Origin of the sequence: Actinopolyspora lacussalsi subsp. righensis (assembly GCF_900116555.1) — a bacterium.
GTDB classification, from domain to species: Bacteria; Actinomycetota; Actinomycetes; order Mycobacteriales; family Pseudonocardiaceae; genus Actinopolyspora; species Actinopolyspora lacussalsi.
Genome location: NZ_FPAT01000005.1, coordinates 115,343 through 230,685, shown reverse-complemented (window position 1 = coordinate 230,685; position 115,343 = coordinate 115,343). Strand labels below are relative to the sequence as shown.

Annotated in this window: 100 protein-coding genes and 2 riboswitches (2 of these 102 running past the window's edge); of the genes, 54 read left to right on the top strand and 46 right to left on the bottom strand. The window is 67.4% G+C overall.

Going from position 1 to position 115,343, the window contains the following annotated elements; genetic code table 11:
• From BM394_RS11415 to BM394_RS22800, 3 genes are all read left to right on the top strand, one after another.
• Positions 1-89, top strand: the end of a protein-coding gene (locus BM394_RS11415; RefSeq protein WP_092977547.1) for a PLP-dependent cysteine synthase family protein. The gene continues 859 nt to the left of window position 1, outside the view; only the last 89 of its 948 coding nucleotides appear in the window; its start codon lies off the left edge, out of view; its stop codon occupies positions 87-89.
• A gap of 389 nt (positions 90-478) precedes the next feature.
• Entirely contained in the window at positions 479-2,803 is a 2,325-nt protein-coding gene (locus tag BM394_RS11410) for an FdhF/YdeP family oxidoreductase (protein ID WP_092977836.1), read from the top strand.
• 121 nt (positions 2,804-2,924) lie between these two features.
• Positions 2,925-3,080 (top strand): hypothetical protein, encoded by a 156-nt coding sequence (locus BM394_RS22800; protein WP_165400589.1) that lies wholly within the window; start codon positions 2,925-2,927, stop codon positions 3,078-3,080.
• 218 nt (positions 3,081-3,298) lie between these two features.
• Here BM394_RS22800 and soxR read toward each other — a convergent pair whose 3' ends face one another.
• Positions 3,299-3,760 (bottom strand): redox-sensitive transcriptional activator SoxR, encoded by a 462-nt coding sequence (gene soxR / locus BM394_RS11405; RefSeq protein ID WP_092977545.1) that lies wholly within the window; start codon positions 3,758-3,760, stop codon positions 3,299-3,301.
• A gap of 132 nt (positions 3,761-3,892) precedes the next feature.
• On the opposite strand from soxR, the gene hisH reads away from it, so the two are divergent.
• The 5 genes from hisH to hisI all read left to right on the top strand — a co-directional run bounded on the left by hisH (position 3,893) and on the right by hisI (position 6,840).
• The gene (gene hisH / locus BM394_RS11400) at positions 3,893-4,522 is read left to right on the top strand and encodes an imidazole glycerol phosphate synthase subunit HisH (protein WP_092977543.1); all 630 of its coding nucleotides are present in this window, start codon (positions 3,893-3,895) and stop codon (positions 4,520-4,522) included.
• Positions 4,519-4,734, top strand: a complete 216-nt coding sequence (locus tag BM394_RS11395) for a hypothetical protein (protein WP_245780115.1) — start codon at positions 4,519-4,521, stop codon at positions 4,732-4,734. Before hisH ends, BM394_RS11395 begins: the two co-directional genes overlap by 4 nt.
• A 77-nt stretch (positions 4,735-4,811) precedes the next feature.
• Positions 4,812-5,546 carry a bifunctional 1-(5-phosphoribosyl)-5-((5-phosphoribosylamino)methylideneamino)imidazole-4-carboxamide isomerase/phosphoribosylanthranilate isomerase PriA gene (priA, locus tag BM394_RS11390; protein ID WP_092977541.1) on the top strand — a complete coding sequence of 245 codons (735 nt, stop codon included), beginning with the start codon at positions 4,812-4,814 and terminating at the stop codon, positions 5,544-5,546.
• Between the two features lie 137 nt (positions 5,547-5,683).
• Positions 5,684-6,457 carry an imidazole glycerol phosphate synthase subunit HisF gene (gene hisF / locus BM394_RS11385; protein WP_092977539.1) on the top strand — a complete coding sequence of 258 codons (774 nt, stop codon included), beginning with the start codon at positions 5,684-5,686 and terminating at the stop codon, positions 6,455-6,457.
• Complete coding sequence (gene hisI, locus BM394_RS11380; RefSeq protein WP_092977537.1) at positions 6,454-6,840, top strand: phosphoribosyl-AMP cyclohydrolase; 387 nt, start codon at positions 6,454-6,456, stop codon at positions 6,838-6,840. Before hisF ends, hisI begins: the two co-directional genes overlap by 4 nt.
• A 60-nt stretch (positions 6,841-6,900) precedes the next feature.
• Here the strand turns inward: hisI and BM394_RS11375 are convergent, their stop codons facing one another.
• Positions 6,901-7,539 (bottom strand): TetR/AcrR family transcriptional regulator, encoded by a 639-nt coding sequence (locus tag BM394_RS11375; protein WP_092977832.1) that lies wholly within the window; start codon positions 7,537-7,539, stop codon positions 6,901-6,903.
• An 87-nt stretch (positions 7,540-7,626) separates the two neighbouring features.
• On the opposite strand from BM394_RS11375, the gene BM394_RS11370 reads away from it, so the two are divergent.
• The 6 genes from BM394_RS11370 to lgt all read left to right on the top strand — a co-directional run bounded on the left by BM394_RS11370 (position 7,627) and on the right by lgt (position 14,308).
• A complete protein-coding gene (locus BM394_RS11370) occupies positions 7,627-9,258 on the top strand; it encodes an anthranilate synthase component I (protein WP_092977536.1) in 1,632 nt (543 codons plus the stop codon).
• 95 nt (positions 9,259-9,353) lie between these two features.
• The gene (locus BM394_RS11365; RefSeq protein WP_092977830.1) at positions 9,354-9,974 is read left to right on the top strand and encodes a Trp biosynthesis-associated membrane protein; all 621 of its coding nucleotides are present in this window, start codon (positions 9,354-9,356) and stop codon (positions 9,972-9,974) included.
• A 303-nt stretch (positions 9,975-10,277) separates the two neighbouring features.
• Positions 10,278-11,090 carry an indole-3-glycerol phosphate synthase TrpC gene (gene trpC, locus BM394_RS11355; protein WP_092924680.1) on the top strand — a complete coding sequence of 271 codons (813 nt, stop codon included), beginning with the start codon at positions 10,278-10,280 and terminating at the stop codon, positions 11,088-11,090.
• An 8-nt stretch (positions 11,091-11,098) separates the two neighbouring features.
• A complete protein-coding gene (trpB, locus tag BM394_RS11350) occupies positions 11,099-12,382 on the top strand; it encodes a tryptophan synthase subunit beta (protein ID WP_092977532.1) in 1,284 nt (427 codons plus the stop codon).
• Positions 12,379-13,188 carry a tryptophan synthase subunit alpha gene (trpA, locus tag BM394_RS11345; RefSeq protein WP_092977530.1) on the top strand — a complete coding sequence of 270 codons (810 nt, stop codon included), beginning with the start codon at positions 12,379-12,381 and terminating at the stop codon, positions 13,186-13,188. Before trpB ends, trpA begins: the two co-directional genes overlap by 4 nt.
• Positions 13,189-13,246: 58 nt before the next feature.
• Entirely contained in the window at positions 13,247-14,308 is a 1,062-nt protein-coding gene (lgt, locus tag BM394_RS11340; RefSeq protein WP_092977828.1) for a prolipoprotein diacylglyceryl transferase, read from the top strand.
• 99 nt (positions 14,309-14,407) lie between these two features.
• Here lgt and BM394_RS11335 read toward each other — a convergent pair whose 3' ends face one another.
• From BM394_RS11335 to BM394_RS11320, 4 genes are all read right to left on the bottom strand, one after another.
• Complete coding sequence (locus BM394_RS11335) at positions 14,408-15,181, bottom strand: ABC transporter ATP-binding protein (protein ID WP_092977528.1); 774 nt, start codon at positions 15,179-15,181, stop codon at positions 14,408-14,410.
• A gap of 169 nt (positions 15,182-15,350) precedes the next feature.
• Positions 15,351-16,442, bottom strand: coding sequence for a FecCD family ABC transporter permease (locus BM394_RS11330; RefSeq protein WP_092977526.1), 1,092 nt, complete (start codon positions 16,440-16,442; stop codon positions 15,351-15,353).
• 10 nt (positions 16,443-16,452) lie between these two features.
• Entirely contained in the window at positions 16,453-17,409 is a 957-nt protein-coding gene (locus BM394_RS11325) for an ABC transporter substrate-binding protein (protein WP_092977523.1), read from the bottom strand.
• Positions 17,410-17,827: 418 nt separating this feature from the next.
• Positions 17,828-20,122 (bottom strand): HelD family protein, encoded by a 2,295-nt coding sequence (locus tag BM394_RS11320; RefSeq protein WP_092977826.1) that lies wholly within the window; start codon positions 20,120-20,122, stop codon positions 17,828-17,830.
• Between the two features lie 338 nt (positions 20,123-20,460).
• Here BM394_RS11320 and BM394_RS11315 point away from each other — a divergent pair, with 338 nt between their 5' ends.
• Complete coding sequence (locus tag BM394_RS11315) at positions 20,461-21,165, top strand: FadR/GntR family transcriptional regulator (RefSeq protein WP_092977824.1); 705 nt, start codon at positions 20,461-20,463, stop codon at positions 21,163-21,165.
• A 47-nt stretch (positions 21,166-21,212) separates the two neighbouring features.
• On the opposite strand, the gene BM394_RS11310 is transcribed toward BM394_RS11315, so the two are convergent.
• Positions 21,213-23,606, bottom strand: a complete 2,394-nt coding sequence (locus tag BM394_RS11310) for an ATP-binding protein (protein ID WP_092977822.1) — start codon at positions 23,604-23,606, stop codon at positions 21,213-21,215.
• 20 nt (positions 23,607-23,626) lie between these two features.
• Positions 23,627-24,016, bottom strand: coding sequence for a VanZ family protein (locus BM394_RS11305; RefSeq protein WP_139235202.1), 390 nt, complete (start codon positions 24,014-24,016; stop codon positions 23,627-23,629).
• A 129-nt stretch (positions 24,017-24,145) separates the two neighbouring features.
• Between BM394_RS11305 and pyk the strand changes: the two genes are divergently transcribed.
• A complete protein-coding gene (pyk, locus tag BM394_RS11300) occupies positions 24,146-25,567 on the top strand; it encodes a pyruvate kinase (protein WP_092924696.1) in 1,422 nt (473 codons plus the stop codon).
• A 111-nt stretch (positions 25,568-25,678) separates the two neighbouring features.
• Positions 25,679-26,623, top strand: coding sequence for an acyl-CoA thioesterase II (tesB, locus tag BM394_RS11295; RefSeq protein ID WP_175496701.1), 945 nt, complete (start codon positions 25,679-25,681; stop codon positions 26,621-26,623).
• 144 nt (positions 26,624-26,767) lie between these two features.
• On the opposite strand, the gene BM394_RS11290 is transcribed toward tesB, so the two are convergent.
• Positions 26,768-27,268, bottom strand: a complete 501-nt coding sequence (locus tag BM394_RS11290; protein WP_092977519.1) for an Lrp/AsnC family transcriptional regulator — start codon at positions 27,266-27,268, stop codon at positions 26,768-26,770.
• Positions 27,269-27,368: 100 nt separating this feature from the next.
• Here BM394_RS11290 and BM394_RS11285 point away from each other — a divergent pair, with 100 nt between their 5' ends.
• The 3 genes from BM394_RS11285 to BM394_RS11275 all read left to right on the top strand — a co-directional run bounded on the left by BM394_RS11285 (position 27,369) and on the right by BM394_RS11275 (position 30,551).
• Entirely contained in the window at positions 27,369-27,977 is a 609-nt protein-coding gene (locus BM394_RS11285; RefSeq protein ID WP_092977517.1) for a LysE family translocator, read from the top strand.
• 109 nt (positions 27,978-28,086) lie between these two features.
• On the top strand, positions 28,087-29,679 hold the full coding sequence (dacB, locus tag BM394_RS11280; RefSeq protein ID WP_245780113.1) for a D-alanyl-D-alanine carboxypeptidase/D-alanyl-D-alanine endopeptidase: 1,593 nt from the start codon (positions 28,087-28,089) through the stop codon (positions 29,677-29,679).
• Positions 29,680-29,873: 194 nt separating this feature from the next.
• Entirely contained in the window at positions 29,874-30,551 is a 678-nt protein-coding gene (locus tag BM394_RS11275) for a DedA family protein (protein WP_092977515.1), read from the top strand.
• Between the two features lie 132 nt (positions 30,552-30,683).
• On the opposite strand, the gene bioB is transcribed toward BM394_RS11275, so the two are convergent.
• The 4 genes from bioB to BM394_RS11255 all read right to left on the bottom strand — a co-directional run bounded on the left by bioB (position 30,684) and on the right by BM394_RS11255 (position 35,448).
• On the bottom strand, positions 30,684-31,745 hold the full coding sequence (gene bioB, locus BM394_RS11270) for a biotin synthase BioB (RefSeq protein WP_092977513.1): 1,062 nt from the start codon (positions 31,743-31,745) through the stop codon (positions 30,684-30,686).
• Between the two features lie 208 nt (positions 31,746-31,953).
• Positions 31,954-33,234: a serine hydroxymethyltransferase gene (glyA, locus tag BM394_RS11265; protein WP_092977818.1), complete on the bottom strand. Its 1,281-nt coding sequence runs from the start codon at positions 33,232-33,234 to the stop codon at positions 31,954-31,956.
• A 50-nt stretch (positions 33,235-33,284) separates the two neighbouring features.
• Entirely contained in the window at positions 33,285-34,388 is a 1,104-nt protein-coding gene (gcvT, locus tag BM394_RS11260; RefSeq protein ID WP_092977511.1) for a glycine cleavage system aminomethyltransferase GcvT, read from the bottom strand.
• A 34-nt stretch (positions 34,389-34,422) separates the two neighbouring features.
• A riboswitch (glycine riboswitch) is annotated at positions 34,423-34,519 on the bottom strand.
• Positions 34,520-34,658, bottom strand: a riboswitch (glycine riboswitch).
• 157 nt (positions 34,659-34,815) lie between these two features.
• Positions 34,816-35,448, bottom strand: a complete 633-nt coding sequence (locus tag BM394_RS11255) for a TetR/AcrR family transcriptional regulator (protein WP_092977509.1) — start codon at positions 35,446-35,448, stop codon at positions 34,816-34,818.
• 174 nt (positions 35,449-35,622) lie between these two features.
• Here BM394_RS11255 and BM394_RS11250 point away from each other — a divergent pair, with 174 nt between their 5' ends.
• From BM394_RS11250 to BM394_RS23010, 10 genes are all read left to right on the top strand, one after another.
• The gene (locus BM394_RS11250) at positions 35,623-37,272 is read left to right on the top strand and encodes an AMP-binding protein (RefSeq protein ID WP_217643451.1); all 1,650 of its coding nucleotides are present in this window, start codon (positions 35,623-35,625) and stop codon (positions 37,270-37,272) included.
• 23 nt (positions 37,273-37,295) lie between these two features.
• The gene (gene fabG, locus BM394_RS11245) at positions 37,296-38,051 is read left to right on the top strand and encodes a 3-oxoacyl-ACP reductase FabG (RefSeq protein WP_092925065.1); all 756 of its coding nucleotides are present in this window, start codon (positions 37,296-37,298) and stop codon (positions 38,049-38,051) included.
• Positions 38,052-38,156: 105 nt separating this feature from the next.
• Complete coding sequence (locus BM394_RS11240; RefSeq protein WP_092977507.1) at positions 38,157-39,335, top strand: acyl-CoA dehydrogenase family protein; 1,179 nt, start codon at positions 38,157-38,159, stop codon at positions 39,333-39,335.
• Between the two features lie 159 nt (positions 39,336-39,494).
• Positions 39,495-39,656: a hypothetical protein gene (locus BM394_RS22795; RefSeq protein ID WP_165400591.1), complete on the top strand. Its 162-nt coding sequence runs from the start codon at positions 39,495-39,497 to the stop codon at positions 39,654-39,656.
• A 225-nt stretch (positions 39,657-39,881) separates the two neighbouring features.
• Entirely contained in the window at positions 39,882-41,084 is a 1,203-nt protein-coding gene (locus BM394_RS11235) for a Tm-1-like ATP-binding domain-containing protein (RefSeq protein WP_092977505.1), read from the top strand.
• Complete coding sequence (locus BM394_RS11230) at positions 41,077-41,946, top strand: phosphoenolpyruvate hydrolase family protein (RefSeq protein WP_092977503.1); 870 nt, start codon at positions 41,077-41,079, stop codon at positions 41,944-41,946. The genes BM394_RS11235 and BM394_RS11230 overlap by 8 nt, the downstream gene beginning before the upstream one ends.
• A 262-nt stretch (positions 41,947-42,208) precedes the next feature.
• Entirely contained in the window at positions 42,209-42,661 is a 453-nt protein-coding gene (locus BM394_RS11225) for an SRPBCC family protein (protein WP_092977501.1), read from the top strand.
• A 237-nt stretch (positions 42,662-42,898) separates the two neighbouring features.
• Positions 42,899-43,840 carry an NAD-dependent epimerase/dehydratase family protein gene (locus BM394_RS11220; RefSeq protein WP_342752676.1) on the top strand — a complete coding sequence of 314 codons (942 nt, stop codon included), beginning with the start codon at positions 42,899-42,901 and terminating at the stop codon, positions 43,838-43,840.
• Positions 43,837-45,270, top strand: a complete 1,434-nt coding sequence (locus BM394_RS23015; RefSeq protein ID WP_207227216.1) for a hypothetical protein — start codon at positions 43,837-43,839, stop codon at positions 45,268-45,270. The genes BM394_RS11220 and BM394_RS23015 overlap by 4 nt, the downstream gene beginning before the upstream one ends.
• Positions 45,271-45,298: 28 nt before the next feature.
• The gene (locus tag BM394_RS23010) at positions 45,299-46,144 is read left to right on the top strand and encodes a glycosyltransferase family 2 protein (RefSeq protein ID WP_207227217.1); all 846 of its coding nucleotides are present in this window, start codon (positions 45,299-45,301) and stop codon (positions 46,142-46,144) included.
• Here the strand turns inward: BM394_RS23010 and BM394_RS11210 are convergent.
• Positions 46,113-46,589: a GtrA family protein gene (locus BM394_RS11210; RefSeq protein ID WP_092977497.1), complete on the bottom strand. Its 477-nt coding sequence runs from the start codon at positions 46,587-46,589 to the stop codon at positions 46,113-46,115. The two genes, BM394_RS23010 and BM394_RS11210, sit on opposite strands and share 32 nt — an antisense overlap.
• A gap of 323 nt (positions 46,590-46,912) precedes the next feature.
• Here BM394_RS11210 and BM394_RS11205 point away from each other — a divergent pair, with 323 nt between their 5' ends.
• Positions 46,913-48,082: an NAD-dependent epimerase/dehydratase family protein gene (locus tag BM394_RS11205; RefSeq protein WP_092977495.1), complete on the top strand. Its 1,170-nt coding sequence runs from the start codon at positions 46,913-46,915 to the stop codon at positions 48,080-48,082.
• Between the two features lie 197 nt (positions 48,083-48,279).
• Here the strand turns inward: BM394_RS11205 and BM394_RS11200 are convergent, their stop codons facing one another.
• On the bottom strand, positions 48,280-48,750 hold the full coding sequence (locus BM394_RS11200; RefSeq protein ID WP_175530060.1) for a DUF6069 family protein: 471 nt from the start codon (positions 48,748-48,750) through the stop codon (positions 48,280-48,282).
• 208 nt (positions 48,751-48,958) lie between these two features.
• Here BM394_RS11200 and BM394_RS22420 point away from each other — a divergent pair, with 208 nt between their 5' ends.
• On the top strand, positions 48,959-49,231 hold the full coding sequence (locus BM394_RS22420) for a hypothetical protein (protein WP_139235201.1): 273 nt from the start codon (positions 48,959-48,961) through the stop codon (positions 49,229-49,231).
• 225 nt (positions 49,232-49,456) lie between these two features.
• Positions 49,457-50,398: a M23 family metallopeptidase gene (locus tag BM394_RS11195; RefSeq protein ID WP_092977493.1), complete on the top strand. Its 942-nt coding sequence runs from the start codon at positions 49,457-49,459 to the stop codon at positions 50,396-50,398.
• 263 nt (positions 50,399-50,661) lie between these two features.
• Here BM394_RS11195 and BM394_RS11190 read toward each other — a convergent pair whose 3' ends face one another.
• The 5 genes from BM394_RS11190 to BM394_RS11170 all read right to left on the bottom strand — a co-directional run bounded on the left by BM394_RS11190 (position 50,662) and on the right by BM394_RS11170 (position 54,820).
• Positions 50,662-51,474, bottom strand: a complete 813-nt coding sequence (locus tag BM394_RS11190; protein WP_092977491.1) for an RNA polymerase sigma factor SigF — start codon at positions 51,472-51,474, stop codon at positions 50,662-50,664.
• Positions 51,471-51,947 carry an ATP-binding protein gene (locus BM394_RS11185; RefSeq protein WP_245780111.1) on the bottom strand — a complete coding sequence of 159 codons (477 nt, stop codon included), beginning with the start codon at positions 51,945-51,947 and terminating at the stop codon, positions 51,471-51,473. The genes BM394_RS11190 and BM394_RS11185 overlap by 4 nt, the downstream gene beginning before the upstream one ends.
• A 430-nt stretch (positions 51,948-52,377) precedes the next feature.
• Entirely contained in the window at positions 52,378-53,025 is a 648-nt protein-coding gene (locus tag BM394_RS11180) for a vitamin K epoxide reductase family protein (protein WP_092977489.1), read from the bottom strand.
• The gene (locus BM394_RS11175; protein WP_092977487.1) at positions 53,022-53,759 is read right to left on the bottom strand and encodes a DsbA family protein; all 738 of its coding nucleotides are present in this window, start codon (positions 53,757-53,759) and stop codon (positions 53,022-53,024) included. The genes BM394_RS11180 and BM394_RS11175 overlap by 4 nt, the downstream gene beginning before the upstream one ends.
• 368 nt (positions 53,760-54,127) lie before the next feature.
• Positions 54,128-54,820: a GntR family transcriptional regulator gene (locus BM394_RS11170; RefSeq protein WP_092977485.1), complete on the bottom strand. Its 693-nt coding sequence runs from the start codon at positions 54,818-54,820 to the stop codon at positions 54,128-54,130.
• 274 nt (positions 54,821-55,094) lie between these two features.
• Here BM394_RS11170 and BM394_RS11165 point away from each other — a divergent pair, with 274 nt between their 5' ends.
• The 11 genes from BM394_RS11165 to BM394_RS11115 all read left to right on the top strand — a co-directional run bounded on the left by BM394_RS11165 (position 55,095) and on the right by BM394_RS11115 (position 68,625).
• On the top strand, positions 55,095-56,342 hold the full coding sequence (locus tag BM394_RS11165; RefSeq protein WP_245780110.1) for a PucR family transcriptional regulator: 1,248 nt from the start codon (positions 55,095-55,097) through the stop codon (positions 56,340-56,342).
• 304 nt (positions 56,343-56,646) lie between these two features.
• Entirely contained in the window at positions 56,647-58,107 is a 1,461-nt protein-coding gene (gene lpdA / locus BM394_RS11160; RefSeq protein ID WP_092977810.1) for a dihydrolipoyl dehydrogenase, read from the top strand.
• Positions 58,108-58,254: 147 nt separating this feature from the next.
• Positions 58,255-59,376 carry a pyruvate dehydrogenase (acetyl-transferring) E1 component subunit alpha gene (pdhA, locus tag BM394_RS11155; protein WP_092977483.1) on the top strand — a complete coding sequence of 374 codons (1,122 nt, stop codon included), beginning with the start codon at positions 58,255-58,257 and terminating at the stop codon, positions 59,374-59,376.
• Positions 59,377-59,516: 140 nt separating this feature from the next.
• A complete protein-coding gene (locus BM394_RS11150) occupies positions 59,517-60,509 on the top strand; it encodes an alpha-ketoacid dehydrogenase subunit beta (protein ID WP_092977481.1) in 993 nt (330 codons plus the stop codon).
• Between the two features lie 124 nt (positions 60,510-60,633).
• Positions 60,634-61,935 carry a pyruvate dehydrogenase complex dihydrolipoamide acetyltransferase gene (locus BM394_RS11145; protein ID WP_175530058.1) on the top strand — a complete coding sequence of 434 codons (1,302 nt, stop codon included), beginning with the start codon at positions 60,634-60,636 and terminating at the stop codon, positions 61,933-61,935.
• Positions 61,936-62,095: 160 nt separating this feature from the next.
• Entirely contained in the window at positions 62,096-62,887 is a 792-nt protein-coding gene (locus tag BM394_RS11140; RefSeq protein WP_092977479.1) for an EI24 domain-containing protein, read from the top strand.
• Positions 62,888-62,932: 45 nt separating this feature from the next.
• Complete coding sequence (locus tag BM394_RS11135; protein ID WP_092977477.1) at positions 62,933-63,637, top strand: M50 family metallopeptidase; 705 nt, start codon at positions 62,933-62,935, stop codon at positions 63,635-63,637.
• A 223-nt stretch (positions 63,638-63,860) separates the two neighbouring features.
• Positions 63,861-64,670, top strand: a complete 810-nt coding sequence (locus tag BM394_RS11130; RefSeq protein WP_092977806.1) for an SAM-dependent methyltransferase — start codon at positions 63,861-63,863, stop codon at positions 64,668-64,670.
• A 135-nt stretch (positions 64,671-64,805) separates the two neighbouring features.
• Positions 64,806-66,992 carry a putative bifunctional diguanylate cyclase/phosphodiesterase gene (locus BM394_RS11125; RefSeq protein ID WP_092977475.1) on the top strand — a complete coding sequence of 729 codons (2,187 nt, stop codon included), beginning with the start codon at positions 64,806-64,808 and terminating at the stop codon, positions 66,990-66,992.
• A gap of 85 nt (positions 66,993-67,077) precedes the next feature.
• Entirely contained in the window at positions 67,078-68,109 is a 1,032-nt protein-coding gene (locus tag BM394_RS11120) for a glycosyltransferase family 39 protein (protein WP_092977473.1), read from the top strand.
• A gap of 39 nt (positions 68,110-68,148) precedes the next feature.
• Positions 68,149-68,625 carry a hypothetical protein gene (locus BM394_RS11115; protein ID WP_139235200.1) on the top strand — a complete coding sequence of 159 codons (477 nt, stop codon included), beginning with the start codon at positions 68,149-68,151 and terminating at the stop codon, positions 68,623-68,625.
• Positions 68,626-68,827: 202 nt separating this feature from the next.
• Here the strand turns inward: BM394_RS11115 and meaB are convergent, their stop codons facing one another.
• From meaB to BM394_RS11065, 11 genes are all read right to left on the bottom strand, one after another.
• Positions 68,828-69,814 carry a methylmalonyl Co-A mutase-associated GTPase MeaB gene (meaB, locus tag BM394_RS11110; RefSeq protein WP_092977469.1) on the bottom strand — a complete coding sequence of 329 codons (987 nt, stop codon included), beginning with the start codon at positions 69,812-69,814 and terminating at the stop codon, positions 68,828-68,830.
• Between the two features lie 8 nt (positions 69,815-69,822).
• Entirely contained in the window at positions 69,823-72,054 is a 2,232-nt protein-coding gene (gene scpA, locus BM394_RS11105) for a methylmalonyl-CoA mutase (protein ID WP_092977467.1), read from the bottom strand.
• Positions 72,051-73,973 carry a methylmalonyl-CoA mutase family protein gene (locus tag BM394_RS11100; RefSeq protein WP_092977465.1) on the bottom strand — a complete coding sequence of 641 codons (1,923 nt, stop codon included), beginning with the start codon at positions 73,971-73,973 and terminating at the stop codon, positions 72,051-72,053. Before BM394_RS11100 ends, scpA begins: the two co-directional genes overlap by 4 nt.
• A 96-nt stretch (positions 73,974-74,069) precedes the next feature.
• The gene (locus tag BM394_RS11095; protein WP_092977463.1) at positions 74,070-75,275 is read right to left on the bottom strand and encodes a glycosyltransferase; all 1,206 of its coding nucleotides are present in this window, start codon (positions 75,273-75,275) and stop codon (positions 74,070-74,072) included.
• Positions 75,276-75,467: 192 nt separating this feature from the next.
• The gene (locus BM394_RS11090; protein ID WP_092977461.1) at positions 75,468-76,148 is read right to left on the bottom strand and encodes a lytic polysaccharide monooxygenase auxiliary activity family 9 protein; all 681 of its coding nucleotides are present in this window, start codon (positions 76,146-76,148) and stop codon (positions 75,468-75,470) included.
• 364 nt (positions 76,149-76,512) lie between these two features.
• Entirely contained in the window at positions 76,513-76,749 is a 237-nt protein-coding gene (locus BM394_RS22415) for a hypothetical protein (protein WP_139235199.1), read from the bottom strand.
• Positions 76,750-76,946: 197 nt separating this feature from the next.
• Entirely contained in the window at positions 76,947-77,237 is a 291-nt protein-coding gene (locus BM394_RS11085; RefSeq protein ID WP_092977459.1) for an HPr family phosphocarrier protein, read from the bottom strand.
• Between the two features lie 94 nt (positions 77,238-77,331).
• Positions 77,332-78,795 carry a PTS fructose transporter subunit IIC gene (locus tag BM394_RS11080; RefSeq protein ID WP_092977457.1) on the bottom strand — a complete coding sequence of 488 codons (1,464 nt, stop codon included), beginning with the start codon at positions 78,793-78,795 and terminating at the stop codon, positions 77,332-77,334.
• A complete protein-coding gene (locus tag BM394_RS11075; protein WP_092977455.1) occupies positions 78,792-79,244 on the bottom strand; it encodes a PTS sugar transporter subunit IIA in 453 nt (150 codons plus the stop codon). The genes BM394_RS11080 and BM394_RS11075 overlap by 4 nt, the downstream gene beginning before the upstream one ends.
• A gap of 12 nt (positions 79,245-79,256) precedes the next feature.
• Positions 79,257-80,201, bottom strand: coding sequence for a 1-phosphofructokinase (gene pfkB, locus BM394_RS11070; RefSeq protein ID WP_092977453.1), 945 nt, complete (start codon positions 80,199-80,201; stop codon positions 79,257-79,259).
• Positions 80,198-80,959 (bottom strand): DeoR/GlpR family DNA-binding transcription regulator, encoded by a 762-nt coding sequence (locus tag BM394_RS11065; protein WP_092977451.1) that lies wholly within the window; start codon positions 80,957-80,959, stop codon positions 80,198-80,200. Before BM394_RS11065 ends, pfkB begins: the two co-directional genes overlap by 4 nt.
• Before the next feature lie 674 nt (positions 80,960-81,633).
• Here BM394_RS11065 and BM394_RS11060 point away from each other — a divergent pair.
• The 3 genes from BM394_RS11060 (at position 81,634) to BM394_RS11050 (ending at position 85,310) form a co-directional block, all read left to right on the top strand.
• Positions 81,634-84,153 carry a DEAD/DEAH box helicase gene (locus BM394_RS11060; RefSeq protein ID WP_092977804.1) on the top strand — a complete coding sequence of 840 codons (2,520 nt, stop codon included), beginning with the start codon at positions 81,634-81,636 and terminating at the stop codon, positions 84,151-84,153.
• A gap of 170 nt (positions 84,154-84,323) precedes the next feature.
• Entirely contained in the window at positions 84,324-84,743 is a 420-nt protein-coding gene (locus tag BM394_RS11055; protein WP_092977449.1) for an organic hydroperoxide resistance protein, read from the top strand.
• A 219-nt stretch (positions 84,744-84,962) separates the two neighbouring features.
• Positions 84,963-85,310 carry an ArsR/SmtB family transcription factor gene (locus BM394_RS11050; protein WP_092924779.1) on the top strand — a complete coding sequence of 116 codons (348 nt, stop codon included), beginning with the start codon at positions 84,963-84,965 and terminating at the stop codon, positions 85,308-85,310.
• Between the two features lie 79 nt (positions 85,311-85,389).
• Here the strand turns inward: BM394_RS11050 and BM394_RS11045 are convergent, their stop codons facing one another.
• From BM394_RS11045 to BM394_RS11025, 5 genes are all read right to left on the bottom strand, one after another.
• Positions 85,390-87,087 (bottom strand): formate--tetrahydrofolate ligase, encoded by a 1,698-nt coding sequence (locus BM394_RS11045; protein ID WP_092977447.1) that lies wholly within the window; start codon positions 87,085-87,087, stop codon positions 85,390-85,392.
• Positions 87,084-87,929, bottom strand: coding sequence for a methylenetetrahydrofolate reductase (locus BM394_RS11040; RefSeq protein WP_092977445.1), 846 nt, complete (start codon positions 87,927-87,929; stop codon positions 87,084-87,086). The genes BM394_RS11045 and BM394_RS11040 overlap by 4 nt, the downstream gene beginning before the upstream one ends.
• Entirely contained in the window at positions 87,926-89,137 is a 1,212-nt protein-coding gene (locus BM394_RS11035; RefSeq protein WP_092924785.1) for a glycine cleavage T C-terminal barrel domain-containing protein, read from the bottom strand. The genes BM394_RS11040 and BM394_RS11035 overlap by 4 nt, the downstream gene beginning before the upstream one ends.
• A 99-nt stretch (positions 89,138-89,236) precedes the next feature.
• Entirely contained in the window at positions 89,237-91,729 is a 2,493-nt protein-coding gene (locus BM394_RS11030; RefSeq protein WP_092977443.1) for a GcvT family protein, read from the bottom strand.
• 193 nt (positions 91,730-91,922) lie between these two features.
• Positions 91,923-92,606: a GntR family transcriptional regulator gene (locus BM394_RS11025; RefSeq protein ID WP_092977441.1), complete on the bottom strand. Its 684-nt coding sequence runs from the start codon at positions 92,604-92,606 to the stop codon at positions 91,923-91,925.
• A gap of 185 nt (positions 92,607-92,791) precedes the next feature.
• On the opposite strand from BM394_RS11025, the gene BM394_RS11020 reads away from it, so the two are divergent.
• The 5 genes from BM394_RS11020 to BM394_RS11000 all read left to right on the top strand — a co-directional run bounded on the left by BM394_RS11020 (position 92,792) and on the right by BM394_RS11000 (position 99,076).
• The gene (locus BM394_RS11020) at positions 92,792-94,012 is read left to right on the top strand and encodes a sarcosine oxidase subunit beta family protein (RefSeq protein WP_092977439.1); all 1,221 of its coding nucleotides are present in this window, start codon (positions 92,792-92,794) and stop codon (positions 94,010-94,012) included.
• 142 nt (positions 94,013-94,154) lie between these two features.
• Positions 94,155-94,424, top strand: coding sequence for a sarcosine oxidase subunit delta (locus tag BM394_RS11015; RefSeq protein ID WP_092977437.1), 270 nt, complete (start codon positions 94,155-94,157; stop codon positions 94,422-94,424).
• Positions 94,425-94,428: 4 nt separating this feature from the next.
• Positions 94,429-97,335, top strand: coding sequence for a 2Fe-2S iron-sulfur cluster-binding protein (locus BM394_RS11010; protein ID WP_092977435.1), 2,907 nt, complete (start codon positions 94,429-94,431; stop codon positions 97,333-97,335).
• Complete coding sequence (locus BM394_RS11005; RefSeq protein ID WP_092977433.1) at positions 97,313-97,948, top strand: sarcosine oxidase subunit gamma; 636 nt, start codon at positions 97,313-97,315, stop codon at positions 97,946-97,948. Before BM394_RS11010 ends, BM394_RS11005 begins: the two co-directional genes overlap by 23 nt.
• Before the next feature lie 336 nt (positions 97,949-98,284).
• Positions 98,285-99,076 (top strand): IclR family transcriptional regulator, encoded by a 792-nt coding sequence (locus tag BM394_RS11000; RefSeq protein ID WP_245755286.1) that lies wholly within the window; start codon positions 98,285-98,287, stop codon positions 99,074-99,076.
• Between the two features lie 118 nt (positions 99,077-99,194).
• Here BM394_RS11000 and BM394_RS10995 read toward each other — a convergent pair whose 3' ends face one another.
• The 3 genes from BM394_RS10995 to BM394_RS10985 all read right to left on the bottom strand — a co-directional run bounded on the left by BM394_RS10995 (position 99,195) and on the right by BM394_RS10985 (position 102,858).
• Complete coding sequence (locus tag BM394_RS10995) at positions 99,195-100,040, bottom strand: universal stress protein (protein ID WP_092977431.1); 846 nt, start codon at positions 100,038-100,040, stop codon at positions 99,195-99,197.
• A 133-nt stretch (positions 100,041-100,173) separates the two neighbouring features.
• Complete coding sequence (locus BM394_RS10990) at positions 100,174-101,376, bottom strand: hypothetical protein (protein ID WP_092977429.1); 1,203 nt, start codon at positions 101,374-101,376, stop codon at positions 100,174-100,176.
• A gap of 360 nt (positions 101,377-101,736) precedes the next feature.
• Entirely contained in the window at positions 101,737-102,858 is a 1,122-nt protein-coding gene (locus tag BM394_RS10985; RefSeq protein WP_092977427.1) for a 5-methyltetrahydropteroyltriglutamate--homocysteine S-methyltransferase, read from the bottom strand.
• A 270-nt stretch (positions 102,859-103,128) separates the two neighbouring features.
• Between BM394_RS10985 and BM394_RS10980 the strand changes: the two genes are divergently transcribed.
• Positions 103,129-103,929, top strand: a complete 801-nt coding sequence (locus BM394_RS10980; RefSeq protein ID WP_092977425.1) for an IclR family transcriptional regulator — start codon at positions 103,129-103,131, stop codon at positions 103,927-103,929.
• Between the two features lie 70 nt (positions 103,930-103,999).
• Here BM394_RS10980 and BM394_RS10975 read toward each other — a convergent pair whose 3' ends face one another.
• From BM394_RS10975 to BM394_RS10955, 5 genes are all read right to left on the bottom strand, one after another.
• Positions 104,000-104,521: a PaaI family thioesterase gene (locus tag BM394_RS10975; RefSeq protein WP_092977423.1), complete on the bottom strand. Its 522-nt coding sequence runs from the start codon at positions 104,519-104,521 to the stop codon at positions 104,000-104,002.
• 133 nt (positions 104,522-104,654) lie between these two features.
• A complete protein-coding gene (locus tag BM394_RS10970; RefSeq protein ID WP_092977421.1) occupies positions 104,655-105,170 on the bottom strand; it encodes a gamma carbonic anhydrase family protein in 516 nt (171 codons plus the stop codon).
• Positions 105,171-105,391: 221 nt separating this feature from the next.
• On the bottom strand, positions 105,392-106,786 hold the full coding sequence (gene xylB, locus BM394_RS10965) for a xylulokinase (protein ID WP_092977802.1): 1,395 nt from the start codon (positions 106,784-106,786) through the stop codon (positions 105,392-105,394).
• Positions 106,787-106,975: 189 nt separating this feature from the next.
• Positions 106,976-108,139: a xylose isomerase gene (gene xylA, locus BM394_RS10960; protein WP_092977419.1), complete on the bottom strand. Its 1,164-nt coding sequence runs from the start codon at positions 108,137-108,139 to the stop codon at positions 106,976-106,978.
• A gap of 81 nt (positions 108,140-108,220) precedes the next feature.
• Positions 108,221-110,944: a glycoside hydrolase family 3 C-terminal domain-containing protein gene (locus BM394_RS10955; protein WP_092977417.1), complete on the bottom strand. Its 2,724-nt coding sequence runs from the start codon at positions 110,942-110,944 to the stop codon at positions 108,221-108,223.
• A gap of 244 nt (positions 110,945-111,188) precedes the next feature.
• Here BM394_RS10955 and BM394_RS10950 point away from each other — a divergent pair, with 244 nt between their 5' ends.
• Positions 111,189-112,382, top strand: a complete 1,194-nt coding sequence (locus tag BM394_RS10950) for an ROK family protein (protein ID WP_092977415.1) — start codon at positions 111,189-111,191, stop codon at positions 112,380-112,382.
• A gap of 262 nt (positions 112,383-112,644) precedes the next feature.
• Here BM394_RS10950 and BM394_RS10945 read toward each other — a convergent pair whose 3' ends face one another.
• A complete protein-coding gene (locus BM394_RS10945) occupies positions 112,645-114,630 on the bottom strand; it encodes a glycoside hydrolase family 31 protein (protein ID WP_092977800.1) in 1,986 nt (661 codons plus the stop codon).
• 137 nt (positions 114,631-114,767) lie between these two features.
• On the bottom strand, positions 114,768-115,343 hold the 3' portion of the coding sequence (locus BM394_RS10940) for a carbohydrate ABC transporter permease (protein ID WP_092977413.1). Its footprint extends 243 nt past the window's final position; 576 of the gene's 819 nt are visible here — the last part of the coding sequence; the start codon falls outside the window, past its right edge; the stop codon is at positions 114,768-114,770.

The following is a 115,343-nucleotide window of genomic DNA, read 5'->3' as shown; positions in this document are numbered from 1 at the left end:
GGTTGCGGCGTGCCAGGCCGGAGCTCGGGGAGATCGTGACCTTCCTCGCGGACGAAGGGGAAAAGTATCTCACCGAACATTTCACTTGATCGAAGTTTTCCGGTCGGGTTGGCGGGTTGCTCGCTTGGCGGAACCTCCCGCCGGCTCTCACTCCGGGAGCCCCGACATCGGGTAGCGACCTACACGACGTCGGGCCTTCCTCGCGAGAGCGCGACGCGGGAGAACCCGCGGGTGGTCGCGTTGGTGACGTGGCTCCGACACTTCCAGCACCGGAAGGACCCACGCCGAGCGGCGACACCGCGGGAAAACGTCGAGGAGAACCGGGGACTCTCGGCTGTCGCAAGCGGAGTAACTCGGCATCGGTATTCGCCGCCGCTTCGGGTGTTTCGACACGGGTCGTGCTGGCGTTTACGGCGTGACAGCGCGATGATGTAGCTGTTCGACCAGTTAGTTCTCGGCGAAAGGCGGGGTGGATCACGTGAGTCGGCGTGGCCCCGAGAAGGACATCGACGAATCGGAACTCGAGGTGCACGGCCGCGAGAAATCCGCTGCCGGGGTGCGGGGAGTGGTGGTTTCACTCGCCCGGAGCCTGCGACAGATGGGGCCGGTACGTACCGCCAGGACCCTGCCGTTGCTGAATCAGCGCAGTGGATTCGACTGCCCCGGTTGTGCGTGGCCCGAACCGAGGGAGGTCGACGGCAGTTCCCGCAAATGGGCGGAATTCTGCGAGAACGGCGCCAAGGCCGTCGCCGAGGAGGCCACCACCCGCACCGTCGGCCCCGACTTCTTCGACAGCCACTCGATCGACGATCTCGCCGAACGAACCGACTACTGGTTGGGGCAACAGGGGCGCCTGACCCAGCCGGTGATCCGGCGCGAGGGGGACACCCACTACCGCCCGATCGACTGGCAGCGGGCGTTCGAGGTCATAGCGGACAAGCTCCGCGAGATCGGGCCGGAGCGCACCTCGTTCTACACCTCGGGGCGGGCGAGCAACGAGGCGGCCTTCTGCTACCAACTGCTGGCGCGCTCGTTCGGCACCAACAACCTGCCCGACTGCTCGAACATGTGTCACGAGTCCTCCGGAACGGCCCTGAGCGAGACCATCGGTGTGGGCAAGGGCTCGGTCACCCTCTCCGACATCGAACACTCCGATCTCGTCGTGGTCATGGGGCAGAATCCGGGAACCAATCACCCCCGCATGCTGAGCTCACTGGAGCGCACCAAGCACAACGGTGGCCGGATCCTGGCGATCAATCCGCTGCCGGAAACCGGATTGATGCGATTCAGCAACCCCCAGAACGTTCGAGGAGTGGCCGGATCCGGCACCCCGCTCGCCGACGAGTTCGCCCAGATCCGCATCGGCGGTGACCTGGCGCTGTTCAAAGCGATCGGTGCCCTGCTGCTGCGGTTCGAGGACGAGTCACCCGGCACGGTGCTGGACCGCGAGTTCATCGAGGAACACACGCACGGTTTCACCGAGTTCGCCGCACGCGGGCGGGAGATCGACTGGCAGGAGGTCGAGCGGCTGACCGGCCTGGAGCAGCAGCAGATCGAGCGTATCGCCCGGATGTTCGCCGACTCGCGTTCGACCGTGGTCTGTTGGGCGATGGGGCTCACCCAACACCGGCAGGCCGTCCCCACCATCCGCGAGATCGTCAACGTACAGCTGTTGCGGGGCATGATCGGCAAACCCGGGGCGGGACTGTGCCCCGTGCGGGGTCACTCCAACGTGCAGGGCGATCGCACCATGGGGATCTGGGAACGCATGCCGGAATCCTTCCTGTCCGCGCTGGACGAGGAGTTCGGGCTCTCGGTTCCCCGCGAGCCCGGTCGGGACACGGTGGAGACGCTGCGTGCCATGCACGACGGAAGCTGCACTGCGTTCTTCGGGCTCGGTGGCAACTTCGCGGCGGCCACACCGGACAGTGCCGCCACCGAGGCCGCACTGCGCGCCTGCGAACTCACCGTGCAGGTCTCCACCAAGCTCAACCGTTCGCACGTGGTTCCGGGACGGACCGCGCTCATCCTGCCCACGCTCGGTAGAACCGAACGCGATCGGCAGGCCGGCGGGGAGCAGTTCGTCACCGTCGAGGACTCGATGTCGGTGGTGCACGGTTCCCGGGGACGGCTGGAGCCCGCCTCGCCCGATCTGCTGTCCGAGGTGGCCATCGTGTCCGAACTGGCACGGACGCTGCTCGGCGAGGACCATCCGGTTCCGTGGCGGGAGTTCGAGAACGACTACGACCGCGTCCGCGAGAGCATCGCCCGCGTGGTTCCCGGTTGCGCCGGTTACAACAACCGGGTACGTGAACCCGACGGATTCGTGCTGCCGCACCCCCCACGTGACAGCAGGACGTTTCCGACCGCCACCGGAAGGGCCAATTTCACGGACAACGTTCCGGACATGATCCACGTCCCGGAGGGCAGGCTGCTGCTGCAGAGCCTGCGCAGTCACGATCAGTACAACACCACGATCTACGGGCTCTCGGACCGGTACCGCGGGGTGGAGAACGCGCGACGCGTCGTGCTGGTCAATCCCGTCGACATCGCCGAACTCGGCCTCGTCGACGGGCAGAGCGTGGATCTCGTCTCGGAGTGGGCGGACGGTTCCGGCGGCATCGAGGAACGCAGGGCCGATTCGTTCCGGGTGGTCGGCTACGCGACCCCGCGTGGCTGCGTGGCGGCCTACTATCCGGAGGCCAACCCGCTGGTTCCGCTGGACTCGGTGGCGGAGTACTCCAACACGCCGGTCTCAAAGGCCGTCGTGGTTCGATTGGAGCCCGACGGGACGAGGGTGTGAGACAGCCCGGTCTCCGTACGCGGAACTCGTGAAGCACCACTGCTAGGCTCCTGCCGCGGGTGGTCGGCGCTTCAGTGCCGACCACTGCCCGCCGACACCGCCACGAGAGGTTTGCCCCGCTGTGCGTGACTTCCTGCCGATCATCCTGCTCGCGGTCGCGGGCTTCCTGGCCGGCGGTTCCTACTCGATGTGGAAGACCGCGCGGGTTCCCGCCGTGATACTCGCGGCGGGTGCGGTGCTGGCGCTGGTGGGCGGAGTGCTCTGGATGTCGTGGTGAGGCCGGTCTCGCGACGTGGCGGGACCACGCCGCGAGCGTCCGGACGGCCGCTGTGTGCCGTGATCGGATCACCGCGCTCAACAGCAGGACGAATCCCGGTGAGAGCACGGACCTCTCGGATCCCACGCCCGAGCAGCGCACCCCGGCGGTGTCGGACGCCCCGAACTGCTGCACCGTGCCGACCTCGACGACACGGGCGGAGCGGTTCCGTGAACCGTTCAGAGCCCGCCGTCGGATTTCGGCCGAAGCCGTGGCGCGGCGGGGCCGCTGGCAGCCATCCAGTCGTCGGGGTTGTGCAGCGAGCAGGTGTTCAACGACAGACAGCCGCAGCCGATGCAACCGGTGAGCCGGTCCCGCAGCCGTTGCAGCCCGTCGATGCGGGCATCGAGCTCGTCGCGCCAGCGCTCCGACAGCTTCGCCCAGTCCGCTCTGCTCGGAGCGTGATCGTCCGGCAGGGTCCGCAGCGCGTCCGCGATGTCCTCCAGGCTCAATCCCACGCGCTGGGCGGCGCGGATGAACGCCAGTCGTCGCAGCACGCTTCGCTCGTAACGTCGTTGGTTGCCGCTCGTGCGCGTCGACCTGATCAGCCCGCGGTCTTCGTAGAACCGAAGTGCCGTGGTCGCTATTCCACTGCGTTCGGCGAGTTCACCGATGGTCAGCTTGGCGGCGGGTTTCGACACTCCGCCAGCATAACGAGTACGGCAGTGGGCGTGGTCGACTACGCGAATTCGATCGGGTGCGTAGGGTGTGGCCCCGGCGGTGGACGCGCCGTCCTGGCACGCGGCTGTTCCGGGAGCGGGTAGGCTGGTCACGTGCCACGAGTCGTCGTACTGGACTACGGATCCGGCAATCTTCGTTCGGCCGAGCGTGCCCTGGAACACGCGGGTGCGCGAGTCGAGGTGAGTGACGATCATCGTACGGCGATGGAAGCCGACGGTCTCGTCGTTCCCGGCGTCGGTGCCTTCTCCGCCTGCATGCGCGGGCTGCTCGAGGTGGGTGGTGACGAACTCGTCGATCGGCGACTGGCCGAGAATCGGCCAGTGCTCGGTATCTGCGTCGGGATGCAGATCCTGTTCCAACGAGGGGTCGAGCACGGCGTGTCCGCCGAGGGAGTCGGCCGGTGGCCGGGTGCCGTGGAACCGTTGCGGGCGGAGGTGCTGCCCCACATGGGGTGGAACACGGTGACCGCACCCTCCGACAGCGTGCTGTTCGCCGGAATGGACCCCGACACCAGGTTCTACTTCGTCCACTCCTTCGCCGCCCGTGGCTGGGAGGAGCACACCGGAGAGCCGAGCAGCCGGCGGAGATCGGTGTGGGCCGAACACGGCGAGCCGTTCCTGGCCGCGGTGGAGGACGGTGCCCTGATGGCGACCCAGTTCCATCCCGAGAAGTCCGGTGCCGCGGGAAACGCCCTGCTGCGTAACTGGTTGGAAACGCTGTGAGCGCACGTCGGCACGGGCTGATGCGTCCCGGTGGTGCAGCCAGAGTGGTGGCCTTCGTGCTGTGCTTCGGCATGGTCGTCGGGTTCGCCGCCACGTCTCTGCTGGCGGCAGGAGTGTCCGGCTGGTTGGTGATCTCCGTGTCTCTGCTGGTGCTCGCCGTTCCGGTCGGGGCCGCGCTGTATTCGGGTGGCCGTTCGCGAGGGCGGCGCTGAGCGCGACCGGTTCGGCCGCCGCGACCACCGTCACGGCCGGCGGCGTGGTCGTGGCCGGCTCGTCGTAGGCTTGGGACGTGACTTTCACGTTGCTTCCCGCTGTTGACGTTGCCGATGGGCAGGCCGTACGTCTGGTGCAGGGTGCCGCGGGCACCGAGACCTCCTACGGGGATCCGTTGCAAGCCGCGTTGGCGTGGCAGCGGGCGGGGGCGGAGTGGGTTCACCTCGTGGATCTGGACGCCGCCTTCGGACGTGGCTCGAACCGGGAACTGCTCGCCGACGTGGTCGCGAAACTGGACGTCGACGTCGAGCTCTCCGGTGGTATCCGGGACGACGATTCGTTGCGCGCCGCGCTGGACACCGGTTGCGCCAGGGTGAACCTCGGTACGGCCGCGCTGGAGGATCCGGAGTGGACCGCGAGAGTGGTCGCCGAGCACGGTCAGCGCGTCGCGGTCGGTCTGGACGTGCGGATCGGTGAGCGGGGCCACCGGTTGGCAGCGCGCGGTTGGACACGCGACGGCGGGGACCTGTGGGAGGTGCTCGACAGGTTGGACGCCGCCGGCTGCTGTCGCTACGTGGTCACCGATGTCAGCAAGGACGGCACGCTGGGCGGCCCGAACCTGTCGTTGCTCCGGGCCGTCTGCGAGCACACGTCCGCGCCGGTGGTGGCCTCCGGCGGTGTCTCCACTGTGGATGACCTGGTCGCGCTCGCCGGGCTGGAGCCGTTCGGGCTCGAGGGCTCGATCGTGGGCAAGGCGTTGTACGCGGGCAACTTCACCCTCCCCGAGGCACTCGAAGCCGTCAGGGGATGAGCACGGGCAGCGGCGGCATCGACCACGGTCGTGGTGATTTCGCGCGAGATCACCACGTCGTTCGGTCTCCGAACCCGCCCGTACCCGATCACCGAAGCCGGCGAACCGCTCCACCGACGGACACTTATGCTGGTGGTATGGCGGTCGCTGTGCGCGTGATCCCCTGTCTGGACGTCGACCAGGGGCGAGTGGTCAAGGGAGTCAATTTCACCGGGCTGGTCGATGCGGGGGATCCGGTGGAGTTGGCCCGTCGCTACGACGGCGAGTGGGCCGACGAGCTGACCTTCCTCGACGTCACGGCCTCCTCCGCCGACCGGGAAACCACCTACGACGTGGTTCGTGGCACGGCCGACCAGGTTTTCATTCCGCTGACGGTGGGAGGCGGGGTGCGCGGGCCCGAGGACGTGGACCGGCTGCTTCGCGCCGGGGCGGACAAGGTCAGCCTCAACACCGCGGCGATCGCCGATCCGGAACTTCTCCGCACGGCGTCGCGCCGGTTCGGCGCACAGTGCGTGGTGCTGTCCGTCGACGCCAGGAGGGTTCCGTCCGACGGCACGGAAACCGCCTCCGGGTTCGAGGTCACCACGCACGGCGGTCGCAGGGGAACCGGGATCTGCGCGGTGGAGTGGGCGGCCAGAGCCGAACGACTCGGTGTCGGTGAGGTACTGCTCAACTCCATGGACGCGGACGGCACCAAGGCGGGGTTCGACCTGGAGATGATCCGTGCCGTGCGTGCCGCCGTCCGGGTTCCGCTCATCGCGAGTGGTGGTGCGGGAGAGGTGGGGCACTTCGCGCCTGCCGTGCACGCCGGAGCGGATGCCGTGTTGGCCGCCAGTGTTTTCCACTTCGGTGAACTGACCATCGAGCAAGTCAAGAACGCCATGCGAGCGGAGGGGATCACGGTCCGATGACCTCATCGGCAAGTCAGGGAGAGGCCCTCGACCCGGCGATCGCCGCGAGACTCAAGCGCAACGGGGACGGGTTGATCGCCGCCGTGGCCCAGCAGCACGACACCGGTCGGGTGCTGATGATGGCCTGGATGGATGACGAGGCGCTGCGGCTCACACTGCGCGACAGGCGCGCCACCTACTATTCGCGCAGTCGCGCCAGGCACTGGGTCAAGGGCGAGTCGTCCGGCCACACGCAGCACGTGCGCGAGGTCCGGCTCGACTGCGACGGCGACACCGTGCTGCTGCTCGTGGAACAGCACGGCGCCGCCTGCCACACGGGTGCTCCCGACTGTTTCGAGTCCGACGTGCTGTTGAGCCCAGAGGTAGGGACCGCCGCCGAGTGAGCACGCATAACAGGACCGATGTGGCTGGTCGGTTACCGGTACCCGTCCTGGGTGACTCCGTCACGGGGTCCGCGAACGGTCCGGTCGCAGCGATCCGGTCAGGTAACGCTGCAGGCTGGGGGCGATGGTAGCCACCACGGTCTCGTGGTCGGCGCTGGCCAGTGGTTCCATGCGCACCACGTAGCGCATCATGCCCAGGCCGACCACCTGTGATCCGCACAGCGTGGCACGCAGCTCGGGTTCGTCGGAGCCCAGCTCACGCAGCAGCCTGCCGAACAGCGCGGTGCTGAGGAACTCCCGCAACATGCGCACCGCGCTGTCCCGCACGGACAGGCTGCGTATCAGCGCGGTGAACTCGCCGCCTCCCGCTTCGTCCCAAACCGACAGGAACATCCCCAGCATCCGTTCCGCCAGTCGCTCGTCGGGGCCGTCCAGCAGCAGCGGCAGCGCCTTTCCCGGCTCGATCGGTATGGCCACCGCCGCGGTGAACAGTCCCTCCTTGCCGCCGAACCAGTGCCGCACCATCGCGGGATCCACGCCCGCCCGGCTCGCGATGCCCCGCACTGTGGCACCCTCGTAGCCGTTCTCGATGAACGCGGCTCGGGCCGCCTCGAGCAATTCGCCCCTGGTACTTCGATCACCGCCACGCCTGCCCCGTCGTATCCGGGTCTCCTCGTTGTCGTGGCTGTCCGATCGCACGATCTCATCCTCACCGTCGGGTCGCGTCTTCCGCAACTTCCGGTCAGTCGCGGTAAGCCGCCGTGGGCGGCCTGCGACAATGACGTCATGGTCGGCGACGGTGACATCGGCACTAGCAGCCCATCGCGAGCCGAATTCCGTGAGCTCGCCGTGGGGCGCCGGGTAATCCCGGTCGTGCGGCGACTGCTCGCGGATGACGAGACGCCGCTCGGGCTGTATCGCAAATTGGCGCGCAACGAGTCCGGGACGTTCCTGTTCGAGTCCGCGGAGAACGGGCGTTCCTGGTCGCGCTGGTCCTTCGTGGGAGTGCGCAGCGCCGCTGCTCTCACGGTGCGTGACGGTGAATCGCAGTGGCTGGGGACACCGCCGACGGGTCTACCCACCGAAGGTGACCCGATGACCACGCTCCGCGAGACCCTGCGGCTGTTGCACACCGATCCGTTGCCCGGGTTGCCGCCGCTGACCGGCGGAATGGTCGGTTATCTCGGCTACGACACCGTCCGCAGGTTCGAACTCCTGCCGGAGGAGACCGAGGACGATCTCGGTATCCCGGAGATGGTGATGCTCTTCGCCACCGATCTCGCCGCGCTGGATCACCACGAGGGAACCGTCACGTTGATCGCCAACGCGGTCAACTGGGACGACAGCCCCGAGCGGGTGGACGCGGCCTACGACGACGCCGTAGCCAGGCTCGACGAGATGACACGACGGTTGCACGCCCCCGCGCCCTCCACCGTGGCGACCTTTTCCCGGCCGGAGCCGGAGTTCACCCGCTACCGCGACTCCGAACGACACCGGGAGGCGGTGCGACGCGCCAAGGAGGCGATCCACGAGGGCGAGGCGTTCCAGGTGGTCGTCTCGCAGCGCTTCGAGATGCGTACCGACGCGCAGGCGCTGGACATCTACCGGATACTGCGCACCACCAATCCGAGTCCCTACATGTACCTGCTGCGGCTGCCCGACCCCGCCGATGACCAGCCGTTCGACATCGTGGGATCCAGTCCCGAGTCGTTGGTCAAGGTACGGGACGGCAACGCCACCACCTATCCCATCGCCGGTACCAGGTGGCGGGGCGCCGACGAGGACGAGGACGTGGCCCTCGAAAAGGAACTCATCAACGACGAGAAGGAGCGTGCCGAGCACCTCATGCTCGTCGATCTGGCCCGCAACGACCTTGGAAGGGTGTGTCGTCCCGGATCGGTGCACCCCGTGGAGTTCTTCCGCGTGGAGCGCTACAGCCACGTCATGCACATCGTCTCCTCGGTCACCGGTGAGCTCGGGGAGGATCACAACGCGCTCGACGCGGTGACCGCCTGTTTCCCCGCGGGCACGCTGTCCGGGGCGCCCAAGCCTCGTGCCATGCGGATAATCGAGGAGCTGGAGCCGACACGGCGTGCGCAGTACGGCGGAGTGGTCGGCTACTTCGATTTCGCGGGCAATGCCGACACGGCCATCGCCATCCGCACCGCGCTGCTGCGGCACGGCACCGCGTACGTGCAGGCGGGCGGCGGTATCGTCGCCGACTCGGACCCGGTGGCCGAGGACCAGGAGTGCCTGAACAAGGCCAGGGCGGTGCTCAATGCCGTAGCCACGGCGGGGACACTCCGCCGCCCGGCGGACGAACCGGCTGCCCGGATCGACACCACACCCGACGGCCGCGTCGACGAGTTCCGAGTCGGCACCCCGTCCCCGGAGTCGGAAGGCCCGCTTCCGAAGTGATGTCTTCCACCCGACCACGGGCGACCGGATCGGCCGGAGGTCCGGCTTCCCGAGACACCGACCCCCAGATCCCGAGACGGGAGTGTGAAACCGGCTTGACCAACCGACAGGAGTCAACCGGGCGGAGCGCGACGGGCCGCCGGTTGTTGGTCTCGTGCGTCATCGGCATGCTTGCCGTCGCCGTCGGACTGTGGGCGGCGAGTTCAACGGTGTGGATCCGGCAGCGTTACCGGACACCGTTCTCCGGGGCCGACGTGGCACGAGTGGCCGGTGAGGCGATTCGCCCCGAGCTCACCCCGCTCGCACTGGCCACCCTGGCGGCGATCGCCGCCGTGCTGGCGACCGGTGGTCTGCTGCGTCGGTTGATCGGTCTGATCATCGTCCTCGAGGCGGTTCTGCTGGGGTGGCGCCTGTTCGACTGGTTGGCCGGGTCCCGAGGTGTTTCCGAGGTGCCCGGCGCCGCGCCGGGCAGCGAACCGCTGGAGGTGCGTGGGGTCCTGCCCTACGGTCCCGCACTGATGGGGGGCGCGGCGCTCGTGCTCCTGCTGTGCGGTTTGGCGGTGATGCTCGCCGCCCGGCGGATGCCGGCCATGGGGGCCAAGTACTCCGCACCCGCCGAAGCGCGGGAAACCCGTGATCCGGACCGGCGTCTCTGGGAGGATCTGGACGAAGGGCGTGACCCCACCGAAGCGGGTGACGGAGACGAGAACGGTTGATTCCCGGCCGAGGGCCGGTCACGGTTCGGGGACGGAGTGCTCCGAGCCCACGAGAGAACTGTGTTTTTCCCGGTGCGGGGCTTTCCTGACAACGGGAGCGCGCGTCGACCAGGGACCAAGGTCCTTGATGCGCTGGGACATTGTTCCGCCCCCTGCGGCGGGGTTCACACTGAACGGGTTTAGCATCGGTACCGCGACCGGCACGGCGGGGAAGGGGAGTGTCGTGATCGAGCGCGATAGGACGATCCGCGCGTATTGCCACCTGCGAGTAAGTGTCCGGCCGGCCCTGTGCGAGGTGGCCTCGTGAGTGTTTTGGACGCGATCATCGACGATGTTCGGCAGGACCTGGCCGCCCGTGAGGCGGAGGTCCCGTTCGAGGAGATCAAGCAGCTTTCGGCGGCCGCACAACCACCCAAGGACGTCTGGGCGGCACTGCACGAGCCCGGTGTCGGCGTGATCGCGGAGGTGAAGCGGCGCAGTCCCTCGAAGGGAGAGCTGGCCGACATCGCCGAGCCCGCCGATCTAGCCGCCGGATACTACGAGTCGGGTGCCCGCATAATCAGCGTGCTCACCGAACAGCGTCGTTTCGGGGGGTCGCTGCGGGACCTGGACGCGGTGCGTGCTCGGGTGAACGCGCCGCTGCTGCGGAAGGACTTCATCGTCAGTCCCTACCAGGTGCACGAGGCCCGTGCGCACGGTGCCGACATGGTGCTGCTCATCGTCGCGGCCCTGGAGCAGAACGCCCTCGAAGCGCTGCTGGACCGAGTGGAGTCACTCGGCATGATGGCCCTGGTCGAGGTGCACACCGCGGAGGAGGCCGATCGCGCGCTCGCGGCCGGTGGCAAGATCATCGGAATCAACGCGCGTGACCTGCACACCCTGGAAGTCGACCGCGACGTGTTCGGTCGCATCGCTCCGGGGCTGCCCGCCGGGGTCATCAAGATCGCGGAATCCGGGGTGCGGGGGCCGAGCGATCTGATGGCCTACGCCGGTTCCGGCGCCGACGCGGTGCTGGTGGGCGAAGGGCTGGTCAGCAGTGACAATCCACGTGCGGCGTTGACACAGTTGGTCACGGCGGGCTCGCACCCCGCCTGCCCGCGTCCCAGCCGCGGATAGGAAGCCGGATGACAGCACGAGACTCCGACACCGCGCGGCGAGCCGCGACTCCGGGGGAGGCGGACCCCCACGGGCACGATCCCGATCCCGGTGGACACTTCGGTTCCTACGGGGGCCGCTTCATGCCCGAGGCACTGATAGCGGCACAGGACGAGCTGGCCGATGAGTACGAGAAGGCTCGTAACGATCCGGAGTTCGTCGCCGAGCTCGAACGGCTGTTGCGCGACTACGCGGGCAGGCCCTCACCGCTGACCGAGGCCGAACGATTCGGTGCCCACGCGGGCGGTGCTCGGGTCTTCCTCAAGCGGGAGGACCTCAACCACACCGGATCCCACAAGATCAACAATGTGCTGGGGCAGGCCCTGCTGGTCAAGCGGATGGGCAAACGCCGCGTGATCGCCGAGACCGGCGCGGGCCAGCACGGTGTCGCCACCGCCACGGCCTGTGCGCTGCTCGATCTGGACTGTGTCGTGTACATGGGAGCCACCGACACCGAGCGGCAGGCCCTCAACGTGGCCCGGATGCGGCTGCTCGGGGCCGAGGTGCGTCCCGTCGACACCGGTTCGGCCACCCTCAAGGACGCGATCAACGAAGCACTCCGCGACTGGGTGGCCAACGTCGCCGACACGCACTACCTGCTCGGCACCGCGGCCGGTGCCCACCCGTTCCCCCTCATGGTCCGCAATCTGCACAGGATCATCGGCGAGGAGAGCAGGGAGCAGGTACTGCGACACACCGGTGGGCTGCCCGACGCGGTGGTCGCCTGCGTGGGCGGGGGATCCAACGCCATCGGGATCTTCCACGGCTTCATCGACGACCCCGGGGTGCGACTGGTGGGCATGGAGGCCGGTGGTCACGGCCTCGACAGTGGTGAGCACGGTGCCGCGCTCACCAGTGGGACGCCCGGCACGCTGCACGGTGCCAGGTCCTATCTGCTGCAGGACGAGGACGGCCAGATCGCTGAGGCGTACTCGATATCGGCAGGACTGGACTATCCCGGTGTGGGACCCGAGCACGCCTGGCTGGCCGACACCGGGCGTGCGGAGTACCGCGCCGTCACCGATGACGAGGCGATGCACGCGTTCCGGCTGCTGTCCCGTACCGAAGGCATCATCCCGGCCATCGAGTCGGCGCACGCGTTGGCCGGTGCTCTCCGGCTCGGTGCGGAACTCGGCCCGGAGGCCGTGCTCGTGGTCAACCTTTCCGGGCGGGGTGACAAGGACATGGACACTGCCGCGCAGTACTTCGGTCTCGTGCCCGAGGCCGGGATCACGGGAGAGGACCAGCGGTGAGTCTGCACGAGGTATTCCGCGACTGCGCGGCTCAGCGACGCGCGGCCCTGATCGGTTATCTGCCCGCGGGGTTTCCCACCGTCCCCGACAGCGTCGAGTTGTTCCGCGCCATGGTGCGCGGTGACGGTGACACCCCCGGCTGTGACGTCGTCGAGATCGGTATTCCCTACTCGGATCCGGTCATGGACGGCCCCACCATCCAGGCCGCCAGTGGTGAGGCCCTGCGCAACGGGTTCCGGGTCCGCCAGTTGTTCGACATCGTCTCGGCGGTCGCCGAGACGGGAGCCGCTCCGGTGGTGATGACCTACTGGAATCCGGTGCACCACTACGGTCCCGACGCCTTCGCGCGGGACCTCGCGGCCGCGGGCGGCCTCGGTGTGATCACTCCGGACCTGGTGCCCGACGAGGCCGACGAGTGGCTGGCCGCGGCACGGCAGCACCGGCTCGACCGGATCTTCCTGGTCGCGCCCTCCTCCACCGAACGCAGACTGGCGATGACCGCCGGAGCGGGATCGGGGTTCCTCTACGCGGCGTCGGTGATGGGGGTCACCGGTGCGCGTGACTCGGTCTCCGGTTCCGCCCGGGAGCTCGTGCGGCGCACCCGCGCGCACACCGAGCTGCCGGTCGGTGTGGGGTTGGGGGTGCGCACCGCCGAGCACGCCGCCGAGGTGGCGGAGTTCGCCGACGGTGTGATCGTCGGCTCCGCCTTCATCGATCGTGCCAGGCAGGACGGCACGGCCGGAGTCGCGGAGTTCGCGGCCGAACTCGGGCGTGGCGTCCGGAGGAACTCCGCTCCGGTCCCGTGACGGAACCGACCGCGGAGCCAGTGGTGGTCCCCGCCCCACCGCCCGTTACGGTGGTCGCGTGACTGTCGCGCTACCCGCCTCGGCGACCACCTATCTGGCCAACATACCCAGCCCGCCCCAGGGCGTGTGGTACGTCGGGCCGATTCCCATTCGTGCCTACGCCCTGTGCATCATCGCGGGGATCGTCGTCGCGATCCTCTGGTCGGAACGGCGCTGGGTCGCCCGAGGTGGGCGCAAGGGCGCCGTCACCGACATCGCGGTCTTCGCCGTCCCGTTCGGCCTGGTCGGCGGCAGGATCTACCATGTGATCACCGATTACTGGCGCTACTTCGGCCCGGACAGTCCCAATCCGTGGTGGGACGTCTTCAAGATCTGGCAGGGTGGTCTCGGCATCTGGGGAGCCGTGGCACTGGGCGCCGTCGGTGCCTGGATCGGTTGCAGGAGACGTGGCGTCCCGCTGCCCGCCTTCGCCGACGCCGTCGCCCCGGGGCTGGTGGTCGCGCAGGCGATCGGAAGGCTGGGCAACTACTTCAACCAGGAGCTCTACGGCGGACCGACCGACCTGCCGTGGGGGTTGGAGATATACCAGCGCGAGCCGAATCCGGTGACCGGTGTGGCGGTCAGCGACGTTCCCGTCGAAGTGGTGCACCCGACCTTCCTCTACGAGCTGCTGTGGAACCTGTTGGTCGCACTGCTGCTCGTCTGGGCCGACCGCAGGTTCCGGCTGGGGCACGGCAGGGTGTTCGCGCTGTACGTGGCCGGCTACACGGCGGGCCGGTTCTGGATCGAGATGATGCGTACCGATCCGGCTTCCACGCCGTTCGACCTCGGCATCCGGGTCAACGTCTACGTCTCGGCACTGGTCTTCCTCGGGGCGGTCGGCTACCTGCTGCTGGTCCGGCGTTCCAGGGAGGAGCCCGAGCGGTTGCTGGGCAAACCGTTACCCGGGGACCCGGACTACGGAGCGACTCCTCCCGACACGCCGGCCGACGTGGCGACGCCGCCGAACGACTCCCGGGCGAGTCCCGACGAGCGGCGGTCCGGTTCCGAAGCGGATTCCGGAACCTCCGAGAACGCGCGGCGGGGTGAGCCCGGGAGCGGCGACGACGGGCAACGTTAGCCGCGACTCCGCGCACACCCGCCGTGCCGGAATCGGGCCGGCGGTGACGCGTGCGTGGCCGGACGGGTCGGTCCGTCACCCTTCCCCGGGGCGGCGCGTCTACTCCCGCACGGGCGTGACGGCCGTTGAGCCGTCCGGCAACGGCAGAATCGAGACCCGCGCCGCGTAGTGCCGGCGCAGTACGTCGGTGGTCAGCACCTCCTCCGGAGCGCCCTCGGCGCTCACCCTGCCGTGCTCGAGCAGCAGCAGGTGCTCGGCGTACTGCCCCGCCATGGTCAGGTCGTGCAGTGTGGTCACCACGGTGGTGCCGCGTTCGTGGCGTAGCTCGTCGACCAGGTCCAGCAGCGCCTGCGCGTGTCCGACGTCCAGTCCCGTGGTGGGTTCGTCGAGCAGCAGCACTCCGGTGCGTTGCGCCAGCGCCCGTGCCAGGACCGCGCGCTGCCGTTCGCCACCGGAAAGGTCGGACAGCACCCGTTCCGCGAGATCGATCAGGTCGAGCCGTTCCAGCACCTCGACGACGATGTCGAGGTCCTTGGTGCTCTCCCGTCCCAGCAGGCCGGTGTAGGGCGTGCGCCCCAGCAGCACGTAGTCGGTGACGGTCATGCCGACCGGTAGCTGCGGTAGCTGCGGGGCGTATCCGAGCAGCTTCGCCCGCTCACGCTGTCGGAGCCCGCTGACGCGGCGACCGTCCACCGTCACGGTCCCGCCGTGGTGCACCAGTCCGAGCATCGCCTTGAGCAGCGTGGACTTGCCGGAGCCGTTCGGTCCGATCACACCGAGCCAGCCGCCCGCACCGATCGCTGTCGAGACGTCCGACAGCACGGGACTGCCGCGGTACCCCGCGCTCAGCCCGTCGAGTTCCACGAGGCTCATTCGAACAGCTTTCTGATCGACTTCCGGTTGATGTTCCGACTCGTATCGTTCGGTGTGGCAGAGTTCCTTCGTCCTTCCCGGCGCCGCCGCGCCTGTCGACGAGTGGGGCGCTCGTCCCCGCGACGGCGTTCCTCGCCGCGGGGACGCCCCGGGCGGGGCACAACCGGGATCATCGCCGTCGGCTGGTGTGCAGCAACAGCGCGAAGAAGGGCGCACCGGTGAACGCCGTGATCACGCCGATCGGCAGTTCGGCGGGGGCCATGACCGTCCGGGCCAGCATGTCCGCACCGACGAGGAAGGCTCCGCCGAACAGCAGGGACACCGGCACGATGACCCGGTAGCTGCCACCGAGAGCCAGCCGTACCAGATGCGGAACGACCAATCCCACGAAACCGATCAGCCCGGCCACCGACACCGCTGAGGCGGTGGCCAGCGAAGCGGCCACCAGAACCAGGGCGCGTACCCTGCCAGGGCGCACCCCCAGCGCCGCCGCTTCCTCGTCACCGGTGCCCAGCAGGTCCAGCAACCGTCCGCACGCGCACAGCACCACCGTGGCCAGACACAATCCGGGGACTACCGTCAGCACCTCGTGCCATCCACTGGTGCTCAGCCTGCCCAGCAGCCACATGTAGACCCGTTGCAGCGATTCCACGCGCAGCTGTTGCACGAAGGTCTGCGCGGCTGTGAGGAACGCACTGACCGCCACGCCCGCCAGTACCAGCGTGGCCGTGTCCGGTCCGGCCGAGCGCCCGATCAGCCAGGTCAGCCCGACCCCGCCCAGCGCTCCGAGGAACGCGGCCACCTGCGCCAGACCGGTGCTGCCGAGAGTGACCTGCGGAACCGCCGTCACCACGACGGTCACGCTCAGTCCCGCACCGGAGGCCGCTCCCAGCAGGTAGGGATCGGCCAGCGGATTGCGAAACACTCCCTGGAACGCCGCTCCGGAGACGGCCAGGGCGGCTCCGACGAGAACGGCCAGTACCACCCGAGGTACGCGCAACTGCCACAGTATCGCCGCCTCACGTTCGGACAACGGCGAGACACCACCGGTGAGCTGGGCGCCGAGTTCGGCGAGTACCCGTTGCCACCCCAGATCCGAGGCCCCGGTCAGCACCGAGACCAGTATCAGTACGGCGAGCGCGGCGACACCGATCAGCAGGTGACGCGGCCGCAGCCTGCTGCCGCGTGCTCGCCGGGGCCGCTGTGCGGAGGTCGCGGGAGTTTCGAGCGTCCCGGCGGGCAGGGTTCGCGAATCGCGCATCGGAGGAGCGTCAGCCCTGCCTGGTACCGTCGATCGCTTCACTGATCGAGCGGGCGAGCTCCACCACGCGCGGTCCCCACCTGCCGGCCACGTCCTCGTTCAACTCGTAGACCTGCCCCCGCTTCACCGCGGTCAGCGTCTGCCAGCCGGGACGCTCGGCGACGGACCCCTTGGTCACGCCGGCCGTCCCGGTGTCGGCGAGAAAGATCATGTCCGGATCCGCTCCCAGGATCTTCTCCTCGGAAAGCTGGGGGAACTTGCCTCCCGCGGAGTCGGCGATGTTGTCCAGCCCGAACTTCTCGTAGACGCTGCCCACGAAACTCTTGGACGTCGCGGTGAAGTAATCGGGGCCGACCTCGTGGTAGTAGGTCAGCGGCTGTTCGAGTTCGGGAGTCTCCCGCACCAGCTTGTCGATCTCGGAACGAACCCGTCGCACGGTGTCGGCGGCCTCCTCGTTGTGCCCGGTGGCACGTCCGAGTGCCTTCATCTGTTGGTAAGCGGCAGAGAGATCCTTCGCGGAGGGGGTCAGCAGTACCGGAATGTCCAGTTCGCGCAGTCCCTTGGCCAGTTCACCGGCACTGCCCGCCTGCGCGATCACGAGATCGGGGCGGTACTCCGAGACGGTGCCGGCTCCGACGTTCAGCGCGGAGATCTCCTCGCGTGGTGCCCGCTCGGGGTAGGTGGAGTACTTGTCCACGGCCACGACCCGGTTGCCCGCCCCGATCGCGTAGAGCACCTCGGTGGCGGTGGGGCTCAACGAGACGATGCGCTTCGGCTGCTCGGGCAGCGTCACCGGTTCCTGCCCCGAAAGCTTCACCCGTACCGGAAACGCCGAAGCCCGATCGTTGCCCTGCTGGACCGGCTCTTCGGAGGCTGGGCGCTGCGCACACGAGGTGATCCCCGCCAGGAGCGCCACCAGGGCGAGCAGCAGGGGCACCCCGCGGCGGAATCCGGTTGTCCGACTCATGATGTCCTCGGTTTCGATCGGTGCTCCGCGGCGCCCGCCGGGTGGGCGACGCCGCGTTCCTGCACCGGGAACGGCTGTCGTCGATGTCGTGTCGAGGTGGCCCCGTGCGGCCCCACCAACCCCTTTCGGAAGCGCACGGTTGCCGTGGCCGGAGCGCACTCACGGCGGATTCCGCCCGCACGACATCACGAAAGCCGCGCCCCTGTGTTCGGGCGTGGCTTCCTGAACAGGAAAGATACCATCCCGATCCTGGCGAAGGCAGTATCGTCCGTTGCGTGCCGTCCCGGGAATCACCCGAGTTCGTTGTGTGGAACCCGCGAAGTCCGTAGCGGTTCGCCACTGGTCGAGGACTCCGGTGGAGGGCGGTCCGGTCCCGCCGACTGTCCGAACCCGGAAACCGGGGCCGCCGAACGGCGGTTCAGCTCTCCGGGGGCCCCAACGGGGCGGGTAGGTCGCCGTGATGCACGACACTGAGCCTGGTCGTGGTTCGGGTGAGCGCCACGTAGATGTCGTTGATTCCCCGGGGAGACTGTTCGAGGATGCCCGCGGGGTCCGCCACGATCACGCTGTCGAACTCCAGTCCCTTGGCCTGATCGACGCTGAGGACCATCACCGGAGCTTCCAGACCTTCCGGACGCGGCCCCACGGCGGCCCGCGGTATCAGCTCGGAGACCTCGCCTCCGAACTCCTCGCGGCGGTCGGGTGGGCAGAGTACCGCCACGTGGCCGCCGTCGACGGCTTCGAGTTCCTCGGCGGCCAGTCGCGCGGTTCGGGCGGTGTCCTCTTCCTCCGAAGTCCGAACCAGGGACGGTTCGATGCCCGTGCTGCGCACCGAGGTCGGCACGGACAGGTCCACGTCCATCTCGGCGAGCAACGGGGTCGCCATCGACATGATCTCACTCGGCGTCCGGTAGTTGACGGTGAGCTCCTCCAGGCGCCACCGGCGCGCCACGTACGGCCCGAGCACGTCGTGCCAGGACGAGGCGCCCGCGGCCGAACCGGTCTGGGCGATGTCACCCACCACGGTCATCGAGCGGCTCGGGCAACGACGCATGATCACTCGCCACGCCATCGCCGACAGCTCCTGCGCCTCGTCGACGATCACGTGCCCGAAGGTCCAGGTGCGGTCCCCCGCCGCTCGTTCGGCCGCTGTGAGCTCACTGTTGGTGCGATTGCGCTCCGCGAGCAGGTCGGCGTCGAGTACATCGGAGACCCGAAGTCGTTCGGGATCCATGATCTCCTCGTCCTGCTCCATGATGTGCAGCACTCCCTCGGCGTAGGCGAGCTCCTCCCGCTCCTGCCGCAGCTGTGCCTGCTGCTGCTCCGAGTCGTCCTCCCCCAGCAGCTCTGCCAGCTCGTCGAGCAGCGGAGCGTCGGCGGGTGTCCACTCCGAGCCCGGTTCCCGCAGCATCGCCCGGCGTTGTGACTCGTCGAAGTACCTGCGCGCGGCTTTCTTCATGCGTTCCGGCGAGCTCAACAGCTCGTCCAGCAGCGTGGTGGGTTCGATCTCCGGCCACAGCTGTTCGAGTACCTCGCACACCTGACTGTCCGCCCGCAGCTCCGCCGCGATGTCGTCGATGTCGCGCTGGTCGAGCAGATCCCGCCCCAACCGGTCGGCCACCTGCAGCGCCAGTGCCGAGAACATCTCGCGCCGGAAGATCTTCCTGGCCTCGTTGTGCGGTTTGCGTGCTCGCCGGGCCTTGGTGCGTGCCTGGCTGCAGGTGCTCTTGTCGATGTGGAGTGGCTCGCGGTCGAAAGTCACCTCGATGTACTTGCGCGGTACCTGCTGGCGGTCCCGCACGGCGTTGTTGAGCACCGAGACCATCTCGGTACGCCCCTTGAGCTCGGCGGCGGTGGCCGTTTCCGTCGCAGTGGCGGCCACGCCCGGGTACAGCTCTCCGACGGTGGATAGCAGCACACCGGTCTCGCCGAGGGAGGGCAGCACCTGGCCGATGTAGCGCAGGAAGGTCTTGTTGGGTCCCACCACCAGCACACCGCGCTTGGTCAGTTGCTGCCGGTAGGTGTAGAGCAGGTACGCGGCTCGGTGCAGTGCCACCGCGGTCTTGCCGGTACCCGGACCGCCCTGCACCACCAGAACACCGTTCATGCCGCTGCGGATGATGTTGTCCTGCTCGGCCTGAATGGTCGCGACGATGTCGCCCATCTGGCCGGTACGGCGTTCGTCCAGCGCCGCCAGCAGCGTCGCCTCACCCGCGAGTCCAAGGTGGCTTCCCTGCTCGGCGGAGTCCAGGTCCAGGACCTCGTCCTCCAGGTCCGTGACCGTGCGCCTGGTGGTGCGGATGTGCCTACGCCTTATCACCCCGTCGCGGGAGGCCGCCGTGGCCAGGTAGAACGGTCGCGCTGCGGGAGCGCGCCAGTCGATCAGCAACGGCGCGTACTCGTTCTCCTCGTCGAACAGGCCGAGCCTGCCGATGTGAAACCGCTCCTCGCTGTCCAGGTCGAGCCTGCCGAAGCACAGCCCGTTCTCCACCGCGCTGAGCTGCGAGAGCTTGTCGATGTGCATCTTGGTGGAAATGTCACGCTCGGTACGTGCCTGGGGAGTTCCACCGGTCTCCCGCAGCGTCTCGGCCAGGCGTTTGCTGTTGTACCGCCGCAGTTCGTCGAGCTTGTCGTAGAGCATCGAGACGTACCGCTGTTCGGCGGCGACGCTGTCGGCGTGGTCAAGTTCCCGATCGGCTCGGGTTTCGGACACGACTCCACCTCGTGCGGTCATGCGCGTTGGAACAGGACGGGCGTGGGGTTCCGGGCGCTGCGGTGTGCTTCGCGACACCGCGGCCCGCCAACAGGCCCGACGAACGAGTGTACCCCGGAAACGACGCGACCATCGGGCGCAGTTGATCGTGGAGCGTGCCCACCGTCGCGCCGCCGTCGCCACCTCCGCTCCCGTGCCGGGTGGGGCGGGCGGATATTCTCGGCGCCTGGAATGTGGACGTGCCACATTCGTGCCCGGCACTGTCGTTTTCCGACGAACTCCGGACGGAGCCGCCGAAAGTGGTGGTCGGGGCACGTGTGGCTGTGAACGGAGCCGACATGAGCGGAGGACTGCACGGGGAGATCGTCGAGATACTGGGGCGGGAGATCAGTGCGGGCGTTCATCCTCCGGGCAGCGTGCTACGTGGTGAGGATCTCGAACAGCGTTTCGGAATCTCGCGCACCGTGGTGCGCGAAGTGGTGCGTACGTTGGCTTCGATCCGTCTCGTGGTGGGGCGGCAGCGTGTGGGCATCGTGGTTCGACCCCGCGAGGAGTGGAACACCTTCGACCCGGCGCTGATTCGCTGGTCGTTGGAAACCGACCGTGCCAACCAGGTCAAGACGCTCGTCGAACTGCGTACGGCCGTGGAGCCGGTGGCTGCCGGTGCGGCCGCCCAACGAGCCCGCGCCGAGGACGTGACCGAACTGATCCGCATAGGTGAGCGGATGAACGAACTGGCCGAGGCGGGGGACCTGGAAGGTTTCCTGGAGGCCGACGTCGCCTTTCACTCACTGGTGTTGCGGGCTTCAGGCAACGAGATGTTCGCGCAGCTGCACGAGGTTGTGCGGGAAGTGCTGCGGTGGCGTACCGAGCAGGGACTGATGCCCGCGCATCCCGAGCCGCTGGCCGTCGGGCTGCACGGCGAGATCGCACGGTGCATCGAGGAGGGACGGTACGGCAGGGCGGAAACGGCCATGCGTGAGCTGGTCGCCGAGGCGCTGCACGGCACGCTCAGGTTTCTGGAGTCCACCGAGGAGAAGTGAGTGCTCACCGTCCGAGCGAACACGGGCTCGGGGTGACGAGGCGCCGCTTACTCTCCCTGTTCGGAGCGCATTCCGGCGACCCAGCCCGCGATCTGGGCCCGGGACGTGAAATCCAGCTTGGTCAGGATGTGCTGCACGTGCCCTTCCACGGTGCGCAGCGCGATGACCAGTTGTTCGGCGATCTCCTTGTTGGTGCGCCCCTGGGCCACCAGCTGGGCGATCTCGCGTTCCCGGCTGGTCAGCGGCATCGGGTGCACGTTCTCCCGCTGGGTTTCCCTGGAGCGTTGTTTGGTCTCCAGCGCGAAGTCGATCGCCGTGTCGTGCTGCCAGTGGTACCCCCTGTCGAAGGATTCGTTGTAGGTATCCTCGCCCAGCGCCTCCCTGGTGGCGACCAGCTGGGCCCGGTGCTGTTCGGCGAACTCGACGTAGAGGTTCGGAGTGGAGTGCGCGGACTCCCAGGCGCCTCCGGCCGCACCGAACAACCTGGCCGCTCGTTTGTCGTTTCCCCGCAGGTGCGCGGCCCAGGCCAGCGTGTCCAGGGTGAACGCGATAGCGAGCCGGTTGTCCAGCCGTCGCTGCAGGTTCAGTGCTTCTTTCAACGCCGGTTCGGCCCGGTCGGGTTTGTCGGTGATCGTCTTGAGATAGCCGATCGCCCACAGCGTCCAGGAGCGCCAGTACACCTCACCGCGTCCGGTGGTGATCGCCAGCGCGTCGTCGAGCAGTTCCAGCCCGTCCCGCTCGTTGCCGTTGACCGCGCGCGCCACCCCCAACCCGATCAGCGTGAACAGTTCCCCCTCCTTCTCGGCCCCGCGCCGGAAGACTTCCAGCGCGGTTTCGAGCAACCTGATCGCCGAGGCCGCATCGTTGTCGAACAGGGCGGCCATCCCGTAGGTGCGTGTCAGGTGCGCACGCTCCAGTGGAGCGTCGTGTCCCTCGAGCGTGGCGGCCGCGGTGTCCAGTGAACCGCGTGCTCCCGACACGTCGCCGTGCAGCAGGGTGAACCAGGCGCTGGAGGCCAACGCGGCGGCCCGCTCGCGGGGTGCCTGCCGCGTCCCGGTCAGTGCCAGGGTGCGATCCAGCCAGTAGCGGGCCTCGGAGTGCGCCCCCCGCAGTTGCCAGTAGCGTCCCAGCGCGGTGGCCATTCGTAGTGCGACGGCGGGCCCGTGGGGTGCGGAGGTTCGCTCGTCCGCGTGCTGGTCCTCGGAACTCTCCTCGCCGTGCTCGGTCATCGACCGCAGCGCCGCTCGCAGGTTCGCCTGCTCCACGCGCAGCCGTCGTACCCACTCGACCTGCTCGGCCCCCATCCATTCCGCCGCGAAGCGGCGCACCGTACTGACGTACCACTGGCGGTGCCGCGCCTCGGCCTTGGGCAGATCACCGGCTGCCCACAGTTTCTCGAGGCCGTACTCGCGAAGCGTGTGCGGCAGCACGAAGCGGCTGGGCCCGTCGTCCCGCTCGCGCAGCAGGATCGACTTGTCCACCAGAGCGTGCACCAGCGAGGCCGCCCTGGATCGTTCCGCGGTGCCGTCGATCACGTACTCCGCGGCCTCCAGGTCGAAACTGCCCGAGAACACCGACACGTGTGCCCATGCCCTGCGTTCGGACTCGGTGCACAGGTCGTAGCTCCAGTCGATCAGTGCCCGCAGCGTCTGCTGTCGCTGCGGCGCGCCGGTGCGACCTCCGCTGAGCAGTTCGTAGCGTTCGTCGAGTCGCTCCTCCAGCTGTCGCGGAGCCAGTGAGCGCAGTCGTACCACGGCCAGTTCTATCGCCAGCGGATTTCCGTCGAGCCGGTGACACAACCGCATCAGCACCGGGGCGTTGTCCGGGGTGACCTCGAACTCCGGCAGAACGGCACGGGCCCGGTCGAGGAACAGCCGTACCGCCGCGTACTGTTCGTACGCCTCCGCGGCGGGTAGTTGTTCCGGGTCGGGGGTTTGCAACGGCGGTACGATCAGCGTGCTCTCCCCGGCCGCGCCGAGCGACTGCCTGCTGGTGGCCAGTACCCGAAGCCCCGGGCACGAACGGATCAACGTGTCCACCAGTTCGGCGCAGGCCTGTACCAGGTGTTCGCAGTTGTCCAGCACGAGGAGCGCTTCGCGTTCCCTGAAGTGTTCGACCAGGTTGTCGAGTTCGGTACCCGTCGACGTTTCGGCGACGTTGAGCTGTTCGACCACGGCGGTCGCGACCAGGTCCGGGTCGTGCAGCTCACCGAGCTCGACCTGCCAGGTCTTGTCCCGGAACGAACGGCTCATGTTGGCGGCGACCCGAAGCGCCAGCCGGCTCTTGCCGATACCGCCGGGGCCGGTCAGGGTCACCACCCTCGACTCGGCCAGCAGTCGTTTGGTGAGTGTGATCTCGCGACGCCTGCCGACGAAGCTCGTTACTTCTGCCGGGAGATTGCCGCCGGCAGCGCGTGAGCGGGCCCGTGCGGTGGAGTCCACACCGCCGAGAGTACCTCCGTTCACTCCCTCGAACCCGTCTCGCGGTTCGCGAAGTGGGACTGTGACCTGGATCGATGTTTACTCACACGAACGTGTGAGTTTTGGGATCTCGTGCCGCGGGTGATCCGCCGGAGCGGTACGACCAACGCTTGGCCCACGGCGATCCCGCACAGATCCGTGATCGCGTCCATCGCCTCCGCGTCGCGATGCACCGGCAGTAACTGTTGCAACGCCTCGGAGAGCGGTGCGTAGCACACCAGGCACGACAGCAGCAGCCGGTGGTCGATCCGAGCCGCCCGCCCGGTCAGCGTCAGCACCGCGAACAGCACCAGGTGCACCAGCTTGTCGGTGCCGGGTGGGGACTCGGGAACCCCCGCCGGGGGAGTGAAAAGAATCACCAGGCTAGCCACGCAGCTCAGTACGAACGACGCGCGGTGTGCACGGGGACTGAAAGGATCCAGCATGCGGCCTCTCGGATGTTGGTTGACCTCGACGGTGGCATACTGCGCGCGTGAGTCGACGGACTAGGCTGTTGCACCGTGAGTCGACGAGCCAAAATCGTTTGTACTATGGGGCCAGCCACCGCCAGTCCGGAGAAGGTGGCCGAGCTCGTCAGCGCCGGCATGAATGTCGCTCGGCTGAACTTCAGCCACGGTAGCCACGACGACCACCGCCGGGTTTACGACATGGTGCGTGCGGAGACGGCCGAATCCGGACGTGCCGTGGGGATCCTGGGTGACCTGCAGGGGCCGAAGATCCGACTGGGAACCTTCGCCGAGGGCGAGGTCGAGTGGCGCACCGGTGAGGTCGTCCGGATCACCGTGGCCGATGTGGTCGGTAGCCACGACCGGGTCTCCACCACTTACGAGGGGTTGATCGGAGACGCCAAGGTCGGTGACCAGATCCTGGTCGACGACGGGAAGGTCGGGCTGACGGTCACTGCGGTCGAGGAAAGCGACGTGGTCTGCGAGGTCGTCGAGGGCGGCCCCGTTTCCGATCACAAGGGGCTTTCGCTGCCGGGGATGGACGTCTCGGTTCCCGCCATGTCCGACAAGGACGTCGAGGACCTGGAGTTCGCGATGCGGATGGGCGTGGACTTCATCGCGCTGTCGTTCGTGCGTACTCCCGCCGACATCGACATCGTCCATCAGGTCATGGACCGGGTCGGACACCGCGTTCCGGTGATCGCCAAGTTGGAGAAGCCCGAGGCGGTGGACAACCTCGAGGCCATCGTGCTCGCCTTCGACGGCGTCATGGTCGCCAGGGGAGACCTCGGCGTGGAGCTGCCGCTGGAACACGTGCCGCTGGTGCAGAAGCGGGCGATCGGTATCGCCAGGGAGAACGCCAAACCGGTCATCGTCGCGACCCAGATGCTCGACTCCATGATCGGCAATCCCCGCCCGACCAGGGCCGAGACCTCGGACGTCGCCAACGCCGTGCTGGACGGCACCGATGCCGTCATGCTTTCCGGCGAGACCAGCGTCGGGGACTACCCCGTGGAGACGGTCGAGACCATGGCCCGCATCGTGGAGGCGGTGGAAGCCGGTTCCTCGGAGCCGCCGGAGCTGAGCCACGTGCCGCGGACCAAGCGCGGTGTGATCTCCTACGCAGCCAGGGACATCGGCGAACGACTCAGTGCCAAGGCACTGGTCGCCTTCACGCAGTCCGGTGACACCGTCCGTCGGCTGGCACGGCTGCACACCAGGTTGCCGCTGTTCGCGTTCACCCCCGAGGAGTCCGTTCGTAGTCAGCTCGCTCTCACTTGGGGGACGGAGACCTTCCTGGTGCCTAGTGTGGATACCACTGACCAGATGGTGCGCCAGGTGGATCAGGCGATGTTGTCGATCGGACGTTCCGACAGTGGCGACATGGTCGTCATCGTCGCGGGGTCCCCGCCCGGAACCGTCGGTTCGACCAACCTGATCCGGGTGCACCGTCTCGGCGAGGAGGATCACGTCTGACTTCTCCCGGTCGCGGCGGAACCGGAGATCCACGGTGCGAATCGCCGTGCTCCGGCATTCCGCTGCGCGGGAGGGTCGGCGTGTGCCCAACACCGACACGAGGAGCCCGAAGTGACCCGAGCGGCACGCGCCGCTGCCGCCGATCCGGCGGGGACCGGCAGCCAGTCGTCCGTTCCGGTGGATGCCAGTGGCATGCCACACGGACAGCCGGTGCTGGATCGACTGGTGGCATTGCTCGACCTCGAACCGATCGAGGAGAACATCTTTCGTGGCGTCAGCCCGGCGGAGTCCCCGGTCCGCGTGTTCGGGGGCCAGGTGGCGGGGCAGGCACTGGTCGCCGCGGGCAGGACCGTGCCGTCCGAGCGCCGGGTCCACTCGCTGCACGCCTATTTCCTGCGTCCGGGGGATCCGAGTGTCCCGATCGTCTACGAGGTGGATCGCACCCGGGACGGTCGCTCGTTCACCACCCGCCGCGTCATCGCGGTGCAGCACGGCAAGACGATCTTCTCGCTGTCCGCTTCGTTCCAGGTCGAGGAACGAGGGATGGACCACGCCGAACCCATGCCGGAGGTCCCCGCTCCGGAGGAACTGCCCACCTACGGTGAACGTCTCGGTCAGCTGGCCGGTGAAGTGGGCGGCATGGCGAACCTGCCCCGACCCATCGACATGCGGCACGTTACCGAGCCACCGTGGCTGAGCAGGCAGGACGGCCCCAGGGACGCCCGTAGCAGGGTGTGGATGCGGGCCGACGGCAGCCTTCCCGACGACGACCTGCTGCACGTCTGCCTGCTCGCCTACGCCTCCGATCTGACCCTGCTGGACTCGGTGCTGGCCCGGCACGGCGTCTACTGGGGTGTGGACGAGGTCCACGGTGCCAGTCTCGATCACGCGATGTGGTTCCATCGGCGATTCCGCGCCGACGAGTGGTTCCTCTACGACTGCAGCTCTCCCAGCGCCTCGGGGGCACGTGGGCTGGCCACCGGCAACTTCTTCTCGCGGGACGGCTCGCTGCTGGCCACGGTGGTGCAGGAAGGTCTGCTGCGCGTCGGTGAGTGACCGGAGCGGGCACCAACGACGTGCCCGGTTCCGGTACTCACTCCCGCCCGCGCGTCGGGGAACGGCCAGCCGAGGGCACGTCGGGAGCCGTTCCCTTCGTCCGCACCGCGTTCCCGACCACCCGTGCCCTGCTTCACGCGCCGTTCAGCCGCGTCGCCGCGCGGGTCGCGGTGGTCGTGGCGGTGTCAGCGCACGGGTGTGCACCTGTTCCAGCACCACCGAGGTGGTGAAGTGGCGTACCTCGGTACGTGCCGAGAGCTTGTCCACCAGGAAACTCTGCAGATGCGCGCTGTCGGTTACCGCGAGGTGAAGCAGGAAGTCGGCCTGCCCGCTCACGTGCAGTAGTGACCGTGTCTCGGGCTGGGCCATCACGAACTCGCGGAAGGATTCGACCACCGCCCGGGTGTGCGGGCGCACGTTGATCGACACCACCGCTTCCAGCGTGAGTCCGGTGGCCGCCGGATCCACGTCGATGTGCGACCCGGTGATCACGCCCTGTTCCCGGAGTCTGCGTACTCGCTGCAGGCAGCTCGACGCGGCGAGACCGATCCGTTCGGCCAACGTTCGGTTGGCCAGGGTCGCGTCGTTCTGCAACTCCTCCAGGATTCGCCAATCCACCGAATCCAGTTCTGCCGAACTCGTCATAACCGAACTTTCTGTGTCGTAGCTGGATCGAACACGAACGATTAACCCACTATAGCCACAGCTTTCGAAGAATTGTCGGTTCGAGTGCGAGGAGTTCGCAGTGCACATCGCTTGGGGGTCGTTCCTGCTCGCCCTGCTGGTGATCATTCTGGTGCCGGGGCCCGACTTCGTGATGGTGACGCGCAGCGCCGCGAACGGGGCCCGCTGGGGATGGTTGGCCGCGGCGGGAGTGACCTGTGGGTTGCTCGTTCATGCCACCGCGGCCACCGTCGGGCTGTCGGCACTGGTGATCGCGTTCCCCGCGGCGCTGTTCGTGGTCAAGGTGCTCGGTGTCGGGTATCTGGTTCTGATGAGCGTTCAGATCCTGCGGCGGGCCGGTTCCACGGCCGCGGCGCGTAACGAGGCGGCTCCGACGTCGGGACGCGCGGTTTTCCTGCGTGGGTTGTTGGTCGATGTGCTCAACCCGAAGGTGCTGCTCACCTTTCTCACGCTGCTGCCGCAGGCGATGGATCCCGCCGGTGACCCCATGACACAGGCCTTGCTGCTCAGCTCCGCCGCTGTCGCCTCGTTCGCGGCCTGGTGGCTCATCGTAGTTCCCTCGGTGGGCTGGTTGTCGGCCTTTCTGTCCGTTCCCAGGCGCAAGCGTGTCTTCGAGCGGTGCTGCGGGGGCGCGCTGCTGGTGATGGCGAGTTCGATAGCGCTGGCGTGAGCCCGCGACACGCCCGCGTTGACCACGGTGTCGACATGTGCTCGGTTGATCGGGATCATCATCCGTTCCGATCAGTGGTGACGAGCGCGAGCGGCCCGGAGGAGTGACGGTGCGGCGTGTCCTGGCGTTGTTGACCGGTTTCGTGATGATTTTCGCCGTTCCGGGGGCCGCGGATCCCGTGGTGCCGCACGAGAAGCCGCCTCGGGCGGCGGAGGCGCTGCGCGCGGATCTGGACCGGATCCTGTCGGATCCGCGGCTGGCCGGTGCTTCGGTCGGGGTGGTGGTGCGCGATCCGGTGACCGACCGGATCCTCTACCGGCGGTCACCGGACCGACGCCTGATTCCCGCCTCCAACGCCAAGCTGTTCACCTCGGTAGCGGCGTTGGAGGCGCTCGGTCCCGGCTTCCGGTTCGACACCCGTGTGCTGACCTCGGGCAGGCGCCGGGGGAACGTACTGTTCGGCGATCTGTACCTGCGCGGTGGTGGTGATCCGACGATGTCGGCCGCGGACTACCGTGCGCTCGCCGACCGGATCGTCGAATCCGGTGTCCGGGTGGTGCGAGGGGACGTGCTGGCCGACGACTCCTACTTCGACGACCGCGCTCTCGCCAACGGTTGGATGGCCGTCGACGAGCCCTACTACTACGCTGCCCCGATCTCGGCACTGACTGTAGCGCCGAACAGTGATTACGACGCCGGTACCGTGCTGGTCCGGTCGCGGCCGACCCGGCCGGGAGAGCCGGTGCGGGTGAGTACACGACCGGCCACCGAAGCGGTCGAGATAGTCAACCGCGCCCGTACGCTCGCCGCGGACGCCACGGGAGAGCTGTCCGTCCGTCGTGCGCACGGCACCGATCGCGTGATCGTCAGCGGCGGAATACCGGCGGGAGCCGGCGCCGGGCGAGCCCTGAGCACCGTCGCTGATCCCACCGCGTACGCGTTGGACGTCTTCCGACGCGCTCTGACCGAACGCGGTGTCACCTTCGAGGGATCCGGTGAGGGCGAGGCACCGGACCGCGCCCGGGTGATGGCCGAACACCGTTCGATGCCGCTGCGGCAGTTGCTGGTTCCCTTCCTCAAGCTCAGCAACAACGGTCACGCCGAGACACTGGTCAAGACCATGGGCAGGGTCCTGCGGGGGGAGGGGAGCTGGCGGGCCGGCCTCGGGGTGGTCCGGAGCAGGCTGGAGGCGTCGGGAATCGATCCCGCGAAGTATCGGCTGGTGGACGGGTCGGGGCTGTCCACGCTGAACTCGATCTCGCCCGCCCAGCTGGCCGAGTTGCTCGACACCGTCCGCGACCGGCCGTGGTTCGAGGACTGGAAGCGGGCACTGCCACTCGCAGGCGCGACGGACCGGATGACGGGAGGAACCCTCGGCGGTCGGATGCGCGGCACCGCGGCCGAGGGAAACGTCTCGGCAAAGACCGGTTCGATGACCGGGGTCACCGCGCTGTCCGGCTACGTCCGTACCCGCGCCGAGCGCTCGCTGGTGTTCTCCGTGGTGTTCAACGGGCTCCTGTCGGCACCGCCTCGCGACCTGCGGGATGCCGTGGCGGTTCGGCTCGCCCGACACGGCGCGGATCCCCAGGAGTCCGTGCCGAGTCCCGGCGAACGGGATCGCTCCTCGGGTTCGGCTGTCGACATCCCGTCGACGCGCCCCGACGAGTCGGTGTTCGAGTGCTCCTGGAGCAAGAGCTGTTGAAGGTACCGTGCGGGAAAGTCGCGTTTCGGGCCGAACGACTCGTAACAGGAGCCGTCCTGGCCCGGCCGTGGCCGCTACCTCGCTGCCGTCCGACTCCGCCCCAGGAGGTCGGGGGAGACCGGGGGTGCTTCCGGATTCATCTCCTCGGCATCACGCGGTAGCGTGATCGATGTTACCCGGCTCTAGGAGTGTGTGTGTCTGTCGTCAGTGAACTGCTGGCCGCGATCGCCGGGTTACCTCGCCCGCTGCTGGTAGTGGTGGTCGGCGCGCTGGTACTGGGTGAGTGCACACTGGGCATCGGCTTCGTCGTGCCGGGGGAGAGCGGGCTGTTGATCGCCTCGGCCGCCGTGACGGACTTCGGGTTCTTCCTGACCCTGTCGCTGTCCGTGGCGCTGTTCGCCGCCCTGGGCGACAACATCGGTTTCCTGCTCGGGCGTCGCTACGGTTGGCGGCTGCGGGAGAGCGCCGCCGTGCGCAAGCTGGGACAGCGGCACTGGGATCGTGCCGGGACGCTGCTGCGGCGCTACGGTGTGGGCGCTGTGTTCGTGTCGAGGTTCCTGCCCGTGGTGCGTACCCTGACTCCGGCCGCGGCGGGTTCCTCCGGTCTGGGCTACGGCAGGTTCCTGCCCGCTTCGTTGCTGGGTGCCGGAGCGTGGTCCGCCTTGCACGTCGCCATCGGCTGGCTGGCGGGCGCTTCGGCTAAGTACGTCGAACACATCCTCGGCGGGGCCGGTTGGGCGGTGCTGGGAGCGCTGATGCTGTCCGGAGCGGCCACCTGGCTCTGGCGACGACGCAAGGCGCGGCGAACCCGTCCCGTGCCGGGGGTAACCGACCACTTCTCCGGTTCGGACGAGTTCGACCGAGCCGCGTGAGCGGCTCGGCGAGTTCCCCAGGATCGGTGAGCACGAGACCCGGTCAGTCCTCCCGAGTCCGTTCATCCGGATAGGCGATCGGCACGGGGGTCCGCCGAACGGACCCCCGACACCTCGAACCGGAGATCCCGATCAGACGTTGCTCGCGACATCGGTGCCGACACCGCGTCTGCGGATGTTGACCAGGTCCTCGCGCTGTTGCGGGAGGGTTCGTTCCCGGTTCCCCTCGACCACGAATCCCGCGTCGGCGATCAGTTGCCGGTCCTGGTCGCCGGTTCTGCCCTCACTGGTCAGGTAATCACCGAGAAAGATCGAGTTCGCCAGCTGCAGCGCCATGGCCTCCACGTTGCGCAGATGGATCTCCCGCCCTCCGGCGAGCCGAACCTCCACGTCGGGGAAGAAGAACCGGTACAGCGCCAGGATGCGCAGACACCGCTGCGGTGTCAGTCGCCACTCACCCGCCATCGGTGTTCCCTCCATCGGGATCAGGAAGTTGATCGGCACCGAGTCCGGGTCGAGCTCCCGCAGTTCGAAGGCCAGACTCACCACGTCCTCGTCCGACTCCCCCATTCCGAATATCGCCCCGGAACAGGGAGAGAGCCCGGCACCGGTGGCGTTGCGCACCGTTTCGACCCGGTCCTCGAAGGTGTGGGTGGAACAGATCTCGGCGTAGCGCCGTTCGTTGGTGTTGAGGTTGTGGCTGTAGGCGTACGCTCCGGCCTCGCGCAGCTGCTCCGCCTGCCCGTCGCCCAGCAACCCCAGGCAGGCGCATATCTCCACGTCGGGCTGCTTCCGCCGGACCGCCTCGATCGTCTCGGAGACCCGCTCGATGTCACGTTGCCCTGGACCGCGTCCGCTGGCCACCAGGCAGATGCGTTTCGCGCCGGCTTCGGCCGCCTCGTCCGCCGCTGTGGCCGCCTCCTCGGCCTTCACCCACGAGTACTTGAGGATCTCCGAGTCGGATCCCAGGCGCTGCGAGCAGTAGGTGCAGTCCTCCGGGCACAGCCCGCTCTTCATATTGATGATGGTGTTGAGCTTGACCCTGTTGCCGAAGAAGTGCCGACGTACCCGACCCGCGGCCGCGACCACGTCGAGAACGTCGAACTCCTCGGACAGCAGTCGTTCGGCCGCGGCACGACTCGGAGCCTCGCGACGCAGCGCCTTCGTGACCAGCTCGTCCAGTGTGATCGTCATGTCCTCGACACTCGTCGACCGGGCGAGTCGCGACAAGATCGCGAAACCTACAACATCGCTCCCGCCGAGTTGTTCCGAACGTCGTCGCCGGTGCCACGAAAAGTGCCGCACTCCGGAACACTTCCGGAGTGCGGCACGGTCGTGACACGTGGTCCGCTAACGGAGGTCGCCGTCGCGAACGGCTGCCCTCACGGACCAACCCGATACGTCACAGGTTCGGGTACAGCGGGTGCTTGGCCGCCAGCGCCTCCACCCGATTACGCAGCTTCTTGCTCACCGATTCGTCGAAGTCGGAGTGCAGCGCGGTGGCGATGATCTCGGCGATCTCGGTGAAGTCCTCGGCGGCGAAACCGCGAGTGGCGAGTGCCGAGGTGCCGATGCGCAGTCCCGAGGTGACCATCGGGGGCCGAGGGTCGTTGGGCACCGCGTTGCGGTTGACCGTGATACCGATCTCGTGCATCCGGTCCTCGGCCTGCTGCCCGTCCAGCTCGGAGTCACGCAGGTCCACCAGGACCAGGTGCACATCCGTGCCGCCGGAGACGATCTGCACCCCCGCGGCCCTGGCGTCCTCGGCCTGCAGCCGGTCGGCGATGATCCGGGCACCCTCCAGCGTGCGGCGCTGCCGATCGGCGAACTCCTCACCGGCGGCGAGCTTGAACGCGACAGCCTTGCCCGCGATCACGTGTTCCAGCGGACCGCCCTGCTGACCGGGGAACACCGCCGAGTTGAACTTCTTGCCGAGCTCCTCGTCGGAGGACAGGATCACACCGGCACGCGGCCCACCCAACGTCTTGTGGGTGGTGGTGGTCACCACGTGGGCGTGCGGCACCGGGTTGGGGTGCAGCCCGGCCGCGACCAGACCGGCGAAGTGAGCCATGTCCACCATGAGGTAGGCACCGACCTCGTCGGCGATCTCGCGGAACCGCTTGAAGTCCAGCTGCCGCGGGTAGGCGGACCAGCCCGCGATGATCACCTGTGGCTTGTTCTCCCGGGCCAGTCGGGCGACCTCGTCCATGTCGACGAGGTGGTCGTCCTCGCGGACCCGGTACGGCACCACGTTGTAGAGCTTGCCGGAGAAGTTCAGCCGCATTCCGTGGGTCAGGTGACCACCGTTGGCCAGGTCCAGGCCGAGGATCGTGTCACCCGGCTTGAGCAGCGCGAACATCGCCGCCGAATTGGCCTGCGCGCCGGAGTGCGGTTGCACGTTGGCGTAGGAGGCCCCGAACAGCTGCTTGACCCGGTCGATGGCGAGTCGCTCGACGACGTCGACGTGCTCGCAGCCGCCGTAATAACGTTTGCCCGGGTAGCCCTCGGCGTACTTGTTGGTCAGTACCGACCCCTGAGCCTCCAACACCGACTGGGGTGCGAAGTTCTCCGAGGCGATCATCTCCAGCGTGTTCTGCTGCCGGTGCAGTTCCGCGTCGACCGCGTTGGCCACCTCGGGGTCGACCGATGCGAGCCTCTCGTTGAACAGATCGCCTGACGGCATGATCACTTACCTCCGTGTTCCTGATTCTCGGTGGAGCGGGTCGGGCGCGTTCAGCGGTTCCGGCTGTAGAAGGGCGGGTCCACGACCTCCACAGCGACTGCCTTGCCGCGAATGTCCACTTGTAACTCGGTTCCCGTCTTCGCGCAGGCGTGGTCCACATAGGCCATCGCGATCGGGTAACCCAGCGTGGGCGACGGCGCACCGCTGGTCACGACGCCGACATCGGCGCCGTCACCGTCCAGTACCCGGTAACCGTGGCGTGGGGCGCGGCGGCCCGTTCCGCGCAGCCCCACCAGTGTGCGCTCCGCGGTCCGCTCCGCCGCGTCGGCGAGGGCGGCGCGTCCCACGAAATCTCCCGACTTGTCCAGTCGGACCACCCGACCCAGATTGGCGTCGAACGGGGTCACTTCGGTGGAGAGCTCGTGACCGTGCAACGGCATACCGGCCTCCAACCGTAGTGTGTCCCGGCATGCCAAGCCGGCGGGCTGTATCCCGTGCGGGGCGCCCGCCTCGCTGAGCGCCTGCCAAACCGTAGCCGCGTCCTCGACGGATGTGAACAGCTCGAAACCGTCTTCGCCGGTATAGCCGGTGCGGGCGAGTAGAACATCACAATTGGCTACCCTGCCGGGGTATCCCGCGAAGTACTTGACCGTTGTCAGGTCGATCTCGGTCAACGGTGCCAGGATGTCCTTGGCCACCGGGCCCTGAATCGCGATCAGCGCGTACTCGTCGGACAGGTCGGTGTACTCGGTGTCGAAACCGCGTACCCGCTCGGCCAGCTCGGTCGAGACCACGGCGGCGTTCGCGGCATTGGCGACTACGAGGAATTCCCGTTCCCCGGTGCGGTAGACGATCAGGTCGTCCAGTACCCCGCCCGCTTCGTCGCAGATCATCGTGTAACGCGCACGCCCGACGGTGATCGCCGAGGCGTTGGCCACCAGCGCGTAGTCAAGTGCCTCGGCGGCCTGGGTGCCGCTGATGCGAAGCTCGCCCATGTGCGTGAGATCGAACAGGCCCGCCGTGCCGCGTACCGCGTTGTGCTCGTTGATGTCACCGGAGTAGCGCAGCGGCATTTCCCAGCCCGCGAACTCGGTGAAGGTGGCCCCGAGTCGCTGATGGATCTCGTGCAGTGGTGTCTTGCGGGACGGTGACATGGTGGAAACTCCTGATAGGTCGGCGCCTGGTCGGCGTCTCCCCGGAGTCATTGGCCTGAGAGTTTCACCGCGCTGTGCGGCTTGCACCGTGGGCGAGGGGCACGTGACCCCTGCTTTCCTCCTGAATCGCCTGGTGCCATGCGGTGATCGGGCCTGAGAGTTTGTCGGGGAGTGTTGCTCCTTCGGCGCTCCGCGCGCACGTTGGGGCCATTGCCGTGGCCGGGCAGCGATGCCGCGAGCCGAGTGCGGAGTCTCTCCCGCATGACGTCATGGGCGCATTCTTCGATTGTAGCGTGAACGCTACGTAGCCCCGGCTATCGAGTCAACAGCAGCGCAGCTGACCGCGGCCGGATTTCCCCCGCGCGCGTGGCGCGCGGCCGCCGAGCGGTGTTCCCGTTTTGGTGAACTCGACGGTCGGGTACCGCGATCAGTGGGGCTCGTCGAGTTCCGCGTAACGTCTGCGCAGTCCTTCCGTGAAGGCGTGCAGTGCCAGCTCGAAACTGGCGTTGTCGATCTCCGTCGCGTGACTGCGCAGCAGATGCGCCCTGCCGAGGTTGGGGAACCTCTCGTCGTAGATCTCGGCGTCGTCGATGAATCCGCCCGCGAACGATCCCATCGCGCTGCCCACCACGAGGTACTTCACGGATGCCCCGATCATGGTCGCGTAGCGCTGCGGCCAACCGGCCTCGACCAACCCGCCGTGCACCGCGTCGGCGCGGCGCAGTGCCGCTTCCCTGCGAGCCGGGCCGGAGGCTATGAACGGCACCAGGTTGGGGTGTTCCACCAGCGCCCGGCGATAGGAGCGGGCCCAGACGGTCACGCCCGTGACCCAGTCCGTCTCGAACCCGGAGACGTCGACCCGGGCCATCGTCGAGTTGGCGAGATCGTGCAGCAGCTCGTCCTTGTTGGGGACGTAGTTGTACAGCGAAGCCGCCCGCACTCCCAGTCGTTCCGCCAGGCGGCGCATCGAAAGTGCCTCCAGCCCGGCGGTGTCGATGATCTCGAGTGCGGAATCCCGGATGCGCTCCATCGACAGCAGGGGCGTGCTCGGTCTGGGCAAGAAGTGGCCTCCGGGAACTGTTCGGGGACGAGTCCGGTTCGTTGCTCTCGAGTCTTGTCAAACGTTGTCGTCGACTTTAGGGTCTCACAAAACTAACGTCGTTAGTTAAGCTGTCGGCCGCAGTGCTGCGTGCCGCACGCGGTAGCGGCTCCTGGCGTACTGAGGAGGTCGCTGATGACCACGAATCACCCGGGCACCGTGACAGGGGAGCAGCCGATGGACACTGGTTCGTCCGCCTCGCTCTCACTCGCCTCGGTGCTCGCGGAACCCGCCCACCGCACTCCGGACGCCCCGGCCGTGCTGGAGGGGCGGGACCGAGTCGAATACGGCGAACTCTGGGAGCAGGTGTGTCGCCATGCCGCCGCACTGCGGGAGCTCGGTGTCGTCGCGGGTGACCGGATCGCCCTGGTGGCCCCGAACGTCGTGGACTTCGTCCGTGCCTACTACGCGGTGCAGGTGGTCGGGGCCGTCGTGGTGCCCGTTCCGGTATTGCTCGTCGCTTCGGAAGCCGCCCATTTGGTCTCGGATTCGGGCGCGAGGATGATCCTGGGACACACCAGCCAACTGGAGCTGGCCCGGGGCTGTGCCGAACGAACCGGCGCGAGCCTGGTGACCCTGGGGGACGTCGACTCCCGGCAGGGGGACTCTCGGCAGGGAGAGCACGACGAGCCGTCGTTGACCGAGCTGGCGGCCGAGGTCGAGCCGCTGTCCGGTTTCGTGACCCGCGCGCCGCAGGACGAGGCGGTCGTCTTCTACACCAGCGGGACCACGGGCAAACCCAAGGGCGCCGTGCTGACCCAGCTGAACATGGTCATGAACGCGACGGTCAACGCCTTCGACGCCACCGACACCGATTCGAGTGATCTGGTGCTGGGATGTCTGCCGTTGTTCCACGTGTTCGGCCAGACGGTCTCGATGAACACCACGTTCCGTGCCGGCGCCTGCTTGGTGCTGCAACCCGGCTTCGATCCCGCACAGGCGCTGGAGCTGATTCGTGAGCACGGAATCACCCAGTTCAACGGGGTGCCCACGATGTTCGGCCGGATGTTGGAAGCAGCCCCGCCGGACCTGCGGTTGCCCAGCCTGCGGCTGTGCGTATCCGGTGGGGCCGCGTTGCCGGTTTCGGTGCTGGAGCGTTTCAACGAGCGGTTCGAGACCCGGATACTGGAGGGTTACGGCCTCTCCGAGACCTCGCCGAGCGCGACGGTCAACCAACCCTCCATCGGGACGCGGGCGGGCACCGTGGGACATCCGCTGTGGGGTGTCGAGGTCGAGATCGCCGACCCGGACTCCGACCGGATCGAGCTGTTGCCCCGCGGCACCCGCGGCGAGGTCGTCGTACGTGGGCACAACGTGTTCGCCGGTTATCTCGGGAATCCGGAGGCGACCCGTGCGGCACTCGTCGACGGCTGGTTCCGTACCGGCGACATCGGGGTCAGGGACGAGGACGGATTCCTGTCCATCGTCGACCGCAAGAAGGAGCTGATCATTCGCAACGGGTACAACGTCTACCCGCGGGAGGTCGAGGAGCTCCTGCTGGAGCACCCCGAGCTGGCACAGGTGGCGGTAATCGGGCTGCCGGACACCACCCGTGGCGAAGAGGTCTGTGCGGTAGCGGTGCATGCCACACTGTCGGCAGGGGATACCGACCAGTCGGTTAGCGACCGGGTGGTCGAGTGGGCCGCGGCGCGGCTGGCGGCGCACAAGTACCCGCGACGAGTGGTCTTCACCGACGAACTCCCGCTCGGGCCCAGCCACAAGGTGCTCAAACGGGAGTTGCGGGACCGGATCATTCGGGACGAACAACAGACGAGCCGGAACTGAAGGAGTACAGCGTGGCTCAACAACTGGACGGACGAGTGGCCGTGGTGACCGGAGCGGGAAGGGGAATCGGCGCCGGTATCGCCGAGAAACTCGCTTCCGAAGGGGCCGCGGTCGCGGTGGTGGACCTCGACGAGTCCACCTGCGCCGAAACCGTGCGGCGTATCACCGACGCGGGTGGGTCGGCGCTGGCCGTGTCGGCCGACGTCACCGACTCGGACTCGGTGGAGCGTGCCTTCACCCGGGTCTCGGAGCAGTTGGGAACCGTCGGTGTCCTGGTCAACAACGCCGGGGTCACCAAGGACAACATGCTGTTCAAGATGTCCGAGCAGGACTGGGACACCGTCATGGGGGTTCACCTGCGCGGTGCTTTCCTGTGCAGCAAAGCCGCCCAGCAGCAGATGGTTCCCCAGCGCTGGGGGAAGATCGTGAACCTTTCCAGCGTGTCCGCGCTCGGCAATCGCGGTCAGGCGAACTACTCCACCGCGAAAGCGGGAGTGCAGGGGTTCACCAAGACCCTGGCGATCGAGCTGGGGCCGTTCGGCATCAACGTCAACGCCATCGCGCCCGGTTTCATCGTCTCCGACATGACCGCGACGACGGCCGAGCGGCTCGGGATGACCTTCGAGCAGCTGCAGGAGGGCGCCGCCGCCGAGACACCGGTGCGCCGTGTCGGTCAGCCCGCCGACATCGCCAACGCGGTGAGCTTCCTGACCAGTGAGCAGTCCTCGTTCGTCACCGGTCAGACGCTCTACGTCGACGGCGGTCGCAAGCTCGGCTGACCCCGGCCCGTACCCGGCGCACCGGTCCGCCCGGTGCGCCGTCCCCGTCACATTCCCGGCGATTTCCCGTGAAATCGCCGTCCCCGCCACCGAGGAAGGCTTGTCATGGTTGATTTCGCACTGTCGGACACCGAACGCGACATCCGCGACTGGGTCCGCAACTTCGTCCAGCGCGAGCTGATGCCGCTGGAGCAGCAGGTTCTCGACCGGGAACGGCGTGGTGAGCGCGGTCTGACCAAGGAGGAGACCCAGCAGCTGCGCGACAAGGCCCGCCAGGCGGGTTTCTGGGGGGTCCAGACTCCGGAGGAGTACGGCGGCATGGGGCTGTCCGCCGTGCTTACGGCCCTGGTCGAGGTGGAGCTCGGTCGGACCTTCGTGCCGTTCAGTTTCGGAGGTTCCGCCGACAACATCCTCTATTACGGCAACGAGGAGCAGAAACAGCGCTACCTGGTCCCGACCATCGAGGGGACCCGGAAGTCCTGCTTCGCGATAACCGAACCGGACGCCGGGTCTGATGCGAAAAACATTCGCACCACTGCCCGCAAGGAGGGCTCCGAGTGGGTCATCGACGGTGAGAAGACATTCATCACCGGTGGCATCGACGCCGACTTCACCATGGTCTTCGCCGTCACCGACAAGGAGAAGGGGGCCGACGGCGGCGTCACCTGTTTCCTGGTCGACCGGGACATGGGCTGGACCTCGGAGCCCATCGACATCATGGGGGAGTGGGACCGGCAACCCGCCGCGCTGACCTTCGACGGCGTCCGGGTGCCCGAGGAGAACGTGCTCGGCGAGGTCGGCAACGGCTTCGGACTCGCCATGCAGTGGATCGGACAGGGCAGGTACATGCTGCCCGCGCGCGCCCTGGGCGGCTGTGAGCGCATGGTGGAAATGGCCACGGAGTACTCGCAGTCCCGCAGGACCTTCGGGGCCCCGATCGCGGATCGGCAGGCCATCCAGTGGATGATCGCGGACTCCGCCGTCGAGATCGAGGCGTTGCGCTGGCTGGTGCTGCAGGCGGCCTGGCAGGTTGACCAGGGGATGGATTCCCGCCACGCGCAGTCCATCGCCAAGCTGCACGGCGGTGTCCGCGCCAACGAGATCGTGGACCGGGTGATGCAGATCCACGGCGGCATGGGCTACACCAGGGAACTCCCCATCGAGCGGTGGTACCGGGACATGCGGCTGCTGCGCATCTTCGAGGGAACCGACGAGATCCAGCGTCGTACCGTGGCGCGCAACCTGCTCAAGGGGCATGCCTCGATACGCGGCGTGCTGGGGTGATCCCCGCCCGACTGGTCCCGCCCGGCTGATCTCCGTCACATCGGTTCCCCGGGTCTCCGCGCGACCTATCGCTACACCCGGTGTGACGGCGGTCTCACCCCGTGATCCCGGTGGGTACTCTGGACGTCGGATGGCCCCGACTAGACGGCAGGAGCGATCATGTCGATCTTCAAGAAGGTAGCCAAGGTAGCCGACGTCGCCAAGAGCCCGCAGGGCAGGCGCGCGATCGAACAGGCGAAGCGTTATGCCCAGGACCCCAAGAACAAGGAAAAGATCGACCGAGTCGTGAACAAGGTCAAGGGCAGGGGCAAAAGCCACTGACCCGTGGACACCCGGGATCGGTCTCCCAAGGGGTCCGGAGCGCGTCGGATACGCCTCGAACTGCCCGGCCGGTGTACCGGCCGGGCAGTTCTGTTCTCCCTCCTCCCTGTTCCCCGCTCGTCGACCCCATCCGCCGACGGGCACTTCGGACGACGGGCTGTTCCTCGGCACGAAGAGCCAGTAGGGTGCCACACGCATGATCATCGTTCGATCACGGAGCGTTCGTTGGGCAGTGTCTACGTAGTCGGAACCTTCGACACCAAGGGCGACGAACTCGGGTATGTCGCCGACCTGCTCCGTGCCGACGGATCGTCGGTGGTGACCGTGGACCTGGGCACCGCGGGAGCCGGTTCCGCCGCGGCCGTCTCGATCCCCTCCGAGTCGGTCGCCGAGCATCATCCGTACGGCAGTGGTGCCGTGTTCACCGGAGAGCGCGGCTCCGCGGTCACCGCGATGTCGGAGGCGTTCCGGCGGTTCCTGCTCACCCGCGACGATGTCGCGGGGATACTCGGCGCCGGCGGGTCGGGAGCCACCGCCCTGGTTACGCCCGCGATGCGCGCGTTGCCCGTCGGCGTTCCGAAGTTCGTGGTCTCCACGGTCGCCTCCGGCGACGTTTCCGGCTACGTCGACGCCAGCGACATAACGATGATGCCCGCGGTCACCGATGTCGCCGGGCTGAACCGGATATCACGGCGTGTGCTGGCCAATGCCGCGCACGCCTTGCACGGTGCGGCGAGCGCGAGCCCACCGGACGTGACCGACAGGCCCGCCGTCGGCCTCTCCATGTTCGGCGTGACCACTCCGTGCGTCAGTGCCGTGGCCCAGGAACTCGAGGCCGCTTACGATCCGCTGGTTTTCCACGCGACCGGAACCGGGGGGCGCGCGATGGAGAAACTGGCCGACGACGGGCTGCTGTACGCGCTGCTGGACATCACCACCACCGAAGTCTGCGACCTCGTTTCCGGCGGGGTGATGAGTGCGGGCGGGGAACGGCTCGACGCACCCGCACGAGCGGGGCTGCCCTACGTGGGTTCCTGCGGCGCGCTGGACATGGTCAATTTCGGCGCACCGGAGACCGTGCCGGACCGATACCGGGACCGGCTGCTCTACGAGCACAATCCGCAGGTCACCCTGATGCGTACCACTCCGGAGGAGTGCGAGGCCATCGGGATGTTCCTGGCCGACAAGCTCAACGCCTTACCCGGTCGGGTGAGATTCCTGCTTCCCGAGGGCGGAGTGTCGGCACTGGACGCCGCGGGTAGTCCCTTTCACGATCCGGAGGCCGACGAAGTGTTGTTCGACACACTCGAACGTAACGTGGTGCAGCACGAACAACGGCGTTTGGTCCGACTGCCGCACAACATCAACGATTCGCAGTTCGTCCGGGCGTTGCTGGACGCGTTCCACGAGGTGGTGGCTGATGAGTGAACAGCGCCGTGACACGAGTTCCCGGGAAGGACCGCCGGATCGTGCCGGCATCCTGCGACGGCTGTACGACAAGGTCGAGCGTGGCGTGCCGATAGTCGGTGGGGGAGCGGGAACGGGTCTCTCCGCCAAGTCGGAGGAAGCCGGTGGGATCGATCTCCTCGTGCTGTACAACTCGGGGCGTTACCGCATGGCGGGCAGGGGATCGCTCGCGGGACTTCTCGCGTACGGAAACGCCAACGACATCGTGCTGGAAATGGCGCGCGAGGTGTTGCCCGTGGTCCGAAACACCCCGGTGCTGGCAGGAGTGAACGGAACCGACCCGTTCATGATTCGGGAGAAGTTTCTCGCGGAACTGCGTGATCTGGGATTCGCCGGAGTGCAGAACTTTCCCACCGTCGGTCTCATCGACGGGGTGTTCCGGGCGAACCTGGAGGAAACGGGGATGGGTTTCGACCGTGAGGTGGAAATGATCCGCGCCGCCCGTGAAATGGACCTGCTCACAACGCCCTATGTTTTCTCCGCGGACGACGCGCGGGCGATGACGCGCGCCGGCGCCGACGTGATCGTTTGTCACATGGGGCTCACCACCGGCGGAAGTATCGGAGCCGAAACAGCGCTGAGTCTGGACGAATGTGTGGCCTCGATCGAGGAGTGGTCGGCGGCGGCCGCCGAGATTCGCGACGATGTTCTCGTGCTCTGCCACGGCGGCCCCATAAGCGCGCCGGCGGACATGGCTTATGTGCTCTCGCGAACCGGCCGTTGTCACGGATTCTACGGTGCCAGCAGTATGGAGAGACTACCGACCGAACAGGCGGTCACCGCTCGGACCGGCGAGTTCCTGGAACAGCGGCGTTCCGACTGAAGTATTCGGTGGTATCCGGGCCACGCGGTGGTGCGAGGCCGACGCGTACGCGTGGGCGCCCCGCCGTGACCGGCTCCTCGTCTCCCCGGCGTGTTCGCCGCTCGTTCTCGGAATCGGCGACCGAGATCCGGGATGGTTCGGGGGAAATGTCTCAGCGAGGGGGTGTCGGACAGAACCAGTGACCGCGTCGGCAGTGGTTCCGGCCCGCACCGCCAAAGTTGTTACGGGTTCTCGTCGCCCGCGGTAAGGAGTGTGTTGATTCGTGGCCCAGTCGTATTCCAGCGCCCTGGTGCAAGTCCCGGTGGATCGTGTTTGGCGTGTTTTCGGTGATTTCGCGGCCCTCGCCGACTGGCATCCGGCCATAACCGCGGGCGAAATCGAACAGGGTTCCTCCCCGTTCGCGGTGGGAGCCGTGCGGAAACTCCGGTTGGCCGATGGTTCGACCGTGCGGGAGCGACTGGTCGCGTTCGATTCGTTTCGACGTTCCTACGGTTACGAGATGCTCGAAGGTCCGTTCCCGGTGCGGAACTATCGCGCCACGGTTCGCGTGGCACCGGTTACCGACACCGGCGTGACCTTCGCCGAGTGGTCGGCGTGCTACGACATCACCACCGATCCGGAGACCGACCACCGGGCGGCCGACCTCGATCGTGTTTTCCGTGAGGACGTGTTCGCCACCGGGCTGGCCGCCCTGGGGCGGATCTGCGCGGAGTGACACCGGGAACGGTGCGACCGTCGTCCTGTTCGGTTTCTCGTGCCTCGCGCGTCCGCTGCCGCGACTCCGTTCGGTGGATGAGTTCGCTCGCCGCTCCGGACGTATTTTGTTGCGCAGCGAAAATGGCGAGGGGGCATGTAATGGGCGGGCTGGCGCGCGTCGAATATGCCAACGGTTAGAGTCGTACGCGTGCCAAGCAGCTTCGTGCAGTCCGCAGCAGATTCAACAGACCCCGAAATCGGAGCCGAGCGCGTCGTCGTCACCGGCGGATCGGGTTTCGTCGGAAGAGCCGTGGTCAGGGCGTTCGTGCAACGTGGCAACCCGGTGACGATCGTCGATCGAGTGACTCCCGAGATACCCGAGCAGTATCGTCACCTGGTCACACACGTGTCCGGCGAGCTGACAGATCCGCAGGTGCGTGAGGCGGCTGTTCCGGAGAACAGCGCCGGAATCATTCATCTGGCCGCCATCACCTCGGTGTTGCGTTCCGTGGACAAACCCGCGGAGACATTCGCCGAGAACGTCGAGGTCACCCAGGGATTGCTCGAACTGGCGCGGCAGCGTGGTGTCGGACGTTTCGTGCTGGCCTCGACCAACGCGGTGGTCGGCGACATCGGCTACGGGACCATCTCCGAGCGGCTCCCGCTGCGACCGCTGACCCCCTACGGCTCGACCAAGGCCGCCTGCGAGATGCTGCTGTCCGGCTACAGCGGTGCCTACGGCATCGCGACAACCGCATTGCGGTTCACGAACATCTACGGCCCCGGCATGAGCCACAAGGACAGCTTCGTCCCCAGGTTGATGCGTGCGGCACTGGCGGGCGAGGGTGTGGAGGTCTACGGCGACGGTTCGCAGAGCCGCGACTTCGTGCACATCGACGACGTGGTCCAGGCCATCACGGCCTCCTGGGACAAGCAGTACAACGGAACCGCGGTGATCGGCTCCGGAAGCTCCATCTCGGTCATGGAACTCATCGAATCGGTACGCACCGCCACGGGCAAGGAACTGCCCGTCACGCACGTACCCGCCAAGAACGGCGAGATGCCCGCCGTGATCGTCGAGATCGAGAAGGCCAGGCGAGAACTGGGATACACGCCCAACGTGCGGCTGACCGACGGGTTGCGCACGGTGTGGGACGACTTCCGCGACGCTGACGGCAGGGTGTCCGTAGCGACATGACCACTCGACTGTTGCGCGCAGTCCGCCGGCACTGGCTGCTGGTGCTGTTCCTGTTCGCCGGCGTGCTGCTGCGGATCGTGGTGGAGATCGCGTACCAGCCGGCGCTGCTCTACATCGACTCGTTCCGGTACCTGAAGGACCTCGGCGTCTTCTTCCCGGGCAACATCAACCCCATCGGCTACGAGGTGTTGCTGCTCGGTCCGGTCCTGTTGGTCGGTGATCTGGGGCTCGTGGCGATAGTGCAGCACCTGCTGGGACTGGGGCTGGCACTCTCCAGTTACGCGTTGCTGATGCGTTTCGGATGCAGGCGGTGGTTGGCCGCGCTCGCGGTGGCTCCGGTGCTGCTGGACGCCTACCAGCTCCAGATCGAGCACCTGATCATGTCCGACCTGCTGTTCCAGGTACTGCTGCTGCTCGTGGTCCTCCTGCTGACCTGGTGGGGCACTCCCGGTCCCCGGCTGGCTCTGCTGGGGGGGCTGTTGCTCGGCGGCTCAGTGTTGGTGCGCCTGGTCGGTCTCACCCTGGTGGTGCCGGCTGCGGTCTTCGTGCTGCTGGCGGCCGGGCTGCGTCCCAGGGACGGCTGGAGGCGGCGACTGGGTTCGGCCCTGGCGCTGGTGGCAGGCTTCGTGCTCATGCTCTCCACCTACGCGGGGTACCACATGTACTGGACCGGTTACCCCGCTCTCGGCGGCTCCACCGGTAGCGTCGTCTTCGGGCGCACCGCGATGGTCGCCGACTGCGAGCGACTCGAACTGACGCCCGCTCAGCGAGCCGTGTGCCCGGAGGCTCCGGTGGCCGAGCGCAAGCGCACGGGTATCGACTACTACATACACTTCTTCCACAACGAGGTCGACGCCGCTGAACTGCCCGAGGAGGTCAGTTACTCCGAGGCACAGCACTCCCTGGCGTTCAAGGTGCTGCGCAGCCAGCCCTTCGAAGTGTTCGGAGGTGTAGCCGAGGACTTCGCCAAGGGCTTCGCGCCGATGCGGACACGTTCCCCCGGTGATGTTCCGCTGGCCCGCTGGCAGTTCCAGACCGAGTACCCGCTTTACACCAATGAGTGGGTAACGCGGGATTGGCTGGAGTACTACGATCAGGGGAGTTACTCCGTCAACGAGCGTGCGGCGGGTTTCCTGCGCGCATACCAGCTGGGGGGAGGTTACACTCCTGGCACCGTTCTGGGGCTGGCTCTGGCCCTCACCGTAGCGGCGATGCTGGGAGTGGGGCGAGCCCGCCGGAGTGGACTCCGGGCCGTCTGCCTGCTTTCCGGCGGTTTGGGCACCGCGGTGTTGTTCACGGCGGCGGCGATGGAGTTCTCCTGGCGCTATCAGCTACCCGCACTCGTTCTGCTGCCACTGGCGGGTGCGTTGGGGATCACGGCCATTACCGGCCGCCGAATTGATACGAAGGGTTCCGCGACGAACCGGTAGCCGAGATCACGGCACGAAGGAGCACGAGATGCCGACGACCTTTCCTGACGAGGTCGATGAGGAAGCACTGACCGATTACGCGGCGCGATACGGTGATCACCGGTTCGCGCCGGTGGTGGTGCTGATCGCCGCCTACAACGAACGGGACGCCATACCAGCCGTGCTGGAGGGGATTCCCGGTTCCAGCTGCGATCTCGACGTGGACACCCTGGTGGTCGTCGACGGGGCCTCCGATGACACCGCCGACGTTGCCGTCAGGCACGGCGCCTACACCTGTGTGGCCGGCACCAACCGTGGCCAGGGGGCCGCGCTGCGGCTCGGTTACCGGCTCGCCGCCGAACGCGGTGCGAGTTACGTGGTCACCACGGATGCCGACGGGCAGTACGAGATCGACGAGCTTCCCCGGTTATTGCGCCCGATCCTCGACGACGAGGCGGACTTCGTCACCGGCTCGCGCAGGTTGGGGAGCAGTGAGAATCCGCAGCTGCTGCGCCGCCTGGGTACCTACGTGTTCGCCTGGTTGGTCAGTGTGATGACCGGACAGCGCATCACCGACACGTCCTTCGGATTCCGCGCGATGCGGGTCGAGGTGGCCAACTCGGTTCGACTGGAACAACAGCAGTACCAGTCGTCCGAGCTTCTGGTGGGTGTGCTGGCGCGGGGGTACCGGGTCCGTGAGCAGGCCATGACCATGCGGCAGCGGGTGGCCGGTGTCAGCAAGAAGGGCAACAACGTGCTCTACGGCTATCGCTACAGCAGAGTGGTGCTGGGTACCTGGCTCCGGGAGCGCCGTGCCAGGCGGCTCTCCGGTGCGGCCGGGGCCTCCTCGGCGGACGAGCAGGTCAACGAACCTGCTCGTGCCGCCGGGGAGTAGCGAAGACCACGCGGTCGAGCAGGAAGAACTTGACCACGAACATCAGGAGGTAGGTACCGAGGTAAGCTCCCCACACGAGGGCGACTCTGCGAACCTCGGAATCGGCGAAGAGATTGTGGGCGAGTTCTTCCGTGTAGTTGGTGGCGACCGCCGCTATCAGGAAGGTGGCCACCGAGACCAGCGCGAACCGTGTCAGTTCACCGCCCAGCCGATGGCTGCCGGCGCTTCCCCAGTTCCGGCGATTGAGGAAGAAGTTCGGGATCGCTCCGGCGAGCCACCCCAGCACGGTGGACAGGGTCGATGCCGAACCGATCCAGTAGGACACGACGAATACGAGCTGACTGCTGATGGTCGCCAACGCGGAGACCGCGGCGAAACCACGTAGCAGTCTCCAGTACCGGCCTGTGCCGCCGGGCTTCGAAGGCGGCTCCGGGGTAGCGGCCACGTTTACTTCCCTCCGGGCGGAAGAGTGGTTGTCTGAAACGAGCTCCACGAACTGTACGGAAGTGGCTTCGCCATCCGGTCGACGGATGAGAACATGCCGTTCGTGGAGGTGGGGTTGGCTGTTGCGCCGCAGCAGTTAGCCTTTCACATCGAACACGATAGTGTGGGGAGGGCTTGAGTCGCGCACAGCGTGTTCGATGAATTACATTCTGTGGATACCCACAAGGTACGGGTGTCGCGGAACGGACCCTGATAGGTGGCAGCCACGGTCTCGTTACACACGGGCACCGATGGATGCCGACATTTTGTAGAGGAGAAGAAGGCGTGCGAATCCTCGTCCTCGGTGGGGACGGCTATCTTGGTTGGCCGACCGCTCTGCATCTGTCCGACTGCGGCCACGACGTGGCCGTGGCAGACAACTTCGCCCGTAGGGCCTACGACCACGAAATGGGCGTACGCAGTCTGGTTCCGGCGGAGCCGCTGCAGGTGCGTGTCGATGCCTGGCGGGAGGTTTCCGGACAGGACATCAAGATGTACTACGGTGATCTCGTCGACGCCGAGTTCACCGTCGAGATGATCCGGGACTTCCGTCCTGACACCATCGTGCACTTCGCCGAACAGCGAGCCGCCCCCTACTCGATGATCGACCGCAAACACGCGGTCTACACACAGCAGAACAACGTTGTCGGCAACCTCAACGTGCTGTTCGCGATCCAGGAAGTCGATCCGGAGATTCACCTGGTCAAGCTCGGCACCATGGGTGAGTACGGCACGCCCAACATCGATATCGAAGAGGGCTGGCTGGAAGTCACCCACAAGGGTCGCACCGACCGCATGCTGTACCCGAAGAAGCCCGGCTCCTTCTACCACCTCAGCAAGGTGCACGACAGTCACAACATCGAGTTCGCCTGCCGTATCTGGGGGCTGCGTGCCACCGACCTCAACCAGGGTGTCGTATACGGGCAGGAGACGCCGCAGACCGTGCGTGACCCGCGGTTGGCGACCCGGTTCGACTACGACGCCATCTTCGGTACGGTGCTCAACCGCTTCGTGATCCAGGCAGTGCTCGGGCATCCCCTCACTGTTTACGGAACCGGCAGCCAGACACGCGGTGTCATCGACATCAGGGACACCGTGGAGTGCATCCGCCTCGCCGCCGAGAGCCCCGCCGACAAGGGTGAGTTCCGGGTCTTCAACCAGATGACCGAGAGCTTCTCGGTCGAGGAGATCGCCAAGACGGTCGCCAACAACTACCACGGCACCGTTGAGGTGGAGTACCTCGACAACCCCCGTGTGGAGCAGGACCAGCACTACTACAACGTGGTGCACACGGGCCTGGTCGAGCTCGGGTTGGACCCGCACCTGTTGTCCAACACCCTGATCAACTCGCTGTTCGGCGTCGCCGAGCAGTTCAAGGACCGGGTGGACCTGGCCGCGATGCGCCCCACCGTCGAGTGGCGGACGGCCTCCAGCCCGATGCGCTCCGAAGACTGATTCACCGCGGTGGACGGCTCGACAGCGGTCGCCGGCCGTCCCCGCTGCCGGTTGCGCTCTCCGCTCGAACGAGCGGGTTCGTGCCCGGTGATTGGCTTCGGCGGCTGAACCGGATCCCCCGCGGGGTGGGCGGACCGGGCGGTTTCGACACGAATCGTCCGGGCATGCCTTCGTGTTCCGGTTCAGCCGTCGGTCGCTCAACGCCGGGGCCTGCTGGCCCCGGCGGCCACTCCTGTCACAAGTGTTCCGATCGCCAGACCGATTACCACGTTCAGGGCGCAGCTGGCGATCTGTGTCTGCAGTGCGGCGTCCGTGGTGAATGGGCGTACCGCCACGGCCACGGTGATCAGCGCGACTATCCAGCCGAAGAAGAGGTTCGGACGCGGTGTGGTCACCAGCAGCAGGTGTATCAGGGCCGTCGCCAACAGCGCCGCGAGTGCGGCGAACAGGCACAGCCGGGCCGTGCTGACGTCGCCCAGCGTTCCGTAGCGCGAAGGGCCGAGTACGGGGATTCCCAGTACACCCCGCAGGACCACCACCGCCACGAGTCCTATGAGTGCGGCTACCAGCGCGGTGGCGGCTCCGCCGGTCCACAGTTGCCTGGCGTTGACCGAAGTACGGCCGTTGTCGCCTCGACCGCCGGATGGGCGGGTGTAATCGTCGGACACGGCAGCCTCCCGCCGAAACGGTTACCACCCGACCAGGCTTGAGCACAGCTCTCCGGAGCGCAACGCAGGAGTCTTTACCTCACTCCGAAGAGTGGTTCACGGCTTCGCCGAGCACTTAACCCGCGTGGAGGGAATTACCTCGCAGCGTGTTCGGGTTGGCGTGCTCCGTCGTCACGGATAGCTATTCGCGAATGAGAGTCGCATCGGCGTGTCGGACGTCACCGCAGGTGCGCGAATCCGGGAAGATGATATTCTTCCGAGGAATTCGATCATTGTTCGGGCGGGCTACGTTTCGGGATTTCAAGATCTTTTTCAGATCGTTTTCTCGTTGATCGGCGATCTCCGGGCGGATCTTTTTACCTTCTTTGTTGGTGTTTTTACCAGCGGATTCGATGGAAATGATGTCTCCCTGCCTCGTTCCGTCGGCGAGAGGAAGGGGCGGTTGTCCTCGGCCTGTGGTGCCAAGTGGTCGTTTGGTTGATCCGTTATCGAAGGGTAATCAGCCATTGGGCACTCAGAGTGTTCAATCGCGTTGATTGCGTGCCTTTTCCCTGCAACTAAAGGGTGAACGCTTGATGTCACGGATACATAAAGCTACGTTGCACCAGGTACGTCACGGTTCGGTCACGACGCACTCGATCCCCCGACGAGTAAGCCCGACCCCCGACGGGCAGTGGCCGGACCTCCCCGAGACGGAAAGGCGAGCATGGCCGACAAGAACGACGAGAGTGGCCGTCGCAAGACCTCCACCCTCAAGTCCTATCTGCCTCAATCACTGCGTAATTCTTTTTCCCGTGACTCGCGGACCCCGGTTCGAAACAAGGTGTTGGCGGGTGTGGTCGCCGCCGGTGCGTTCGTCGCTGTGGGATCCCCCTTCGTCGCTGCGACGAACGGAGACGGTTCGGAACCGCAGAATCGTGATGTCGCCCCGGTGGCCGAACAGAGCCCGCTGAGCGCCGCGGTCAACGGCACCCCCGAGTCCCCCGGCTCGGTCCAGCTGCGTAGTGGCGACTCCAAGAACGACGGTTCGGAGCGCCAGAACCTGAACAAGAGCGAGAAGGTTCAGCAGCAGCGCGAGAAGGCCAAGGCCGAGAAGGCCGAGGCGGAACGCGAGGCCGAACAGCGCAAGGCCGCTCAGGAGCAGGCCGAGCAGAAGAAGGAGTTCGAGCGCGAGGCCGCCGAACGGAACAAGTCCGACAACAACGACCAGCAGTCGAAGGACAAGGCCGCGGCCCCCAAGAAGCCCGCGAAGTCCGCCACCCCCGAGAAGCTGGTACAGAGCGGCTTTCTGACCTCCGGCTATCACAGCCGCGGCGGTACTCACGCCGGTATCGACATCGGTGCTGACACCGGTACACCCATCTACTCGCCGCAGGCGGGCACCGTCATCAGCTCCGGCCCCGCCAGCGGCTTCGGACTGTGGGTCCGGGTCCAGCACGATGACGGCAAGGTCACCGTTTACGGGCACATCCACAGCTCGCAGGTCAGCGTCGGCGAGCGTGTGGAGGCCGGTCAGCAGATCGCGACAGTGGGCAACCGTGGGCAGTCCACCGGCCCGCACCTGCACTTCGAGGTTCGCACCGGCCCCGGTGCGGGGGAGATCAACCCGATTCCGTGGTTGAAGCAGCTGGGCTACGCCCTCGGCTGACCCCGGGACACTGATCGCGGGCCGCTACCCCCAGGTCGTTGCCGGGGATCCGAGTTACCCCCGACACCGGATCCCCGGCAACTCTCCAACAGCGGTTTTCACGCCCCCGGAGGCGTCTCCACCCGGTGAACCCACCGGTGCGGACGTCCCGGGGGCTTTCGCGTGTGACGGGAGCCGGCTCTCCGGTCCCGGAACGCCTCCTCGTGTTGCCGGGTGATTCCGAATGCCGGGGACACCGGCTCGTTTCACGGCGGTGCCGCTGTTCAGGTATCGGTTACCGGTTCGGGGGGAACCTCGACCTCGAGCCGTTCCCGCAGCCAGCTCAGCGTACGGGCCAGCAGTCGGGAGACGTGCATCTGCGAGATGCCGATCTGTTCGGCGATCTGGGTCTGTGTCATGGACTTGAAGAAGCGCAGTACCACGATGCGCCGTTCCCGTTCGCCCAGTTCACGCAGCAACGGACGAATCGCTTCCCTGTTCTCCACCTCGTCGAGTTCGGCGTCCGGGGAGCCGATCGCGTCTCCCAGCGGTATCTCGTCGGTGTCGCTGAGCAGTTCGTCGAGCGAACTGCTTCGATAGGCGTTTCCCGCTTCCAGCCCCTGGTGCACCTCGTCCCGACTGATGCCGAGATGTTCCGCGATCTCACTGGGAGCGGGGGCCCTGCCCAACTCCTGGGACAGCGTCGATATGGCCGATGAGATGGACAGGTGGCGTTCCTGCAGTCGTCGGGGTACCCGTACCGTCCAGCCGGTGTCGCGGAAGTGTCGCCGCACTTCTCCCATGATGGTCGGCACCGCGTAGGACAGGAAATCGACACCCCGCTGTGGGTCGAACCTGTCCACCGCGTTGATCAGACCGAGTGTGGCGACCTGGATGAGGTCCTCCTGGGACTCACCCCGGTTGCTGAATCTCCGCGCGATGTGCTGCGCGATGGGCAGATGCGCCGTTACCAGCTTGTCCCGCAGTTCCGCACGGCGCCGGTCGTCGTTGTCCAGGTCCGCGAACTCGACGAATAGCGGGGCCAGCTCCTCGTAGTCCTGACCTCGATAGACGTGTTCGGAGTCCGCCTGCGTCACTCGTGGACCATCCGTCCCTTACTCAGCTCGATCCGCACGACGTGTCCGTCGTCGCGGCTGTCGGATTCCTGAACCGAGGATGCCACGGTGTCGGTAAGCGCGCCGAGTACGCGCCAACTGAAGGTGTTCTTACGAGGTCCGGATGGATCGGTGCTGGTCACCTCCGCGGTGAACTCCAGCCTGTCGTCCTCGGTTCGGAACCTGCCCAACAGCTGACTCCGCTCTGCGGCGATGCGAACCAGCGAGGAGCATGCCTCGTCCACGGCCAGCCGCAGATCCGCGATGGTGTCGACGTCGAAATCGGCACGCATGGCGAGATCACCCGCCACGGCGCGCATGACGGGCAACTGCGCAGCGGTGGCGGCTACCCGGACTTCGACCACACGGGATTCGTCACCCGCCTCCGCGGTTTCGACGTGCTGCGCGGCTTCTTCCGGTGATGCCCGATTCCGGTCCGGATGGGATGCTGACACGCGGACTCCTCGTTCCAACCTCATGCGAGACCACCGCACATCGAATCAAAGGGGCGGAACCGTCCGTCGCTTCGGGGGGTGGCTCGCCCCGGTGGGACAGCCGGTTGCCGCGCACTCCCGGTGCGCGGTGATGTCGAACGGACCTGAACACTCATAGCCGCCTCATACCCGGTAACGGAACGGGACAAACGGATGTCCCACTTGTCGGGGACGAGTGCGTTCGGCCGCGAAGTGTGTGGCTGCCATGGATCCGGGGGAGAGCCACGGGGCGACTGGAGGGCCACCGGCCAGCGGGCGGGCTAGGTCCGTTCCGAGAACGGACGAGGGAACCGTCGGCGGGTCGATCGGGTGATCACCCACGTGACGGTTCCCTCGTCATCCGAGTCCTCGGGCGATCCTGGGGCATGCCTTCGGAGCGGTTGTGCTCCGGCTACACCAGCGTGCTCCAGTAGCTCCAGAAAGCTTGCATGATCATTCCGACGATCACCAGGTACCACAGCACCAGTACTACGCTGTGCACCTTGCTGACCGCTGTGACCACTGGTTTCACCGGTCCCGCGGGGATGTGGCCGCTTCCCAGGTTGTGCAGCGTGGTGTACCAGAAGAGGGCTATGGTCACCACCCAGACGACCATGCAGTACGGGCACAGCGCCTGGATCTCGTACAGACTCTGCCAGATCAGCCAGTGTACGAAGACCACGCCGAAGATCGTGCCGAGCTGCATTCCGATCCGGTACCAGCGCGGTGGGCGGAAGCCGGACAGCATGGCGACACCGGTTGTGGTCACGATCGCGAACGCGGCTACCCCGATCAGCGGATTGGGGAAGCCGAACGCCTTGGCCTGATCGCTTTCCATGACCGAGCCGCAGGAAACAACCGGATTGATACTGCAGCTGGTCACGTAGTTCGGATTGATCAGACTGAGATACTCCTCGACGCTGAGCGCGAAGGCGGCGAGGAACCCGATGCCGCCTGCGATCAGGTAGAGCCAGCCCAGGCCGCTACCGAACGGTGCCCGGTCGGAGTGGGGAGGGGCGGGGGAGTCGCCACGTGTGTTCGGTTCGGCGGTCGCGGTCACTTGGCCAGCGCTCCGTCGATCTTGTCACGCAGTTGCTGCAGCGGTGCGCCTCCCTGGGAGAACTGGACCTTCTCGCCGTCGAGGAAGAATGTCGGAGTGCTGGTCACCCCGGCTTTCTGGCCGTCGGAGAGGCCCTGGTCGACACGCTGCTGGACCTTGTCGGAGTTCATGTCCTCGCGGAACTGCTCGGTGTTCAGACCGATCTGCTCGGCGAACTTCGTGAACTGCCGCTGTGCGCGCTGCTCGTCGTTGCTGACACCGCTGCTGCTGTTCGCGGGAGTTGCCCAGGAGGAGTAGTTGTCGAACAACTTGTGATACATCGGCTGGAACTCGTCCTGCATGGCGGCCGCTTCAGCCGCCTTCGCGGCCGGCACCGCCAGTGGGTGCATGTCCAGCGGGTTGTTCCGAACCACGAAATTGATCTTGCCCTCGTACTCCTTCTCCAGCTCACTGGTGACGTTCTGGTAGAAGTTGTGGCAGGCGGGGCACTGGTAGTCCACGAACTCGACCAGCGTGGGAGCGCCCTGTCCCGCTTCGACGACCTGGTGGCTGCCCTGGGGGTGCAGCACGGAGGCGGCGACCTTGTTCGAGGATGCCTCGTCGGTCTGATTGCCTCCTCCGAAGATCATCACTCCACCGATGACTGCCACCGCGACGACCAGCACGATCGCGGTCAGGATGATATTGGTCGAAGCCCCGCTGCGCTTCGCCATCGGATTGGTTGTCTTGGGCATCGGCCTGCTACACCTTCGACGGTCGGTTTCCGCGCGAGCGGACTCGCGCACGGACGTTTGTTAAGTTTCCCCTACTCACACGATCGTGGAATTCACCGGGGTGCGTGATATCACCCCTGTGTTCGTGGAAACCGTGCACTGGCGGGTATTCGCCACCATCATGCCTGCATTGTCACTCTGACGGTGGTGAAGTGCGGGTGAATTGACCTACGCTCCGTGGCTTGTTCCCCTTGCTCCTCGCCGTGACGAGAACGAGTCGGTGCGCGGCGCCGCTCCGGCGTGATCGCGACCCCGTGCGGGGCGCACACCCCGTTACCCGTGAAACTCCGGGCTCGACGGCGATCCGTTGCCGGTGCGGTCACGAACGCTCAGTCATCCCGCCGTTCCGGCCAGGCGTTCCGGGAGTCGAGGTGTTCTATCAGCAGGCGTCCGAGTGTGCGCAGGTGCTCCCGCATCGTTTCCTCGGCGGCGGTCGGGTCCCCGTCCTCCAGCGCCCGCAACACCGCACCGTGGTCCCGGACACACGCCTGTGGCCATCCGGCGGCCGCCAGGGACTGTTCCCGCGGAGCGTAGCGACTCGCGAGTTCGAAGAACCACGCGAGCTTGCGTGCCCCGGAAGCCTCGCCGAGCTCGCGGTGGAACCGGTTGAGCAACTCGGTGGCCGTGGTGCCGTCACCGAGCTCGTGGACTCGGGACAGCTCGTGCTGCAGTGCTCGCAGCTCCCGCGCTCGTTCACCGGTGATCCGGCCGGCACAGCGTCCGGCGAGTCCCCCCGCGAGCAGAGCGCGCAACTCGAAGATGTCGTCGAGATCCTGCCTGCTCGGTGGTGCCACCGCGAACCCCTGGCGCGGTTCCAGTTCCACGAATCCTTCCGCGGAGAGGGCTATCAACGCCTCCCGGACCGGGGTCACGCTTATCCCCAGGTCCTCGGCGAGCTGGTCCAGCCGCAGGTATTCCCCCTCCTGCACCTGACCGGTGATGATCTGCTCACGGATGTGTACCGCGACCTCCTCAGGCAGTTGGGGTCTGCGTCCGCGGGATGGTGATCCGGATGCGGCCATCGAACTCCCGATCGTCGCGCGGGTGTGGCATCGAGTGCGATCGCCCGTGCCACCGGGACTCGGCCCGAACAGGGGGCGGACCGAATTGTCGACGAATGTGGCGTTGCGCGCATCGTGTGACGGTCGTGAACCGCACCGTGCCGCCGGTGTTCGGGCTGCCAGGTGCCGCTCCAGCGGGCAACGAAACTGTGCGCTGCCGATTTCCGGCCGAAATCCTTTCGCTTCCCTTGTGGGGACAGCTCGTGGCCGCCACCACGGCGTATCGTCTGGAAGCGTGGTGGCTGATCCCTTCACAGGTGGCGTCCACGGGGAACTGATCCACAACCTCCCCGAAGGGCGCGCCGAGCAGATTACGCGTTCGCTGGCCGAGAAACGTCTCGACGACGTGCCCGGGCTCGCGCAACGGCTCATGGACGCGATATTCACGGACAACCCGGAATGGACCGATTACCGTCCGGTTCCCCGTGAGGACCTGTGGGAGGGGTGCGCCAACTACCTGGCCCGAGCGCTGCACGTGCTGAGCGGGCGTGTACCCCGCAGCGAGGACGACTCGGTGGCCTCGGCCATCGGCAGGCGACGCGCCGAACAGGGGGTCCCGCTCGAGGTGATGCTGCGGACCTTCCGGATCGGCGGTCGGATCCTCTGGGAAGCACTGGTCGAACAGGCCCACACCGACAAGGTCGATCCGGACGCCGTTCTCGGCGCGGCGACCACGATGTGGACCGTGATCGACGCGTTGTCGTCGGCGCTGTCCACCTCCTATCGCAACACCGAACTGGAGCAGCTGCGCAACGACGATCAGCGAAGGCACGCCCTGGTGGAGGACCTGCTCAGCGGGCGGGCACGCGACACCGCCTTCGCGCAGCGAACCGCCAAGGAACTCGACCTGCCGACCTCCGGCCCCTACGTCGTGGTGGTGGCCGAGATGATCTCCGACGGAAGTTTCGCGCTCCGTGGTCAGCAGGCCGCGCTCGCCGCGTTGCACATCCGTTCCGTCTGGCAGGTCCGGGCGGACACTCTGGTGGGGCTGATCGCGCTGGAGCAGCACGACGAGTCGAGTGCGCTGACGGCCCTGCGACAACTCGTCAGGGGACGGGCCGCGGCTTCTCCGCTGGTCAGTGGCCTCGCGGAAACGGGCATGGCGCACGAGCTCGCCCTCACGGCGCTGGGAACGTCACAGCGCGGGGCCGTCGAACTCGTCTCGCTGCAGCAACGCTATCCGGAAGCCCTGCTCGTCCAGTCACCCGATCTCGCACGGCGGCTGCTCGACGACCAGTTCGGGGAGATTCTCGCGTTGCAGCCCAAGGAACGGGACATGCTGCTGGAGACTCTGGCCGCCTGGCTGGAGGAGAACTGCTCCACGGCCAATGCCGCCGTTCGGCTGCACTGTCACCGCAACACGGTGTTGAACCGGTTGCATCGAATCACGACGCTCATCGGCAGACCGCTGCACGGTCGTGACTCGTATGTGGCCCTCTCACTGGCGCTGTCCGCGCTGCGGATGCGTGGCAACGACCGCTGACGGAACAGTCGATCCGGTCGTCGTCAACCGATGTCGCGAACAAATTGCCGCGTTTTTTACGTCTCGTTCGGCATCGTTCGTTTTCTGTTCGTGATCTCGCTCGCATAACGGCCAGATTTTCACTGTACGTGTTCAATTGTGTTCCGAATGTCACTGAATAGTGGGGCTGATGTGCGAGATGCACAGTGACTGAGGGTCAACTCTGGGCGTGGCGGTATGGCGCCGCCGTGGTCCCGGTCACGACACTCGAAATACGACAGTTCGAGGCTTCTCGGTGGGTGCACGAGCAAAGGAGCACAGCGAAGTGCAGGAATTCGACCTCCTGGTGGTGGGCGGCGGCCCCGGTGGCTACGTCGCGGCGATCCGTGCGGCGCAGCGCGGTCTGTCGGTCGGCCTCGTGGAGAAGGAGAAGGCGGGCGGTGTGTGCCTGAACTGGGGCTGCATCCCGACGAAGGCGATGCTGCGCTCCGCCGAGGTCTACGAGACGGTGCTGCATTCCGCCGATTTCGGAGTGCACGCCGAGAACGTGGCGCTGGACTTCTCGGCGGTGGCACGTCGTAAGGACGGTGTCGTCAAGAACCTCACCGACGGGGTTGCCGGGCTGCTCAAGGCCAACGGCGTGACCGTCATCGACGGACACGCGCGCTTCACCGGCTCCAACACCGTGGATGTCCATCCCAACGGGGAGTCTCCGCTCGGCGAAGGAGGCCCGCGTTACGCGGCCGAACCCGCGGGTGGTCAGGCCGTGGAACGCGTAACCGGTCGCGACGTACTCATCGCGACCGGCTCGGTGCCCGCGCGGTTGCCCGTTCCGGGAGCCGACCTTCCAGGGGTGATCACCTCCGACGGGGCCTTCGGGCTCCAGGAGGTCCCCGAGCGCATCGCCGTGGTCGGTGGCAGTGCCGTGGGCGCCGAGTGGGCGAGCATGTTCGCCACCTTCGGCAGCGAGGTCACCGTGGTGGAGATGGCCCCCAGCCTGGTTCCGATCGAGGACGCCGAGATCGGCAAGGCGCTCGGCCGTTCCATGAAGAAGAGCGGTGTACGAGTTCTCACCGAATCCACGGTCTCTTCCATCGAACAGGCCGACGGGCAGCTGCGGGTGCACGTGGACGGTTCCGACGCGCAACAGCTCGACGTCGACGTGGTCCTCATGGGAGTGGGGCGCAAACCCAACACCGCCGCACTGGGCCTCGACGCCACCGGCGTCGCCACCGACGAACGCGGATTCGTGGCGGTCGACGACAAACTGCGCACCAACGTCGAGCACGTCTACGCGATCGGGGACGTCACCGGCAAGGCACTGCTGGCGCACGTCGCCTCCCACCAGGGCGTGGTCGCCGTCGACACCATCGCGGGGCACGAGGCCCACATCGACTACGGCGTCGTTCCGGCCGCCACGTTCACTCATCCGGAGATCGCCAGCGTCGGTCTCACCGAAGCCGACGCCAAGGAGCGCGGCCACGACGTGGTAACGAGTCGTTTCCCGTTCGCGGCCCTGGGCAGGTCCAAGACCACCGGGGACGAGGAAGGGTTCATGAAGATCGTGGCGGGCGGCAAGCACGGCGAGATCCTCGGTGTGCACGTCATAGGCCCCTCAGCGAGTGATCTGATCACCGAGGGAACGCTGGCCATCAGTCTCGAAGCCACCCTCGATGAGCTCGCCGACACGATCCACGCTCACCCGACGCTGGGCGAGATCGGAATGGAGTCCGCCATGTCGGCACTGGGGTTGCCACTGCACACCGCGCCGCCGCGGCGGCGCTGAACCGCGGCGTTCTCGAAAACGGTCCCGTCCCGGACGGCCGGGACGGGACCTTCGATCAGGACATCGGCGTCCGACCGTCATCGCCACCAACCGCGTTGTCCGGGCGAAGCGACGCCGCAACCACCCACTCGAAAAAGGGGATCTCTCATGGCGGAGACCGCTACCCGCAGCAAGCCGGCAGGCTCCGGATCGAAGGGCCGCCGCGGCGGCACCCGTTCGGGCGGCAGCAGGGGCCAGCAGAGCCAGGGGAAGACCGCGCCGCAGGCCGAGTCCCCCGAAACCCTGCGCGACTACTTCCGGCAGATGAGCCTCATCCGGCGCTTCGAGGAACGCGCGGCACAGGGCTACACCCAGGCCAAAGTCGGTGGCTACTGCCATCTCAACCTGGGCGAGGAGGCCACGGTGGTCGGGCTCATGAGCGCGTTGCGCCGCTCCGACTACCTGTTCACCAACTACCGGGAGCACGGCTACGCCATCGCCAAGGGGATCGAGCCCGGCAAGGTGATGGCAGAGCTCTACGGGCGCACCACCGGAACCTCCAAGGGACTGGGTGGTTCCATGCACATGTTCGACACCGAGGTCGGGCTGCTCGGCGGTTACGGCATCGTCGGCGGCCAGGTTCCGCTGGCCACCGGTGCCGCGCTCGCCATCGACTACCGGGGCGGTGACGAGGTCGTGATGTGCCAGATGGGTGATGGCACGACCAACATCGGCGCCTTCCACGAGTCGATGAACATCGCCGCGCTGTGGAACCTGCCCGTGGTGTTCGTAGTGATCAACAACTATCTCGGCATGGGTACCACGGTGGAGATGTCCTCCGCGGAGTCCGAGCTGTACAAACGGGCGGTGGCCTACCGGATGCACGGTGAGCGGGTCGACGGCAACGACGTGGTGGCCGTGCGGGAAGCCGCGGGACGACTGGTCGAGCACGCCAGAAAGACCGGGGAACCCGCGATGCTGGAGGCGGTCAGCCACCGGATGAAGGGCCACTCGGTGGTCGACCCCGCGAAGTACCGCAACTCAGAGGACGCCGAGGCGGCGCGTGAGGCCGATCCGGTCGCCGCGTTCCGCGAGCAGCTCGTCTCGGCGAATGTGCTCGACGAGGACGGTGCCGCCGAGATCGAGCGTGCGGTGCAGGCCGATGTCGACGCGGCCGTCGCCTTCGCCGACGACAGCCCGCACCCGGACCCGGCAACGCTGTTCGACTACACCTACGCCACCCCGGTCGCCAACGACTCCCGCAGGTTGCCGGCCGATCCCGTCTTCTGAGGGAAACCGTTCCCGCTCCCCGCGATCGGCCTCGGCTCTGACGAGCGTCGCGGGAGCGATCCGTCGAATCACACCCCGCCACGAGGCGCCGGGGCCGTGCGTGCGGCCCCACGGCGCGACCATGTCCAGGAGATACACCGTTGGCCGTCATCACTTACCGGCAAGCGCTGCACGACACGCTGCGCGAGGAAATGCTCTCCGATGAGAACGTGTTTCTGATCGGAGAAGAGATCGGAGTCTTCGAGGGCTCCTACAAGATCACCGCGGGACTGCTCGAGGAGTTCGGCGAGAAGCGGGTACGCGACACCCCGATCGCCGAGGAGGGTTTCGTCGGAGCCGCGGTGGGAGCCGCGATGCTGGGGCTGCGTCCGGTCGTGGAGCTGATGACGATCAACTTCTCGTTGCTGGCGCTCGACCAGATCGTCAACCACGCCGCGAAGATCTACGGCATGTTCGGCGGCCAGTCCAACGCCCCGATGGTGCTGCGCACCCCCGGCGGTGGTGGGCAGCAGCTGGGTGCGACGCATTCGCAGAACATCGAGCTGTACTACGCGTTCGTGCCCGGGCTGAAGGTCGTCGCACCGAGCACCCCGGCAGACGCCAGGGCACTGCTGAAGGCTTCGCTGGCCGACAACGATCCGGTGTTGTTCCTGGAGAACCTCGCGCTCTACAACACCAAGGGCGAGGTTCCCGACGACATGCCGCCCGCGGAGATCGGCAGAGCCGGTGTCACCCGCACCGGCAGCGACATCACCATCATCGGCTACTCGCGCATGGCCACCGTGGCTACCCAGGTCGCCGACCAGCTGGGTGAGGAGGGGATCTCCGCCGAGGTGATCGACCTGCGCAGCCTGCGTCCGCTGGACCGGGAGACTCTGGTGGAGTCCGTCCGCAAGACCGGTTGCGCCGTGATCGCGGAGGACGACTGGTTGACCTACGGCATCGGTGCCGAGATCGCGGCCTCCATCTCCGACGGTGCCTTCGACTACCTCGACGCCCCGGTACGTCGTGTCGCCGCGGCCGAGGTTCCGCTGCCCTACGCCAAGCCTCTGGAGCGGGCGGCGCTGCCGTCGGCCGAGTCGCTCAACGCGGCGGTACGGCAGACACTCGACGCCGTCGGACATCGTCGCTGACACATTCCGCAGCAAGGCGCAGGCTCACCGCGTCGGCCCGGTGGACGAGGTCGTCGGGCGGCGACCGCGTTCGGTTCGGACCGAGCCACGGGGTGAGCCGGACCACCAGGATCCGAGGAAGACCATGACCGAGATTCACATGCCGCGCCTGTCCGACACGATGGAGGAAGGCGTTATCTCCGCCTGGCGCAAACAGGTGGGCGACCAGATCAACCGCGGCGACGTCGTGGCCGATATCGAGACCGACAAGGCCGTCATGGAGATGGAGGCCTACGACGACGGGGTGCTGGAGAAGATCCTCATCGCCGAGGGCGAGACCGTGCCCATCGGTGTCCCCATCGGGATCATGGGTGACGGATCGGGTGCCGCCGCTGCCGCCGGCACCTCCGGAGGTGACTCGGACGGGTCCACCGGCGGTTCCGCGACCACGGCGGCGAGCTCGGAGTCCGGTTCAACCGAGACCGCTTCTCCCAATACCGCCGCGCCACGGCCCGCCGCGTCGACGGAGTCCGATGCCGGTCCTCGCGAACGTCCGAAGGCCTCACCGCTCGCCCGGGCCGTCGCCAGGGAGAAGGGCGTCGACCTGTCCACCGTGACCGGTACGGGCCCCGGCGGACGCATCATCAGGGTCGACATCGAGGCCGCGGCCGAGGCGACGACCGACACCGAGTCCTCCCAGCAGCCGGCCCAGGAGCCACAGCGGGCCGAGCGCTCGGAGTCCCACCAGCAGAGCCAGGATCTCGAAGAGATCCCGTTGAGCAACATCCGCAAGGTCACGGCTCGGCGGCTGACCGAGAGCAAACAGCAGGCGCCGCACTTCTACCTGACCAGTGCCGTGGACGTCACCGACCTGGTCTCGTTCCGCTCCGACCTCAACGAACGGCTGCAGGCCTCCGGCGGCCCGAAGGTCAGCGTGAACGACCTGGTGGTCAAGGCCTGTGCCACCGCGCTGCGCGCGAATCCCTCGGTCAACGTCTCGTTCCGGGACGAGAAGCTGTTCCAGCACAACCGGGTTCATCTCGGGGTCGCCGTGGCGCTGGACTCGGGTCTGGTCGTACCGGTCATCCCCGACGCCGACCGCAAGAGCGTCTCCGAGATCGCGGCGGAGGGCAAGGAGAAGGCCGAACGCGCCAGGGACGGCAAGCTCAAGCCCGACGAGATGTCCGGAAGTACCTTCAGCGTGTCCAACCTGGGCATGTTCGGTATCGAGGAGTTCTCGGCGGTCATCAACCCGCCCGAGGCGGCCATCCTCGCCGTGGGCGCGACCCGCGAGGAGGTGCAGGTCCACGACGGGGAGTTCGTGGTGCGCAAGATGATGCGCATGACCCTGTCCGCCGATCACCGTGCGGTCGACGGTGCCGTGGGGGCCGTGTTCATGCAGCAGCTCACCTCGCTGCTGCAGGACCCCATCCGGATCATCGCCTAGAGACCGAGGTTGTCCGCCGGCCGCCGTCACGACCGGCGGACAACCCGCTCACGGGTATTGTCGAAGGTTGGCCGCGCCGAGTAACCGCCGACACCGCCGAACGGGTGGCCTCTCATAGGATCGTGGGGACAATGCCGCCCACAGCGAGGCTCTACCTCTGATGAACCACATCTCCGCCGGTGTCCGTGATCTCGGTACCGGCTTCACCAGCATCGTGCGTTCGCCGCGGATGTTGTTGTTGGGCGGAGTTCCCGCGCTGCTGAGCAGTCTGCTGCTGCTGGCCGGAATCGTCGTGCTGGCCTTCTTCAGCGGTGATCTCGCGGGCTGGTTGACCCCCTTCGCCGACGGCTGGTCGGAATGGTGGCGTCGCTCGTTCCGGGGGCTGCTGGCACTCGCGTTGATCGCCGGAGCGGTGCTGCTCGGCTCGGTGTCGTTCATAGCACTGACCCTGTTGATCGGGGGGCCGTTCTACGATCACATCGCCGAGCGCACCGAACGGGAGCGCGGCCTCGACGGTGATGAGGGCGTGGGCTGGCTACGACTGCTGTCGCGGGGACTGGCCGACGCGTCGCGACTGTTGCTCATCGGTGTGATCGGCACCTTGGTCCTGTTCCCGCTCGGCTTCGTGCCGGTGCTGGGCCAGACAGTGGTGCCGGTGGTCGGTGTGCTCTTCGGCGGCTGGCTGGTCGCGCTCGAACTGACCGGGCCGGTGTTCCAGCGGCTCGGCATGACGGTCGGCACCCGGCATCGGATACTGTGGCGTCATCGACGTACGGTGCTCGGATTCGCGGTACCGGCGTACCTGCTCTGCCTGGTACCGGTGGCTCAGCTCGTGGTGATTCCCGCCGCGGTGGTCGGAGGAACCCTGCTGGCGCATCGGGTGCTGGGTACCCGGTGGCCGGACGAGTCAACGGCGGACGGAAACCGAACCAACGGTGCTGGGACGGTCTGACGACGTCGGCACCGTCGATGAGCCCCCGTCTCAAGAGGATCCACTGTGGAAGACGTCGTCCGGTTGCTGCCCGAGTTCTCCGGAACGCTGCCCGCTTCGGTGGTCGCCCTGCTCGCCCTGGTGCTGGTCATCTACCGGGCGAGCTGGACAGTACTGCGCAACGTGGTCACCATCGCACACGAAGGTGGTCATGCGGTCGTGGCGCTGCTCAGCGGGCGCAGGCTCAACGGCATCAGGCTGCACTCGGACACCTCGGGCCTGACCGTCTCCACCGGGCCGGCTCACGGTCCGGGGATGGTCCTCACGCTCTTCGCTGGTTACCCGGCGGTCTCGCTGCTGGGGCTGGTGGCGGCGTGGTTGGTTTCGGCGGATCGGGTGTCGCTGCTGCTTCGCGCCGCAGTGGTGGCGCTGGCGTTGCTGCTCGTCGCGTTGCGCAATCTCTACGGGGTGCTCTCGGTATTGCTGACCGGCACCGCGTTGTTCGCGGTCTCCTGGTGGGCCACTCCCGGTGTTCAACTGCTGTTCGCGCAGTTGTTGGGGTGGTTCCTGCTGTTGGGAGGCATCCGTCCGCTTTTCGAGTTGTCCGGCAAGCGTCGCAGGGGAGGGGCGAGCAACTCCGATGCGGATCAGCTGGCGCGCCTGACGGCGGCGCCTGCGATGCTCTGGCTGTCGCTGTGGTTGTTGATCGCTCTCGGAGCGCTGGTGCTGGGAGCGAACTGGCTGTTGGCGGATCTGATTCCGTTCTGGTGATCTTCCCGCTTCCGGTGGTCAACCGGGGCTCGATCGGGCGAGTATCGTCATCGTGGCGGTGTTCTGCTCGTGCTGCGAGGACCGTCCCCGATCCGCGACCCGGCTGAGTTGGTCGGACGAGGGTGGCAACATTCGGTTGTCCCGACGTGTCGGTGCGACATTCGCGGTGTCCGGAGCGCCCAGTAATCTCGTGTGTACGCGAACGAACCGGCAAGGGGGCGTGGTGACGGAACAGACGGATTGGCTGCCGCGTGATGTGGACGAGGAGGTTCCCAGCGCGGCGCGGATATACGACTATTTGCTGGGTGGTGCCCACAATTTCGCCGCCGACCGCAGACTGGGCGAGAAGTTCCTGGCCGCGTTACCGAGTGCCCGGCACGTCGCCCGTCTCAACCGTGCTTTCCTGCGACGTGCGGTGCTGACTCTCGAAGACGCGGGTATCAGGCAGTTCATCGATATCGGATCGGGCATTCCCACCGTCGGCAATGTTCACGAGATCGCGCGGGACGTCGACGAGAACTCCAGGGTCGTCTACGCCGACAACGAGCCCGTCGCGGTCGCCCACAGCGAGTTGTTGCTGCGCGACGATCCGAACGCGACGATGCTGCAGGCGGACCTCCTCGATCCGGAAGGCGTATTCGGGCACCCGCGAACCACGAACCTGCTGGATCTGTCCCGGCCCATCGGGTTGCTGATGGTCGGTGTGCTGCACTTCGCCGCTCCCGAGAACGATCCGGTCGACGTCATGCGCCGTTACCGCGAAGCACTGCCCCCCGGCAGCTACCTGGCGCTCTCGCATTTCACCGCCGATATCAGGCCCGAGGACATGCTCGGGGTCGCCGAGGTGATGCGGCAGAGCGCCGACCCGATCCATCCGCGTTCCCACGCCGAGATCACCGAACTGTTCGACGGTTTCGAACTGCTCGACCCCGGAGTGGTTGGAACGGCGCTGTGGCGTCCGGACGACGACGGCCTGCATGCCGAGACCCCCGGATCGGCGCAGATCTACGCCGGAGTTGGCTACAAAGCGTGATTTCTGCTGTTTTCGCAGCGTAATTTTTCTTTCCGAGGAGTTAGGCATGTTGCCCAGCCGGACTGCCGAAATACATACCGTTGCGATAATCTGCTTTCCCTCGGAAGTAAATACCCTGAACGTGGGATTGATGAGATGAGCCACGCGAGTTCGGACCGGGATCTCCCGATCGACGATGGGGCAGGCCAGGACGAGAGGGTGGCCACATGGGAGAGCGGACGATGGTGTGCCGATCTGGCCACCCAGTGGGCCCGATGGTTGAGCCACACCGCCTACATACCGATGGCTCTCGGTTCACTGGAATCCGAGCTCCGTGAACTGATCGAGTTGATTCTCGAAGGACTTCGGCGGCCGGAGCGGATCGAGACGACCGGTCACTCGGTGGGAACCCGGTTGGTGAGCCTGCACGCCACCGGGGAGGACAGCCTCACCCGCAGTCTGGAACTGCTGTGCCGCACCCTGTTGCCCGGCCCCTCGAACGAATCCGCGCGGCGGGTGCTGACCCTGCTGGCCTCCGTCGCCTCCGGATACGCCGAGGCCGATCGGGGTAGTGCTCTCGAACAGCAGGAAACCCTCAAGCGCGCACTGCTGTGGTCCAAACTGGATGCCGAGCGCAAGCTGCGCGTCAGCGAGGACCGCTTCCGGGAGGTATTCAACACCACCCCGATCGGTATCGGACTGTGTGACCTCGACGGTACGTTTCGGGAGGTCAATCCGGCGCTGGAGCGGACTCTCGGTTACAGCGCGACGGAACTGGTCTCCACCGCCGTCACCGAACTGTTCGACCCCGGTGAAGCGGAGATCGTCTCGACCAACTACGTCGAGCTGCTGCAGGGCCTGCGCAGCGGGCTGCGTGAACGCCGCAATCTGGTGCGGGCCGACGGCACGAGGGCGTGGACCTACATCGCCGTCTCGGTGCTGCGCGACACGGACGGCGAGGCTTACCGGCTCGTGCTGATGGTCGAGGATCTGCGCGAACTCAACGACCTGCAGGAACAGCTCTACTTCCAGACACTGCACGATCCGATCACCGGTCTGGCGAACCGCCAGCACTTCCGTACGAGGTTGGAAGGGGCACTCGCCTCCTTCGCGCCCGATGAGCGGCTCACGCTCTACCAGCTGCGGCTCGACGGTTTCGGGCTCATCAACCACGGGCTCGGTTACGAGATCGGTGACAGCATCGTGCAGTCGGTCGCCAACCGGCTCTCCGGACTCGTCCGGGACGAGGACGGGCTGGTCGCCCGGATCGGTGGAACCGAGTTCGCCGTGCTGCTCCGGCAGTGCCCCGGTACTCCGGGAATCGCGGAGTTCGCCGAGCTGATCAACACCGAACTCGACGAGCCGATCTACATCAACGGCAACGGCTTGGCGCCCACGGCCAGCATCGGTGTCGTACAGCGTTCGGTCGGCGATGCGGAGCCCACCGACATGTTGTGGGCCGCGGGAGTGGCGCTGCGCAGTGCGGAGAAGGCCGGGAAACGACAGTGGGCCGTGTTCGACCCGCACCGGGCTCCCGTCGAACTGACCGAGGCCAAACTGGCCGCCATCATGCCCGGCGCTCTGGAACTCGGGGAGTTCGAGGTCGGTTACCGGCCACTGGTTTCGCTGGCCGACGGAGAGATCGTGGCAGTCGAGGCACGGCTGGCGTGGCAGCCGGAGGGCCACGAACGGCTGGAGCACGATGCGTGTCTCCGCCTGGCCGAACGTTCCGGTATCACCCTCGCGTTGCGCGACTGGACGCTGCGCACCGCCTGGCGACAGCTGTCCGAGTGGCACGCGGCCGGATTCGACCACCAGCTCGTGGTGGGGCTCAGTCCCAACCAGTCCCGCGACCCGGATCTGGTGTCCCGCGTTCGACGCGTCGTCGAGGAGGAATCGCCGGACCCGAGCCGGCTGCTGCTGTGCATGTCGATGACGGCATTGATGGGAACCGGCGGGGAAGCCGTTGACAACGTCGCGACCCTGGCGGACATGGGGGTGCGTACGGCGGCCCACGAGTTCCGCGCCGCTCCAGCCGAACTGCGCTTCCTGCGGAAGTTCCCCACCCGTGCGGTGCTGCTGGCGCCCGATCTCGTCCGACTCGCCGAGGAGGACGAGACCTTCGAGTCCCCGGAGCTCAGGGCGCTCGGCGGTATGGTCCCACTGGTGCGTTCCTGCGGCATTCCGTTGGCAGTGCCGGAAGTGCGTACCGGGGGACAGGCCCGGTTGTGGCGGGAGCAGGGTTGTGACATCGGATCCGGCCCGTTCTGCTCCGAGGTGCTGTCGGCGTCGGAGATGACGGAATTGCTGCGGGAGAACGCACCCGCGTCGGACGCCTCGTAGCCGAGGCTTCCGTCCGGGGTGGGACCGGACGTCGGGTTTCCTCGCTCCGGTCGGTACACGATTCTCGGTACGGAGGGAGAACGTCGTGGAGAGCACCGTGCGGGAGGCGGGGAGCGGTCCGTTCCCCGCTCGTCGTTCGTTCGCGCTCGTTCCGGTCTCGGCCGTCGTCGTGGTGGCCGTAGCGGTGATGTTCGCCTTCGCCGGGCGGTACGGCTACTTCGGGGACGAACTGTACTTCGTGATCGCCGGTACGAACCCGGCCTGGGGATACGCCGACCAGCAGCCGGTCGTTCCGTTGCTCGCCGCGGCCATGGAGTGGTTGTTCCCCGGTTCGCTGATCGCGTTGCGCGCCCCCTCGATCCTCGCCTTCGGACTGGGAGCGGTGGTGGCCGCGCTCGTCGCCCGCGAAGTGGGAGGTGACCGTCGTGCGCAGGCTTTCACCGCGACGGCCTTCGTGCTCGCCTTCGCGTCGATGTACCGCAATCTCAACACCATAGGTCTCGACATCCTGGGCTGGACACTGCTGACGTTGCTGCTCCTGCGATGGGTACGTACCCACTGCGCGGGTGAGTCCGACGATCGGTTGCTGCTGTTGTCCGGTGTGGTGGTGGCCCTGAGCGTGCAGGTCAAGATCCACATCGCCGTGTTCGTGGTGGTTGTCCTGCTGACGCTGGCAGTCCTCGGTCCCCGTGCGATCTTTCGGCGGCCACTGTTGTGGGTGGGTGCGCTGATCGCGGTAGTGGTGACCGTTCCGACCGTGGTGTGGCAGTTCACGCACGGCTGGCCACAGCTGGCCGTGGCAAGTTCCTCCTCGACCGAGATGACTTCGGTAGGAGGGCGGTTGTTCAGTTTCGTCGGCATGCTCGCCCTGTTGGGGCTGGTGTTCGGTCTGGTGCTCGGCGGGTACGGCCTGTGGCGACTGCTGCGCGCCGAGGAGACGCGCCCCTACCGGTTCCTGGGGTGGAGCGCGGTCGGGGTGCTCGTGGTGTTCCTGGCGGTGGGCGGCAAACCGTACTACGTGGCGGGGGTGTTCCCCGCGCTGTGGGCGGCGGGCGCGCTGGGATTCCAGCGTCGCCGCGAGGCCCTCGTGGGGAAGAACCGGCGTGGTCGGGGATGACTGGCCTGGCCCGCACTGGCCGTGTCGGTGGTGGTGACGGTGCAGTCGCTGCCCATCGCCTCGGTGGAGTCCTTCGCCGAACGTGACACCAGCCCGGTCGACTTCCGCGGCAGCGAGATCGGATGGCCCGAGCTGGCCACCGATGTGGGCGATATCTACCGAGATCTTCCACCGCGGCAGCGGGAACACACCGTGGTGCTCGGTTCGCACTACTGGACCGCCTCGGCGGTGGAGTTCCACGGGAGGCGAGCCGACCTTCCCGATGCCTACAGCGGCTCGCGGGGATTCTGGTTCTTCGGGCATCCCCCCGCCGGAATCACCACCGTGATCCACATCGGTGAGATCGCGCCCGGGGTGCGTGAGCACTTCGACGGGGTTCGTCGGGTCGGTACCGTGAACAACGGTCCGGGGGTGGACAACGTGGTGCGGGGACAACCGATCCACCTCGCCGACGTCACCGGTGTCGACTGGCAGCGCGTGTGGCCCGAGTTCAGGGACATGACCCTGTCGCTGTGAACGTGACCTCCCTCCCCGATGTACATTTCGCGAGAAATTGACGCCCGGGCGGCCGCCACCGGTCTTCCCGCGGGAGCCTCCGCACCGATCATCGATACCGCCCGAACCGCGTCGCGGCGGCGATTTCGTGAGAAATTGGCACGGCGGTACGCCTACCGGGAAGGAACCGGAGTCGTTCCCGCGCCGTCCCGCGGGCTGCCGCTCATCCTTCCCGGAAGGCCCGCAGGATCCGTTCGGCCGCCATCCCCGCGGTCATCTCGCCGTCGCGTACCCGGTGTTCGATCTCCTCACGGGTCCGCTTCACCCCGGAGTCGGCGAGGAGCTCGCTCATCAGCTGGTCCCGCACCAGTTCCCAGGTCCATTCCAGCCGCTGCTCACTGCGTTTCTCCGCCAGCTCACCGGCTTCGGACAGCGCGGTGTGATGCTCCAACACCTGCTGCCAGAGCTTGTCCAGCCCCGTCCCGTTGAGTCCGCTGCAGGTGGTGATCCGTGGATTCCACGACGCGTTCGGCGGGGTCAGCAGCCGCAGCGCGCCGCGCAGCTCGCGGGCGGACTGCCGAGCTTCGTCCTCGTGCGGGCCATCGGCCTTGTTCACGGCCACGATGTCGGCCAACTCCAGCACGCCACGCTTGATCCCCTGCAGTTGGTCACCGGTTCGCGCGATGGTCAGCAGCAGAAAGCAGTCCACCATCCCCGCCACGGTCACCTCGGACTGTCCGACCCCGACGGTCTCCACCAGGACCACGTCGAAGCCCGCGGCCTCCATGAGCACGATGGTCTCCCTGGTGGCCCTGGCGACCCCGCCGAGCGTTCCGGCGCTGGGGGAGGGACGCACGAAGGCGGCGGGGTCGGAGGCCAGCGCACCCATCCTGGTCTTGTCACCCAGGATGCTTCCGCCGCTGCGGTTGGAGGAGGGGTCCACGGCCAGTACCGCGACCCGGTGTCCCTCGCCGGTGAGTTTGGTGCCCAACGACTCGATGAAGGTGGACTTTCCGACGCCCGGCACCCCGGTGACGCCGATACGACGCGCGCCTCCCGAGTGGGGCAGCAACTCGGTCAGCAGTCGTTGGGCCTTTTCCCGATGATCCGAACGTGTCGACTCGACCAGCGTGATCGCCCGCGCCAGCGTGGTGCGGGAGCCGGCCAGCACGCCCTCGGCGAGCTTGTCCACATCGATGGTTCGCGGCATGGTCCGCTCTACCCGTCGTGGCCGAGCTCGACGCGCAGCTGCCGCAACAGCCGCTCCGCCGCCTCGGCGATCACGGTGCCCGGTCCGAACACGGCGGAGGCTCCCGCCTCGTGCAGCGCCTCGTGGTCGGCGGGCGGGATCACCCCGCCGACCACGATCATGATGTCCTCGCGGTCCAGCGCGTCCAGCTCGGCGCGCAGCGCGGGAACCAGCGTCAGGTGCCCAGCGGCCAGTGAGGAAACCCCGACGAGGTGCACGTCGGACTCGGCGGCCTGCTGGGCCACCTCGACCGGTGTCTGGAACAGCGGGCCGACGTCGACGTCGAATCCCAGGTCTGCGAACGCGGTGGCGATGACCTTCTGCCCCCGGTCGTGCCCGTCCTGTCCCATCTTCGCGACCAGGAGGCGGGGCCTGCGGCCCTCCGCCTCCGCGAACTCCGAAACGGTGGTACTGACCCGTTCGATCGCGCTGTCGTGGCCTGCCTCCTCGCTGTACACCCCGGAGATGGTACGGATCTGCCCGGAGTGGCGACCGAAAGCGGCTTCGAGAGCGTCCGAGATCTCACCCACCGTGGCGTGGGCGCGCGCGGCGTCAACGGCCAGCGTGAGCAGGTTGTGCTCCAGGTCGTCGGGGCGCTCACCATCCACAGTGGCCTGCGCGACGGCGGTGAGCCTGCGCAGCGCGTCGGAACAGGTCTGTTCGTCGCGCTCCTCGCGCAGCCTGCGCAGCTTGTCGAGCTGTTCGGCCCGCACCGCGCTGTTGTCCACCTTGCGTACCTCGGGGCCACCGTCCCCCTCGGTGCCGTCCGGTTGGTACAGGTTGACACCGATCAGTGGTTGGTGGCCGGAGTCGATTCGTGCCTGGGTTCGTGCCGCGGCCTCCTCGATGCGCATCTTGGGGATCCCGGCCTCGATCGCGGCGGCCATCCCACCGGCCTGCTCGATCTCGTCGAGGTGCACCTCGGCTCGTTCCGCGAGATCTCTCGTGAGGCTCTCGATGTAGTGGCTGCCGCCCCAGGGGTCGATGGTCCGGGTGGTGCCGGACTCCTGCTGCAGCAGGAGCTGGGTGTTGCGCGCGATGCGGGCCGAGAAGTCGGTGGGCAGCGCCAGTGCCTCGTCCAGGGCGTTGGTGTGCAGTGACTGCGTGTGCCCCTGGGTGGCGGCCATGGCCTCCACGCAGGTGCGTGCCACGTTGTTGAACGCGTCCTGCGCGGTCAGCGACCAACCGGAGGTCTGTGAGTGGGTGCGCAGTGACAGCGACTTGGAGTCGGTCGGCTCGAACCGCGACACCAGCCGCGCCCACAGCAGCCTGGCGGCACGCAGCTTGGCCACCTCCATGCCGAAGTGCATCCCGATTCCCCAGAAGAACGACAACCTGGGCGCGAAGGAGTCGATGTCCAGGCCGGCGTCCCTCCCCGCCCGGATGTAGTCGAGCCCGTCGGCCAGGGTGTAGGCCAGCTCCAGGTCGGCGGTGGCACCGGCCTCCTGGATGTGGTAACCGGAAATGGAGATCGAGTTGAACTTCGGCATCCGCGCCGAGGTGTAGGCGAAGATGTCGGAGATGATCCGCATCGACGGCCGCGGTGGGTAGATGTAGGTGTTGCGGACCATGAACTCCTTGAGGATGTCGTTCTGGATGGTCCCCGCCAGTTTCTCCGGCGGCACACCCTGCTCCTCGGCCGCGACGATGAACAGCGCCAGCACCGGGAGTACCGCGCCGTTCATGGTCATGGACACGCTCATGTTGTCCAGCGGTATCCCGTCGAACAGCTGCCGCATGTCCAGGATCGAGTCGATGGCCACTCCCGCCATCCCCACGTCACCGGACACGCGGGGGTGATCCGAGTCGTAACCGCGGTGCGTGGCGAGGTCGAACGCCACCGACAGTCCCTTCTGCCCCGCGGCGAGGTTGCGTCGGTAGAACGCGTTCGACTCGGCGGCGGTGGAGAACCCGGCGTACTGCCGGACCGTCCACGGTTTGTTGACGTACATCGTGGAGTAAGGACCGCGCAGGTACGGCGCGATTCCCGGGTAACCGTGCGGAAAGCGCAGCCCCGAGGTGTCCTCCTCGGTGTAGAGCGGCTTGATGTCGATGCCTTCCGGGGCGTGCCAGCTCAGCGACTCCGCGTCCCGGCCGGTGGTGTCCCGTAGCCGTCGGTGCCATTCCGGCGTGTCGGCCTCGACCGGTGGATCGTCCAGCTCTACGTCGGCGAAATCCGGAATCCTGCCGTGGCTGCTCATGGTGTCGCCTTCGCTACGGCCGGGGTCGACACGCCCCAGCGCTGGTGGATGTCGTTCAGTACTGCCGGTGCGTCGCCACCCGCGTGCACGAATCCGTCCACGCTCGCCGCGATCGAACCGCGGGACTTCCCCGCGAGCAGTACCAGCTCCGCGCCCGCCGCTCGGAGTGCCAGCGCGGTCTCCTCGGCGCGCTCGTCGTAGAGCCGGTCCGTCGAGCACAGGCACACCAACGGAGTTCCGGCCCGCTCGAACTCGGTTACCACCGCCGCCGAGTCCTCGGTCTCGCCCGCCTCGGTCGTTTCCACACCGCCCGCCGCGAGCAGATTCCGCACGAAGGAGGCACGTGCGGTGTAGGAAGCCAACGGCCCCAGCGTCGCCAGGAACACCCGCGGTCGTCCCCGTGGTTGTTCGGCCGCTCGGTCGGCATCGTCACGCAGCCGTTCGTACTCCTCGGCGTAACGATGTCGGGGCAATCCGCCGCTCTCCGGTTCCGCCGGACGGGGAGGGCGCACGATTGGCTGTTCACCGGGATCGGGGAACTCGCTGACTCCGGTTATCGGGTCGGTCCGGCAGGCGATCGCCCGTTCACGTTCCCGCCACGTCTCGGCCAGTCGATCGGCGACCAGACCGGACTCCAGTGCGGCGGTCAAACCGCCCTCGGCCTCGATACGCCGGAACCAGTTCCAGCCCGCCCCGGCGAGTTCGTCGGTCAGCGACTCCACGTAGTACGAGCCACCAGCCGGGTCGATCACTTGTCCCAGGTGCGCCTCGTGCGAGAGCAGCGCTTGCACGTTGCGGGCCATCCGGCGGGAGAACGCATCCGGCAGTCCGAGCGCGGCGTCGAACGGCTGGACCGTGATCGCCGTGGCGCCGCCCGCCGCCGCGGCGAACGCGGCGATGGTCGAACGCAGCATGTTCACCCAGGGGTCGCGCCGGGTGAGCATGGCCGAGGAAGTCACGGCGTGCTGGTGCTGGCCCCGGGCTCGAGGGGTGGCTCCACAGGCCCGCAGTACCCGTTCCCACATCCGTCGTGCCGCGCGGAGCTTGGCCGTGGTGCTGAACTGGTCCACCGTGGCGGCGAACCGGAACTCCAGCAGCCCGGCCGCGGTGTCCAGATCCAGGTCGGTCTCGGACAGTGAGCGCAGGTACTCGACCCCCGCGGCCACGGCGCAGCCCAGCTCCTCGGCGTCCGAACCACCCGCGTCGTGATAGGGGAGTCCGTCCACGCTGATCGCCCGCATACCGGGGCAGGTGTGCGCCCAGCGCCGTGCCAGCTCGATCGCCGGAGCCGTCTCGTGCGGCCGACCGGTTCGTGCCCGCAGTCCCAGGGGATCGGCGCCGAGGTTGCCGCGCAGCGATTCGTACGGCACGTTCCATTGCTCGGCCGCCCGCAGCAGCTCGCCCGCCGCCGCCTCGTACTGCTCGCCCGCTCGCAGCACCACACCGGCCATGTCCAGCCGCACCCCGTGCAGCGCGTCGCCGAGTTCGTCCACCGCGATGCCGCCCGGTCCGAGCCGCAGCCACACCGACCGCGCCCCGCCACCCAGGTCGGCGAGGATCTCGCGGTTGGTGGTGGTCACGTCGGGGTCCTCGTGGTACTGCCGGACGTCCCAACCGTCGTCCGCCGCACCCTGGACCGTGCTGTTCCTGGTGAACGGTGCGGCGCCGGGTGTTCCGGTCGCGGTGTGGCCCGCCCGGGAGGTGTAGAGCGGGTGCACGTCGAAACCGTCGTGCAGTTCGGTGGTCAGCAGCTCCTCGGGGGCTTCCGGCGCGGGTGCGTCCCGCTTCAGCAGCCCTGACTCGCGCAGCACCTGCTCGACCTGTTCCTGCCACTGCCGGTGGGTGGGCAGCTCGAAACCCGCCATCAGGTCCGACAGGTCCCCGTGCTCGCTCGACGTTGAGCGTTCCGACGCCGTCATGGGAGCCGATGGTATTCCGGTGGTCCGCTGATCGAGACCTGCACGGGGTGTGACGCGCGTCCCAATATTGTTAGGAGTCGTTAACCGGGAGAGTGGTCACTTCCCGCCGAGCTCCTCCAGCCCGGCGACCACGTCGGTGAACGGTGGCAGCGCGAGGAACTCGCGCTCGATCGCCCTGGCACGGTGCCGGTGGGCGGAGTCGGCGAGCACGGTTCCCACCGTCGTGCGAAGCGAGTCGTGCGAGACGTCTTCGAGGTCGAGCCGCTTCCCGGCGCCGAGCCGCTCGACACGCTCGGCGTTGGCCGGTTGTTCGGCGAGCATCGGCAGCACGACCATCGGCACTCCGCTGCTGAGTGCTTCCCGGACACCGCTGAACCCGCCGTGGGTGATGAACGCGTCGCAGGCGGGCAGCAGCAGCTGCTGCTGGACGAAGGAGGTCAGGTACACGTTGTCCGGCCGCGCACCCCGCCACTGTCCGGGGTCGATTCCGCTGCCCAGCGCCACCACTCCGGTGACGCGCAGGTCCCCGAGCACCTCGACGATGGTGTCCAGCAGAGTGCGAGGTCCGTCATCGTGCAGCGCCGCCGCGTTGGACCCCAGCGTGGCCAGCACCAGCGGGCGGTCACCAGGCAGGTCGGCGATTGCGGGATCGAGCCGCTGCTCGCGCGCTCGTGGTGCCCGGTAGTGCACCGTCGATTCCGTCCTGAGGTGCTCCGGGTAGAAGCTCTCAGGCACCACAGCGATTCTGCCGCGCCGCCCCGGATGCAGCGGATCGGAGACGTCCGGCAGGTTCAGCCGCTCACGTTGCTGGTTGATCACAGCCAGCACGTCCGGGTGGTCGTGCGGTGCCAGCGGCCCCGTGTCCAGCATCGTGTGCGGGATGTCGAGGTGCTCGGCGGCGTAGTAACCGGGGTAGTCGGCCACCTCGCGCACCAGCAGGTCCGCCTCGAACGAGCGCAGCACCTCGATCGACTCCTCGGCGGTGTCACCCGCCACCGGTCCGGCGAAGACGCGGGCGAAGTAGTCGGGCTCGGGGCGTACCGTGCGGCTGCCCAGGCCGTCCATCACGGAGGGGTCGATGCCGAGGCGTTCGAGGACCTCCGGTCGCCCGAAGAAGTCCCGTGGGCCCATCGCGTTCGGCAGCACCAGCGGGGTCAGGCCGAAGGCGCGTACCTCATCGGCGAGGGCGGGCGAGGTCAGCACCCCCACCTCGTGACCAGCTTCGGCCGTGAGTTTGGCGAGCGGCAGCAGAGCGGGCACGAGGTGGGAGTAGATCGGCTGACTGCTGAAAGCGACGCGCACCGTGCCTCCTGATGTGCGGGCGGGGAGTTCTCGGGGCCCACGTTACGGCCCCCGCCGTCGAACCCGCGCCGCCACGGTCACTGCCTCGCTGCCGGGGCCTGCTTCCGATCGGAGGTGACACGTCGATGCCCGGGGACAGTGCCCCGGGCATCGACGTGGTCTGTGAACCAGTGCCCTCCGATATCCGTCTCGTCAGCTTCCGTTGAACTTCACGTCGCTGCAGAAGTAGTAGGACTGGTCCATGTGCGAGGCCTGCCAGACCGTGTAGACGATGTGGCGACCGGTGCGATCACCCGCGTCGATGTTGTCGATCGTCGTGGTCGTGGCGGGCGGACGTGAGCCGGTCTCGGTGACCAGTTCGAGGTTGTCCCACCCGAGCCGCTGGGTCGTGGGGTCGAAGCCCTGCTTGGTGATGTAGACCTTGTAGTAGTCCGCACCGTGCTGGGCCTGATCGGTGACGGTCACCGAGAACTGGTTGTCCTTGGTGACGGTCTTCCACTGGCCCGGCTCGTCGAGAGCGGCGTAGCGGTCCCTACCGGCGCTGCACAGCTGGCCGTCCGGGATGGCGGTCTCGTGGTTGCCGTTGACGCCGTTGACGTACAGACCGTTCCAGTTCCACATCGCGTTCGGGTTGGCCTGCCACGCCTGCCAGCACATCGGGTCCTCTTCTTCCATCGCGGGCGACTGGAAGTTGTCGGCCCACCGGTCCCAGCAACCGTAGTTGCGGGTGGGCGGATTCGTCGCGGACCCGTGGGCGCTGGCCTCTTCCGGCTGGCCCATCTGCATCCCGGCGAACATCGCGGTGACGGCGGCCGAAAGGGCCACCACCCGGGTCAGGACGCCTGCGCGTCGACGAACGGAACGCTTGGACATTTCGTCTCCTAGGGGAGAGGAACACGGTGTATGGGAGCGCTCCCAAAGTAGAACTGTAACGAGACCACCGAGAGTTGTGAACCCTCTCACAGTACGATTCGTGTTCCGATTTTGACCTAAATGGACTCAAAGTTGCGCGAAGTTGATTCGACTCCACAGGGGATGCAGGCGGTGCGCATGGGAGATATGGCCATCTTCCTTGGGAGCGTTCCCGATCTACATGGGATCAGGAAGTGGTCGGAACACCGGTCTCGTCGAGGTTTCGGTCGAAGGGCTCGCGCATCGCCGCGTCGAAGTCGACCACCGCGTCGAACGCGCCGCCGGTGCGGATCCACTCGTTGACCGCCTGTCGAGCAGGATCCGGTTACCGCTGATTCCCGCGTTGAGCACGCCCAGGCGTCTCCAGGGGTGCTGGTGTCGCAGGCGGTCGGCCAGGAAGTCGGGCCAGCGGTGGTTGGCGCCCGTGGTCACCGTGTCCCGAGACGTAGGAGGTCTGCCGGGCCAGGGCGTGCGCGGTGGCGGGCCCGCGCTGCTCGGCCAGGTGGATGCTGACGAGCAGGTCCGAATCGGCCGGAACGGCCATGGGAACGGGATCGCTCACCGCCCTCACGTGAACCGGTACGTGCGTGGTTCCGCACCGGACCACCGGCTTCCGACGGGCCGGACCTGCCGGGGAGCGAGCGCGCCCCGTGGGAGGTCCGGCCGGTCGCGGCCCACCGCCGCCGCCCCGACGGGCCCGCGTGCGGCGAGGGGCTCGGCCGCCCGCGCCGTCACGACGGCTCGGGCCACGCACTCGCGTCAGGAGGTGGGCTCCCCGTCGAGGTCGCGGGCCAGCAGTTCCACCAGCTCGTCCAGCACCGCTTCGGCACCTTCTCCCTCGGCGGCCAGTTCGACCTCGTCGCCGTGCTCGGCCCCGAGCGTCATGAGTCCCAGCACACTCGCGGCATCCACCGATCCGCCCGGCGTGCCGTCGGTGACCTTGGCGATGGTCACCGGCAGCGGTTGTGCGGCCGCGTTCGTCGCCAACAGTCCCGCGGGGCGGGCGTGCAGTCCGACCTTCGACGCGATCGTCACGCGACGCTGGTGCATTCCGTTACTCCTCTCCCGGTGGCGCCCGGTCGTCCGGTCGCCGCTGACGAGCGGGTGAACCGACGTTCCCGCTCGATCGGTTTCACTATCGGCTTCAGGCGGCAACGGCCCCTTCGGTCTCCGGGGTCCGTTCCTTCGACGTCGCCCCGCGTCCCACGAACGTCTTGGCAGCGATCACCACGGCCGCGGCCACCAGCACACCCGCGACGATCGCCACCGCGTACAGCAGTGGACCGCCGACCAGCGGCAGCACGAACAGCCCACCGTGCGGCGCGCGCAGCGTCGCGCCGAAGAACATGGACAGCGCGCCCGCGCTCGCCGAGCCGGCGATCATGGAGGGGATGACCCGCAGGGGGTCCGAAGCGGCGAACGGGATCGCCCCCTCGGTGATGAACGAGACTCCCAGCAGCCAGGCGGGACGTGAGCTCTCCCGCTCGGCGGCGGAGAACGCCCCGGCGCGCACGGTCGCGGCCAGCGCCATAGCCAACGGTGGCACCATCCCCGCCGCCATCACGGCGGCCATGATCTCCAACGCCGTCTCGCTACCGGTGGTCAGCCCGCCGACCGCGAAGGTGTAGGCGACCTTGTTGACGGGACCGCCGAGGTCGAAAGCGATCATTCCACCGAGCACCGCGCCCAGCAGCATCGCGTTCGCACCGCTGAGCCCGTTGAGCCAGTCCGTGAGAGCGGTCATCGCGGCGGCGATGGGTTTGCCGAGCACCACGAACATCAGGGTGCCGACCACCATCGAGCCGAACAGGGGTATCACGACCACCGGCATGATGCCCGCGACGGCCGAGGGTACTTTGATCCGGCGCAGACCGGTGACGACACCGCCTGCCAGCAGTCCCGCGATCAGGCCGCCGAGGAAACCCGCCCCCACCGCGACGGCGGCGGCACCACCCACGAAACCGGGAACCAGGGCGGGGCGCTCGGCCATCGCGAACGCGATGAAACCGGCGAGCACCGGGACGAGGAACTCGAAAGCGGCAGTGCCGATCTGGTTCGCCAGCGCGGCCCAGCTGGTCAGACTCGCCGGATCGAACCGTTCGGTGACGTCCGGCGCTTCGGTGATCTGGTAACCGCCCAACGCGAAGCTCAGCGCGATCAACAGCCCACCGGCCGCGACGAACGGGATCACGTAGCTGACGCCCGTCATCAGCCACTGCCGCAGCCTCGCGCCCGCCGAGGCGTTGGCGGAGACCTTGGTGGCCGGCTCGGGGCTCGAGCGGTCCGCGTCGGCCCCGGTGCGGGCCGGCTCGGCCGTCGCGGCGCGTTCGAGCAGAGAAGCGGCACTGTCGACTGCCTGTTTCACACTCGCCTCGACGACGGGCTTGCCGGCGAACCTGTCGCGTTCGCCGACCCCGACGTCGGCGGCCAGAATCACGGCGTCGGCGGCAGCTATGTCCTGTTCGGACAACGGATCGGAACCGGCCGCCCCCTGCGTCTCGACGCTGAGCTCGTCACCCCGGTCACGAGCGGCCTGTTCCAGCGCCTCGGCAGCCATGTAGGTGTGCGCTATTCCGGTGGGACACGCGGTCACGGCAACGAACTTCAAGGTTTTACCTCCTCACGCACGTAGGAAGCGACCACGGTCGGGTCGTCCGCGTCGAGCAGGGTTCGTTTGAACTCTCCCCGCATCAGTCGACGTGCCAGCGAGGCCAGCACCGCCATGTGGTCCGAATCCCCGCCTTCCGGGGCGGCTATCAGAAAGATCAGATTCGCCGGACCGTCCTCGGCGCCGAAGTCGATCCCCGTGGAGCTGCGCCCGAACGCCAGGCTCGGAGCGGTCACGGCAGCCGAGCGGCAGTGCGGGATGCCGATACCACCCCGCATGCCGGTGGCCATCTGTTGTTCGCGGGTCTCGACATCGTCGAGGAAACGTTCGATGTCGGTGACGCGCTCGGCGTTGACCAGTCGATCGGCCAATGAGCGGATCGCGGCACGGCGATCCGTGTCCGGCAGGTCCAAATCGACCAGTTCGGTGGTGATCAGTTCACTGCTCATTCTTCGACTCCGTTACGGCGACATGGGGTAGAGCCGACCTGATTCGTCGACTTCGGTGATCCGCACCTGTTCGATCCGCAGCTCTTTCGGGGTGGGCATCCGGCTGCCCGGCAGTTCCACGGCTGCCGAGCCGTAGGCCACGGCGGAGCGCAAGGCTTCCGGTCCGTCTCCGCCCGCGAGCAGGTACCCGGCCAGCGCGGCATCGCCCGCACCGACCGTGCTGCGCACCCTTCGAGCGTTGCTCGTGCCGAACCAGGCAGACTCGTCCCCGACGAGCAGTGCGCCGTGCTCGCCGAGGGTGACCAGCACGGAACCGGTGCCCTCGGAGCGAACCGCTCGTGCGGTGGCGGCCACTTCTGCGAGGTCAGCGGGCCGGTGTCCCGCGAGTTCGGTCAGTTCCGCCAGGTTGGGGGCGAGCAGGTCGGGCCCCGCCGCGCACGCCTCGGCCAACGCGGCCCCCGAGGAGTCCACCGCGACCTTCGCGCCGGCCCCGCGAGCGGTTCGCACCAGACCGGCGTAGTAGTCGTCGGGGCAACCGTGCGGCAGGCTCCCACTCGCCACCACCCATCGCGCTCGCGTGGCCACCTCACCCAACCGGGTGCGCAACGCTTCCAGCTCGCCGGTGGTCAACGCGTTCCCGGGCTCGTTGATCTTGGTGGTGGTCCCGTCGGCCTCGACCAGGGTGAGGTTGCTGCGGGTGGCGGCCTCCACGGGCACCTCGACGACGGAGACGGCCTCCGGCGCGAGCAGCTCGGCGAGGCTGTTGCCCTCGACCCCTCCGGTCGGTAGTACCGCCACGGCGCTGTGATCGGCCGCGGTCAACACGCGGGCGACGTTGACCCCTTTGCCGCCGGGGTCCACGTGTACTCCACCGGCGCGGTGAACCTCCCCCCGATCGAGACGATCGAGCAGTACGCTGCGATCCAGACTGGGGTTGGGGGTGACGGTGACGATCATGTCAGTACCACGTCCGTTCCGCACTCGCGCAGCTCGGACACCGCCGTCTCGTGCAAACCACTGTTGGTGATAAGCACATCGAGATCGGATATCTCGGCGAAACGGCTGAAGTGGTCGCGTCCGTGCTTGGTGTTGTCGGCCAGCAGGACTCGTTCGCGGCAGGACCGCACCATCGCCGATTTCACCGCGCTTTCCGCGCTGTCCGGGGTGGTGCAGCCCCGCTCGGCGGAGAAACCGTTCGTGCCGAGCAGACCGACGTCGACGGTCAGACCGTCCAGCACGCTCAGTGCCCAGGACTCGACAGCCGCCAGCGTGGTGCCTCGCACCCGACCGCCGAGCAGATGCAGGTCGAGGTTGCCACGGTTGGCCAACTGGTTGGCCACCGGAAGCGAGTTGGTGACCACTGTCAGCTCGCGGTCGGTGGGCAGCAGGCCCGCCACCCGGCTCGTGGTGGTTCCCGCGTCCAACAGCAGCGTCCCCCTTTCGGGTACCAGGTCCAGCGCGGCACGTGCCACTCGGTCCTTTTCCGCCGCGGCTGTCTGGTCCCGCTGTGAGACACCCGGTTCGAAGTCGAGCCGTTCCTGCGGGATGGCCCCGCCGTATACGCGGCGCAGTAGCCCTTGGCGTTCCAACGTGCCGAGGTCGCGTCGAATGGTCTCCGGCGCTACCTCGAGCTCCGTGGACGCCTCCGCGACGTCGATACGACCGTCGCGGCGTGCCCGCTGCACCAGCACCTGCCGACGCTCCGCCCCGTACATGCCCGTTTTCCTCCGTTCTGATTTTTGTTGCTGACTGATTCTGCCCGTTATTGTTGTGTTGTCAAGGTCACATTCGCTTCCGGGGTGGTTCGCCGTGGCTCGCTGGAGTCACTGTTCAGGAGCGGCGAAAGTGAAGTCTTGAATCGGGAGCGCTCCCGAAAAGCGCTGTGCCACGCTCGGCCGGTGGGAATCCGAGGAATCGCCCGTAGTGGGCAGTGGTCGATCGGTTCCCGCGGTTCGAGACCCGTGTCGGGAGGTTCCGCCGGACGAGTCGCCGCGGAAGCCGGATCGACGGGATTTCGCTGCTCGTCGGAGCGGTCGCGTCCCGGGCCGCGGCAGTCCGGGGTGGGGGTCGAGGGGAAGGTGGTGGCGAGTCCGCCCTGGGCGCGGTACCCGTCACCGCGCCATGCCTCGCGCCCCTTCCTTGGCCGCCATGACCGCGATGACCGGTGCCGCCGCCGGATCGGCCGAGAACCAGCCCAAGGAGGCGGTGGGCAGTAGGCTCGCGTCTCTTCCCTGCTCTCACGTGCCGGCTTCAAAGCGGTAGTTCAGTTTTTCCTGAACCGTTTCCAGGGCGGAGTCGTAACGCGAAGAGAGGGGCTGAACGAACTCCGGGTACGGTGTGCGACCCCACATGTGCCGACACGAGCTGAACAGGGAAGATGGAATCCGAGATGACGCTTACCGACCAGCTTCCCCCGACACCCGACACCGATCCGGACGCCCTGCTCGACGGGTTCACCAGCTGGACCGCCGAACAGGGGTTCGAGCTCTATCCCGCGCAGGAAGAGGCGCTGATGGAGGTCGTGTCCGGCTCCAACGTGATCGTCAGCACCCCGACGGGTTCGGGGAAGAGCCTGATCGCGGTCGGTGCGCACTTCACCGCCCTGGCGAACAAGCAGCGCAGTTTCTACACCGCGCCGATCAAGGCGCTGGTCTCGGAGAAGTTCTTCTCGCTGGTGGACCAGTTCGGTGCCGACAACGTCGGGATGCTGACCGGCGACAGCAGCGTCAACCCGGACGCGCCGATCATCTGCTGCACCGCCGAGATCCTGGCCAACATCGCGCTGCGCGACGGCGAACGCGCCGAGGTCGGCCAGGTGGTCATGGACGAGTTCCACTTCTACGCCGAGCCCCAGCGTGGCTGGGCGTGGCAGGTGCCGATGCTGGAGCTGCCGCAGGCCCAGTTCGTGCTGATGTCGGCGACCCTCGGTGACGTCACCGGTTTCAAGAAGGACCTCACGCGTCGTACCGGTCGTGAGACCGCCGTGGTCAGTTCCGCCGAACGTCCGGTGCCACTGACCTTCCGGTACGCGATGACCCCGCTGCACGAGACGATCGAGGAGCTCCTCAACGGCAGGCAGGCCCCGATCTACGTGGTCTACTTCAACCAGGCCTCCGCGGTGGAGCAGGCGCAGGCGTTGGTCAGCATGAACGTGGCCAGCCGTGCCGAGCGCGACGCCATAGCCGAAAAGCTCGGCGACTTCCGGTTCACGGCGGGGTTCGGCAAGACACTGTCCAGGTTGATCCGGCACGGTATCGGCGTGCACCACGCGGGTATGCTGCCGCGTTACCGCCGGCTGGTCGAGCAGCTCGCACAGGCGGGACTGCTCAAGGTCATCTGCGGTACCGACACGCTCGGGGTGGGGATCAACGTCCCCATCCGCACCGTGCTGCTGACCGGGTTGACCAAGTTCGACGGCAGTCGCACCCGCCACCTCAAGGCCAGGGAGTTCCACCAGGTCGCGGGTCGGGCGGGCCGCGCGGGGTACGACACCGACGGTTATGTGGTGGTACAGGCTCCCGAGCACGTCATCGAGAACGAACGCGCCCTTGCCAAGGCCGGCGACGATCCCAAGAAACGCCGCAAGGTCGTCAAGAAGAAGGCGCCCGAGGGCTTCGTCTCCTGGGGACAGAAGACCTTCGACAAACTGGTCGAGGCCGAGCCGGAACCGTTGACGTCGAGCTTCAACGTCACCCACGCCATGCTGCTCAACGTGATCAGCCGACCCGGCGACACCTACGCTGCGATGCGCGAGCTGCTCACCGACAACCACGAGGACCGTCCGGCCCAGCGCAAGCACATGTTGCGGGCCATCTCCATCTACCGTGCGCTCGTGGCCGCCGGGGTGGTCGAGCAGTTGGACGAGCCGGACGAGCAGGGCAGACTGGTCCGGGTCACCATGGATCTGCAGTTCGACTTCGCGCTGAATCAGCCGCTGTCGCCGTTCGCGTTGGCCGCGATCGAACTGCTCGATCCGGCCTCGCCCAGCTACGCGGTGGACGTGCTGTCGATCATCGAGGCCACTCTGGACGATCCGCGTCAGGTGCTGGGCGCGCAGCAGGCCAAGGAACGCGGTGAGGCCATCGCGCGGATGAAGGCCGAGGGCGTCGAGTACGAGCAGCGCATGGAGATGATCGAGGACATCACCCATCCGCAGCCGCTGGCCGAGATGCTCGAGGCCGCTTACGGGACCTATCGGCAGGGGCATCCCTGGGTCTCCGAGCACGAGCTCTCTCCCAAGTCCGTGGCCAGGGACATGTACGAGCGGGCGATGAACTTCGTGGAGTTCGTCAACCACTACGGGCTGGCACGTTCGGAAGGGCTGGTACTGCGGTACCTCGCGGACGTCTACAAGGCCCTGCGGCACACCGTGCCCGACGACGCCAAGAGCGAGGAGCTCGGCGACATCATCGAGTGGCTCGGCGAGCTGGTGCGTCAGGTGGACTCCAGCCTGCTCGACGAGTGGGAACGGCTGCGCAATCCGGGCGAGGACGACTCCGGTGCCGAGTCCGTCGACGAGGGGCCCGCCAAGCTCACCGACAACAAGCGGGCCTTCCGGGTGCAGGTCCGCAACGCCATGTTCCGGCGCGTGGAGCTGGCCGCGCGGGAGCGGTTCGACGAGCTCGGCGAACTCGACGGGGAGGAAGGCTGGAAGGCCGAGGACTGGCAGGCCGCGCTCGACGAGTACTTCGCCGAACACGAGGAGCTCGGTACCGATGCCGACGCTCGTGGTCCGAGCCTGTTCATGGTCACCGAGGAGTCCGAGCGGTGGTTGGTGCGCCAGGTCTTCAGTGATCCGGAGGGCAACAACGACTGGGGGATCAGCGCCGAGATCGACCTGCCCGCTTCGGACGAGGCGGGCGTCGCGGTGGTCCGGGTCACCGACGTGGGCCGGTTCGACCAGTACTGATCGAGTTCCGGGGTGAGTGTGCCCCGGTTCATCTCTTCCGCATCGTGGTGCGGTACGGGTATTTCACCCAATTAGGTTGTGCGCAATTTAGTTTTCCGCTATCTTTTTGGTGGGTGGTCGCGGCACGCGGCCTTGCCCGCGCCAATCGATCGGTGACTGGGAGAGTGACGATGACAGCGTTGTACACGGCAGAGGCCACCGCCAGCGGCGAAGGACGGGACGGTCGTACCCGTTCCTCGGACGGTGTGCTCGACCTCGGGTTGTCCGTGCCTAAGGAACTCGGTGGTCCGGGAGGAGAGGCGACCAATCCGGAGCAGCTCTTCGCTGCCGGATACGCGGCTTGCTTCCACAGTGCGCTGCGGGTGGTCGCCCGCCGTGCCGGGGTGAGTGTGGACGACTCCACCGTCACCGCGCGAGTCGGGATGGGACCGAACGGCAACGGTGGATACGGGCTGAGCCTCTCGCTGCGTGTCGGGCTTCCCGGTCTCGACCGGCAGCGGGCACTCGAACTCGCCGAAGCGGCCGACGGGGTCTGCCCCTACTCCAACGCGGTGCGCGGCAACGTCGACATCGAGCTCGCGGTCGAGTGACCACGTCGGTACGCGAGACCGGATCCGGTGTGAGTGAGATCGCTGTTTTGGCTCCGCTCGCTCGCCCCGACTTCCCGAGTCGGTGATGTATCAGTACGGCCCGGACGAAGTGTCCTCGCCGTGACCGGGAGTTCCGTGGTGTCGGACGGCTGACTGGGGCGCTCGCGACTTCCACCACGTTGGCCGATCGTGCCCCCGAGCCCCCGATAGACTGCCCGCATGGGTCACGGACTCCGCGACGTTCCCACTCCGACCGCAAGACTGGATCAGAGCTCGGCCGCCACTGTCGCCGAGACGCTGCAGGCGCTGGCCACACCGTCACGCCTGCTGATTCTGAGTGAGCTGCGGCAGGGAGCGCGGTCGGTGAATCAACTGGCGGAAGCGGTGGGAATGGGGCAGTCCGCGGTGTCGCACCAGCTGCGCGTGCTGCGATCCCTCTGGTTGGTCAAGGGTGACCGTGCGGGCAGGGCGGTGGTGTACTCGCTCTACGACTCGCACGTCGCGCAGTTCTTCGACGAGGCGGTCAATCGGGTCGAACACCTGCACCCCGCATCGCTGGAACGCTAGGTTGCTCCAAGGCCGGAGCGGCAAGAGTCGAGTCGCCGCCGAAACGGCGACGACTCGACAGCGGACCGGCGGATACCGTTCAACTCAGCCCGACGACCTCGCCGCGGTCGTCGATGTCGATCCGCTCCGCGGCGGGCCGGGAACTCAGTCCCGGCATGGTGCGCATGTCGCCGCAGATGGGGTAGACGAATCCGGCACCGACCGAAGCCCGGATCTCACGCACCGGCAGCGTCCATCCCGTAGGAGCCCCCAACAGGCTCGGATCGGAACTCAGCGACAGGTGCGTCTTGGCGATGCACACCGGCAGCGAATCGAACCCGTTGGCCGTGTAACTGCGCAACGCGCGTTCCGCCGCGGGGGTGTACGAAACTCCGTCGGCGCCGTAGACCCTGGTGGCGACCGTCTCGATCTTGGTGCGCAGATCCGCGGAGTCGGGGTAGAGCAGTTCGAATCGACTGGGTTCCTCGGCGGCCTCGCTGACCGCTTCGGCCAGTTCCACCGCCCCCTTGCCACCGTCGGTGAAATGGGTGCTGATGGCCACGCGGGCACCCGCGTTCTCGGCCACCTCGCGGATCGCCTGGTGCTCACTGGGGTGGTCGGTGGGGAACGCGTTCACCGCCACCACGGGTGAGACACCGTGCATGCGCAGGTTCTCGATCTGCTTGCGGAGGTTGTCGGCCCCCGTGAGCACGTCCTCCGGATTCTCGTCGAGCATCTCCGCCGGAAGATCCTTGCCCGCCACCACGCGGAATCGCCCGGAGTGCGCCTTCAACGCCCGAACGGTGGCGACCAGCACCGCCGCGTCCGGGCGCAACCCGGAGGTCCGGCACTTGATGTTGAAGAACCGTTCGGCCCCCATGTCGGCACCGAAACCGGCCTCGGTGACCACGTAGTCGGCACACCTGCTGGCGATGCGGTCGGCCACGACGGAGGAGTTGCCGTGCGCGATGTTGCCGAACGGACCCGCGTGCACCAGCACCGGTGTGTTCTCGACGGTCTGCATCAGGTTGGGCTTGATCGCCTCCCGCATGATCACCGTCATCGCACCGGCGGCACCCAGCTGCTCCGCCGTGACCGGCTGCCCCTGGTGGGTGTAGCCCACGACGATGCGTCCCAGCCGTTCACGCATGTCGTGCAGCGAGTTGGACAGTGCCAGCACCGCCATCACCTCGCTGGCCGCGGTGATGTCGAAACCCGTCTGGTGCGGAGTGCCGTCGGCACTGCCGCCCAGGCCGGTCACCACGTTGCGCAACTCCCGGTCGTTGATGTCGACCACCCGCCGCCAGGTCACCCGGTGGGGATCCAGCCCGAGTTCGTTGCCCTTGTGGATGTGGTTGTCCACCATCGCCGCCAGCATGTTGTTGGCGGCCGTGACGGCGTGCATATCGCCGGTCAGGTGCAGGTTCAGTGCCTCCATGGGCACCACCTGGCTGTAGCCACCTCCCGCCGCGCCGCCCTTGATACCAAACGTCGGACCCATGGACGGCTGTCGGATCGCGATCGCCGATCGCTTTCCCAGGTGATGCAGTGCCTGGCCGAGTCCGACCGTGGTGGTGGTTTTACCCTCGCCGAGCGGAGTCGGTGTGATGGCCGAGACCAGGATGTACTTGGCCCGGTTCTGCTCACCGAGCTCGTCGAGGGCACTCAGGGAGACCTTGGCGACGTCCCTGCCGTAGGGCTCCAGCAGGTGGGGAGCCAGCCCAAGATCCGCGGCGACCTCCTCCAGCGGTTTGCGTGGTGAGGACCGCGAGATGTCCAGATCGGACGGCATGTTCATGCGGGCACCTCCTGCAGCCGGTCGGCCATCTCGATGGCCCATTGCCGGGTCTTGCTGATCTCGTTGAAGGTGAACAGGTGCCAACCCGCGATGTTGTAGTCCGGATCCACGAGACAGGGCGACAACTCGTCGAACACGTTCTCCGGGGTGTAGCGGGTCAACAGCTTGGTCACCACGCCGTGCTGTTTCCGCAGGAAACGCATGGACTGGCCCAGCCCGATCTTCATCGAGATCCGCAGCAGCTTGCTCGGGTCGATCGATCCCGGCGCACCGATGTAGACCGGCAGTTCGACGCCCCTGGCTCGCATGCTCTTGACCCACGAGGCGATCGTGTTCGGGTCGTAGCAGATCTGCGAGACGATGTAGTCGGCGTAACGTGCCTTCTCGTCGGTGGCCTGGATGGTCATGCGATCCGGGATGAAGGCGTGCTGCTCCGGATACCCGGTGATCCCGAGTCGGTACGGCCTGGTCCCGATCTCCTCCATGCCCCGCAGTAACGAGAGGGCGTCGGTGAACCTGCCCGCCGGACGTTCGGCGTCCCCGGCGATCACGAACACCTCCGTGAGACCGAGGTCGCTCACCCGAGCGAGCAGATCGCTCAGATGAGCCGAGTCCCGGACCAGTCGTGCCGCCAGATGGGGGACCACGTGCATGCCCTCGTCACGCAGCCGTGCCGCGGTGTCCAGAGTGGCTTCGGTCCCCTTGGCGGGCGAGGACGTCACGGTCACCGTCGTCCCGGCGGGCAGTTCCCGCACCTGCTCGACGACCCCCCGCAGCGGCAGAACCTCGTAACGGGCGTTGCGGAGGTAACGCTGTAGCTGTTGTTGCGCGTTCGTGGTCATTTCGACACCGCCGCTTCTTCCTGCCGTTCGAACTGCTTGGGGATCTGCTTCTTCGGGTCGAGGAACGGCTTTTCCACCACCTCGGCCTCCTGCGGGCCGTGCTGGGTCTCCACCACGAGTGGTGTCCCCACCTCGTGGTAGCTGATCGGCACCATCGCGTAACCGATGTTGCGGTCCAGCCTCGGCGAGTGGCAGGCGGAGGTGACGTCTCCGATACGCAGTCCGTTGGGATCCCGAACCGGGAAGGTGTCGATCATCGAGCCGTCGTTGAAGCTGCCCACTTCGGGGCCGCCCATGGCCACACCCACCAGCTTGCGGGTGATCCCCTCGTCGTAGATCCGGGTCAGCGCGGATTTCCCGATGAAGTCCGCCTCCTGGTTGAGATCGACCATCCAGGTCGCCTCGAACCCGTAACCGACCTCGAACGGATTCGTGTCGTAGGTGATGTCGCAGCCCCAGGACAGGATGCCCGCCTCGATCCGCCGGATGTGGCAGGGACCGATCACCCGCATGTCGTAGGGCCGACCGGCCTCCCAGATCTTCTCCCAGAGCCGCACACCGTCCTGGCTGGCGTTGTGCAGGTAGATCTCGTAGCCGAGCTCGGCGGTGTAGCCGGTACGTGAGACGATCACGTCCATACCGTCCAGCTGCCGGTCAACGGCGTAGTAGTACGGAATCTCCTGGATGGACTCCCCGAACAGGTCCACCATGACGTCACGGGACTTCGGCCCCTGTACCTGGACCGGACCCACGTCGGGTTCACGGATCTGGACGTTCATCCCCAGGCTGTAGGCGAGCCCCTTGGCCCACAGCAGCACGTCGCTGTCGGCCAGCGACAGCCAGAAGTGGTTCTCCCCGAGGCGCAGCAGCACGGGATCGTTGATGATGCCGCCGTCCTCCGCGGTGATGAACACGTACTTGCACTGCCCGACCCGGCACTTGTTCAGATCACGGGGGACCAGCATGTTGGTGAACTCGAAGGCGTCCGGGCCGGTGATCTCCACCTGACGCTCGACACCGACGTCCCACAGCGTCACACCGTTGAGCAGGTGCCAGTACTCGGCTACCGGGTCACCGTAGTGCCTGGCGTGATAGGTGTGGTTGTACACGCTGTACATCCCCACCCCGTGCCTGCGCGAAGCGTAGAAGAAGGGGGACTTGCGGAGACGGGGGTACTGCAGGATCGCGGGGGTCGGGTTGATGCTCATGGGGGACTCCTCACGGGGTTGATGGGGCGATTCCGCCGGACCGTCCACCGCGCTGCGGTCAACGGCCCGGTTGTCGGGGGGATGGAGCTCGATGCGCTCTCAGCAGCGCATTCGTTTCATCTCGGGATCGAACACCGGATCGGACATCACCGTGGCGGGATGCCGTTCTCCGAAGTAGGCCACCTCGACGGAGGTACCCGCTTCGGACAGTTCCGAGGGCAACCACGCGTAGGCGAGGCTGAGGCCGAGGCTGTGGCCGTACCCCGTACTCGTGGTGAAACCGCTGGCTCGCCGGTCCTGGGAATCGGCGAAGACCGGCTCGGAACCCATCACTACCGTGCCGTCGTCGATCGACAGGCAGCACAACTTTCGTCGTATCGGGGACTCACGGCGGCGAAGCAGCGCGTCACGACCGATGAACTGGCCCTTGTCCGGCTTCACCGCGAAGGCCAGCCCCGCCTCGTCGGGAGTGTGCACGCTCCACATGTCACCGCCCCAGGCCCGATATCCCTTTTCCAGCCTCATGTTGCTGAAAGCGCCCCTGCCGCCGGCGATGACGCCGTACTCGGCGCCCGCACCCGCCAGCAGGTCCCAGAGCCGTAGTCCGAAGTCGGCCGTGGTGTAGAGCTCCCACCCGAGCTCACCGACGTAGGACAGTCGCAGCGCCGTGACCGGAACCTCCCGAACGAACAACCTCTTGGCCCGGAAGAACCGGAACTGCTCGTGCGAGACGTCGGTCTCGGTCAGTGACTGCAGCACCGCACGCGCGTACGGTCCCCACAGGCCGATGCAGCACGTACCGCCGGTGATGTCACGTACCGTGGTCGACTCGTCCGCGTGGTCGCTCATCCACGCGATGTCCCGCTGTCCGTTGCAGCCGACCTGGAAGGTGTTCTCCGAAAGCCGCGCCACGGTGATGTCCGAGCGGATACCACCCCTGTGATCGAGCATCAGCGTGTAGGTCACGTACCCGGGAGCACGGTCCAGTTGATTGGTCGTCAACCGCTGTAGCAGCTCCAGCGCGCCGGGACCGCTGACCTCCGCTCGACACAGCGAGGTCATGTCGTACATGGCGACCCGTTCACGGGTGACCTGGTGCTCGGCCGCGATGATCGGGGACCAGTAACGGCCGGCCCACCGGCCGGGGGCGGCTGTCTCCCGGCCGTCCACGAGGGATGCGTTGGCCTCGAACCAGTGCGGCCGTTCCCATCCGCTGGCCTCCAGGAACACCGCCCCGAGTTCCTGCTGGCGCGGGTAGAACGGGCTGGTGCGCAGTGGCCTGGGGTGTTCGGGGGGCTGCTGGGGGTGGATGATGTCGTAGACCTCGCGGAAGGTCTGCGCGCTGCGCTCGGACACGTAGCTGTCGCTGTGCGCGAAGTTCTCGAACCGCCGCACGTCCGCCGAGCGCAGATCGATGCTGGGCTCACCCTCGGTCATCCACTCGGCCACCGCCAACCCCACGCCCGCGGAGTGCGTGATCCACACCGCCTCGGCGACCCAGAAGTTGTCCACCTCGCGGGTCGGCCCCAGCACCGGAGCGCCGTCGGCGGTGAACAGGAAGATCCCGTTCATACCCTCGGCCACCTCGGTGCGCCGCAACGCGGGGATCAGCTCGCGCGCCTCCGCGAACGGCTTGGCGAAGTCCTCGGGTGTGAACGGGTGAACCGAGGACATGCCCTTCCAGCCGCCGCCCTCCGGCGGTGCCTCGACGCCGTCTCCCGCGGCCTTGGTCGGGGCCAGCTCGTCGCAGGACACGGGGATCACCCGGTGCTGGTAGGAGCCGATTCCGTAGCGGTCGTGGATCTGCCGGAAGTACAGCGAGCTGTCCTGCTGGCGCAGAATCGGTTGTTCGACCTCCTCGTCACCGGCGACCAGTCCTTCGACCGGCTCGGTGACCGCGTACTGGTGGGCGACCGGCTGCACCGGGATGGACACGCCCGCCATCTCGCCGATTCGCGGCCCCCAGATGCCCGCGCAGCACAGCACCCGCTCTGCCGTGACCGTTCCCCGGTCCGTGTGCACCGCGTTCACCCGGCCGTCGGCCGTGTCGAAGCCGGTGACAGCGGTGTGGTCGGCGAACCGGACGCCGAGACGCTGTGCCTCCCGAGCCATGGCCTCGGCGGCGCGTACCGGCTTGGCGACTCCGTCGGTGGGCACGTGGAACCCGCCGTAAATCCGGCTCGGATCCACCTGCGGGATCCGCTCGTGGACCTCTTCCGGTGTGAGCAGCGTGCCGTCCACGCCCCAGGCGGTGGCGAGTCCGTGTTTGCGGTGGAGCTCGTCCCACCGCTCCCGTGAGGTGGCGACCTCGATTCCCCCTACCTGGTGGAAGCAGGGGCGGCCGTCCACGCTCGCGGCAGTGAACCGCTCCACCGTGTAGCGCGCCAGCTGGGTCATCGTCTGCGAGCCGCTGGTCTGGAAGACGAGCCCCGGCGCGTGCGAGGACGAGCCACCGGTGGCGAAGAGTGGCCCCTGCTCGACCACGAGTACGTCCGTCACCCCGCGTTGGGCGAGGTGGTAGGCGGTACTGCAACCGACGATTCCAGCGCCGATTATCACGATGCGTGCACTCGAATCGAGCACCGAAGCCATTGCCGCCCCCTGCCGAATATCGGGAACCGGTGTTGCGTCTAGAACAACTATCTGCGTCACTCGCAACAGTGCGCCCGATGCTCTGTGTGCGTCAAGACACACATTCGGGCGACAAGAGAATGACTTGCCGGCTCAAGATCGCGGGGGTGTGCTGGGGAATCGGTGAGTTCGCCAGCGTGGGGCGAAGATGTCGTTACAGCACTTGGCGAATCGAGTTCTCGAAGTGATCGACGTGGTCGACCGCGACGCGGTCGGCCCGGTCCGCATCGGCGTCGATGACGGCTTTCAGTAACTCGGTGTGTTCGGTGACATGGCTCGTGACGTCACTCAATCGATCGAAGAAAAGTCCCCAGATGCGCAGTGCGAGGTTGTAGTACTGCCCAAGAGTGCTTTCCAGGTAGCCGTTGTGGGTGCAGCGGTACAGCGTGCGGTGCACCCGGGCGTCCACGCCCATGACCGACTCCGGCTCTTCGGGGACGCGCTCCACCAGTTCCACCAGTTCCGCGAGCTCGCCCCGCTCCGCCTCGGTGGACCGTTCGGCCGCCCTCCTGGCCGCGTGCCCCTCCAGTCTCCGCCGCACGTCGGCGATCAGGGCGTGATCGGTGATGTTGACCTCGGTGACGAAGGTGCCCCTGCGGGGGTAGATCGCCACCAGGGACTCGGCGGCGAGGCGTTTCACGGCCTCCCGGAAGGGGGTGCGTCCGAGGCCCAGTTCGCTGGTCAGTGCTTCTTCCCGCACGGGGGACCCGGGGGCCAGCCGCAGCGACAGGATCTCCTCCCGCAGGGTCAGGTAGGCGCGCTCGGCCTGTGAGGGGCGCTCCTGGGGGAACCGCTGCGGCGAACTGTCACCCGATGGGGAATTGACCGCTTCCGACACGACTCGTAGCCTACCTCACAGACTGACATTTCAGTTGTTGTTCACTCATATGTAACGATGATCGTCATCGGTCGCCCAGTGCTCTTCGTGCGGTTCGGCCGCGCCGCGGGACCCCTCCGACAGCCGGACCGATCCGATCCACCGACATCGCCGGTCACCAGCAAACTGCCAGCAAGGAGCCACCGTTGGTCGCTGACGGCAACACCCCAGCTCCCCCGGAGCGGCTGTGGCGCAACCCGGAGCCGAAACGCAACTACGACGTGGTGATCGTCGGGGCCGGCGGGCACGGACTGGCCACCGCTTACTACCTGGCGCGCAACCACGGCATCACCGACATCGCCGTTGTCGAGCGCGGGTGGCTCGCGGGCGGCAACATGGCCCGAAACACCACGATCATCCGTTCGAACTACCTGCTCGACGCCAGCGCAGCGCTCTACGACCACGCGTTGCGGCTCTGGGAGGAACTCCACGAGGAACTCGACTACGAGTTCCACTTCAGCCAGCGCGGCGTGCTCAATCTCGCCCACACCGAGCAGGAGGTCCGGGACGCGCGCAGGAGAGCGTTCGCCAACGAGCTCAACGGGGTGGACGCCGAGTGGCTCACCCCCGACGAGATCTCCGAGATCTGCCCCATCCTCAACACGTCGAATCTGCGCTATCCGGTGCTCGGCGCCACGTACCAGCGCAGAGCGGGAATAGCCAAGCACGACCTCGTCGCGTGGGGGCTGGCACGGAAGTGTGACGAGATGGGAGTGGACTTCATCCAGAACCGCGAGGTCACCGGCTTCGTCACCGACGGGGACCGGGTGATCGGGGTACGAACCGACAACGGTGACATCGGAGCCGGTCGGGTGGGACTGGCAGCGGCGGGAAGGACGACGCTGCTCACCGACACCCTCGGTCTCCGGCTTCCGTTGCAGAGCCACCCGCTGCAGGCCATGGCCACCGAGATCCTCGAACCCGTGCATCCCTGCGTGGTCATGTCCAACCACGTGCACGTCTACACCAGCCAGGCCCACAAGGGCGAGCTCGTGCTCGGCGCCGGCATAGACACCCACAACGGGTACGCGCAGCGAGGCTCGGTGCACGTGATCGAGAACCAGCTGGCGGCGGCAGTGGAGCTGTTCCCCGTGTTCGCCAGGGCGCATCTGCTGCGTACCTGGGCCGGCACCGTGGATGTGACCCCGGACGCCTCGCCGATCATCGGCCCCACGCCCTACGAGAACCTCTTCGTCAACTGCGGCTGGGGGACGGGCGGCTTCAAGGCGACTCCGGGAGCGGGCTGGGTGTTCGCCCACACCATCGCCACCGGGGAGCCCCATCCGCTCAACGAGCCCTACGGCATGGAGCGGTTCACCAGCGGAGCCCTCATAGACGAACACGGCGCGGCCGCCGTCGCCCACTGAAGCGGGGTGACTTCGAATGCGCTGTTCACCAGCAGTTCCCACCAGGCGGGACACCGATTCCCGTGCCGACTTCCGGCCACTCGAGCAAGTTCCGCCGCGGATTCCCGGTCCGTTGCGCGACGACATCCACAGGAGGCCGTAGATGCTCCTCGTCCGATGCCCGTGGTGTGGTGACCGCGACGAGGCCGAGTTCCGCTACGGCGGACAGGCCGATGTCGACTACCCGGCCGATCCCCACCAGCTCGACGACGCCACTTGGGGCGAGTACCTGTTCGTTCGCGCGAACCCATCGGGCTCGTTCGACGAGCGCTGGGTGCACACGGCGGGTTGTCGCCGCTGGTTCTCGGTCGTTCGCGACACCGCGACCAACGAGATGAGGCCGGACATTCCACGACGTCGCGAAAGTCGGTAACACCATGACGAGTTCGTCGAACCCCAACCGTGTGAACGCATCGGTCCGCGCGGGGCGTATCGACCGCACCCGCACGTTGAACGCCACCGTGGACGGACGTGAGATCCGCGGCAGGCCCGGCGACACGTTGGCCTCGGCCATGCTGGCCCACGGCGACATCGAGGTGGCCCCCTCGATCCAGCGGGGACGTCCGAGGGGTGTGTTCAGTGCCGACTGCACCGAACCCAACGCGCTGGTGCAGCTGCTCGACGGCGACTGTCCGGAACCCATGCTGCCCGCCACCGAGATCGAACTCCGGGAAGGGCTGCGTGCCGAGACACTGTCCGGTGTCGGATGGTTGAGCCAACAGCGCGACACCGCCGGTTACGACAAGAAGTTCGTGCACACCGACGTCGTCGTGGTGGGAGCCGGTCCCTCCGGGATAGCGGCGAGCCTGACGGCCGCGCGGGGTGGCGCTCGGGTGATCCTCGTCGACCAGCACCGCGAGCTCGGCGGCATGCTGCTGGACGGACAGGCCGACATCGCCGGACATCCGGCGACCGAGTGGATCGGGCGTGCCGCGCGCGAACTCGCGGAGAACGAACAGGTCCGGGTGCTGACCCGCTCCTCGGCACTCGGGTGCTACGACCACAACTACCTACTCGTGGCCGAGAGTCGTACGGACCACATGGCCGCCCCGCCCCCCTCGATGAGTCGGCAGCGACTCTGGCACGTCAGGGCGAAGCAGGTGGTGCTCGCCACCGGAGCGCACGAACGTCCCGTGGTGTTCGCCGACAACGACCGCCCCGGCGTGATGCTGGCCTCGGCGGTCCGGTCCTATCTCAACCGTTACGCCGTGCTGCCCGGCCGTGAGGCCGTCGTCTTCACCACTTCGGACAGCGCGTACAGCACCGCGCTCGACCTGCTCGGTGCGGGAGCCCGTGTTCCGGCCATCGTGGACACCCGGCCCGAGCCGTCCGCGCGGCTGGTCGAACAGGTCCGTGCCGCCGGTGCCCACGTGGTGACCTCGGCGGCGGTGGTAGCCACCACCGGGCAGCACCGGATATCCGGTGTGCGGGTGCGTGGGCTCGATGCCGACGGTTCGCTCACGGGCTGGAGCAGCGAGTTCTCCTGTGACCTGTTGGCGGTCAGCGGTGGCTGGAATCCGGCGGTTCAGCTGTTCGCCCAGAGCGGGGGAGCGGTGCGTTGGGACCCCGTGGTGGCCGGCTTCGTGCCGCGGCAGGCCGGTGGGCGTTCCGCGAAAGTGGTGGGCTCGGCACGAGGGACCTACGATCTCGCTGGATGTCTCGCGCAGGGATTCGCGGCCGGGGCGGAAGCCGCCACGCTCAGCGGGTTCCGCACCGCCCCGCCTCCTGTGCCGCAGGTCGACGGTGACCGCCAGGGCAGCAGGCCCCGGCCGGTATGGCTGGTTCCCGACGAATCGCGCCCTCCAGAGCGTTGCACCGAGCACTTCGTGGACCTGCAACGCGACGCCACGGTGGCCGACATGTACCGCGCCACCGAGAGCGGGATGCGTTCGGTGCAGCACGTCAAGCGCTACACCACCATCTCGACCGGGTTGGACCAGGGGAAGGGCTCCGGTGTCAACGCGGTCGGGGTCCTGGCGGAGATTCTCTCGGCGAACTCCCCCGGTGAGGTGGGAACCACCACCTTCCGCCCGCCCTACACGCCGGTGCCGCTCGCGCTGTTCGCCGGACGCACCCGGGGGGAACTCTACGATCCGGTGCGCACCACACCGATGCACCGCCAGCACGTCGAGGCGGGCGCGGTCTTCGAGGACGTGGGCCAGTGGAAACGTGCCCGTTACTACCCGCGCGGTGACGAGGACATGCACGCGGCCGTGCTGCGCGAATGCGCCGCCGCGCGGACCGGAGTGGCTGTCCAGGACGTCAGCACGCTCGGGCGCATCGAGATCGTGGGGCCGGACGCGCCGGTGTTCCTCGACCGGATCTACACCAACGGGTTCGCGAAGCTGGCGGTCGGCAAGGCCCGGTACGGGATGATGTGCGGTGCGGACGGGATGGTGCTCGACGACGGCGTCTCGATGCGGTTGGCCGAGGACCGCTACCTGATGAGCACCACCACCGGTGGTGCGGCGAAGGTGCTGGACTGGCTCGAGGAGTGGTTGCAGACCGAGTGGCCCGAACTGGACGTCTACTGCACCTCGGTCACCGAGCAGTGGGCGGCCGTCGCGGTGGTCGGCCCGGACTCCCGCACGGTGGTGGGACGACTCGCCCCGGACCTCGACGTGTCGGCCGATTCCTTCGGGTTCATGCGGTTCCACGAGACGGTACTCACCGGTGGGGTTCCCGCCAGGATCTCCCGGGTCTCGTTCTCGGGGGAGCTCGCCTTCGAGGTCAACGTCCCCCGCTGGTACGGACAGGCGCTGTGGGAAGCCACCATGACGGCCGGATCCGATCTGGGCATCACCCCTTACGGAACCGAGACGATGCACGTGCTGCGCGCCGAGAAGGGATTCGTGATCGTCGGGCAGGACACCGACGGAACGGTCACTCCGGTGGACCTGGGAATGGACTGGGCCGTCTCCAAGCAGAAGGACTTCATCGGCAAGCGTTCGCTGAGCCGTCCCGACCTGGTGCGCGAGGACCGCAAACAGCTGGTCGGGCTGTTGCCCACCGACACCACGACACTGCTGCCGGAGGGGTCCCACCTGGTCGAGCCCGACGTGTCGAGGCAACCTCCCGTGCCGATGCTGGGACACGTCACCTCGAGTTACCACAGTGCCGCTCTGGAACGAACCTTCGCGCTCGGTCTGATCAGCCGGGGACAGCAACGCCTCGGAGACGTGGTGTGCGTTCCGCTCGACGGTCGTGACGTCGAGGTGGAGATCACCAGCCCCGTGTTCTACGACCCGGAAGGAGTCCGACGTGACGGTCCCGCACAAGGTTGAATCCGAAACCGCCGCGACCGATGTCGGCACGGCGCCGCGGCACAGTCCGCTGGAACACCGTGCCGCCGAGTTCGAACGTCGCAGCGCGTCCGGTGCTCGCGGAGTTCGGTTGCGCGAGGAACCGTTCCTCACGCAGCTCGACCTCCGGACCCCGCCGGGCGGTTCCTCCGCCGCCTCGGTGGCCGAGACATTGGGGCTCCCGCTGCCCGCGGCCAACAGGGTCACCGGTGACGAGCACGACGCGGTGCTGTGGTTGGGCCCCGACGAGTCGTTGATCGTGGCACCGGACGGGCGTGCCGAAAGTCTGCTGCGTACCGTCCGGGACGCACAGCGGGGTGGTTCCGGCTCCGTGGTGGACGTCTCGGCCAATCGCACCACACTGCGTCTTTCCGGGCCGATGGCCCGTGAGGTGCTGGAGAAGTTGTGCTCGGTCGATCTGCACCCACGTGCGTTCGGGCCCGGTGACTGCGCACAGACCCTGCTGGGACGGGTCGTCGTGGTGCTGTGGCAGCTGGACCACGAACCCGGCTACCGCGTCATGGTGCGCTGTTCCTTCGCCGAGTACCTCGCGGACCTGCTGTTGGACGCCATGGCCGAGTTCCTCGACGGTTGACGGCAGTGACCCGGAGTGTTCGCTTCCCGCCGATTTCGCCGAGTCCGATAGCTCTCGGTAGTCGTCCGGGCGATTCGCGGGCTTCCCGGGCTGTTACGGTCTGCGATACTGTAAACACGAGGTAGGGCCGATTCCGAGGTGGAAGCGGGCCCGGCCGCATGGTGGTGTCGCAGCCGGTGAACTCGCCGGTGCCGCCGGGTTCGCCACAGGGCGAGCGCTATGTTGCGTATAACGGAACCGCGCGCGGTTTGTCGGGCGACTGCCGGGAAAGTCGGGCGGTGGACCGACGAGGACGGTTGGTTCCGGCAATTGTCCCCGGACGGATACGGTTGAGTCGTGAGTGAATCAGCGGACACACGAGGCAGGGGATCGGGGGCGTTGGTCCAGTCGGTGGACCGTGCCGTGACGATCCTGGAGCTCGTGGCACGCAACGGCGAGGTTGGCATAACCGAGATCGCCGGGGAACTGGGCGTGCACAAGTCCACCGCGTCGAGGCTGGTCAGTGTGTTGGAAACACGCGGCCTGGTGGAACAGCTCAAGGACAGGGGAAAGTACGTCATCGGCTTCGGAGTGGTCCGGCTCGCCGGAGCCGCCACCGAGCGGATGGACCTGCCACGCCTCGGCGCACCGTACTGTGACTCGCTCGCCGCCGAGCTGGGCGAGACCGTCAACATCGCCATCCGGGATCACGACGTGGCGATCAACATCAGCCAGGCGCGCGGCACGGCCTCCGTCACCGCGCACAACTGGGTGGGGCAGCGGACACCGCTGCATGCCACTTCGAGCGGCAAGGTGCTGTTCGCGCACGCCCCGAACGAGGACCGGGAGGATCTGCTCGGTGAGGAACTGCAGCGCTACACGGCGCGAACCATCACCGATTCCGAGGAGCTCCGCAAGGAGTTCCAGGCCATCGAACGCGATGGTTACGCGACAAGCTACGAGGAACTCGAACTGGGGCTGAACGCGGCGGCGGTCGCCGTTTACAACCACAACGGCGGTGTCATCGCCGCGCTGAGTGCTTCCGGGCCGTCCTACCGATTCTCCCGCAGAAGGATGCGTGAGCTCGTCGACGCGATGACGGTGGCTTCCAAGGAGCTCTCGGCCCAGCTCGGGTATCTCGAAACCTGATCACTCCGCACCGGGCCGACTCGATCCGTGTGGCGACCACGTTCGGCGCCCCGCGCTTCCCTCGGGACCCGCGCTTCCCCCGGGGTCGTTGTGGTGCGGTCGGTGCCGCGCCCGGGGATCAATCGGTGTACGTACCGGACGGCGATCGTAGCGGCATCACCGCCACCGGGCGGTTCGCGTGGCGGCTCACTCCGATGATCGTGGATCCCGGGCCGTTTCGGGCGAGGTTTCCGTCGTCCCCGCGGCCCACGATCAGCAGCGCGGCGTTCTCGCTGGCCCTCGTGAGCACCGGAACCGGTTGACCGATCCGCACGCTTCGGCTGACTCGTACTTCCGGGTACTTCTCGGCCCAGCCGTCCGAGCGTTCGGCCAGCGATCGTTCCAGTGCCCGTAGCGGATTCTCCCCGTAGCGCGGGGAGAGCGGTGTTCGCGAGGAATGCCCGTTGTCGGACTCGTGCCAGGACCGCACGATTTCGAGCCGCGGCTCGTCGCGTGCGCTCGCCGCCTCGAAGGCGTACTGCAGCAGGGGAGCGCTGTCAGCGGCCTCGTCGACCCCGACCACGACGGGACCGTTCCACGAACCGCTCGTGCCGTTGGTCAGCACCACGGGACAGCGCGCTCGCCCGGCCACGGCGGCGCTTACCGAGCCGAGCGGATTCTCACCGAGTCCGCCGAGCACGAGCTCGCGCGCGTCGCGGGACTCCCGGATCAGGCATTCCACCGGATGCCCCGACGACACCCTGTTCACCACGCACAGTTCCGGTCGCAGTGTCCGGCAGCGCGCCGCCACTTCCTCGACCGTGCGGGCCGCGTAGTACTGGAGTGCCTCGTCCCTCTCGACTATCACCAGACACAGCGCGGAATCGGTGCGGACGCATTCCTCGGACGCCCACAGCGCCGCTTGCAGCGCGGTTGTGGATCCGTCGACGCCTACCACGATGTGTTGTTGATCCGGTGACAACATCTTCTCGCTCCGCTCGTGACGAACCGGTCTCCCCGCGTGGGAGGGGAGGAATGCTTACCGGTCAGACTGTTGTCCCCCGTGGGGAGCGGCAAGGGCCGAACGTCACCGGAACCGGCCGCCGACGGCGATCCGACTACTGATCCCGCCGCGACCGGTGTTGATCCAGTTCGTCCCCGGGAATCACCGTGGTGTTCTGCTCGGAGTTCTCCGGTTCACCACCGCCACCCTCGTACTCCGCTCGGATCTCGGTGGCCTCCCGCGACATCTCGTGCGCGTCGAGCACATCAGCCAGTCGACGTGCGAAGAGCGGTCGCTGTTCGTCGTCCTCGGGATGGCTCGCCTCGATCATGTGTTTGGCGAACAGCACACGAATGCTCGCGGGGTCCTGTCGTTCGTCGATTCCCGAGATCTCCGGCGGTGCCGCTTCCCCGTCCGACGCGAAAGCCTGGTGCGCGAACCTGGTGCCGTTGACAGCGGTGTCCGAGGTGAAGAAACCGGTGGCGGGTACCCACTGCGCCGCTGCCGCACCGTGCCGCGCGGCTTCCTCCGGGCTGTGGGCCAGTGCCGACAGCTGGGACAGCGTGTCGACCAACCCCACCGCCTCCTCCAGCCGCTGTCTGGACACATCCTCCTGCGCGAGCCACCACACCACCGCGTTGGCGGTGTCCTTGAGCGCGTCGTTGGTCAGGTACTCGCGGAAACCTCGTTCTCCGTCGCGCCTGCGCTGCCGTATTTCCTCGTCCTTGGCGGCATCGCCGAGTGCGCGCAGCCGCTGTTCGTCGATCTCCCGCAACGTCAGCGATACGTCCTGCGCCCAAGCCCGCAGGTGCCCGGCCGGATCCTGTCGCATCGTCCCCAGCGCGTCCCGCAGCCGATGAGTGGTGATCCCGTGATCCAGCGCGCCGGTCTCCGCGGTCACCGCGCAGGCACGTCGATAGACCGCGTCCACCGCGATGGCCTGCTGTCGTTCCGGGGAGGGGCCCGCTGCTCCGGGAGCCGGAATCCAGTGCACCGTGGCCGACAACAGCAGCCGGTACTCCGGATGCTGCGTGGGTACCCACAGGCCCTCGACCTGGTGCGAAGGATGGGTGGAAGGGGTCTGCTCGGGTTGTTGCTCCTGGCGCTGTTCCCGCTGCTGCCGCATCTCCTCGCGGATGCGTTGTTCCTCGCGCCGCCCGCTGATCCGTCTGCCCAGCGGCTGTGGGGCCGCCGCAAGCGCCAACGCCAGCGGCAGCCACAGCCATACCGGCCATCCCGCGGTCAGCCCCAGCACCAGCGGGACGATCGCGGCCACCACACCGAGCGCGCCGAGCAGTGCCTTTTCCTCACCGGTCATGACCGAGCCCCCTCGACGAGGTCGACTGCGCCGATACGGGCGCGCGAGCTCCGGTGCGGCCGGTGACCGGCGTAGTGACGCCGCCGTGGAGTCCATTACTCGGGCGGTTAAGGTGGTTGTCGGTGCCGACCGGGTGGCCGGATCGCGCGCTCACGTCCCGTGCCTACCGGTTGGACCTGGCATCGGGGTACCGCCGTTGATCGAGTTCGCTCGAATGGAGCACGCCGCGATGACGGGATCGTTCCCGCGGTGTCCGGTGGGAAGCGTCCCGGAGGGCCGATGGATTCGTGACGAGGGTTCGCCGCGCACCGGCGCGCACCGGGGTTAGCCGCTCCGAGGGGTTTCCAACCGGTGTCCGGTTCAGTCGCCCCACACCTCACGGGCGGTTTCGACGATCAGCCGCAGCTTCGCCGCCTGCTGTTCGATGTCCAGCGCGTTGCCCTCCTCGGTCGAGGCGAATCCGCACTGCGGCGAGAGGCAGAGCTGGTCGATGTCGATGTAGCGAGTGGCCTCCTCGATCCGCCGCTTCAGCGCGTCCTTGGACTCCAACTCGCCGCGTTTGGTGGTGACCAGTCCGAGTACGACCACCTTGTCGTCGGGGACGAAGCGAAGTGGGGCGAAGCCTCCCGAACGTTCGTCGTCGAACTCCAGGAAGAAACCGTCCACGTCGAGCTCGTTGAACACCGCCTCGGCGACGAACTCGTAGCCGCCCTCGGCCACCCACGAGGAACGGAAGTTGCCCCGGCACATGTGCGTGGTCACCGCCATGTCGGACGGACGCGCCGCGAGAGCCGCGTTCATCTGCTTGATGTTGCGCAGGTGCTGGTGTTCGGCGTCGTCGCCGCGCTCGGCCAGCTGGGCGCGTTGGGCCGGATCGTTGAGGTAGGCCAGACTGGTGTCGTCGAGCTGGAGGTACTTGCAGCCCCTGGCGCCCATGGCCCGGATCTGGTCGGCGTAGGCGGCCGAGAGATCGTCCCAGAACCGCTCGATGTCCGGGTACACCTCCGGACTGATCGCCGCGGGGCCGCCCCGGTAGTGGACCATGCTCGGCGAGGGCATCGTCAGCTTGGGGGTGGCGGTGCTGACCTGACTGGCCAGGTATGCGAAGTCCTCGCCGAAGATCGGTTCCCCGAGCCGGATCCTCCCGTCGATCCGGGTGGCGGAGGGAGCGAACTCGATGTCGCCCGCTTCGTTGTGGAACCGCACGGACATCGTGGAGTCGCTGGCGTTGATGCCGTCCAACTTGTAGATGAAGTCCATGTGCCACGTGGAGCGGCGGAACTCACCGTCGGTCGCGGTGGAAAGCCCGATGTCCTCCTGCATGGCCACCACCTCGCGCACCGCGCGATCCTCGGTTTCGCGCAGCGCCTCGGCGGACAGCTCGCCCGCCGCGAACTTCTCGCGTGCCGAGTGCAGGTACGAGGGGCGCAGCAGGCTGCCCACGTGGTCGGCCCGGTAGGGCGGGAAAGAACGTCGCGTCATGACCGTGACAGTAGGGCACCGAAAGTGGAATCCAGCTGTTCGCGGAACGAGGGATCCGTTGCGCTGCTGTTACGAATCCCCGGACGTTGCGGGTGTCGCCCTTCCGATGGTTCCGTTTTCCGTTGAACGGAAAACCCGGTTTCGTCGGTGGAGTGATCCGGATCATCCTCGGGGGTTTGTCCGGCGCGTGGACGTCGAGGGACACCGGCGAAACACCCACGCCGAAACGCGGTCGTGGCAAGACTGGACAAAGCCCTACCGGGAGCGTGTATGCCACCGAACACGGACGGAACCGCCGGCACCGGGGACCGTTCCGTCATCGCCAAGTTGTTCACGCTGCTGTCCGCCTTCAGCTCGGCCAGAGCGGCTCTGACGCTCAGCGAGATCGCGCACCGATCGGGGCTGGCCATGACCACGGTGCACCGGCTGGTCGGCGAGCTCACCGAGCGGGGAGTGCTGGAGCGCGGTTCGGATCGGCGTTACCGGGTCGGGCTCGCGTTGTTCGAGATCGCAGCCCTGGCACCACGTGGTCCCGGCCTGCGCGAGGTTGCGCTGCCCTACATGGAGGACCTCTACGAGGTCACCAGGGAGAACGTGCAGCTGGGTGTTCGGGCCGACGAGGAGGTCGTGTTCGTGGAACGGCTCGCCGGGCGCGCCTCGGTGGGCGTGCGGACCAGAATCGGTGGCAGGTTTCCGATGCCGCCGACCGGTGTGGGACTGGTGTTGCTCGCGCACGCTCCGCCCGAGGTCCGCCAACGCGTGTTGGCGACACCGCTGCACCGGTACACCTCACACACGTTGACCGACCCGGAGCGACTGCGAAGGGTGCTCGCGGACGTGCGCAGGGACGGGTTCGCGGTCAGCGACCGGCAGGTGACCTCCGACGCCCTCTCGGTGGCGGCTCCCGTTCTCGACGGATCCGGTGCGGTGGTGGCGGCACTTTCGGTGGTGCTGCGGTTCGGCAGCGTCCGGCCGAGCTCGTTGGCTCCGGCCGTGCGGATGGCAGCCCGCGGAATCTCCCGCGCGCTGACCTCCGCACCGGATTCCACCGGAGGGCCGCTGTCGGGCTGAACGGTTCCCGACGAGCCGATGTGGTGGTCGCTGTCGCGCACCGGATGTTCGGGCCCGGCCGGGCCCGGGGTCAGCCGAACACGGTGCAGGTGCTCGATGCCGTGGCGAGCAGTTTGCCCGCCGAGTCCCGGATCTCGCCCTCCGCGAACGCCACGCGCCGCCCCGGTTTGGTCACTCGGCCCAGGGCGTGCAGCTTGCCGGTGTCCAGCCGGATCGCGCGCAGGTAGTTCACCTTGATCTCGGCGGAACTGTAGCCGGTCCCGGCGGGAAGCGTGCTGTGCACGGCACAGCCGGTCACCGAGTCGAGCAGGGTGCAGGCCAGCCCGCCGTGCACCAAGCCGATCGGGTTGTAGGCCGACTCGTCGGGAACGCAGCTGAACTCCACCTCGCCCTCGGCCACGCTGCTGATCCGCATGTCACCGAACAGCGCGCTGATCGGCGGTGGCGGCAGTTCGCCTCGGTGCATCGCCGACAGGTAGTCCAGTCCGGACATGCCGGTGGCCGCCCGGGCGCCCGTGGTGGGGTCGTACCAGGTGACGGTCTTGCTGCGTGGTTCTCCCCAGTCGACCTTCGTCGTGTTCGCGCTGTCCATGACCGAACGCTACCTCCGCTCGCGCCGTGGTGGACCCTCGTGCGGCTGTGGGAAGCAGCACTCGGGGAATCCACGCGGGTTCCGGTGTCGCGTTTCGGAAACCACCCGGGGCCGGGAGCGGCGGATTCGGAGCTCACCCCGCCGCTTCGGAGTGCTGGTTCTTGAGCGTGAGGTAGTGCTGGGCGTTGGCGGTGATGAGTTCGCGTTCCTCCTCGGTCGTCTCGCGACGTACCTTGCCCGGCACGCCCGCGACCAGCGAGTTCGGCGGGATCTCGGTGCCCTCCAGGATCACCGTTCCCGCCGCGATGATGCTGCCGGAACCGACGCGCGCCCCGTTGAGCACGGTCGCGCTCATGCCCACCAGCACGTTGTCCTCGACGGTGCAGCCGTGCAGCACGGCACGGTGACCGACCGAGACGTGCTCACCGATGCTCACCGGGGTCCCGGGGTCGGCGTGTGCCACGCAGCCGTCCTGGAGATTGCTGCCGTGCCCGACCGAGATGCTGTCGCAGTCGGCCCGCACCACCGAGGCGTACCAGACGCTCGCCTCCTCGGCGAGGGTGACCTCACCGGCCAGTGTGGCGGTCGGGGCGACCCAGGCCCCCTGCCGGACGGTGGGAGTCGTCCCGTTCAGCTCGATCGCGTGCATGCTTCCTCCGTGGCGGACGCCGGTGTTACCGCGCCAACCTACACACCGGTAACCGACGACGGTACTGCCCGTTGTCGAGTCACCGAGTGCGTGGAAAATCAGTCCCGAGCGAGCACGGAACCGTTCGGTGAATCCGCCTGAGCGAGAACGCGTCTCGGACGGACGGCCCGCGACCGCTCGGCGGAGCACCGGTGCCCACCGAGCGGTTCAAGCACCTACAACTAGCCGTACACCCGCTGTGCGGCATCGCGGTACTTCTCGCGGATCTCCTCCCCGCGAGCCACGTCCCGGGCCTCGTACGATTCGCAGCGCAGCGGCCATTTCGGGGGTTGGTCGGTCCCGCTGGCCACCCACGCGGCCTGCCTGGCGGCGCCGAGGGCGACGTACTCCGCCGCCTCCGGTACCTGCACGTCCACTCCGAACAGCATCGGAGCGATCGCGCGCACCGCGGCCGACTCCGCGGCGCCCCCGATCAGCAGCACCCGCCGCACGGTCACTCCCACGTTCCGCAGCGCGTCGATCCCGTCCGCGAGTCCGCAGAGCATTCCCTCCACAGCCGCGCGTGCCATGTTCTCCGGGGTCAGATTGCCGGTGCGCATCCCGGTCAACGTGCCCGTGGCGTCGGGCAGGTTGGGGGTGCGCTCGCCGTCGAGGTAGGGCAGCAGCGTCAGCCCCTCCGCGCCGGGTTCGGCCCGTAGCGCGAGTTCGTCCAACCCGGCGAGGTCGGTCCCGAGCGCGTTGGCCGTCGAGTCGAGCACCCGGGCCGCGTTCAGCGTCGCGATCAGCGGGAGGTAGCGGCCGGTCGCGTCGCAGAATCCGGCCACCGTTCCCGTCGGGTCGCCGCACGGCTGCTCGGTCACCGCGAAGGCGGTACCCGAGGTTCCGACGGAGACGACCACATCGCCCGGTTCGATCCCGAGCCCGAGCGCCGCGGCCATGTTGTCGCCGGTTCCCGGACCCAGCACCGCTCCGCGCAGCTCCTCGAGCTCGGTGACCTCCCCGGCTGGTTCGCGCGGGGAGAGCACTTCGGGCAGTCGAGGGGCACGGTCGGACAACACCTCCCGGCACAGTTCCGGCAGCCATTCCGCCGAAGCGGGGGAGAAGTAGCCGGTTCCCGAGGCGTCCCCCCGGTCGGTGACAGCACGGTCCGGATTGCCGGACAACCGCCAGGTCAGCCAGTCGTGCGGCAGTAGCACCCGGTCCAACCGCGCCGCGTTGGCGGGTTCGTTCTCGGCGAGCCAGGCGAGTTTGGTGAGCGTGAAGCTCGCCACCGGAACCAGCCCGGTGCGTTCGGCCAGTTCGGCGGCGCCGTGTCGCTCGGTCAGCCGTCGTGCCTGCGGTGCCGAACGGGTGTCGTTCCACAGCAGCGCGTCCCGCAGCACCGTTCCCGCGGTGTCGAGCGCGACCATGCCGTGTTGCTGCCCGGCCACGGCCACGGCTTCGACGGGGCCGGGGGCGGCATCGACCGCCTGTCGCACGGCCTCGCCGCACGCCCGCCACCACACCTCCGGATCTATCTCGGAGTGCGGTGGGTGGGAGGCCCTACCCTCGGCGACGACGCTGCCGTCCTCGGCGTCGACGACCAGCGCCTTCGTGGACTGGGTGGAGGAATCCATCCCCAGAACGAACACGACGACTCCTTTCGCGGTGACCAGGAGAGCACCTCACGGGCGCACTCGGTTCTCGTTGGTTCTCGTACGTGACGACACGCGTCGAGCGCGTGTGCTCGCGACACACGCGCTCGACACGAATGGTGCCCGCCGTGATGGCAGTCGCCCCGCGGCGGCGGAGCGTGCGGACTCAGCTCAGCCCAGCCCCATCAGGTGCTCCAACGCGAGCTGGTCCAGCCGCTCGTAGTGCATGGCGCGCTTCCCCGCCTCCTCGGGGTCGAATCCCTCCGCGGCACTCAGCAGTTCCTCGGGCTTCTCGCCGGAGGCCAGCGTGGGACGAGCGAGTTCGTCCACGCGGGACGCCTCGAGCGCCTCCCGCACTCGCGGGTCGGCGCGGAAGGCCGCCGACCTCTCCCGCAGGATCAGGTAGTTGCGCATGCACCCCGCGGCCGAGGTCCACACACCCTCGTCGTCCTCGGTACGCGAGGGCTTGAAGTCGAAGTGCCTCGGCCCCTGGTAGCCCGCGTTCTCCAGCAGGTCGACCGTGAAGAACGCGCTCTTGAGGTCGCCCGCACCGAACCGGAGGTCCTGGTCGAACTTGGCGCCGTGCTGGCCGTTGAGATCCAGGTGGAACAGTTTGCCCGCCCACAGCGCCTGGGCTATGCCGTGCACGTAGTTGAGCCCGGCCATCTGTTCGTGACCGACCTCCGGATTCACCCCGACCATGTCGGGGTGCTCGAGCTGCTCGATGAACGAGAGCACGTGCCCCACCGTCGGCAGCAGGATGTCGCCACGCGGCTCGTTGGGTTTGGGCTCCAGGGCCAACCGCAGGTCGTAACCGCGGTCCCGAACGAACTCGCAGACCGTGTCGATGCCCTCCTTGTAGCGGGCGAAGGCCGCACGGGCGTCGATCCCCGCGTCGGTCTCGGCGCCTTCCCTGCCACCCCAGGCGACGAAGGTCCGCGCACCGAGTTCGGCGGCGAGTTCGACGTTGCGCAGCATCTTGCGCAGCGCGAACCGCCGTATGTCCCTGTCGTTGGCCGTCAGGGCGCCGTCCTTGAAGACCGGGTGTCCGAACAGGTTGGTGGTGATCATCGGCACGGTCATGCCGGTCTCGTCCAGCGCCTCGCGGAACCGCGAGACCACCCGCTGCCGCTCGGACTCGTCCGCCGCGAACGGGATCAGGTCGTCATCGTGGAACGTGATTCCCCAGGCCCCCAGCTCCGCCAGGCGGTGTACCGCCCGCACCGGGTCCAGCTCCGACCGGGTGGGCGCTCCGAACGGGTCGGCTCCCTGGAAACCGACCGTCCAGAGTCCGAACGAGAACTTGTCGGACGCGGCGGGTGAGTAGTCGTTCACTTGTTGCTCCTTTCAGGGGAACGGCATTGCCGTCCACTGGGGACGGATGGGGAGCCGGTGACCACCGGCTCCCCGGCTCGGTCACCGAACCTTGACGACGAACTTCGTCGACTCGGTGTGACCGCGGTAGCGCACGGTCGCGGTGACCGTGGCGACCCCGGAATCACGGGTGCGAATCACCCCGTGCTGATTCACCGACACGACCCCCGGTCGGTTGCTGCTGTACTGCACCCGCATTCCGGGTGGCAGGGGCTCGTCGCGTTCGTCCGCGACATGCCCGACGAGCGTTCCGTCGTTGAACGAGACCGTCGTGCGTGGCCGGACCACGGTGTCGCGATCGAAGGTCCTGCGCACCGTGATCCCGCGTTCGGCGTCACCTGCGGCCCGTGGTGTGGTGCTCACAGCGGCGGGAACCGGTCGCAGCTTGCCGTGCACCGTCACCCGCTCGCTGTCGGCGACGTCCGATTCGGAACTCGAATGCGCCAGTCGGAACTCGTAGCCACCTGCGCTGAGCTCGTAGCGGTTCCGCTGTTGGTCGAACAGCGCCAGATCGCGCACCGGGATCGTGAACTCGACACGCTTGCTCTCGTGCGGCCGGAGCGAGACCTTCTCGAAGCCGGCGAGCCGTTCGTCCGGACGTTCGGCCCGGTCCGCCTTCGAGGAGGCGGCGTAGAGCTGCACCACGTCGGAGCCCGCGACCTCTCCGGTGTTGGTGACCCGCGCGCTCGCACGGACCTCACCGTTGGCGTTGACGTGGTCGCGTTGGATCCGCAGGTCACCGTACTCGAACTCGGTGTAGCCGAGCCCGTGGCCGAACGGATAGGCGGCCCTGCCGTCGAAGTACATGTAGGTCCGGCCGGGTCGCGAGTCCGCCGGTCTGATCGAGTAGTCATCGATCGAGGGCAGCTGGGACTCGTTCTTGTGCCAGGTGAAGGGCAGGTGTCCGCTCGGGTTGCTCTCGCCCAGCAGCACGTCGGCCAGCGCCTGGCCCTTGCGCTGTCCGTTGTAGGAGCTCCACAGCAGCGCCTGCACGTCGGAGGAGAAGTCGCTCACGTCGACCGCCCCGATGGTCTCCAGGTAGACCACCGTGTTCGGGTTGTTCGCCGCTACCTCGTTGATCAGCTTCGTCTGCGGTTCCGGCAGCCGCAGCGACTCCCGGTCCTCGTCCTCCTTCGCGGTGCTCTCGTCCGTTCCGCCGTAGACGACCACCGCGTCGAAGTCGGCGGAGGCACGCACGGAGTTCCGGTTCAACTGGTGCTCGCTACCGGGCTTCGTGCCGGGGAGGTAGTCCACGACCGCATCGGGGTTGATCTCCTCGACCGCCCGTTTGAGCCCCTCGTAGCCGTTGACGCCGTTGGCACGGCCGGACGGCCCCTGGTCGCTGGAGTAGCCGCCCAGATACATCTCTTCCGGATTGGCGTGATCACCGACGACCGCCAGGCGGTACTGTCCCGACTTCGGTATCCGCAGCGGCAGCAGCTTGCCACCGTCCTCGGCGGGTTGGTTGCGCAGCAGCACGATGGACTCGGAGGCCGCCTCGCGGGCGAGGTCCAACCGTTCCGGGGTCTGGGTCACCGCGTTGTTCGACTCCGCGTCCTCCCAGCTGCCCTTGGGGACGCGTTCGCGGGCGCGCTGGACCCAGGGCACCTGTTCGGGGTCGTCGAACTCGCCGAGCCGGATCCGCACCGTGAACATCCGGATCAGCGAGGCGTCCATGAAGTTCTCGGTGTAGACGCCGTTTTGGGTCTCGATCTTCTGCTGGGCCGCCTCGGGCAGCGTGTTACCGAAGTTGTGCTCGTCGTGGTAGCCCTGGTTGCAGTTGAGGTCCACACCGGCCGCGTTCGCGTAGGCGTTGCGCTCGATGTGGTCGAGCGGTTCCTCCTTGCCCTCCGGTTTCCAATTGTGGCCGTGCTGGATCTCGTAGACCGAGTCGCAGTCGGAGGTGAAGAACCCGTCGAACCCGAAGGTCTTGCGGGCCAGGGTGTCCAGCAGGCCGACGTCGGCTGAGGCGGGCACCCCGTTGACCCGGTTGTAAGCGGTCATGATCGAACCGGGCGAGCTCTGGCGGATCACTTCCTTGAACGGAGCCGTGTAGTACTCGCGCAGCGTCCGCTCGTCCATGTTCGACGTGCCGGTGAGCCGGTTGAACTCGCTGTTGTTCGCGGCGAAGTGCTTGATCGTGGTGCTGGTCTTGAGGTAGCCCTCCGCGGCGGGCAGCAGGTTGCCCTGCTTGTCCTTGCCCTCCATGCCGTTGACGTACTGCGAGGCCATGGCCGCGGTCAGCCCGGGGTCCTCGCTGAATGTCTCGTCGTTGCGGCCCCACCTCGGATCCCGGCTCAGGTTGATGGTGGGGGAGTAGAAGTTGAGGTCGAGCTTGTTGTCGCGAACCACCTCGCGAGCCTCGCTGGAGGTGGCCTGTGCGACCCGGTACATCAGGTCGGGGTTCCAGGTGGATCCCATGGACAGGCTCACCGGGTACGAGGTGGTGTTGGTCAGTATCTCGGGGTTGCCCTCCTCGTTGTACTGCTCCCGTGCGACGCCGTGCGCCGCTTCGTTCCACCAGCCGTAGGACCGCACCTCGAGCCGGGGGATGGCGGGTGCCTGACTGCTGATCAGCTGTGACGCCTTCTCGGACGGCGTCATCCGGGAAACCAGGTCGGCGGCACGTTCCCGTGCCGAGTAGCTCTGGTCCAGGTACACGGGGGTCTCATCGGTTCTCTCCTGGGCCAGCGCGGGTGCGGTGGACAGCGCACAACTCACGCACAGGCCGAGGGTCACCAGGAGACGTGTCGGTCCTCGTCTCATCCAGCTCTCCGTCAACTCGGTGCCAAATGTCGTTCGGTCTCGACAGCGGGACCGGATCCGGTCGTTCACCGGTGCGCCGCTGCCGCGATCATGCGATGTGACGTGTTAAATATTATTTGTAAGAGGTAAAAACAAAATGGGCGGCGTGTCAACCCCCACACCCGTTGGCGCCGCGCAACGGTGCAACGTTGACTGGCGAACGTTGACTGGTGAGGGAAGCGATGAGCCGCGAAGCGAGGACCACGTGACCGCATCGACCGCGCAGGGCCGCGATCCGGCCAGCCTGCGACGTCACAATCTCCGGGCGCTGCTGCGTCATCTGCACCTGCGGGGCCCCACCAGCCGGGTCGGACTCGGCGAAGTGACCGGACTCACCCGCAGCGCCATCGCGGACCTGGTGGGGGAACTGACCGAACGCGGGCTGGTGCTGGAAAGCGGTTCGAGCCAGCAGCAGCCGGGCAGAACCGGCCGGGGACGTCCCCCGCTGATCGTCTCGCTGCGCGACGAACGCGCCTACGTGCTCGCCATAGCCATCGACGTGGACACCGTACGCATCGGCAGAGTGGGGCTGGGAGGCAACGTTCTCGAGGAGATGACCACCCAGCACGAACACTCGCCCGGTGACCCCACACCGGGGCTGGAGCAGCTCGCACGACTGGTCCGCGAGCTCGTGACGACGACCGAGGCCCCGCCCATCGCGGTGGGGGTGGCGGTGCCCGGCCTGGTACGGGACGAGGACGGTGTGGTCACCCGCGCTCCCAACCTCGGTTGGCACGAGCTGGCGCTCGGGCAACGACTGCGCGAGTCGGCGGATATCACGGCTCCGGTGGTGGTCGGCAACGAGGCACGGCTGGCCGCCCTGGCCGAACACCGTCGTGGTGCGGGCAGGGATCGAACCGACCTGGTGTACGTGTCCGCGGGTGTCGGCGTGGGCGCCGGGATCGTGGCCCACGACCAGCTGCTCACCGGCAACACCGGATACGCGGGCGAGATCGGGCACATGATCACGAGTCCCGGCGGCAGAACCTGCCACTGTGGTGCCCGGGGCTGTTGGGAAACCGAGATCGGGGCCGATGCCCTGCTGCGGCGGATCGGCGTCGTCGAACCCGCCGACAGACAGGCCGAACTGGAACGGCTGTTCGACCGCGCCGAACGGGGGGACGCCGAAGCGCTCGACGCGTTCCGGCAGCTCTGCGCGCCGGTCGCGACCGGTCTGGCCAATCTGATAAACATCTTCGATCCGGGACTGGTACTGCTCGGTGGGCTGCTGCGACCTCTGCTACGGCACGCCGAGGGAGAACTGCGCCACAGCCTCGAACGCGTGCGGGGACTTCCCGAACTGCCGGTGGAACTCGGCAGCGCTCGGCTGGGGGAGCAGGGACACCTGCTCGGTGCCGCCGAAGCCGCGGTGAGCAGCTTCCTCGCATCCTTCGAGTAGGCACCGTTCTCCATCGCGGGGGTTCGCGACCTGCTCGTGGCCGGATACGAACGCTCGCGCCCGGACGTGCAGTCGCCATCCCGCCACATCGGGCCACTCTTGCACCACTCCGTCACGCCGAGCGAGCATCCCGTGGCGGCCATGTGCTCCCGGTTTCGGCGGTGCCTGCCGACGCCACCGGAACCGAGCCGAGACCACCACGGGAATCGTGCCCGTACGATGGGTGGCCCGCCGAGCAGGAGGGCCTCGCACCGGGTCCCGCCTACTTGCCCAGTTCCACGCTCGCCCCCTCCTTTCGGAACACCGGCACCGTCTCCAGCGGGGCCCCGACCGTGATCGTGGTGCCGCCGTCGAACGTCCGCCCGTCCCAGGCGCCGACCCACCTGTCGCCGCGCGGTAGCCGTACCGAGCGCTCCCGTGCGCCGTACTCGGTCACCGGCGCCACCAGCACGTCCGGACCGAGCAGGAACTGGTCCTCGACGTCCCACACCCGCTCGTCACCCGGATAGTCGACGAACAACGGGCGCATCGGCGGCAGACCGCGTTCGTGCGCCACACGCATCTGCTCCATCAGGTACGGCCGGAGCCGCTCCCGGAGGAACAGCGTCTCGCGGATCGACTCGTAGGCCCGCTCGCCGAACGACCACACCTCGTTGGGCCCACCGGTCATCTCCGGCCCCAGCGGCATACGCGGATCGCGGTTTCCGTGCAGCCGGAACAGCGGGCAGAACACCCCGTACTGGAACCACCGCACCACCAGCTCCCGGAAGTACTCCGAATCCGGATCGCCACCGTGGAACCCGCCGATGTCAGTGGTCCACCAGGGAATCCCGGACAACGCGACGTTCAACCCGGCACGCACCTGAGCCCGCAGCGATTCGAAGGTGGCGTCGATGTCGCCGGACCACAGAGCCGCACCGTAGCGTTGACTGCCTGCCCACGCGGAACGGCACAGTGACACGATCTCGGTCTCACCCTCCTCCCGCATCCCGTCGTGGAATCCCTGGGCGTGCCGCAGCGGATACAGGTTGAACACCTCCCTGCCCGGCCCCTCCGCGAACCGCAGGTTCTCCGGAGTACCCGGGCGGATCTCCGGTTCACAGGCGTCCAACCACCAAACCCGCACTCCCAGTTCGTAGTAGTGCTCCCGCGCCCGGTCCCAGACGAACCGTCGCGCCCGGGGGTTCGTGGCGTCGTAGAAGGCCACCGGCATCTCGACGTCGAACCCCTTGTCCCGCCACGGCGCGTGGTACGGGACCCCGGCCTCGGTCTCGACCAGCAACCCCTCCCGGCTCATTCGCTCGAAGTTCTCGCTGAGCGGGTTGACCGAGGGCCAGATCGAGACCATCAGGCGCACTCCGGCCTCGTCGAGCTCGCGCAGCATGGCCGCCGGGTCCGGGTACTCGGCCGGATCGAACTTCCACTCGCCCAGGTGGGGCCAGTGGAAGAAGTCCGAGACGATCACCGACAGCGGCAGCCCGCGACGGCGGTACTCCCGGACCACCTCCAGCAGTTCCTCCTGGGAGCGGTACCGCAGTTTGCTCTGCCAGAACCCGGCGGCCCACTCCGGCAGCATCGGGGGCCGGCCGGTGACCTCGGTGTAGTTGCCCAGCAGATCGGCCGGTGTCCGGCCGGTGGTGACCCAGTAGTCCAGCTGCCTGGTGCTGTCGGCCACCCACCTGGTCCCGTTGTGCGCGAACTCGACCCTGCCGACCGCCGGGTTGTTCCACAGAAAGCCGTATCCCCTGCTCGAGAGCAGGAAGGGAATGGAGACCTCCGCGTTGCGCTGCACCAGATCCAGCACGGTCCCCTTCTGGTCGAGCAGTCCGTGCGTGTGCTGCCCCAGCCCGTAGATCCGCTCCTCGTCGTAGGCCCGGAAACACTGCTCCATGCGCCTGTTGCTGCCGGAGCTGGACCCGTAGAGCCGCGGCCCGGGCCACCAGAAGTGCGCGGGTTGCTCCGCCAGCAGTTCGCCGCCGTCGTTCGCGTCGACGAAACGCAGCATTCCCGCCGTGTCGATCTCGGCGGTCAGGGAACCGTTGGTGATCCTGGCGAGGGAGTCCCCGATGGTGATCCCGGGAGCCTCGCCGGAGTCGGGACGTTCGACGAGCGCCCCGGGAAGGTCGTCGACCACCGGAGCGAATCCGGCTCGCACCCGCAGGCTGTCCCGCCCCCAGGGTTCGATCCGAACGGTTTCCTGACCGTGGGTCCACTCCAATGCCCCGTCGCTCTCGTGGGCACCTCGCATGATTCCGCCTTCCTGTAGCCGTGGTCGATCGGGTCCTTGACTGATCCGCGGGACCGGAAGAACCCCGTCGTGTCGGAGGAACTCCACGAACCGGTCGCCGGGGGCGCGGAACGATCCGCTTCCGAACCTCGCGAACGTCATTCCTTCACTCCGCCCCCGGTGATTCCCGCCGCGACGTAGCGTTGTGCCGTCAGCAGTAGGACGGCGGCGGGAATGGAGGCGAGTACCGCGGTGGCCATGACGCCGTTCCAGTTCGTCGTCTGGTTCCCCACGAAGCGATAGATCCCCACCGTGATCGGTTGAATGGTGTTGCCGGTGGTGAAGCTGACGGCGAACAGGAAGTCGGCCCAGGCGAACAGGAAGCTGAACAGCCCTGCCGTGATCACCGCGTTGCGGCACACCGGTAGCACCACGGAGCCGAAAGTGCGCCACTGGCCGCAACCGTCGACCCGGGCCGCCTCGATCAGCTCACCGGGGACGCCGCTCATGAAGGTGCGCAGTATCAGCACCGCGAACGGTACGGTCAGCGTCGAATCGGCGAGGATCATGCCGGGATAGCTGTCCAGCAGCCCGACCCCGCTGAAGATCGGATACAGCGAGTTGGCCATCACGATGCCGGGAACCATCTGCACCAGCAGCACGACCAGCACCAGTGCGAGCGTGCCGCGCAGCCGGAACCGCGCGAGGGCGTAGGCGGCCGGTGCGCTCACCAG

Bases quoted from the DNA above. Each gene is read 5' to 3' on its own strand.
- hisF (WP_092977539.1), top strand. From the start codon at position 5,684: ATGGCGGTCGCTGTGCGCGTGATCCCCTGTCTGGACGTCGACCAGGGG.
- hisI (WP_092977537.1), top strand. From the start codon at position 6,454: ATGACCTCATCGGCAAGTCAGGGAGAGGCCCTCGACCCGGCGATCGCC.
- BM394_RS11370 (WP_092977536.1), top strand. From the start codon at position 7,627: ATGGTCGGCGACGGTGACATCGGCACTAGCAGCCCATCGCGAGCCGAA.
- trpB (WP_092977532.1), top strand. From the start codon at position 11,099: ATGACAGCACGAGACTCCGACACCGCGCGGCGAGCCGCGACTCCGGGG.
- BM394_RS11335 (WP_092977528.1), bottom strand. From the start codon at position 15,181: ATGAGCCTCGTGGAACTCGACGGGCTGAGCGCGGGGTACCGCGGCAGT.
- BM394_RS11330 (WP_092977526.1), bottom strand. From the start codon at position 16,442: ATGCGCGATTCGCGAACCCTGCCCGCCGGGACGCTCGAAACTCCCGCG.
- BM394_RS11325 (WP_092977523.1), bottom strand. From the start codon at position 17,409: ATGAGTCGGACAACCGGATTCCGCCGCGGGGTGCCCCTGCTGCTCGCC.
- BM394_RS11315 (WP_092977824.1), top strand. From the start codon at position 20,461: ATGAGCGGAGGACTGCACGGGGAGATCGTCGAGATACTGGGGCGGGAG.
- BM394_RS11290 (WP_092977519.1), bottom strand. From the start codon at position 27,268: ATGACGAGTTCGGCAGAACTGGATTCGGTGGATTGGCGAATCCTGGAG.
- bioB (WP_092977513.1), bottom strand. From the start codon at position 31,745: ATGACGATCACACTGGACGAGCTGGTCACGAAGGCGCTGCGTCGCGAG.
- glyA (WP_092977818.1), bottom strand. From the start codon at position 33,234: ATGCCGTCAGGCGATCTGTTCAACGAGAGGCTCGCATCGGTCGACCCC.
- gcvT (WP_092977511.1), bottom strand. From the start codon at position 34,388: ATGTCACCGTCCCGCAAGACACCACTGCACGAGATCCATCAGCGACTC.
- BM394_RS11250 (WP_217643451.1), top strand. From the start codon at position 35,623: ATGACCACGAATCACCCGGGCACCGTGACAGGGGAGCAGCCGATGGAC.
- BM394_RS11240 (WP_092977507.1), top strand. From the start codon at position 38,157: ATGGTTGATTTCGCACTGTCGGACACCGAACGCGACATCCGCGACTGG.
- BM394_RS22795 (WP_165400591.1), top strand. From the start codon at position 39,495: ATGTCGATCTTCAAGAAGGTAGCCAAGGTAGCCGACGTCGCCAAGAGC.
- BM394_RS11230 (WP_092977503.1), top strand. From the start codon at position 41,077: ATGAGTGAACAGCGCCGTGACACGAGTTCCCGGGAAGGACCGCCGGAT.
- BM394_RS23015 (WP_207227216.1), top strand. From the start codon at position 43,837: ATGACCACTCGACTGTTGCGCGCAGTCCGCCGGCACTGGCTGCTGGTG.
- BM394_RS23010 (WP_207227217.1), top strand. From the start codon at position 45,299: ATGCCGACGACCTTTCCTGACGAGGTCGATGAGGAAGCACTGACCGAT.
- BM394_RS11195 (WP_092977493.1), top strand. From the start codon at position 49,457: ATGGCCGACAAGAACGACGAGAGTGGCCGTCGCAAGACCTCCACCCTC.
- BM394_RS11175 (WP_092977487.1), bottom strand. From the start codon at position 53,759: ATGCCCAAGACAACCAATCCGATGGCGAAGCGCAGCGGGGCTTCGACC.
- BM394_RS11170 (WP_092977485.1), bottom strand. From the start codon at position 54,820: ATGGCCGCATCCGGATCACCATCCCGCGGACGCAGACCCCAACTGCCT.
- pdhA (WP_092977483.1), top strand. From the start codon at position 58,255: ATGGCGGAGACCGCTACCCGCAGCAAGCCGGCAGGCTCCGGATCGAAG.
- BM394_RS11145 (WP_175530058.1), top strand. From the start codon at position 60,634: ATGACCGAGATTCACATGCCGCGCCTGTCCGACACGATGGAGGAAGGC.
- BM394_RS11140 (WP_092977479.1), top strand. From the start codon at position 62,096: ATGAACCACATCTCCGCCGGTGTCCGTGATCTCGGTACCGGCTTCACC.
- BM394_RS11125 (WP_092977475.1), top strand. From the start codon at position 64,806: ATGAGCCACGCGAGTTCGGACCGGGATCTCCCGATCGACGATGGGGCA.
- meaB (WP_092977469.1), bottom strand. From the start codon at position 69,814: ATGCCGCGAACCATCGATGTGGACAAGCTCGCCGAGGGCGTGCTGGCC.
- scpA (WP_092977467.1), bottom strand. From the start codon at position 72,054: ATGAGCAGCCACGGCAGGATTCCGGATTTCGCCGACGTAGAGCTGGAC.
- BM394_RS11100 (WP_092977465.1), bottom strand. From the start codon at position 73,973: ATGACGGCGTCGGAACGCTCAACGTCGAGCGAGCACGGGGACCTGTCG.
- BM394_RS11090 (WP_092977461.1), bottom strand. From the start codon at position 76,148: ATGTCCAAGCGTTCCGTTCGTCGACGCGCAGGCGTCCTGACCCGGGTG.
- BM394_RS11085 (WP_092977459.1), bottom strand. From the start codon at position 77,237: ATGCACCAGCGTCGCGTGACGATCGCGTCGAAGGTCGGACTGCACGCC.
- BM394_RS11075 (WP_092977455.1), bottom strand. From the start codon at position 79,244: ATGAGCAGTGAACTGATCACCACCGAACTGGTCGATTTGGACCTGCCG.
- pfkB (WP_092977453.1), bottom strand. From the start codon at position 80,201: ATGATCGTCACCGTCACCCCCAACCCCAGTCTGGATCGCAGCGTACTG.
- BM394_RS11065 (WP_092977451.1), bottom strand. From the start codon at position 80,959: ATGTACGGGGCGGAGCGTCGGCAGGTGCTGGTGCAGCGGGCACGCCGC.
- BM394_RS11060 (WP_092977804.1), top strand. From the start codon at position 81,634: ATGACGCTTACCGACCAGCTTCCCCCGACACCCGACACCGATCCGGAC.
- BM394_RS11055 (WP_092977449.1), top strand. From the start codon at position 84,324: ATGACAGCGTTGTACACGGCAGAGGCCACCGCCAGCGGCGAAGGACGG.
- BM394_RS11050 (WP_092924779.1), top strand. From the start codon at position 84,963: ATGGGTCACGGACTCCGCGACGTTCCCACTCCGACCGCAAGACTGGAT.
- BM394_RS11045 (WP_092977447.1), bottom strand. From the start codon at position 87,087: ATGAACATGCCGTCCGATCTGGACATCTCGCGGTCCTCACCACGCAAA.
- BM394_RS11040 (WP_092977445.1), bottom strand. From the start codon at position 87,929: ATGACCACGAACGCGCAACAACAGCTACAGCGTTACCTCCGCAACGCC.
- BM394_RS11035 (WP_092924785.1), bottom strand. From the start codon at position 89,137: ATGAGCATCAACCCGACCCCCGCGATCCTGCAGTACCCCCGTCTCCGC.
- BM394_RS11030 (WP_092977443.1), bottom strand. From the start codon at position 91,729: ATGGCTTCGGTGCTCGATTCGAGTGCACGCATCGTGATAATCGGCGCT.
- BM394_RS11015 (WP_092977437.1), top strand. From the start codon at position 94,155: ATGCTCCTCGTCCGATGCCCGTGGTGTGGTGACCGCGACGAGGCCGAG.
- BM394_RS11010 (WP_092977435.1), top strand. From the start codon at position 94,429: ATGACGAGTTCGTCGAACCCCAACCGTGTGAACGCATCGGTCCGCGCG.
- BM394_RS10995 (WP_092977431.1), bottom strand. From the start codon at position 100,040: ATGTTGTCACCGGATCAACAACACATCGTGGTAGGCGTCGACGGATCC.
- BM394_RS10990 (WP_092977429.1), bottom strand. From the start codon at position 101,376: ATGACCGGTGAGGAAAAGGCACTGCTCGGCGCGCTCGGTGTGGTGGCC.
- BM394_RS10985 (WP_092977427.1), bottom strand. From the start codon at position 102,858: ATGACGCGACGTTCTTTCCCGCCCTACCGGGCCGACCACGTGGGCAGC.
- BM394_RS10980 (WP_092977425.1), top strand. From the start codon at position 103,129: ATGCCACCGAACACGGACGGAACCGCCGGCACCGGGGACCGTTCCGTC.
- BM394_RS10975 (WP_092977423.1), bottom strand. From the start codon at position 104,521: ATGGACAGCGCGAACACGACGAAGGTCGACTGGGGAGAACCACGCAGC.
- BM394_RS10970 (WP_092977421.1), bottom strand. From the start codon at position 105,170: ATGCACGCGATCGAGCTGAACGGGACGACTCCCACCGTCCGGCAGGGG.
- xylB (WP_092977802.1), bottom strand. From the start codon at position 106,786: ATGGATTCCTCCACCCAGTCCACGAAGGCGCTGGTCGTCGACGCCGAG.
- BM394_RS10955 (WP_092977417.1), bottom strand. From the start codon at position 110,944: ATGAGACGAGGACCGACACGTCTCCTGGTGACCCTCGGCCTGTGCGTG.
- BM394_RS10945 (WP_092977800.1), bottom strand. From the start codon at position 114,630: ATGCGAGGTGCCCACGAGAGCGACGGGGCATTGGAGTGGACCCACGGT.